At 65.3% G+C, this 113917-nt stretch carries 98 protein-coding genes and 1 pseudogene (1 of these 99 cut by a window edge); 61 read left to right on the forward strand and 38 right to left on the reverse strand.

Going from position 1 to position 113917, the window contains the following annotated elements; translation table 11 throughout:
- The coding region (locus V3B41_RS11580; RefSeq protein ID WP_197616391.1) for an IS3 family transposase at positions 1-99 on the forward strand (99 nt) is incomplete at its 5' end.
- Between the two features lie 273 nt (positions 100-372).
- A complete protein-coding gene (gene fabV / locus V3B41_RS11585) occupies positions 373-1632 on the forward strand; it encodes an enoyl-ACP reductase FabV (RefSeq protein ID WP_197579998.1) in 1260 nt (419 codons plus the stop codon).
- Between the two features lie 114 nt (positions 1633-1746).
- On the opposite strand, the gene V3B41_RS11590 is transcribed toward fabV, so the two are convergent.
- The 3 genes from V3B41_RS11590 to V3B41_RS11600 form a co-directional block, all read right to left on the reverse strand.
- Entirely contained in the window at positions 1747-3816 is a 2070-nt protein-coding gene (locus V3B41_RS11590) for an EAL domain-containing protein (protein WP_197620814.1), read from the reverse strand.
- A 91-nt stretch (positions 3817-3907) separates the two neighbouring features.
- Positions 3908-5092: an NAD(P)/FAD-dependent oxidoreductase gene (locus V3B41_RS11595; RefSeq protein ID WP_329861134.1), complete on the reverse strand. Its 1185-nt coding sequence runs from the start codon at positions 5090-5092 to the stop codon at positions 3908-3910.
- On the reverse strand, positions 5089-5637 hold the full coding sequence (locus tag V3B41_RS11600; RefSeq protein WP_049428197.1) for a YaeQ family protein: 549 nt from the start codon (positions 5635-5637) through the stop codon (positions 5089-5091). The genes V3B41_RS11595 and V3B41_RS11600 overlap by 4 nt, the downstream gene beginning before the upstream one ends.
- Before the next feature lie 123 nt (positions 5638-5760).
- Here V3B41_RS11600 and V3B41_RS11605 point away from each other — a divergent pair, with 123 nt between their 5' ends.
- Positions 5761-6639, forward strand: coding sequence for a pseudouridine synthase (locus V3B41_RS11605; RefSeq protein WP_197620816.1), 879 nt, complete (start codon positions 5761-5763; stop codon positions 6637-6639).
- 6 nt (positions 6640-6645) lie between these two features.
- On the opposite strand, the gene V3B41_RS11610 is transcribed toward V3B41_RS11605, so the two are convergent.
- Positions 6646-7134, reverse strand: a complete 489-nt coding sequence (locus V3B41_RS11610) for a YaiI/YqxD family protein (RefSeq protein WP_059034065.1) — start codon at positions 7132-7134, stop codon at positions 6646-6648.
- A gap of 302 nt (positions 7135-7436) precedes the next feature.
- Here V3B41_RS11610 and V3B41_RS11615 point away from each other — a divergent pair, with 302 nt between their 5' ends.
- From V3B41_RS11615 to V3B41_RS11630, 4 genes are all read left to right on the forward strand, one after another.
- Complete coding sequence (locus V3B41_RS11615) at positions 7437-7646, forward strand: cold-shock protein (RefSeq protein ID WP_004153307.1); 210 nt, start codon at positions 7437-7439, stop codon at positions 7644-7646.
- A gap of 185 nt (positions 7647-7831) precedes the next feature.
- Entirely contained in the window at positions 7832-8521 is a 690-nt protein-coding gene (locus V3B41_RS11620; RefSeq protein WP_049428208.1) for a glutathione S-transferase, read from the forward strand.
- 32 nt (positions 8522-8553) lie between these two features.
- The gene (locus tag V3B41_RS11625; RefSeq protein WP_197633762.1) at positions 8554-10119 is read left to right on the forward strand and encodes a protein adenylyltransferase SelO; all 1566 of its coding nucleotides are present in this window, start codon (positions 8554-8556) and stop codon (positions 10117-10119) included.
- Between the two features lie 495 nt (positions 10120-10614).
- Positions 10615-11151 carry an adenine phosphoribosyltransferase gene (locus tag V3B41_RS11630; RefSeq protein WP_049457836.1) on the forward strand — a complete coding sequence of 179 codons (537 nt, stop codon included), beginning with the start codon at positions 10615-10617 and terminating at the stop codon, positions 11149-11151.
- A 78-nt stretch (positions 11152-11229) separates the two neighbouring features.
- Here the strand turns inward: V3B41_RS11630 and dbpA are convergent, their stop codons facing one another.
- Both dbpA and V3B41_RS11640 read right to left on the reverse strand, forming a co-directional pair.
- A complete protein-coding gene (gene dbpA, locus V3B41_RS11635; protein WP_329861138.1) occupies positions 11230-12606 on the reverse strand; it encodes an ATP-dependent RNA helicase DbpA in 1377 nt (458 codons plus the stop codon).
- 113 nt (positions 12607-12719) lie between these two features.
- Entirely contained in the window at positions 12720-13799 is a 1080-nt protein-coding gene (locus tag V3B41_RS11640) for a YeiH family protein (RefSeq protein ID WP_049431521.1), read from the reverse strand.
- 101 nt (positions 13800-13900) lie between these two features.
- On the opposite strand from V3B41_RS11640, the gene V3B41_RS11645 reads away from it, so the two are divergent.
- Together V3B41_RS11645 and V3B41_RS11650 are read left to right on the forward strand one after the other, a co-directional pair.
- Positions 13901-14776 carry a LysR family transcriptional regulator gene (locus V3B41_RS11645; protein ID WP_049431524.1) on the forward strand — a complete coding sequence of 292 codons (876 nt, stop codon included), beginning with the start codon at positions 13901-13903 and terminating at the stop codon, positions 14774-14776.
- Between the two features lie 430 nt (positions 14777-15206).
- Positions 15207-17090 carry an ATP-binding cassette domain-containing protein gene (locus V3B41_RS11650; protein WP_285310528.1) on the forward strand — a complete coding sequence of 628 codons (1884 nt, stop codon included), beginning with the start codon at positions 15207-15209 and terminating at the stop codon, positions 17088-17090.
- A gap of 227 nt (positions 17091-17317) precedes the next feature.
- On the opposite strand, the gene V3B41_RS11655 is transcribed toward V3B41_RS11650, so the two are convergent.
- Together V3B41_RS11655 and V3B41_RS11660 are read right to left on the reverse strand one after the other, a co-directional pair.
- The gene (locus V3B41_RS11655; RefSeq protein WP_049427707.1) at positions 17318-17779 is read right to left on the reverse strand and encodes a cytochrome c; all 462 of its coding nucleotides are present in this window, start codon (positions 17777-17779) and stop codon (positions 17318-17320) included.
- A 9-nt stretch (positions 17780-17788) separates the two neighbouring features.
- On the reverse strand, positions 17789-18178 hold the full coding sequence (locus V3B41_RS11660) for a c-type cytochrome (RefSeq protein ID WP_005413034.1): 390 nt from the start codon (positions 18176-18178) through the stop codon (positions 17789-17791).
- Positions 18179-18383: 205 nt separating this feature from the next.
- Here V3B41_RS11660 and V3B41_RS11665 point away from each other — a divergent pair, with 205 nt between their 5' ends.
- The 3 genes and pseudogenes from V3B41_RS11665 (at position 18384) to V3B41_RS11675 (ending at position 26130) form a co-directional block, all read left to right on the forward strand.
- On the forward strand, positions 18384-19535 hold the full coding sequence (locus tag V3B41_RS11665) for a MexH family multidrug efflux RND transporter periplasmic adaptor subunit (RefSeq protein ID WP_021204157.1): 1152 nt from the start codon (positions 18384-18386) through the stop codon (positions 19533-19535).
- A gap of 62 nt (positions 19536-19597) precedes the next feature.
- Positions 19598-23053: pseudogene (locus tag V3B41_RS11670) on the forward strand (efflux RND transporter permease subunit); the annotation flags it as partial.
- Positions 23050-26130: an efflux RND transporter permease subunit gene (locus V3B41_RS11675; RefSeq protein ID WP_197632469.1), complete on the forward strand. Its 3081-nt coding sequence runs from the start codon at positions 23050-23052 to the stop codon at positions 26128-26130. The pseudogene V3B41_RS11670 and the gene V3B41_RS11675, both read left to right, overlap by 4 nt.
- An 886-nt stretch (positions 26131-27016) precedes the next feature.
- On the opposite strand, the gene V3B41_RS11680 is transcribed toward V3B41_RS11675, so the two are convergent.
- From V3B41_RS11680 to ykgO, 6 genes are all read right to left on the reverse strand, one after another.
- A complete protein-coding gene (locus V3B41_RS11680; RefSeq protein WP_010484557.1) occupies positions 27017-28249 on the reverse strand; it encodes a TraB/GumN family protein in 1233 nt (410 codons plus the stop codon).
- A complete protein-coding gene (locus V3B41_RS11685; protein ID WP_049429014.1) occupies positions 28242-28772 on the reverse strand; it encodes a GNAT family N-acetyltransferase in 531 nt (176 codons plus the stop codon). The genes V3B41_RS11680 and V3B41_RS11685 overlap by 8 nt, the downstream gene beginning before the upstream one ends.
- Before the next feature lie 13 nt (positions 28773-28785).
- Entirely contained in the window at positions 28786-29673 is an 888-nt protein-coding gene (locus tag V3B41_RS11690) for a carbon-nitrogen hydrolase (RefSeq protein WP_005409280.1), read from the reverse strand.
- Between the two features lie 223 nt (positions 29674-29896).
- Positions 29897-30934 (reverse strand): agmatine deiminase family protein, encoded by a 1038-nt coding sequence (locus V3B41_RS11695; protein WP_329861145.1) that lies wholly within the window; start codon positions 30932-30934, stop codon positions 29897-29899.
- Between the two features lie 39 nt (positions 30935-30973).
- Entirely contained in the window at positions 30974-31273 is a 300-nt protein-coding gene (locus tag V3B41_RS11700; RefSeq protein WP_226053522.1) for a hypothetical protein, read from the reverse strand.
- Between the two features lie 176 nt (positions 31274-31449).
- Positions 31450-31575, reverse strand: a complete 126-nt coding sequence (ykgO, locus tag V3B41_RS11705) for a type B 50S ribosomal protein L36 (RefSeq protein WP_005409283.1) — start codon at positions 31573-31575, stop codon at positions 31450-31452.
- Between the two features lie 197 nt (positions 31576-31772).
- On the opposite strand from ykgO, the gene cmk reads away from it, so the two are divergent.
- From cmk to galU, 8 genes are all read left to right on the forward strand, one after another.
- On the forward strand, positions 31773-32450 hold the full coding sequence (gene cmk / locus V3B41_RS11710) for a (d)CMP kinase (protein ID WP_005409284.1): 678 nt from the start codon (positions 31773-31775) through the stop codon (positions 32448-32450).
- 198 nt (positions 32451-32648) lie between these two features.
- Entirely contained in the window at positions 32649-34334 is a 1686-nt protein-coding gene (rpsA, locus tag V3B41_RS11715) for a 30S ribosomal protein S1 (RefSeq protein WP_005409285.1), read from the forward strand.
- 88 nt (positions 34335-34422) lie between these two features.
- Entirely contained in the window at positions 34423-34728 is a 306-nt protein-coding gene (locus V3B41_RS11720) for an integration host factor subunit beta (RefSeq protein WP_005409286.1), read from the forward strand.
- Between the two features lie 76 nt (positions 34729-34804).
- A complete protein-coding gene (locus V3B41_RS11725) occupies positions 34805-35086 on the forward strand; it encodes a LapA family protein (protein WP_049428022.1) in 282 nt (93 codons plus the stop codon).
- Positions 35087-35092: 6 nt separating this feature from the next.
- A complete protein-coding gene (gene lapB, locus V3B41_RS11730) occupies positions 35093-36271 on the forward strand; it encodes a lipopolysaccharide assembly protein LapB (RefSeq protein WP_049428020.1) in 1179 nt (392 codons plus the stop codon).
- 3 nt (positions 36272-36274) lie between these two features.
- Positions 36275-37252, forward strand: coding sequence for a glycosyltransferase family 4 protein (locus V3B41_RS11735; RefSeq protein ID WP_049428018.1), 978 nt, complete (start codon positions 36275-36277; stop codon positions 37250-37252).
- A gap of 15 nt (positions 37253-37267) precedes the next feature.
- Positions 37268-39181, forward strand: coding sequence for a nucleoside-diphosphate sugar epimerase/dehydratase (locus tag V3B41_RS11740; protein WP_049428017.1), 1914 nt, complete (start codon positions 37268-37270; stop codon positions 39179-39181).
- Positions 39178-40056: a UTP--glucose-1-phosphate uridylyltransferase GalU gene (galU, locus tag V3B41_RS11745; protein ID WP_024956143.1), complete on the forward strand. Its 879-nt coding sequence runs from the start codon at positions 39178-39180 to the stop codon at positions 40054-40056. The genes V3B41_RS11740 and galU overlap by 4 nt, the downstream gene beginning before the upstream one ends.
- Positions 40057-40682: 626 nt before the next feature.
- Here galU and V3B41_RS11750 read toward each other — a convergent pair.
- The 3 genes from V3B41_RS11750 to V3B41_RS11760 form a co-directional block, all read right to left on the reverse strand.
- Complete coding sequence (locus tag V3B41_RS11750; protein ID WP_329861149.1) at positions 40683-41891, reverse strand: acetyl-CoA C-acyltransferase; 1209 nt, start codon at positions 41889-41891, stop codon at positions 40683-40685.
- 109 nt (positions 41892-42000) lie between these two features.
- Positions 42001-44373: a 3-hydroxyacyl-CoA dehydrogenase/enoyl-CoA hydratase family protein gene (locus V3B41_RS11755; protein WP_329861151.1), complete on the reverse strand. Its 2373-nt coding sequence runs from the start codon at positions 44371-44373 to the stop codon at positions 42001-42003.
- 39 nt (positions 44374-44412) lie between these two features.
- Positions 44413-45066: a TetR family transcriptional regulator gene (locus tag V3B41_RS11760; RefSeq protein WP_049427155.1), complete on the reverse strand. Its 654-nt coding sequence runs from the start codon at positions 45064-45066 to the stop codon at positions 44413-44415.
- Between the two features lie 358 nt (positions 45067-45424).
- Between V3B41_RS11760 and ndk the strand changes: the two genes are divergently transcribed.
- From ndk to V3B41_RS11850, 18 genes are all read left to right on the forward strand, one after another.
- Positions 45425-45850 carry a nucleoside-diphosphate kinase gene (gene ndk / locus V3B41_RS11765; RefSeq protein WP_008265389.1) on the forward strand — a complete coding sequence of 142 codons (426 nt, stop codon included), beginning with the start codon at positions 45425-45427 and terminating at the stop codon, positions 45848-45850.
- A gap of 10 nt (positions 45851-45860) precedes the next feature.
- Entirely contained in the window at positions 45861-47066 is a 1206-nt protein-coding gene (rlmN, locus tag V3B41_RS11770; protein WP_005409296.1) for a 23S rRNA (adenine(2503)-C(2))-methyltransferase RlmN, read from the forward strand.
- Positions 47053-47838, forward strand: a complete 786-nt coding sequence (locus V3B41_RS11775) for a tetratricopeptide repeat protein (protein ID WP_049427441.1) — start codon at positions 47053-47055, stop codon at positions 47836-47838. The genes rlmN and V3B41_RS11775 overlap by 14 nt, the downstream gene beginning before the upstream one ends.
- A gap of 18 nt (positions 47839-47856) precedes the next feature.
- Positions 47857-48729, forward strand: coding sequence for a RodZ domain-containing protein (locus V3B41_RS11780; RefSeq protein WP_329861155.1), 873 nt, complete (start codon positions 47857-47859; stop codon positions 48727-48729).
- A gap of 65 nt (positions 48730-48794) precedes the next feature.
- A complete protein-coding gene (locus V3B41_RS11785) occupies positions 48795-49433 on the forward strand; it encodes a tetratricopeptide repeat protein (protein WP_329861157.1) in 639 nt (212 codons plus the stop codon).
- A complete protein-coding gene (gene bamB, locus V3B41_RS11790; protein ID WP_329861159.1) occupies positions 49433-50641 on the forward strand; it encodes an outer membrane protein assembly factor BamB in 1209 nt (402 codons plus the stop codon). The genes V3B41_RS11785 and bamB overlap by 1 nt, the downstream gene beginning before the upstream one ends.
- Before the next feature lie 17 nt (positions 50642-50658).
- Positions 50659-52056 carry a ribosome biogenesis GTPase Der gene (der, locus tag V3B41_RS11795; protein WP_012479950.1) on the forward strand — a complete coding sequence of 466 codons (1398 nt, stop codon included), beginning with the start codon at positions 50659-50661 and terminating at the stop codon, positions 52054-52056.
- A gap of 184 nt (positions 52057-52240) precedes the next feature.
- Positions 52241-53377 carry a molybdopterin-synthase adenylyltransferase MoeB gene (gene moeB / locus V3B41_RS11800; protein WP_049427444.1) on the forward strand — a complete coding sequence of 379 codons (1137 nt, stop codon included), beginning with the start codon at positions 52241-52243 and terminating at the stop codon, positions 53375-53377.
- 351 nt (positions 53378-53728) lie between these two features.
- Positions 53729-55561: a monovalent cation:proton antiporter-2 (CPA2) family protein gene (locus V3B41_RS11805; protein WP_329861162.1), complete on the forward strand. Its 1833-nt coding sequence runs from the start codon at positions 53729-53731 to the stop codon at positions 55559-55561.
- Positions 55562-56380: 819 nt separating this feature from the next.
- A complete protein-coding gene (gene folD, locus V3B41_RS11810; RefSeq protein WP_049402332.1) occupies positions 56381-57259 on the forward strand; it encodes a bifunctional methylenetetrahydrofolate dehydrogenase/methenyltetrahydrofolate cyclohydrolase FolD in 879 nt (292 codons plus the stop codon).
- Between the two features lie 263 nt (positions 57260-57522).
- On the forward strand, positions 57523-58980 hold the full coding sequence (gene guaB / locus V3B41_RS11815; RefSeq protein ID WP_005416248.1) for an IMP dehydrogenase: 1458 nt from the start codon (positions 57523-57525) through the stop codon (positions 58978-58980).
- Between the two features lie 107 nt (positions 58981-59087).
- Entirely contained in the window at positions 59088-59564 is a 477-nt protein-coding gene (locus V3B41_RS11820) for a hypothetical protein (protein WP_329861164.1), read from the forward strand.
- Positions 59561-61126, forward strand: a complete 1566-nt coding sequence (gene guaA / locus V3B41_RS11825; RefSeq protein ID WP_019337532.1) for a glutamine-hydrolyzing GMP synthase — start codon at positions 59561-59563, stop codon at positions 61124-61126. The genes V3B41_RS11820 and guaA overlap by 4 nt, the downstream gene beginning before the upstream one ends.
- Before the next feature lie 268 nt (positions 61127-61394).
- Complete coding sequence (locus V3B41_RS11830; RefSeq protein WP_329861167.1) at positions 61395-64124, forward strand: DNA methyltransferase; 2730 nt, start codon at positions 61395-61397, stop codon at positions 64122-64124.
- Positions 64121-65134: a hypothetical protein gene (locus V3B41_RS11835; protein ID WP_133050668.1), complete on the forward strand. Its 1014-nt coding sequence runs from the start codon at positions 64121-64123 to the stop codon at positions 65132-65134. Before V3B41_RS11830 ends, V3B41_RS11835 begins: the two co-directional genes overlap by 4 nt.
- Positions 65135-65136: 2 nt before the next feature.
- The gene (locus V3B41_RS11840; RefSeq protein WP_329861170.1) at positions 65137-67179 is read left to right on the forward strand and encodes a DEAD/DEAH box helicase; all 2043 of its coding nucleotides are present in this window, start codon (positions 65137-65139) and stop codon (positions 67177-67179) included.
- Positions 67172-68374 (forward strand): GIY-YIG nuclease family protein, encoded by a 1203-nt coding sequence (locus V3B41_RS11845; protein ID WP_133050666.1) that lies wholly within the window; start codon positions 67172-67174, stop codon positions 68372-68374. Before V3B41_RS11840 ends, V3B41_RS11845 begins: the two co-directional genes overlap by 8 nt.
- Positions 68375-68482: 108 nt before the next feature.
- On the forward strand, positions 68483-71077 hold the full coding sequence (locus V3B41_RS11850; protein ID WP_133050665.1) for an AAA family ATPase: 2595 nt from the start codon (positions 68483-68485) through the stop codon (positions 71075-71077).
- A 162-nt stretch (positions 71078-71239) separates the two neighbouring features.
- On the opposite strand, the gene V3B41_RS11855 is transcribed toward V3B41_RS11850, so the two are convergent.
- Positions 71240-71596 carry a hypothetical protein gene (locus V3B41_RS11855; protein WP_329861172.1) on the reverse strand — a complete coding sequence of 119 codons (357 nt, stop codon included), beginning with the start codon at positions 71594-71596 and terminating at the stop codon, positions 71240-71242.
- Positions 71597-72150: 554 nt separating this feature from the next.
- Entirely contained in the window at positions 72151-73068 is a 918-nt protein-coding gene (locus V3B41_RS11860; protein ID WP_329861174.1) for a LysR family transcriptional regulator, read from the reverse strand.
- 96 nt (positions 73069-73164) lie between these two features.
- On the opposite strand from V3B41_RS11860, the gene V3B41_RS11865 reads away from it, so the two are divergent.
- The gene (locus V3B41_RS11865) at positions 73165-74004 is read left to right on the forward strand and encodes a type 1 glutamine amidotransferase domain-containing protein (protein WP_329861176.1); all 840 of its coding nucleotides are present in this window, start codon (positions 73165-73167) and stop codon (positions 74002-74004) included.
- 93 nt (positions 74005-74097) lie between these two features.
- Here the strand turns inward: V3B41_RS11865 and V3B41_RS11870 are convergent, their stop codons facing one another.
- Positions 74098-74673: a hypothetical protein gene (locus V3B41_RS11870; protein ID WP_288418028.1), complete on the reverse strand. Its 576-nt coding sequence runs from the start codon at positions 74671-74673 to the stop codon at positions 74098-74100.
- A 700-nt stretch (positions 74674-75373) separates the two neighbouring features.
- Here V3B41_RS11870 and V3B41_RS11875 point away from each other — a divergent pair.
- The 3 genes from V3B41_RS11875 (at position 75374) to V3B41_RS11885 (ending at position 77532) form a co-directional block, all read left to right on the forward strand.
- The gene (locus V3B41_RS11875; RefSeq protein WP_329861293.1) at positions 75374-76108 is read left to right on the forward strand and encodes a hypothetical protein; all 735 of its coding nucleotides are present in this window, start codon (positions 75374-75376) and stop codon (positions 76106-76108) included.
- Between the two features lie 78 nt (positions 76109-76186).
- Positions 76187-76666 carry a hypothetical protein gene (locus tag V3B41_RS11880; protein WP_227200064.1) on the forward strand — a complete coding sequence of 160 codons (480 nt, stop codon included), beginning with the start codon at positions 76187-76189 and terminating at the stop codon, positions 76664-76666.
- Positions 76667-76749: 83 nt separating this feature from the next.
- Positions 76750-77532, forward strand: coding sequence for a 3-hydroxybutyrate dehydrogenase (locus V3B41_RS11885; protein WP_049483167.1), 783 nt, complete (start codon positions 76750-76752; stop codon positions 77530-77532).
- Here V3B41_RS11885 and V3B41_RS11890 read toward each other — a convergent pair.
- The 8 genes from V3B41_RS11890 to V3B41_RS11925 all read right to left on the reverse strand — a co-directional run bounded on the left by V3B41_RS11890 (position 77529) and on the right by V3B41_RS11925 (position 82030).
- Positions 77529-78293: a membrane protein gene (locus V3B41_RS11890; RefSeq protein ID WP_049483169.1), complete on the reverse strand. Its 765-nt coding sequence runs from the start codon at positions 78291-78293 to the stop codon at positions 77529-77531. The two genes, V3B41_RS11885 and V3B41_RS11890, sit on opposite strands and share 4 nt — an antisense overlap.
- A 187-nt stretch (positions 78294-78480) precedes the next feature.
- The gene (locus tag V3B41_RS11895) at positions 78481-79008 is read right to left on the reverse strand and encodes a hypothetical protein (protein WP_143566629.1); all 528 of its coding nucleotides are present in this window, start codon (positions 79006-79008) and stop codon (positions 78481-78483) included.
- A gap of 3 nt (positions 79009-79011) precedes the next feature.
- Complete coding sequence (locus V3B41_RS11900) at positions 79012-79641, reverse strand: hypothetical protein (RefSeq protein WP_099559773.1); 630 nt, start codon at positions 79639-79641, stop codon at positions 79012-79014.
- Positions 79642-79894: 253 nt separating this feature from the next.
- Positions 79895-80356 carry an SRPBCC family protein gene (locus tag V3B41_RS11905; RefSeq protein WP_049483171.1) on the reverse strand — a complete coding sequence of 154 codons (462 nt, stop codon included), beginning with the start codon at positions 80354-80356 and terminating at the stop codon, positions 79895-79897.
- 2 nt (positions 80357-80358) lie between these two features.
- A complete protein-coding gene (locus V3B41_RS11910) occupies positions 80359-80691 on the reverse strand; it encodes a metalloregulator ArsR/SmtB family transcription factor (RefSeq protein ID WP_329861182.1) in 333 nt (110 codons plus the stop codon).
- A gap of 10 nt (positions 80692-80701) precedes the next feature.
- Positions 80702-81157 (reverse strand): SRPBCC domain-containing protein, encoded by a 456-nt coding sequence (locus tag V3B41_RS11915; RefSeq protein ID WP_191862862.1) that lies wholly within the window; start codon positions 81155-81157, stop codon positions 80702-80704.
- 184 nt (positions 81158-81341) lie between these two features.
- The gene (locus V3B41_RS11920) at positions 81342-81827 is read right to left on the reverse strand and encodes a MarR family transcriptional regulator (RefSeq protein WP_295545811.1); all 486 of its coding nucleotides are present in this window, start codon (positions 81825-81827) and stop codon (positions 81342-81344) included.
- Between the two features lie 29 nt (positions 81828-81856).
- On the reverse strand, positions 81857-82030 hold the full coding sequence (locus V3B41_RS11925; protein ID WP_305730260.1) for a hypothetical protein: 174 nt from the start codon (positions 82028-82030) through the stop codon (positions 81857-81859).
- Between V3B41_RS11925 and V3B41_RS11930 the strand changes: the two genes are divergently transcribed.
- The 4 genes from V3B41_RS11930 to V3B41_RS11945 all read left to right on the forward strand — a co-directional run bounded on the left by V3B41_RS11930 (position 81944) and on the right by V3B41_RS11945 (position 86128).
- Positions 81944-82972, forward strand: coding sequence for an FAD-dependent monooxygenase (locus tag V3B41_RS11930; RefSeq protein ID WP_305730258.1), 1029 nt, complete (start codon positions 81944-81946; stop codon positions 82970-82972). The two genes, V3B41_RS11925 and V3B41_RS11930, sit on opposite strands and share 87 nt — an antisense overlap.
- A gap of 120 nt (positions 82973-83092) precedes the next feature.
- Complete coding sequence (locus tag V3B41_RS11935) at positions 83093-84862, forward strand: oleate hydratase (RefSeq protein WP_329861184.1); 1770 nt, start codon at positions 83093-83095, stop codon at positions 84860-84862.
- Between the two features lie 86 nt (positions 84863-84948).
- A complete protein-coding gene (locus tag V3B41_RS11940; RefSeq protein WP_197650090.1) occupies positions 84949-85536 on the forward strand; it encodes a TetR/AcrR family transcriptional regulator in 588 nt (195 codons plus the stop codon).
- Positions 85537-85627: 91 nt separating this feature from the next.
- Complete coding sequence (locus tag V3B41_RS11945) at positions 85628-86128, forward strand: membrane protein (RefSeq protein ID WP_049430739.1); 501 nt, start codon at positions 85628-85630, stop codon at positions 86126-86128.
- Positions 86129-86139: 11 nt separating this feature from the next.
- Here V3B41_RS11945 and V3B41_RS11950 read toward each other — a convergent pair whose 3' ends face one another.
- From V3B41_RS11950 to ftrA, 3 genes are all read right to left on the reverse strand, one after another.
- Positions 86140-86556 carry a chemotaxis protein CheW gene (locus V3B41_RS11950; RefSeq protein WP_329861187.1) on the reverse strand — a complete coding sequence of 139 codons (417 nt, stop codon included), beginning with the start codon at positions 86554-86556 and terminating at the stop codon, positions 86140-86142.
- 148 nt (positions 86557-86704) lie between these two features.
- The gene (locus V3B41_RS11955) at positions 86705-87148 is read right to left on the reverse strand and encodes a BLUF domain-containing protein (protein ID WP_049430735.1); all 444 of its coding nucleotides are present in this window, start codon (positions 87146-87148) and stop codon (positions 86705-86707) included.
- A gap of 95 nt (positions 87149-87243) precedes the next feature.
- A complete protein-coding gene (ftrA, locus tag V3B41_RS11960) occupies positions 87244-88245 on the reverse strand; it encodes a transcriptional regulator FtrA (RefSeq protein WP_049430733.1) in 1002 nt (333 codons plus the stop codon).
- A gap of 338 nt (positions 88246-88583) precedes the next feature.
- Here ftrA and V3B41_RS11965 point away from each other — a divergent pair, with 338 nt between their 5' ends.
- From V3B41_RS11965 to V3B41_RS12005, 9 genes are all read left to right on the forward strand, one after another.
- Complete coding sequence (locus tag V3B41_RS11965; protein WP_329861190.1) at positions 88584-91160, forward strand: TonB-dependent receptor; 2577 nt, start codon at positions 88584-88586, stop codon at positions 91158-91160.
- 117 nt (positions 91161-91277) lie between these two features.
- A complete protein-coding gene (msuE, locus tag V3B41_RS11970; protein ID WP_049430729.1) occupies positions 91278-91859 on the forward strand; it encodes an FMN reductase in 582 nt (193 codons plus the stop codon).
- Positions 91860-92015: 156 nt separating this feature from the next.
- Positions 92016-92378 carry a DUF3088 family protein gene (locus V3B41_RS11975; RefSeq protein ID WP_014646898.1) on the forward strand — a complete coding sequence of 121 codons (363 nt, stop codon included), beginning with the start codon at positions 92016-92018 and terminating at the stop codon, positions 92376-92378.
- A gap of 14 nt (positions 92379-92392) precedes the next feature.
- Complete coding sequence (locus tag V3B41_RS11980) at positions 92393-93370, forward strand: MsnO8 family LLM class oxidoreductase (RefSeq protein WP_197632280.1); 978 nt, start codon at positions 92393-92395, stop codon at positions 93368-93370.
- Positions 93371-93388: 18 nt separating this feature from the next.
- On the forward strand, positions 93389-94732 hold the full coding sequence (locus V3B41_RS11985; RefSeq protein WP_049430726.1) for an LLM class flavin-dependent oxidoreductase: 1344 nt from the start codon (positions 93389-93391) through the stop codon (positions 94730-94732).
- 4 nt (positions 94733-94736) lie between these two features.
- Complete coding sequence (locus V3B41_RS11990) at positions 94737-95957, forward strand: M20 aminoacylase family protein (protein ID WP_329861195.1); 1221 nt, start codon at positions 94737-94739, stop codon at positions 95955-95957.
- Positions 95954-96505: a GNAT family N-acetyltransferase gene (locus V3B41_RS11995; RefSeq protein ID WP_049483190.1), complete on the forward strand. Its 552-nt coding sequence runs from the start codon at positions 95954-95956 to the stop codon at positions 96503-96505. Before V3B41_RS11990 ends, V3B41_RS11995 begins: the two co-directional genes overlap by 4 nt.
- The gene (locus V3B41_RS12000) at positions 96502-98247 is read left to right on the forward strand and encodes an amino acid ABC transporter permease/ATP-binding protein (protein WP_329861198.1); all 1746 of its coding nucleotides are present in this window, start codon (positions 96502-96504) and stop codon (positions 98245-98247) included. The genes V3B41_RS11995 and V3B41_RS12000 overlap by 4 nt, the downstream gene beginning before the upstream one ends.
- A 15-nt stretch (positions 98248-98262) precedes the next feature.
- A complete protein-coding gene (locus V3B41_RS12005; RefSeq protein WP_197632276.1) occupies positions 98263-99240 on the forward strand; it encodes a transporter substrate-binding domain-containing protein in 978 nt (325 codons plus the stop codon).
- A gap of 150 nt (positions 99241-99390) precedes the next feature.
- On the opposite strand, the gene V3B41_RS12010 is transcribed toward V3B41_RS12005, so the two are convergent.
- The gene (locus V3B41_RS12010) at positions 99391-102510 is read right to left on the reverse strand and encodes a discoidin domain-containing protein (protein WP_329861200.1); all 3120 of its coding nucleotides are present in this window, start codon (positions 102508-102510) and stop codon (positions 99391-99393) included.
- Positions 102511-102735: 225 nt separating this feature from the next.
- On the opposite strand from V3B41_RS12010, the gene V3B41_RS12015 reads away from it, so the two are divergent.
- Positions 102736-103032, forward strand: coding sequence for a hypothetical protein (locus tag V3B41_RS12015; protein WP_197632274.1), 297 nt, complete (start codon positions 102736-102738; stop codon positions 103030-103032).
- A gap of 83 nt (positions 103033-103115) precedes the next feature.
- On the opposite strand, the gene V3B41_RS12020 is transcribed toward V3B41_RS12015, so the two are convergent.
- Entirely contained in the window at positions 103116-104192 is a 1077-nt protein-coding gene (locus V3B41_RS12020; RefSeq protein ID WP_329861203.1) for an MBL fold metallo-hydrolase, read from the reverse strand.
- Between the two features lie 104 nt (positions 104193-104296).
- Between V3B41_RS12020 and V3B41_RS12025 the strand changes: the two genes are divergently transcribed.
- Positions 104297-104908, forward strand: coding sequence for a TetR/AcrR family transcriptional regulator (locus V3B41_RS12025; RefSeq protein ID WP_049430713.1), 612 nt, complete (start codon positions 104297-104299; stop codon positions 104906-104908).
- Here V3B41_RS12025 and V3B41_RS12030 read toward each other — a convergent pair.
- Both V3B41_RS12030 and V3B41_RS12035 read right to left on the reverse strand, forming a co-directional pair.
- The gene (locus tag V3B41_RS12030) at positions 104905-106851 is read right to left on the reverse strand and encodes an EAL domain-containing protein (RefSeq protein ID WP_049430711.1); all 1947 of its coding nucleotides are present in this window, start codon (positions 106849-106851) and stop codon (positions 104905-104907) included. The genes V3B41_RS12025 and V3B41_RS12030 overlap by 4 nt on opposite strands.
- A gap of 95 nt (positions 106852-106946) precedes the next feature.
- Entirely contained in the window at positions 106947-107663 is a 717-nt protein-coding gene (locus V3B41_RS12035; protein WP_197619566.1) for an SDR family oxidoreductase, read from the reverse strand.
- Between the two features lie 220 nt (positions 107664-107883).
- Between V3B41_RS12035 and V3B41_RS12040 the strand changes: the two genes are divergently transcribed.
- Positions 107884-108687, forward strand: coding sequence for an APH(3')-II family aminoglycoside O-phosphotransferase (locus V3B41_RS12040; protein WP_049430707.1), 804 nt, complete (start codon positions 107884-107886; stop codon positions 108685-108687).
- Here V3B41_RS12040 and V3B41_RS12045 read toward each other — a convergent pair.
- Complete coding sequence (locus V3B41_RS12045) at positions 108660-109085, reverse strand: DoxX family protein (protein ID WP_329861207.1); 426 nt, start codon at positions 109083-109085, stop codon at positions 108660-108662. The two genes, V3B41_RS12040 and V3B41_RS12045, sit on opposite strands and share 28 nt — an antisense overlap.
- A 143-nt stretch (positions 109086-109228) precedes the next feature.
- On the opposite strand from V3B41_RS12045, the gene V3B41_RS12050 reads away from it, so the two are divergent.
- The 3 genes from V3B41_RS12050 (at position 109229) to V3B41_RS12060 (ending at position 111957) form a co-directional block, all read left to right on the forward strand.
- On the forward strand, positions 109229-109819 hold the full coding sequence (locus V3B41_RS12050) for a TetR/AcrR family transcriptional regulator (RefSeq protein ID WP_049430703.1): 591 nt from the start codon (positions 109229-109231) through the stop codon (positions 109817-109819).
- Positions 109816-110850, forward strand: coding sequence for a heparan-alpha-glucosaminide N-acetyltransferase domain-containing protein (locus tag V3B41_RS12055; protein WP_049430701.1), 1035 nt, complete (start codon positions 109816-109818; stop codon positions 110848-110850). The genes V3B41_RS12050 and V3B41_RS12055 overlap by 4 nt, the downstream gene beginning before the upstream one ends.
- Before the next feature lie 99 nt (positions 110851-110949).
- A complete protein-coding gene (locus V3B41_RS12060) occupies positions 110950-111957 on the forward strand; it encodes an aminoglycoside phosphotransferase family protein (RefSeq protein WP_100443601.1) in 1008 nt (335 codons plus the stop codon).
- A 181-nt stretch (positions 111958-112138) separates the two neighbouring features.
- Here the strand turns inward: V3B41_RS12060 and V3B41_RS12065 are convergent, their stop codons facing one another.
- Together V3B41_RS12065 and murB are read right to left on the reverse strand one after the other, a co-directional pair.
- Complete coding sequence (locus V3B41_RS12065; protein ID WP_049431043.1) at positions 112139-113026, reverse strand: DMT family transporter; 888 nt, start codon at positions 113024-113026, stop codon at positions 112139-112141.
- Between the two features lie 32 nt (positions 113027-113058).
- Positions 113059-113917, reverse strand: the 3' portion of a protein-coding gene (gene murB / locus V3B41_RS12070; protein ID WP_329861211.1) for a UDP-N-acetylmuramate dehydrogenase. It continues 203 nt past the right edge of the window; only the last 859 of its 1062 coding nucleotides appear in the window; its start codon lies off the right edge, out of view; the stop codon is at positions 113059-113061.

The following is a 113917-nucleotide window of genomic DNA, read 5'->3' on the forward strand; positions in this document are numbered from 1 at the left end:
GTGGAATACATCCAGTACTACAACGAAGAGCGCATCAAACTGAAACTGAAAGGTCTGAGCCCGGTAAAGTACCGGGAGCAGGCCCAATCGGCCGCCTGACCCCGTCCAAGTCTCGGGGGGCACTTCAAGGATGGGTTTACGGCGTCCCCCGCAACCGGATCCACCCCGCCAACTCACAGGAACCGAGCTTCTGCCGTTGACGTTGCCTCTGCGGGTGCAGGGTGCAACCCTGCAAAACAAACCCCACCCTACGCCAGCGTCGGTTGTGCAATCAGCCCCCGCGCACTACGATCCTGCGGTTCGCGCGCGCAGGCGCGCGCCCGCATTCCTGCTGAGCGCCCCGTGCGCCGCATCTGCCAACCCGAGGTATCCATGGTCATCAAACCGCGTGTCCGCGGCTTCATCTGCGTCACCACCCACCCGACCGGCTGCGAGGCCGCGGTCAAGCAGCAGATCGACTACATCCGCGCGCGCCCGCCGATCCAGAACGGCCCCAAGCGCGTGCTGGTCATCGGCGCGTCCACCGGTTACGGCCTGGCGGCGCGCATCACCGCTGCCTTTGGCAGCGGCGCCGCGACCCTGGGCATCTTCTTCGAGCGACCGGGCACCGAATCCAAGCCGGGCACGGCCGGCTGGTACAACTCGGCCGCGTTCCACAAGTACGCCGACGAAGCCGGCCTGTACGCCAAGAGCATCAACGGCGACGCCTTCTCCGATGAAGTGAAGGCCAGGACCATCGAGATGATCAAGGCCGATCTGGGCCAGGTCGACCAGGTCGTCTACAGCCTGGCCGCGCCGCGCCGCAAGCATCCGAAGACCGGCGAGATCATCAGCTCCACGCTGAAGCCGATCGGCGAGCCGATCACCCTGCGTGGCCTGGATACCGACAAGGAAGTGCTGACCGAGACCCACCTGCAGCCGGCCACGCCGGAAGAAATCGCCGGCACCGTTGCGGTGATGGGCGGTGAGGACTGGCAGATGTGGATCGATGCGCTGGCCGACGCCGGCGTGCTGGCCAACGGCTGCACCACCACGGCCTTCACCTACGTGGGCGAAGAGATCACCCAGGCGATCTACTGGAACGGTTCCATCGGTGCCGCCAAGAAGGACCTGGACACCAAGGTGCTGGGCCTGCGCGAAAAACTGGCGAAAATCGGCGGCGACGCGCGCGTGTCGGTGCTGAAGGCCGTGGTCACCCAGGCCAGCTCGGCCATTCCGACCATGCCGCTGTACCTGTCGCTGCTGTTCAAGGTGATGAAGGAAAAGGGCACCCACGAAGGCTGCATCGAGCAGCTCGACGTGCTGTACGACATCCTCTACGGCGGCAAGGCCGACGGCGTGGCGATCGATCGCCTGCGCCACGACCTGGTCGATGGCGAGGGCCACACCGTTGCGCTGGTCGATGAGGAAGGCCGCCTGCGTGCCGACTACAAGGAAATGGCGGCGGACGTGCAGGGCAAGGTGGTCGCGCTGTGGCCGCAGGTGACCAACGAGAACCTGTACGAGATCAGCGACCTGGCCGGCTACAAGGCCGACTTCCTGCGCTTGTTCGGCTTTGGCGTGGAGGGTGTCGACTACGAGGCCGACGTCAACCCGGACGTGAAGATCGACAACCTGGTCGACATGACCTGATCAATGAAAAGGCCGGCGAAAGCCGGCCTTCTCGTTTGTGTAGAGCCGAGCCATGCTCGGCTGCTCTTCGCTTGAGTCCTGCAGCCGAGCATGGCTCGGCTCTACAGAGACGCGTCACCCGAACTCGAACCCCATCTCCGGCAGCGCCGGGCCGACGAAGTCGCCCTGCACGTAGTCCACCCCGGCACTGAACAACAGGGTCATCGAATTGGCATCGCTGACGAACTCGGCGATGGTATGGATACCGGCTTCCTGCGCGCGTGCGGTGATCTGGCTGATGCGGTCGATGTTCTCGCGGGTGGCCGCCAGATCGCTGGTGAAACCGCGGTCCAGCTTGAGGAACTGCGGCTGGAAGTGGGCCAGCAGCTGGAACGAGTCCAATCCCGAACCAAACTGCTCCAGGCCGATGCGGCAGCCCAGCGGCGCCACTTCGGCAAGGAACTGCTGCGCACTGCGCAGGTGGGTGAACACCTTCGCTTCCGGTGCATGCAGCCACAGTCGCTCACCGGGTACGCCCTGCGCCTGCAGTTCGCGGCGCAGGGTGGCGATCATCTGCGGGTCGTCGAACGATTCCGGCGTCACCTTCACCAGTACCTGGGTGGCATGGCCCTGGCGCGCACGCTGGCCCAGTACGGCGATGGCCTGCGAAACCACCCAGCGGTTGATGTCGGCCAGCAGGCCGTGCTCCTCGGCGATGCCCAGGAACGCGGTGGGGCTCAACAGCTCGCCGTTGTGCTCCAGGCGCAGGTAGGCTTCGTACAGCTCCAGCGGCTCGCCCTGCAGGTTCAGCACCGGCTGGTAGTGCAGCTGGAAGCCGTCGCCGGCCAATGCTTCACGGATACGGGTGACCCAGCGCAGCACGCGCTCTTCCTCGACGCGGTCGGCCGCAGCCGGGTCGAAGATGCGGCAGGTATTGCCCAGTTCGGCGGCGGCATGCGTGCACTCGCTGGCGCGTGCGAGCACCTGGCCGATGCTGGCGATCTTCTCGCCCACCTGTACGCCGCCGATGCTGACCGTCACCGTGGCCGAACGCGCGCCGATGCTGAAGACGTGTGCGGCGTAGGCTTCGCGGATGCGCTCGGCCAGCGCCACGGTCTGCGCGTAGGGCCCGGCCTGCAGCACGGCGAAATTGTGTTCGCCGAAGCGGGCCAGCTGCGCGTCCTCGCCGACCACCTCGGCCAGCAGGCCGGCCAGGGCGCCGATCAGGGTGTCGGCCGACGCCAGGCCGATGTCCGGCAGCAGGCGCGCGTAGTGGTCCGGCTCGATCAGCAGCAGGCCGAACTGGCCCTCGCTGCGCCCGGCCTGGGCCACCGCGCTTTCCAGCTGCAGCATGAAGGTCGGGCGGTTGAGCAGGCCGGTGACCTGGTCGCGCTGGCGCAGGTCCTCGACCTCGCGCGCCAGTTCCGGGTCGAACTCCATGCGGCGGCGGAGCACCACCTGCAGGCAGGATTCGCCCTCGTAGGTGGCGGCAGTGAATTCCATCGTTGCCGGGAACGCGCTGCCATCTTCGTGACGGGCATCGAGCTGGTACTGCGGCGGTGGCGCTTCACCACGGCTCAGGCCCTTCAGCAGCTGCTTGAAGCCCTCCACATGCTGGGCGGCGACCATGTCCAGCAGCGAGATGCCTTCGATATCGTCGAAATGCTCGTAACCGAACATTTCCAGGTAGGCGTCGTTGGCACGGATGTGCATGCCTTCATGCACGTAGGCGATGGGGTCGCGTGAGGAGGCGATCAGCGCATCGCAGCGGCGCTCGGTCTCGCGCATCTGCGCCTCGATGCGGCGCAGGCCACGCCGCGCCTGCAGGTCCACCCACTGGTCGCGGACCACGGCGAGCAGGTGCTCTGGGCGCTGGCGCAGGGCGAGGGCACGGATGCCGTGGCTGCTGGCCTGCACCAGCTCGTCCTCGTCGATGCGCTCGGCCAGCAGCACCAGCGGGATGTCCTTGCCACTGGCGGCGATGTGCTGGGCCACCAGTGGCAGCGGGATGCCCTGCGAGGGCGATGCCAGCACCAGGTCGATGGCCTGGCCGGACAGCACCTGGGACAGCTCGGCCGCATCCTGCGGCCGCCAGGGGCGCACCGCGATGCCGCTGTTGCGCAGGGTGCTGACAATGGCTTCGGCGTTTTCGCCGCTGTCATCGACGATCAGCAGGCGGATGGTGATGTCGTTCGCGTTCTGCATGCACTGCTCCCCAATCTGCGAATCTAGATACACGATGCGCGGCGAACCGTCCATGCGTGCACCCCTTGCACGCATCGAACGGCGATCTGCTTCACACCACGCCACCGGCGGCGTGGCCGCTGGCCCAGGCCCACTGGAAGTTGTAGCCGCCCAGCCAGCCGGTCACGTCCAGCACCTCGCCAACGAAATGCAGGCCGGGCACCCGCTTGGATTCCATCGTAGAGGACGACACCTCGGCCGTATCCACGCCGCCCAGGGTGACCTCGGCGGTGCGGTAGCCCTCGGTGCCACTGGCCACCAGCGGGAACGCGCCCAGCAGCTGCGCGGCCTGGCGCAGCACCGGCTCGTCCAGCTGGCGCACGGGCCGGTCGGGCAGCCAGTGCTCGCACAGGCGCTGCGCCAGCCGCTTCGGCAGTACCTCGCCCAGCACGGTGCGCAGCTCGGCGGCCGGGCGCTCGCGTTTCATCTGGCGCAGCCACTCGCCGGCATCCTGGCCGGGCAGCAGGTCCAGCTCCAGTGCATCGCCGGGTTGCCAGAACGAGGAGATCTGCAGGATCGCCGGGCCGCTGACGCCGCGATGGGTCAGCAGCATGAAGTTCTGGAAGCGCTTGCCGTTGCAGCGCGCCTCGATCGGCAGGGCGACACCACTCAGATCGGCCAGCCGCTCCTGGTGCTTGCCGCTGAGCGTCAGCGGTACCAGGCCTGCGCGGGTCGGCAGCACCTGGTGGCCGAACTGGCGGGCAATCTCGTAGCCGAAGCCGGTGGCGCCCATGCTCGGAATCGACAGGCCGCCGGTGGCCACCACCAGCGAAGCGCAGTGGAACAGGCCGTGCGTGGTGTGCACGCGGAAACCGTCGCTGCCGTGCTCGATGCGCTGCACGCTGCACTCGGTGCGGATCTGCGCGCCGGCCGCCTGGCATTCGTCCACCAGCATCTTCACGATCTGCTTGGAGGAGATGTCGCAGAACAGCTGGCCCAGCTCCTTTTCGTGATAGGCGATGCCGTGCTTGCTGAGCAGCTCGATGAAGTGCCAGGGCGTGTAGCGCGCCAGCGCCGACTTGCAGAAGTGCGGGTTGGCTGACAGGAAATTGGCTGGGGTGGTGCCGGTGTTGGTGAAGTTGCAGCGGCCACCGCCGGACATCAGGATCTTCTTGCCGACCTTGTTGGCATGGTCGATCACCTGCACCTGGCGGCCGCGTTGGCCAGCCGTGATCGCGGTCATCAGTCCGGCCGCGCCGGCGCCGATGACCACCACGTCGCAGCGGATCGTGCTCATGCCTTGGCGCGCTTGCGCCAGTTCGGGATCACGTCGAGCTGCATCTGATCGTTGAGCAGCTGCACTTCACCGTCCTGGATCAGCACGCTCCAGCGCATCGCGCGCTGGATCTGCTGGCCCCACAGTTCTACGAAGGCACCATCGAGGTCGACCACCGACAGGTTGTCGAAGCGCGCCAGGCCCTTGCCCTGCTTGCCCCACCAGATGTCCGAGGCGTTGCCGCCGTAATTGATCACCTGCACCTGGCGGCTGCGGTTGCTGGCCTTGCGGATGCGCGATTCGTCCGGATGGCCCAGGTCGATCCACTGCAGGATGTCGCCGGTGTAGTCGTGTTCCCACAGGTCCGGCTCATCGTCGGTGCTCAGGCCACGGCCGAACTCCAGGCGGTCACCGGCATTGAGGGCGAAGGCGAGCAGGCGCACCATCAGGCGTTCGTCGGTCTCGGACGGGTGCTGGGCCAGGGTCAGGTTGTGGGTCGCGTAGTAGCCGCGATCCATGTCGCTGATCTGCAGTTCGGCCTTGCGGATGGTGGCGGTAAGAGCCATGGGGGATCCGTGGACTAAAGACGACAATGATAGAGGTTTGCTTCCGGGGTGTCCGTTGCCAGACTGTCTGCGGGACGTCAACGTGGCACCCTTGCACGCTTTCCCGCCGCAGAAGTGGATACGATGACCCTGCCCAGCCGCCTGCAGCTGCCGCCCGGCCTCTGGCCCAGCCTGCTTGATGGCCTGTGCGCACGTTTCCCGCGCATCGACCGTGCGCAGTGGCAGGATCGCTTCGCCCGTGGCCGCGTGCAGGACATGCAGGGCAGGGCGCTGTCGCCGGACATGCCCTGGCAGGTGGGACTGGAGATCCAGTACTTCCGCGAGGTGGCCGACGAACCGGTGATTCCCTTCGCCGAGACCATCCTGCATCTGGATGAGCACCTGCTGGTGGCCGACAAGCCGCACTTCCTGCCAGTGACGCCGGCCGGCAGCTACGTACGCGAAACCCTGCTGGCACGCCTGATCGCACGCACGGGCAATACCGGGCTGGCGCCGCTGCATCGGCTGGACAGGCTGACCGCTGGCCTGGTGCTGTTCTCGACGCAGGCGGCCACGCGCGATGCCTACCAGCGGTTGTTCCGCGAGCGCCGCATTGAAAAGACCTATGAGGCGCTGGCACCGGCGCTGCCCGGGCTGGCGTTCCCGCTGCGACGGCACAGCCGGCTGGCGCCGGACGAGCCGTTCTTCCGCATGGCCGAAGTGCCAGGTGAGCCCAATGCGCGCAGCCTGATCGAGCCGATCGAGGCGGAGGGACCGATCTGGCGCTACCGGCTGAAGCCGGAAACCGGCCGCAAGCACCAGTTGCGTGTGCACATGGCCGCGCTGGGCGCGCCGATCGAGGGTGATGACCTTTACCCGCAGCTGCAGTCGCGGCCTGAGAGCAGTGCCGAGCCACCGCTCCAGTTGCTGGCACAGGGGCTGGCCTTCGATGATCCACTCACCGGGGAGCCGCGGCGGTTCAGCAGCCAGCGGCGCCTGTGCCTGCCCGGCAACGGCGACTAGCTCTGTTCAGCGAGCCGGGCGCCGCGCCAGCCAGCGGTCCAGCTCGGCGGCGAACAGCTGCCGGTCGCGCGGCCCCAGCGGGGGCGGTCCCCCGGTCTGTACCCCGGCGCCGCGCAGCTCCTCCATGAAATTGCGCATCGACAGCCGTTCGGCCATGTTGTTCGGCGTGTACAGCTGGCCGCGCGGGTTCAGCGCCACGGCCTTCTTTTCCAGCACCAGTGCGGCCAGCGGGATGTCCTGGGTGACCACCAGGTCACCGGCGGCCACCCGTTCGACGATGGCACTGTCGGCAACGTCCAGGCCCTGCGGCACCTGGATCGAGCGCAGCCAGCGCGAGGGCGGGGTGCGGATCCACTGGTTGGCGACCAGGGTCAGCTCGATCCCGACCCGTTCAGCGGCCCGGAACAGGATGTCGCGAATGACGGTGGGGCAGGCGTCCGCGTCCACCCAGATGCGTGGGAGGGCGGGTTCAGCTTGGGTTTCAGCTTCAGTCATTTACCCAGTGTAGGGTAGGAAAAACCTGAATGGGGACTCGGAGTTAGGCTTGATCGGCTGCCAAGCCTTGTCACGCCTAGCGGGCAGGGTTTGCCCATGAACGTCCGGGCTATCGCTTTTTGCAGAAAACACGCGTATCGTTCGACCCACTGTGTTTGCTAGGGTCACCGTGAATCGTGGCCTGGTGCAGTTGATCTCACGATCCGCTCATCGATCCGCTTTACCAACGCCTGCAACTCAGTCTCGGCCCCGATACCCGGTGGCTGCGATTTTTTTCAACATGTGTTTCAGGAGTTAGTCAAATGTCTGATCGTCAGACCGGCACCGTCAAGTGGTTCAACGACGCCAAGGGCTTCGGCTTCATCACCCCGGAAAGCGGCCCGGACCTGTTCGTGCACTTCCGTGCCATCCAGGGCACCGGCTTCAAGACCCTGCAGGAAGGCCAGAAGGTTACCTTCATCGCCGTCCAGGGTCAGAAGGGTATGCAGGCTGACCAGGTGCAGGCGGTCTAATCCGTCTGCTACCGTTTGGTAGCCAGAACGCCGGAAGCGAAAGCTTCCGGCGTTTTTTATTGCCCGTTGTTCTGTAGCGTCGAGCTTTGATCGACTGCTTTCCAAAGACAGTCGAGCATGGCTCGACTCTACATGGGGCATGCAGCCATCACGGTACGATGTGGACCTCCCCAAGGATCGTCCCCATGCGCATCGTCCACCACCTGGAAAACTCCCGTTCCCTGCGCGTGCTGTGGATGCTGGAGGAGCTCGGGCTGGACTACGAGCTGCGCCGCTATCCGCGCGATCCGAAGACGCTGCTGGCACCGCCGGAGCTTCGCAACGTGCATCCGCTCGGCAAGTCGCCGGTGCTGCAGGATGGCGAACTGGTGCTGGCCGAGTCCGGCGCAATCCTGGATTACCTCGCCGACCGTTACGACACCCAGCGCCAGCTGTCGCCGTCACCGACGCCGGCCGATGGCGCCGAGCGCATCGCCTACCGCTATTGGCTGCACTACGCCGAAGGCTCGGCGATGCCGCCGCTACTGCTGACCCTGGTGATGGGCCGCATCCGCAACGCGCCGATGCCGTTCTTTGCGCGCCCGATCGCGCGCAGCATCGCGGACAAGGCCGAGCGTGGCTTCATTGGCCCGCAAAGGCGCCTGCACCTGGACTGGATGGAGCGCCGCCTGGCCGAAAGCCCTTGGTTCGCGGGTGAGCGGTTCAGCGCGGCCGACATCCAGATGAGCTTCCCGATCCAGGCTGCCGCCGCCCGTGGTGGTGGCCTGGATGACAAGCCGGCGCTACGCGATTTCCTCAAGCGCATCAGCGAGCGCCCGGCCTATCAGCGCGCCGAAGCACATGGCGGGCATCTGCAGGCGCTCAGCGGCAATTGAGGCGGGCGGCGGTCGCCCCCATCTTCAACCCCATGGATACCGACAGCCCCCGTTTCGACAATCGCCTGCTGAATGCCCTGCCGGGTGACCCCGAATCCGGCCCGCGTCGCCGCGAAGTACTGGGCGCCGCCTGGTCGCCGGTGATGCCGACGCCCGTGGCAGTCCCCACGCTGCTGGCCTGGTCGCCGGACGTTGCCACGATGCTCGGCTTCGATACCGCTGAGGTCGAGAGCGAAGGCTTCGCGCGCGTATTCGGCGGCAATGCGCTATACCCCGGCATGCAGCCGTGGGCGGCCAACTATGGCGGCCATCAGTTCGGTCACTGGGCGGGGCAGCTGGGTGATGGCCGCGCGATCTCGCTGGGCGAAGTGGTCGCACCGGATGGCGGTCATTGGGAGCTGCAGCTGAAGGGTGCCGGCCCGACCCCGTATTCGCGGGGCGCCGATGGTCGCGCGGTGCTGCGCTCGTCCATCCGCGAGTTCCTGTGCAGCGAAGCGATGCATCACCTGGGCGTGCCGACCACGCGCGCGCTGTCGCTGGTCGGCACCGGCGAAGACGTGGTGCGCGACATGTTCTACGACGGCCACCCGCGTGCCGAGCCCGGCGCCATCGTGTGCCGGGTATCGCCTTCGTTCCTGCGTTTCGGTTCCTTCGAACTGCCGGCCTCGCGTGGTGAAACCGCCTTGCTGCAGCAGCTGGTCGATGCCTGCATCGCCCGCGATTTCCCCGAGCTGGAAGGGCAGGGCGAGGCGCTGTATGGCGATTGGTTCGCGCAGATCGCGGTGCGCACCGCCGAGATGATCGCGCACTGGATGCGCGTGGGCTTCGTCCATGGCGTGATGAACACCGACAACCTGTCCGTGCTCGGCCTCACGCTGGATTACGGTCCCTATGGATGGGTCGAGGACTTCGATCCGGACTGGACGCCGAACACCACCGATGCCCAAGGCCGGCGCTATCGTTTCGGTACCCAGCCGCAGGTGGCGTACTGGAACCTGAGCCGATTGGCGCAGGCGTTGTCGTCATTGTTTGCCGATGTCGAACCGCTGCAGGCAGGATTGGCGGCGTACCAGTCCACGTTCGTTGCCTGCACCCGTCGCGATGCAGCGGCCAAGCTCGGCCTGGCTGCGGCCGATGATGAGGACCTGCAGCTCTACCTGCGCTGGCAGCAGTTGATGCAGGACGGCAGCATGGACATGACGCTGGCCTGGCGCGCGCTGATGCGCGTTGATCCAGCGTCGCCCGATGTGGGCCTGCTGGACGCGGTGTACTACGACGAGGCGCGCCAGCAGTCGGTGCAGGCACCGTTGCAGCAGTGGCTCCAGGACTACGCGGCGCGGCTGCGCATGGATACGCTGTCGGCCAGCGAACGCACGGCGAAGATGGCCGCGGCCAATCCGCTGTACGTGCTGCGCAACTGGCTGGCGCAGGAGGCCATCGATCGCGCCGAACAGGGCGACCTCGGCGGTGTTCATGCGTTGCAGGATGTGCTGCGCGACCCGTACACCGAACGCCCGGGGCTTGAACACTTCGCCGGCAAACGCCCGGCGTGGGCCGACAACCGCGCCGGCTGCTCGATGCTTTCCTGCAGTTCCTGAGGGTGGGGTTCGGCAGGGCTGCGCCCTGCACCCGCAGAGGCCAGGTCAACAGCCAGAGCAAAGGCTGGATTCCGTGGTTTGGCGGGGCAGTGTCGGAGTGCGGGGACGCCGTAAACCCATCCCTGGGGGCTTGGCAGCCGCATCCATGCGGCTGACACCCCGCACTCCGACACCGCCCCGCCTCCGACAGATTCCCGCTGCTGTGGGTAGGTGTCGACCTTGGTCGACACATCTGTCAGATATCGTTATACGAGAATGGGGTCAGATCCGTTTTCCTGCGGAAAACGGATCTGACCCCACGAGCCGTTCCGACAGATCGCAGGAAACTATCGAAGGCGGGCCCACCCCGCCATCCCTCGGAATACGGCTTTTGCTTTCGCTTTTGCTTGTGCGGTGGCCTCTGCAGGTGCCGGGCGCAGCCCGGCCGTACACCCCCAACAGGCAGCCGGCGCCTGGAACAGGTACCCTATGCCGCCATCAGATAGCCAACGTGACATGACCGACGCCCTCGTCGCTCCGCAGTGGGCCTCCCGCCTGCGCGACATCGCCGACTTCCCCAAGCCCGGCATCCTCTTCAAGGACATCATGCCGCTGCTCGCCCACGGCGAGGACTTCCGCGGTGCCATCACCGCGATGGCCGACCGTTGGCGCGACCAGAAGCTGGACGCGGTGGTGGGCATCGAATCGCGTGGTTTCATCCTCGGTGCCGCGATGGCGCTGGAGCTGGGCGTAGGCTTCGTGCCAGTGCGCAAGCCGGGCAAGTTGCCCGGCCAGGTGCTGCGCGAGGAGTACACGCTGGAATACCGCAGCGACTGCATCGAAGTGCATGCCGATGCGCTGCCGGCCGGCGCGCGCGTGGCGATCATCGATGACGTGCTGGCCACCGGCGGCACGCTGGTCGCTGCCTTGTCGCTGGTGCGCCGCCTGGGCGTTGACGTGGTCGGCGCCGGTGTACTGGTCGAACTCGACGGCCTTGGCGGCCGTGCGCGCTGGGAAGCGGACCTGCCGCTGCACACCGAACTGGTGTTCTGAGTCTGTCGCCGGGCGTGGCCCGGCGCTACACACGGCATGCAGGTAGCGCCGGGCCATGCCCGGCGACCACCTTGCCAATCACATCATCCGCACGCGGAAACGACGGCCCTTGATCTTGCCGGCTTCCAGCTTGGCCACGGCCTTGTTGACCTGCTCACGGGCGATCGCGACGTAGGAACGGGTCGGGAAGATCGCGATCTTGCCGATGAACTTGCTCGACAGGCCGGCGTCGCCGGTCAGTGCACCGAGAATGTCGCCCGGGCGCAGCTTGTCGGTCTTGCCACCGTCGATGCGCAGCGTGCGCATCGCGGCCTGCGGCAGCTCGGCCGGGCGCGCGGTCGCCAGCGGCGTCTTCTGCCAATCCAGCGGTTGCCCCATCTGCGCTTCGATGGCTTCGGCGCGGGTCTTTTCGCGGCCGGCCACCAGGCTGATCGCAAGGCCGCTGGCACCGGCACGGCCGGTACGGCCCACGCGGTGCTGGTAGCTCTCCACGTCGGTCGGCAGCTCGTAGTTGATCACCGCGGCCAGCTCTTCCACGTCCAGGCCGCGCGCGGCCACGTCGCTGGCGACCAGCACGTTGCAGCTGCGGTTGGCCAGCAACAGCAGCACCTCCTCGCGATCGCGCTGCTCCATGTCGCCATGCAGGGCGAGCGCGGAGAAGCCGAACTGCTGCAGCGAGTTGGCTACTTCGTCCACGTCCTTGCGGGTGTTGCAGAACACCACCGCCGATTCCGGCGTGTACTTCAGCAGCAGGCCGGCCAATGCCTTCTGCCGGTGTGCCGGTTCCACCTCGCAGAACATGTGGCGGATCGCGGGTGCCTGGTCGGCGCCTTCCACGGTCACTTCCACCGCCTCGCGCAGCAGGTCACGCGCCATGGCGCGGATGCTGTCGGGGAAGGTGGCCGAGAACAGCAGGCTCTGGCGGTCCTTGTGGGTGCGGCCGGCGATCTCGCGGATCGGCTCCTCGAAGCCCATGTCGAGCATGCGGTCGGCCTCGTCCAGCACCAGCGTGCGCACCGCGCCAAGATTCAGCGCGCGCTTGCGTGCCAGCTCCTGCACGCGGCCGGGCGTACCGACCACCACGTGCGGGTCATGGCCTTCCAGCGATGCCAGCTGCGGGCCCAGCGGCACGCCACCGACCAGCAGCAACAGCTTCAGGTTGGGAATGCCGGTGGCCAGCTTGCGGATCTGCTTGCCGACCTGGTCGGCCAGTTCGCGGGTCGGGCACAGCACCAGCGCCTGCACGCGGATGAGGCTGGGGTCGATGGACTGCAGCAGGCCCAGGCCGAAGGCGGCGGTCTTGCCGCTGCCGGTCGGCGCCTGTGCGATCACATCGCGGCCATCCAGGATGGCCGGCAGGCTCTGCGCCTGCACGGGGGTGAGGGTGGTGTAGCCGAGGGCATCCAGGCCGGGCTGCAGGGCCGGGCTCAGCGGCAGGGTCGAGAAGTCAGTCATGGCGCATTGTACCCGTCTGGTCGCGCGCGGCTGCCCTTTGTAGAGCCGAGCCGATGCTCGGCTGCTTCACCTCTGAAGCCGAGCGTCGGCTCGGCTCTACATCGGGGGTAGACTCAGCCCAGCACCGCCAGCACGCCCTGATGAATCACCAGGCCACCGAACAGCAGCCAGGCGAACAGGATCAGCGCCAGCAGCAGCGGCTTCAGGCCCGCCTGGCGCAGCGCCGAGACGTGGGTGGTCAGACCCAGCGCAGCCATCGCCATCGCCAGCAGCACGGTATCCAGCTGCACCAGCCCCGCCTGCAGGCCAGCCGGTAGCAGGTGCAGCGAGTTGAAACCGGCCACCGCCACGAAACCGAACGCGAACCACGGCACCACGATGCGCGCCTTGCTGCCGTCGGCGCTGGCCTTGCCCCCACGTGCCAGCCATAGCGACAGCGCGATCAGGAACGGCGCCAGCAGCATCACCCGCACCATCTTGGTGATCACCGCGGTATCAGCCGCCGCTTCGTTGACCGCACGGCCGGCCGCCACCACCTGTGCTACTTCATGCACCGTCGCACCGGTGAACAGGCCGTACTGCCGTGCGTCCATCGCCAGCCAGCCGTGCGACTGCACCAGTGCATACAGCGCCGGGTACAGGAACATCGCCAGCGTGCCGAACACCACCACCGTCGACACAGCCACCGTGACCTGTGCTGCGCGCCCGCGCACCACCGGTTCTGCAGCCATCACCGCCGCGGCGCCGCAGATCGCGCTGCCGGCGCCGATCAGCATGGCCGCCTCGCGTTCCATCTTGAACACGCGCACGCCCAGCCAGCAGGCCAGGCCGAAGGTGCTGGCAACCACCAGTACGTCCATCAGCACGCCGCTGACACCGACATGGCCGATGTCCTGGAAGGTCAGGCGCAGCCCGTACAGCACGATGCCGGCGCGCAGCAGCCAGTGCTTGGAGAAACCAACACCGGCCGCGCTGCTCGGTGCCAGCCGCGGATAGAAGGTGTTGCCGATCACGATGCCGGCGACGATGGCCACGGTCAGCGCACTCAGGCCGTGTGCCTGCAGCCACGGCAGCTCGGCCAGGTACAGCGACGCCGCTGCGATCAGGCCGACCAGCAGCAGGCCGGGCAGGCGCGGCTGCCAGCGTTGGCGCAGGGCGGGCAGGGTCCAGGGGGAGAGGGCAGGGACGTTCATGGCACGGCAGCGCTGGAGAGATGGGGCAAGCGTGCGCCTGAGACGATGACCTGTAAAACGAATAATATGGGTGAAACCTACCTATCCAGCGGGTAATTTCCATGCGCCTGACCCTGCGCCAGCTGCAGGTCTTCGTCGCCATCGCCGATCACGGCAGCACCACCGCCGCTGGCCAGGCCATCGCGCTCTCTCAGTCGGCCAGCAGCGCCGCCCTGCAGGAGCTGGAGGCACACTTCGGCACCCCGCTGTTCGACCGCATCGGCCGCCGCCTGGCGCTGAACGGGCACGGCCGCGCACTGCTGGAGCCTGCCCGCACGCTGCTGGTCAACGCCGCCGATCTGGAGCGGCAGCTGGCCGCCGGCGGCGACCCGGGGCAGGGCGCACCGCTGCGGCTGGTGCTGGCCGCCAGTACCACCATCGGCAACTACCTGTTGCCGCCGCGCATCGCCGACCTGCTGCGCCAGGCGCCGCAGGCCGAGGTCGACCTGCGCATCGACAACAGTGCCGGCGTGGTCGCTGCCGTGCAGCGCCTGGACGTGGACGCCGGCCTGATCGAAGGCCCGTGCCACGAGCGCGGCCTGCAGGTGACCGCCTGGCAGCAGGACCCGCTGGTGATCGTGGCTGCCGCCGATGCCCCCGCCAGCTGGTCACTGGACGAACTGCGCGCTGCCCGCTGGCTGCTGCGCGAGCCCGGCTCCGGCACCCGCGAAGCCGTCGAACAGGCGCTGCTCCCGCACCTGCGTGGCTTCGCCCAGACCCTGCAGCTGGGCAATACCGAAGCGATCAAGCAGGCCGCCATCGCCGGCCTCGGCCTGGCCTGCCTCTCGCGCCACGCGCTGGAAGAACCCTTGGCCCTCGGCCGCCTGCGCGTACTCGAGACGCCGCTGCCCGCCCTGCAGCGCACCCTGTGGCTGGTGCGCCACCCGGGCAAACAATGGCTGCCAGGGTTGCAGGCGTTGTTGGGGGAGGTGGGGTAAGCCATCAGATTCCAAGTCGATTCCATCCGTCGACAGTCCCTGCAGCGTTCATCCACGCATGGCGTGGATCTACCGTGTCGACCAAGGTCGACACCCACCTGAGCGGAATGCCGTTCCGACAGACAAGGTCGACACCCACCTGAGCGGAATGCCGTTCCGACAGACAAGGTCGACACCCACCGGAGCAGAATGCAGTTCCGACAGATTGCGGAAATCTGTCGAAGGCGGGGCGGTGTGGGTATGCAGGACCGTTGGCGCCATGGATGGCGCCATCGAGCCCCCATGGATGGGTTTACGGCGTGTCCTGCATACCCACACCGCCCCGCCATCCCACAGGAAACCCGCTTCAGCTGTTGCTTCGGCGGTTGACGTTGCCTCTGCGGGTGCTGGGTGCAACCCGGCCGACGCCCCCAACCCGTACAATATCCGGATGCCTCTGATTACTCTGCAGAACGTCGACTTCAGCGTCGGCGGCCCGTTGTTGCTGGAAAAGGCCGAACTGTCGATCGAGCCGGGCGAACGCATCGCCCTGATCGGCCGCAACGGCGCCGGCAAATCCACCCTGCTCAAGCTGCTGTCCGGCGACCACAAGCCCGATGACGGCGAAGTCCGCGTGCAGCAGGGCGTGCGCGTCACACGCCTGGAGCAGGAGGTGCCTCATGGCGCCGCCGGCTCGGTGTTCGACGTCGTCGCCGATGGCCTGGGCGAGCTGGGCCAGTGGCTGGCCGAATTCCACCACCTCAGCCATGCCGAGGTGTTCGATGGCGAAGCCCTCGGCAACGTGCAGGCCAAGATCGATGCCGCCAACGGCTGGGGCCTGGACCAGCGCGTCAGCGAAACCCTGACCAAGCTCGACCTGGACGGCGAGGCCGAGTTCGGCCGCCTGTCCGGCGGCATGAAGCGCCGCGTGCTGCTCGCCCGTGCACTGGTCTCCAGCCCGGATGTGCTGCTGCTGGACGAACCGACCAACCATCTGGACATCGAAGCCATCGATTGGCTCGAAGCGTTCCTGAAGGGCTGGAGCGGCAGCGTGGTGTTCGTCACCCATGACCGTCGCTTCCTGCGCGCACTGGCCACCCGCATCGTCGAGATCGACCGCGGCCAGGTCACCAGCTGGCCGGGCGACTGGGCCAACTACGAGCGCCGCCGTGAGGAACGCCTCAACGCGCAGGCGCAGGAAAACGCGCGCTTTGACAAGCTGCTGGCGCAGGAAGAAGTGTGGATCCGCCAGGGCATCAAGGCGCGTCGTACCCGCGATGAAGGCCGCGTGCGCCGCCTGAAGGCGATGCGTACCGAGCGTTCGCAGCGCCGCGATCTCAGTGGCAACGTCAAGATGGAAGCCGCGCAGGGCGTCAGCTCCGGCAAGAAGGTCATCGACGTCAAGGACATTTCGTTCGCCTTCGGCGAGCGCACCATGGTCCGCGACTTCACCACCACCATCCTGCGTGGCGACCGCATCGGCCTGATCGGCCCCAACGGCAGTGGCAAGACCACGCTGCTGAAGCTGCTGCTGGGTGAACTGCAGCCGGCCAAGGGCGAAGTCAACGCCGGCACCAACCTGCAGATCGCCTACTTCGACCAGTACCGTGCAGTGCTGCGCGAAGACTGGAGCGCGATCGAGAACGTGGCCGAAGGCCGCGATTTCCTCGAGTTCAACGGCAAGCGCAAGCACGTGCATGCCTACCTGCAGGACTTCATGTTCACCCCGGAACGTGCGCGTGCGCCGATCACCCGCCTGTCCGGTGGCGAGCGCAACCGCCTGCTGCTGGCCAAGCTGTTCGCGCAGCCGTCCAACCTGCTGGTGATGGACGAACCGACCAACGACCTGGACGTGGAAACCCTGGAGCTGCTGGAAGAGCTGCTGGGCGAGTACACCGGTACGCTGCTGCTGGTCAGCCACGACCGTGACTTCATCGACAACGTGGTGACCTCCACGCTGGTGATGGAAGGCGACGGCGTGATCGGCGAGTACGTGGGCGGTTACAGCGACTGGCAGCGTTATGCGGCCAGCATCGCGGCGCCTGCCGCAGCCCCCGCCGCCAAGCCGGCGGCCGCCGCACCGGCTACCCCGGCTGCCGCGGCTCCGGCCGCGCCCAAGCGCAAGCTGGCCTACAAGGAAGCACGCGAACTGGAGCAGCTGCCGAAGACCATCGAAAAGCTGGAAGGCGATGTCGAAGGGCTGACCTCGGCGATGAACGACCCGTCGTTCTACACCCGCAGCAGCGCCGAAGTGACCGCGCATACCCAGCAGCTGGCCAGGGTGCAGGCCGAGCTGGATGCCGCGTACGCGCGCTGGGAAGAACTGGAAGGCTGAGCGCCGGTCGGCGCCAGCGGCGAGGCTATTGATGTAGAGCCGAGCCCATGCTCGGCTCATCGCGATCTGGCCCCAGTGCAGCCGAGCGTAGGCTCGGCTCTACCGAGGCATGCCAGCAGGCGCTGTAGAGCCGAGCCCATGCTCGGCTGGTAGGTCCGTGGATGCCTGCATCAGTGCGGACCAAGGTCCGCACCCACCAAAGCGGATTCCGCACCCGCCGGGGGCGGTCATTTGACCCCGTGCAGATCCCGCAGCTGGCTCGGCCGGCTGCCGAAATACGCGGCCAGATCGGCGATGTCCTGATCGCTCAGGTCCTTCGCCTGCGGCGTCATCAGCATGTGCTGGCGGTCACCGGCGCGGTAGGCCTGCAGGGCATGCGCCAGGTAGTCGCCGTACTGCCCACCGAGCTTCGGATAGGTCGGGTCGATCGGCGCGTTACCGTCAGCCCCGTGGCAGTCGATGCAGCTCTGGTTGGTGGCCTTGCCCTTCACCCTGGCGCGGGCTTCACCGGCGGCCTCGCGGCCTGCGGGCAGGCCGGCCGAAGAAGAAGAGCCGTGTTCGCCGCTGGCATGGCCCGGGTCGGCGGCGGATTTCTCGCTGTTTTCCACCTGCGACTGCGAACAGGCGGCCAGCAGCAGGGCAACGGACAGGGCGATGGCATGACGCATCGGATGCGCGGCTTTCGACATGGGCGGGCCTTACTTGACGGTGGACAGGTAAACAGAGAGATCGGCGATCTCCTGTTCGCTGAAGCTCATCGACTGCGCCTGCATCGTTGGATGCCGGCGCTTGCCCTGGCGGTACTCGGTCAGGGCCTGGGCCAGGTACTGCTGGGTCTGGCCGCCGATCTTCGGCACCCGGTAGCTGGGATAGGCGTTCTTGTAGCCGGTGATGCCGTGGCATCCCTGGCAGGTGTAGGCCAGCACGCGGCCATTGTCGAAGTTGCCGGTGGGCGCGGCAGGCGCCGGCGCGGCGGCAGGAGCCGGGGCCGGAGCGGGTGTGGCAGGAGCAGGAGCGGGCTGTGCGGCGGCCCCAAGGGGCAGGAGGACGGCCAGAGCGAGACAAGCGGCGAGCGGCTGCGGGCGCATGGTGTCGTTTCCGGGGATTCGGGTCTGGTCGTTCCGGCGTGGGGTACGGAACGACCCGAGTATAGCCTCAGGTTTCATCTAGCTGAAATGGGGTCGGTCCGACCGGTGGCGTGAAGGCACCATGACCTTTGGGATATGGTGTGGCCGTGAAGTGGTGCATTACTTTGCTACCACACCTGTCCACGCATCCTCCAGGGACCTGACGATGTCGCACCCAACCTTCCTGTCCGGCCGTCGCAGCGGAATCTGTGCCGCCGCACTGCTGATCTCCACCTCCCTGCTGCTGGGCGGTTGCGCCGCAGGGCCCAATTCCGAAGCCAAGGCCGCCGAGACCAAGGAGGAGAAGAAGGTCGACGCGGTGCCGGTCGAGGTGGCAGTGGCCAGCCACCGTGCGGTCGCGGCCAGCTACACCGGAACCGCTGCGCTGGAGCCGCGCGCCGAATCGCAGGTGGTCGCCAAGACCTCCGGCGTGGCGCTGGCGGTGCTGGTCGAGGAAGGCCAGCGGGTGACCGCTGGCCAGCCGCTGGTGCGCCTGGACCCGGACCGCGCACGCCTGGCCGTTGCCCAGAGCGAAGCGCAGATGCGCAAGCTGGAAAACAACTACCAGCGCGCCCAGAAACTGGTTGGCCAGCAGATGGTCAGTGCCGCCGATGTCGACCAGCTGCGCTTTGATCTGGAAAACGTCCGCGCGCAGTACCGCCTGGCGACGCTGGAACTGTCCTACACCACGGTGGTGGCGCCGATCTCCGGCGTGATCGCCTCGCGCTCGATCAAGACCGGCAATTTCGTGCAGATCAACACGCCGATCTTCCGCATCGTCGACAACTCGCGCCTGGAAGCCACCCTCAACGTGCCCGAGCGCGAACTGGCCACGCTGCGTGCCGGCCAGCCGGTGACGCTGGCTGCCGATGCGCTGCCGGGCCAGAGCTTCACCGGCACCGTCGACCGCATCGCGCCGGTGGTGGATTCGGGCAGCGGCACGTTTCGCGTGGTCAGTGCCTTCGATGGCGCCGCCCATGCGCTGCAGCCCGGCATGTTCGGGCGCATCCGCATCGATTACGACCAGCGTGCCGATGCGCTTGTGGTGCCGCGCCTGGCGCTGCTCGACGACGGTGAGCCGGCGGTGTTCCGGGTGCGCGAAGGCAAGGTCGCACGCGTTCCGGTCAAGCTGGGTTACGCCGAGGGCCCGTGGGTGGAGATCCGTGATGGCCTGGCGGCCGGTGATCAGGTGGTCACCGCCGGCAAGGTCGCGCTGCGCGACGGTACCGCGGTGCAGGTGATCGCCGATCCGAAGGCAAAGGCGAAGACGGTCGCAGCGGCCGCCAAGCCGGCAGACAAGGCCGGGAGCAAGCAATGACCGCCCCGGGCCACGACCACGGTGCCTCGCCGGCGAGCGACGGCGCCGCCGCCGGCATGCGCGGCGGCCTGGTGGAATTCGCCACCCGCCGCCGCGTGACCATCGCCATGTGCACGGTCACCCTGCTGCTGTTCGGGCTGATCGCGCTGGGCAACCTCAAGGTCAACCTGCTGCCTGACCTGAGCTACCCGACGCTGACCGTGCGCACCGAGTACACCGGTGCGGCGCCGACCGAAATCGAAACCCTGATCACCCAGCCGGTCGAAGAAGCGGTCGGCGTGGTCAAGAACCTGCGCAAGCTGAAGTCGGTCTCGCGCACCGGCCAGAGCGATGTGGTGCTGGAGTTCGCCTGGGGCACCAACATGGACCAGGCCAGCCTGGAGGTGCGCGACAAGATGGAAGCGCTGAACCTGCCACTGGAGGCCAAGGCTCCGGTGCTGCTGCGCTTCAATCCGTCCACCGAGCCGATCATGCGCCTGGTGCTGTCCAGCAAGACCGCGCCGGCCACCGATGCCGATGCGATCCGCGAGCTGACCGGCCTGCGCCGCTATGCCGATGAAGACCTGAAGAAGAAGCTGGAGCCGGTCACCGGCGTGGCAGCAGTGAAGGTGGGCGGTGGCCTGGAAGACGAGATCCAGGTCGACATCGACCAGCAGAAGCTGGCGCAGCTGAACCTGCCGATCGACACCGTCATCAAGCGCCTGAAGGACGAGAACATCAACATCTCCGGTGGCCGCCTGGAGGAGGGCTCGCAGCGCTTCCTGGTGCGTACCGTCAACCAGTTCGCCGACCTGGAGGAGATCCGCAACCTGCTGGTCACCACCCAGGCGTCGAACGGCAGCGCGGCCGACTCGGCGCTGCAGCAGATGTTCAACATCGCCGCGTCGACCGGTTCGGCGGCCGCCATCGCGGCGGCCTCGGCGGCGCAGAGCGCATCGTCCGGCGGTGGCTCCAGCGTGGTCGCCAATGGTGTGCCGGTGCGGCTGAAGGATGTGGCCACCGTGCGCCAGGGCTACAAGGAACGCGAAGCGGTGATCCGCCTGGGCGGCAAGGAGTCGGTTGAGCTGGCCATCTACAAGGAAGGCGATGCCAACACCGTGTCCACCGCCGAAGCGCTGCGCAAGCGTCTGGAGCAGATCAAGGGCACGTTCCCCTCCGATGTCGAGATGACCACCATCGAGGACCAGTCGCGCTTCATCGAGCATGCCATCGCCGACGTCAAGAAGGATGCAGTGATCGGCGGCCTGCTGGCGATCCTGATCATCTTCCTGTTCCTGCGTGATGGCTGGAGCACGTTCGTGATCAGCCTGTCGCTGCCGGTCTCGATCATCGCCACGTTCTTCTTCATGGGCCAGATGGGCCTGAGCCTGAACGTGATGTCGCTGGGCGGCCTCGCGCTGGCCACCGGCCTGGTGGTGGACGACTCGATCGTGGTGCTGGAGAGCATCGCCAAGGCCCGCGAGCGTGGCCTGGGCATCCTGCAGGCGGCCATCGTCGGTACCCGCGAAGTGAGCATGGCGGTGGTCGCCTCGACCCTGACCACCATCGCGGTATTCCTGCCGCTGGTGTTCGTCGACGGCATCGCCGGCCAGCTGTTCCGCGACCAGGCACTGACCGTGGCGATCGCCATTGCGATCTCGCTGCTGGTGTCGATGACCCTGATTCCGATGCTGAGCTCGCTGAAGGGACGGCCACCGCTGGCGTTCCCGGAAGAAGCACCGAACGAGCCGTGGCAGCCGCAGAACCGCTGGCAGAAGCCGGTCGCACTGGGCCGTCGTGGCGCCGTCGCAACCGCGCGCTGGAGCTTCTACGCGCTGGCCTGGCTGGTGGTGCGTGCATGGCGTGGCGTGGTGGCGGTGGTCGGCCCGGTGATGCGCAAGGCCAGCGACCTGGCGATGAAGCCCTATGCCGGTGCCGAGCGCGGCTACCTGCGGCTGCTGCCAAGCGCGCTGGCCCATCCGGGCAAGGTGCTGGGCGTGGCCACGATCATCTTCGTGGCGACCATGGCGCTGGTGCCGATGCTTGGTGCCGACCTGATCCCGCAGCTGGCTCAGGACCGCTTCGAAATGACGGTGAAGCTGCCGGCCGGCACGCCGCTGAAGCAGACCGATGCGCTGGTGCGCGAACTGCAGCTGGCCCACGGCAACGGCGAGGGCGTGGCCTCGCTGTACGGCGTCAGTGGCAGCGGCACCCGCCTGGATGCCAGCCCGACCGAGAGCGGCGAGAACATCGGCAAGCTGACCGTGGTGATGGAAGGCGGTGGCAACGCGCGAACCGAAGCGGAGATCACCGAGCGCCTGCGTGACACCATGGGCCAGCATCCAGGTGCACAGGTCGACTTCGCGCGGCCGGCGCTGTTCAGCTTCTCCACGCCGCTGGAAATCGAGCTGCGCGGGCAGGACATGGCGACGCTGGAAGTGGCTGGCCAGCGTCTGGCGGCGATGCTGCGTGGCAATGCACACTACGCCGACGTGAAGTCGACGGTGGAAGAGGGCTTCCCGGAAATCCAGATCCGCTTCGACCAGGAGCGTGCCGGTGCACTGGGCCTGACCACCCGACAGATCGCCGATGTGGTGGTGAAGAAGGTGCGCGGCGACGTGGCCACCCGCTACAGCTTCCGCGATCGCAAGATCGACGTGCTGGTGCGTGCGCAGGAGCGCGACCGTGCCAGCGTGGAGAGCATCCGCCGGCTGATCGTCAATCCGGGCAGCACCCGTCCGGTCACATTGGACGCAGTAGCCGACGTGGTCGCCACCACCGGCCCCAGCGAGATCCATCGCGCCGACCAGACCCGCGTCGCCGTGGTCTCGGCCAACCTGCGTGACATCGATCTGGGCGCTGCCATGCGCGAAGTGCAGCAGATGGTGGCCGAACAGCCACTGGGTGCGGGCGTTGGCCTGCACATCGGCGGCCAGGGCGAGGAGCTGGCGCAGGCGGCGAAATCGCTGATCTTCGCCTTCGGCCTGGCGATTTTCCTGGTCTATCTGGTGATGGCCTCGCAGTTCGAGTCGCTGCTGCATCCGTTCGTGATCCTGTTCACCATCCCGCTGGCGCTGGTCGGCGCGATCCTGGCGCTGATGCTGACCGGCAAGCCCATCTCGGTGGTGGTGTTCATCGGCCTGATCCTGCTGGTCGGCCTGGTCACCAAGAACGCGATCATCCTGATCGACAAGGTCAACCAGCTGCGCGAGGCCGGCGTGGCCAAGCATGAAGCGCTGGTGGAAGGTGCGCGCTCGCGCTTGCGGCCGATCATCATGACCACGCTGTGCACGCTGTTCGGCTTCCTGCCGCTGGCGGTGGCGATGGGCGAGGGCGCCGAAGTGCGCGCGCCGATGGCGATCACCGTGATCGGTGGCCTGCTGGTGTCGACCCTGCTGACCCTGCTGGTGATCCCGGTGGTGTACGACCTGATGGATCGCCGCGGTGATGCCTATTACCGCGAGCGTGGCCGCAAGCACGCCGGTGAGATCGAGCCGGGTGCGGCGGGCAGTGAGGCGGGCGCGGAGGAACCGGCATGAGTGTTGCCGAGTTCTCCATCCGCCGCCCGGTCACCACCATCATGTGTTTCGTGTCACTGGTGGTGATCGGCCTGATCGCCTCGTTCCGGCTGCCGCTGGAAGCGCTGCCGGACATCTCCGCGCCGTTCCTGTTCGTACAGATTCCGTATACCGGTTCAACCCCGGAAGAAGTGGAGCGGACCATCATCCGCCCGGTGGAGGAATCGCTGGCGACGATGACCGGCATCAAGCGCATGCGTTCGTCGGCTACCTCCGAAGCGGCGCTGATCTTCATCGAGTTCAGCGACTGGGACCGCGACATCGCCATCGCCGCGTCCGATGCCCGCGAGCGCATCGATGCGATCCGCAGCGACCTGCCCGATGACCTGCAGCGCTACAACGTGTTCAAGTGGTCCAGCAGCGACCAGCCGGTTCTGAAGGTGCGCCTGGCCAGCACCACCGACCTGACCACCGCGTACGACATGCTTGACCGCGAATTCAAGCGGCGCATCGAGCGCATTCCCGGCGTGGCCCGCGTCGACATCACCGGTGCGCCGCCGAACGAAGTCGAGATTGCCATCGACCCGAACCGGCTCAACGCGCATGGCCTGAGCATCAATGAGCTCAGCGAGCGCCTGCGCACGCTGAACTTCTCGATCTCGGCCGGGCAGATCGATGACAACGGGCAGCGCGTGCGCGTGCAGCCGGTGGGCGAGATCACCGACCTGCAGGAAATGCGCGACCTGGTGATCAACGCCAAGGGCCTGCGCCTGGGCGACATCGCCGACGTGCGCCTGAAGCCGGCGCGGATGAACTACGGGCGCCGCCTGGACGGCAACCCAGCGGTTGGCCTGGACATCTTCAAGGAGCGTAGCGCCAACCTGGTGGAGGTGTCGCGCGCGGCGCTGGCGGAGGTTGAAGCGATCCGTGCCGAAGCGTCGATGCGCGACGTCCAGATCAAGGTGATCGACAACCAGGGCAAGGCGGTGACCTCCTCGCTGCTGGAGTTGGCCGAGGCCGGTGCGGTCGGCCTGATCCTGTCGGTGACGGTGCTGTTCTTCTTCCTGCGGCACTGGCCATCGACGCTGATGGTGACCCTGGCCATTCCAATCTGCTTCACCATCACCCTGGGCTTCATGTACTTCGTCGGGGTGACGCTGAACATCCTGACCATGATGGGCCTGCTGCTGGCGGTGGGCATGCTGGTCGACAACGCCGTGGTGGTGGTGGAGAGCATCTACCAGGAGCGCGAGCGCCTGCCGGGGCAGCCGCGGCTGGCCTCGATCATCGGCACCCGCAACGTGGCCATCGCGCTCAGCGCCGGCACGCTGTGCCACTGCATCGTGTTCGTGCCGAACCTGTTCGGCGAGACCAACAACATCAGCATCTTCATGGCGCAGATCGCGATCACCATCTCGGTCTCGCTGCTGGCCTCGTGGCTGGTCGCGGTCAGCCTGATCCCGATGTTGTCCGCACGCATGGCCACGCCCAAGCTGGTGCACTCGCAGACCGGCCTGATCGCGCGCCTGCAACGCCGCTACGCCAGGCTGCTGGACTGGTCGCTGCGCCATCGCGGCTGGAGCCTGCTTGGCATTCTGCTGGTGGTGCTGGTCAGCCTGGTGCCGATGAAGCTGACCAAGATCGACATGTTCGGTGGTGACGGCGGCAAGGACATCTTCATCGGCTACATGTGGAAGGGCGCCTACACCTACCGGCAGATGTCAGAGGAAGTGGCGCGGGTGGAGAACTGGATCGACGCCAACCGCGAGCGCCTGCACGTCAAGCAGGTGTACTCCTGGTACAGCGAGCAGGAAGGCAGCTCGACCGTGGTCACCCTGGACGAGAAGTACGCCAAGGACATCAAGGCGCTGCAGGAAGAACTGCGCAAGGGGCTGCCGAAGTCGGCGCGTACCGACTACTTCGTCGGCAACCAGGGCGGTGATGGCGGCGGTGGCGGCAACCAGGGCGTGCAGGTGCAGCTGGTCGGCGATTCCAGTTCGATGCTGCAGGAGATCGGCCAGGAAGTGGTGCCGCTGCTGGCCCAGCGTGCCGAGCTGCGCGACGTGCGCATCGACAATGGCGAGAAGGGCGGCGAACTGAAGGTGCGTGTCGACCGCGAGCGTGCGGCGGCGTTCGGCTTCAACGCCGAACAGGTCGCCAGCTTCGTCGGCCTGGCGCTGCGCGGTGCACCGATGCGCGAGTTCCGCCGTGGCGACAACGAAGTGCCGGTGTGGGTGCGTTTCGCGGGTGCCGAGCAGAGCAGCCCGGAAGACCTGGCCGGTTTCAGCGTGCGTACCGGCGATGGCCGCAGCGTGCCGCTGCTGAGCCTGGTCACCGTCGACGTCGGTTCGTCAGCCACCCAGATCGGCCGAACCAACCGCCAGACTACGCTGACCATCAAGGCCAACCTGGCCGAGAAAGTCACCGCGCCGGATGGCCGCAAGGCGATGGAGTCGGTGCTCAAGCCGATGAACTTCCCGGCAGGCTATGGCTTCACCTTCGATGGTGGCGACTACGGCAACGATGACGAGGCCATGCAGCAGATGGTGTTCAACCTGCTGATCGCGCTGGTGATGATCTACGTGGTGATGGCGGCAGTGTTCGAGTCGCTGCTGTTCCCGGCGGCGATCATGAGCGGCGTGCTGTTCTCGATCTTCGGCGTGTTCTGGCTGTTCTGGATCACTGGCACCTCGTTCGGAATCATGTCCTTCATCGGCATCCTGGTGCTGATGGGCGTGGTGGTGAACAACGGCATCGTGATGATCGAGCACATCAACAACCTGCGGCGCGGCGGCATGGGCCGGACGCAGGCACTGGTGGAAGGCTCCCGCGAGCGCCTGCGCCCGATCATGATGACCATGGGCACGGCAATCCTGGCGATGGTGCCGATCTCGCTGACCAACACGCAGATGTTCGGCAACGGCCCGGAGTACGCACCGATGGCGCGCGCGATTGCCGGCGGCCTGGCGTTCTCGACCGTGGTCAGCCTGCTGTTCCTGCCGACGATCTATGCGGTGCTCGATGACCTGCGCAATGCCGTGACGCGGCTGATCCGCCGCGCGCGTGGCCTGGAGGTCGTGGCGGGTACCCCGGTGTAGTGGTCGAGCTTGCTCGACCGTAATGCACATCAACGTGTTGTGGTGTGGGGGAGGCCGGTCGTAGTGGGGCGGCCTCCCCCTTTTTTTTGCTCGCCGCGTCTGTTTGCCTCTGTAGAGCCGAAGGCAGCGGCAGGAGCCGCTGCCAACGTCGCTTGCGACGGCCCGGAGGGTGTCGGCCAGGACGGCCGGCATAGCCATGCTCGGCTGCTGTTCGCCGCGTCGCGCCGTCGCCCGAGCATGGGCTCGGGCGCTACAGATTCCGTGCCCATGTAGAGCCGAGCCATGCTCGGCTGCTGGTCACCGCGTTGCGGCGTCGCCCGAGCATGGGCTCGGGCGCTACAGATTCCGTGCCCATGTAGAGCCGAGCCATGCTCGGCTGCACTTCGCCGCGTCGCGGGCGCCGCCCGAGCATGGGCTCGGGCGCTACAGATTCCGTGCCCATGTAGAGCCGAGCCCATGCTCGGCTGCTGTTCGCCGCGTCGCGGGCGCCGCCCGAGCATGGGCTCGGGCGCTACAGATTCCGTGCCCATGTAGAGCCGAGCCGATGCTCGGCTGCTGTTCGCCGCGTCGCGGCGTCGCCCGAGCGTGGGCTAAGGGCGCTACAGATTCCGTGCCCATGTAGAGCCGAGCCGATGCTCGGCTGCTGTTCGCCGCGTCGCGGCGTCGCCCGGGCATGGGCTCGGGCGCTACAGATTCCGCGCCCATGTAGAGCCGAGCCGATGCTCGGCTGCTGTTCGCCGCGTCGCGGCGTCGCCCGGGCATGGGCTCGGGCGCTACGGATTCCGTGCCCATGTAGAGCCGAGCCGATGCTCGGCTGCTGTTCGCCGCGTCGCGGCGTCGCCCGGGCATGGGCTCGGGCGCTACAGATTCTGTGGCCGGTTGAGGCCTACCCCGCGACCTTGCCCCATACCTTGAACGTGGTGAGCCACAGACCGAGCATGCTGCCGATGTTGGTCAGCATGAAAGTCAGCACCACGCGGGTGACGCGGTTGCGGTACCAGCCCTTCAGGCTCTGCGCATCGTCGCGCAGCTTGAGGAAGTCCTCGTACGCCGGCTTGCGCAGTCGCGCTTCCACCAGCGCCGAGAACGCGCCGGTGGGAATGCTCAGGCGGAACGGCTTGAACGGGGCCACCGCGATCGCGGTGAGGATGCTCAGCGGATGCCCGCCGGCCAGCAGGCAGCCCAGGCCCGCCAGGCCGCCGGTATACATCGCCCAGGTCGCCAGCAGTTCGGTACCCACGCCGAGGCCGCCGCGGTAGAAGCCAACGCCGATGCCGGTCGCCACGATCGCCAGGATGCCCAGCGTGAACCACGGGATGTTGCGCTTCTTCGGTACTGCTTCCAGCTCGGCACGCAGCGGTGCCGGTGCTTCGGTGTCGGTTTCCAGGTAGCGCGCCAGGCCTGCAAGATGGCCCGCACCGACAACCGCCAGTACTTCACGCTGTTGCGGGTTGTGTTCCTCGCGCAGGCGCGTGGCCATGTAGCGGTCGCGTTCGCCGATGATGGTCTCGTACAGCGCCGGGCTCTCGCTGGCGAACTCGCCGAAGCTCGATTCCAGCATGTCGCCCTGCTTGAGCTTCTCGATCTCGTTCTCGCCCACTTCCTCGGACGAGAACAGGCCGGCGCCGAGGCCGGCGACCAGCTTCAGCTTGCCGAAGAAGCCCAGCCGCTGCGAGGCGCGGCGGAAGGTCAGGCCGACCTCGCGGTCGATCAGGTGCACCGGCAGGTCGCGTTCGCGGGCCAGTTCCACTGCGCGCTTCAGTTCGGCGCCCGGTTCGATGTCGAGCTGTTCGGCCAGGCGGCGCTGGTAGGCGGACAGGGCCAGGTTGGCGGCGAACAGGGCGACGCGACCCTTGCGGATTACCTCGACCAGGTCGAGCTTGGCCAGCGTGTCCGGGTCGCTCAGCGCCTGCAGGCGCTGCGGGTCCAGCTCGACCGCCACCGCATCGAAGCGGCCACTGTCGATGGCTTTCTCCACGGCTTCAACGCTGGCGCGCGAAACGTGGGCAGTGCCCAGCAGGGTGTAGCGCACGCCGTCGCGTTCGACGACGCGCACCGGCTGGCCGGCGAACAGATCGTCGCCGGTCTCGGGAAGGGTTTCGGTCATGGGTTCATTCATTGGAAGGTGCGGTGTCGGCGCCATCGCCCAGCGCGCGCTGCATCTGCACGGTATCCAGCCAGCGGCCGTGCTTGCGGCCGAGGCCACGGAACACGCCCACCAGTTCGAAGCCGAAGCGTTCGTGCAGCTTGATGGAAGCGGTATTGGTCGGTTCGCCGATCACCGCCACCATCTGCCGGTAGCCACGCGCCACGCAGGCGTCGATCAGGGCCTGCAGCAGGCCGGTGCCGACGCCCTTGCCCTGGAAGCGGGCATCGACGTAGACCGAGTTTTCCACGGTCCACTGGTAGGCGACGCGGGTGCGGTAGGTGTTGGCGTAGGCATAGCCGGCCACCTGGCCGTCGATCTCGGCGACCAGGTAGGGGAAACCACGATCGATGATGTCGCGCATGCGGCGCAGCATCTCGGTCGCGTCCGGGATGTCGTACTCGTAGGTGTTGACGAAGTCGGTCACTTCCACCGCATAGATCGCGGTGATCGCGTCGATGTCGGCCGGGCCGGCATCACGGATGAGGACGGCCATGCGCGGCTCCGGCTCAGTCGATGTAGCGCTTGAGCAGGTCACCGTACGCGTCGATGCGACGGTCGCGCAGGAACGGCCAGATGCGGCGCACGTGCTCGCTGCGCTGCAGGTCGACATCGCACAGCAGAACCGTGGCATCGGTGCCGGCTTCGGCCAGGAACTCGCCCTGCGGGCCGAGCACGTGGCTGTTGCCCCAGAACTGGATGCCCGACGCGCCCAGCGGCGACGCCTCGTGGCCGACGCGGTTGCAGCTCAGCACCGGCAGGCCGTTGGCCACGGCGTGGCCACGGTGGCTCAGCACCCAGGCGTCGCGCTGGCGGGTTTTCTCGTCCTGCACATCGTCCGGGTCCCAGCCGATCGCGGTCGGGTACAGCAGAAGTTCGGCGCCGGCCAGCGCCATCAGGCGCGCCGCTTCCGGGTACCACTGGTCCCAGCACACCAGCACGCCAAGGCGGCCCACCGAGGTATCGATCGGCTTGAAGCCGATGTCGCCCGGGGTGAAGTAGAACTTCTCGTAGAAGCCCGGATCATCCGGGATATGCATCTTGCGGTACTTGCCGAGCAGGGTACCGTCCTTCTCGAACACCACGGCGGTGTTGTGGTACAGGCCGGCAGCGCGGCGCTCGAACAGCGAGCCGACCAGCACCACGCCATGCTTCTTCGCCAGTGCGCCCAGGCGCTCGGTGCTCGGGCCCGGAATCGGCTCGGCCAGGTCGAATTCGTCCACCGATTCGTGCTGGCAGAAATACGGGCCGTTGTGCAGTTCCTGCAGCAGCACCAGCTTGGCACCCTGCGCAGCCGCCTCGGCCACGCGTGCTTCGATCACCGCCAGGTTGGCGGCGGCATCACCGTGGTTGCGCTCCTGGATCAGGGCGACGGTAAGGGGGCTGCGCGAGTTCATGCGGGGCGTTCCTGCGGGGGAAAACCTGCATGTTAGCGCGGATGGGCGGCGACGGCGTGTCGTGCGCTGAATGGGCCGGTGTTGTAGAGCCGAGCCCATGCTCGGCTGCGTTCCGCTTCGATCGCGCGAGCGGCCAGCCGAGCGTGGGCTCGGCTCTACAAGAAGCCAGTCGAGCATGGCTCGACTCTACAAAAGCGGTGCCGGGCGAGGCCCGGCACTACCGTTACGCCTTCAACAGCCCTGCCGGCAGCTGCATGGTGATGCAGTGCAGGCTGCCGTTCTGCCAGATCAGCGAGCGGCAGGGCACCTGCACGATCTCGCGGCCCGGGTGCGCCTGCGCCAGCACGTCGCGGGCCAGGTCATCGGCCGGGTCGCCATAGGCCGGCATCAGCACCGCGCCATTGATGATCAGGTAGTTGGCGTACGAAGCGGCCAGGCGGCGGCCTTCGTCGATCACCGGCTGTGCCCACGGCAGCGGGAACAGGCGGTACGGCTTGCCATCCTTGGTGCGCAGCGCGGCCAGCTCATTGCCCATCGCCTGCAGTTCGGCGTAGTGCGAGTCGCTCTCGTCGTCGCAGGCCTGGTAGACGATGCTGTCCGGCGAGGCGAAGCGGGCGAGGGTGTCGATGTGCGCGTCGGTGTCGTCGCCTTCCAGGTAGCCGTGGTCCAGCCACAGCACGCGGTCCTGCTGCAGCCAGTCGGTCAGGTCGGCGCTCAGGCTTGCCCGGTCGCGGTCCGGGTGGCGCTCGTGCAGGCACTTCCAGGTGGTCAGCAGGGTGCCTTCGCCATCGGTCTCGATGCCGCCGCCTTCCAGCGCGAACGGAATGCTGCGCACCGCCGCGTTGTTGAACACCCCGGCCTTGTCGAGCACGCCCACCAGCTGGTCATCGAGGGTGGCATCGAACTTGCCGCCCCAGCCGGTGAAGCGGAAGTCCAGCAGCTGAAAGCTGCCATCGGCGCGGCGCAGGGTGATCGGGCCCGAATCACGCAGCCAGGTATCGTCGTAGGCGGCCGTGGTGAAGTGGACCTTGTCCATGTCGATGCGGTTGGAGCGCAGCCGCATTTCGGCATAGGTCTCCACATCGTCGTCGGCCACGCAGATCAGCACCGGCTGGAAGCGGGTGATGGCCGCGACCAGGGCGATGTAGGTCTCTTCCACCTGGCCCAGGCGGTCGGCCCAGTCGGTGTCGGCGGTGGGCCAGGCAATCAGGACGCCGCTCTGGGCTTCCCACTCGGCAGGAAAACGAAGGGTCTGGTTCATGGTCTCGCTACACAGGCCCGCCCACGGCGGGTAAAGGGATCAACGGATCGGCGGTTTCGGGCCGATTTCGTTCGGGTCCGCCTGGTTGGCCACCACGTCGATCACCTTCTGCTTCTCGAAGTAGACGGTGAACTGCGGGTACACCCAGCGGTTGATGGTTGGCCATTGCCGCTTCTGCCCGCCACGCGGCTGCAGTTGTTCGCTCGGCGCGCCGAACTGCGCCTGCACCTGCTGCATGCTCTGGCCGCGAACGGGCAGGGCGCCGGCCGGCTTCTCGCGGGCGCGGTCGACAAGCAGCGTATCGGCCATCGCCGGCGTGGCGGCAGCCAGGGTGGCCATCACGGCCAGGGCGGACAGGTAACGCTTCATCTCGATCTACTCCCCAGTGGTCAAGAAAGGCGATTACAGCAAAAACGGCAGGAAAAAGCCGCATAAACAAAAAACCGCCCGAAGGCGGTTTCTTGCATCGGGTCGGCCCCGCGTAGGGCCAGCCGCAGCCGCGAGGGCTGTTGGGCTTAGCGCTGACGCGCCTTGAAACGCGGGTTCGACTTGCAGATGACGAAGATCTTGCCGCGACGACGGACGACCTTGCAGTCGCGGTGACGGGCCTTCGCCGACTTCAGGGAGGACAGGACTTTCATGGCATACCTCGGCGTAAACAGTAGTTGTTCGGGTGGAGCGTGGCCGCGATATGCGAAAGACAATCGGCAGTTGACGCTCGTTCAAGCCCGCCATTCTACCGGGCTTTTTGTCGATGTTTCAAGTGGTTGCACGAAAGTCGCCGCGCGGGGCCCCGGGCAGGGGCTAGAATGACCCCTTCACACGCTCTGGGAACCCCATGAATCCACTCGCTCCCGTCCTGACCATCGACGGCCCTTCCGGGGCCGGCAAGGGTACCATCAGCCGCATCATCGCGCGCCGGATGGGCTGGCACTACCTGGATTCGGGCGCGCTGTACCGCGCGGTGGGCGTGGCCGCGAGCTGGGCCGACATCGACACTTCTGACGCCTCGGCGCTGGTGCGGTGCACCTTCGACACCCATGTTCAGTTTGTTGAACAGGGCGAGTCGATGCGGGTCATGGTCAACGGCACCGATGCCACCGACGAGCTGCGCCTGGAGACCACCGGCGCCCTGGCCTCCGCCATTGCCGCCATTCCCGAGGTCCGGGCTGCCCTGAAGGAGCGCCAGCGCGCATTCAGGGAGCTGCCGGGCCTGGTCGCCGACGGCCGTGACATGGGCACGGTGATCTTCAAGGACGCCCCCTACAAGGTCTTCCTGACCGCCAGTGCCGAGGAGCGCGCCGAGCGCCGGCATAAGCAGTTGAAAGACAAGGGGGTTTCTGTTAACTTTGATGACCTCCTGCGCGAGATCATGGCCCGCGACGCCCGTGATGCTCAGCGTACCGTGGCGCCCCTGAAGCCGGCAGACGATGCTGTCCTCATCGACACCACAGGCATCGGCATCGATGATGTCGTTGCCCGAGTGATGGATCTGCTTCCGGTTCCGGCTGCCTGATCCGTTCGCGCAGGAGCACTGCCAGCAGCATCGGTGGTGGTCGCGCAAAGCAGTGCTGTACCAGCTCCGTCGCGCAATGATGCGTGGCGGTTTTCCTACTACACACGACCTGCGTTTCCGGGGTCGACCAACAGGCGGGCGGTCGCCATTCCCCTGAAGGGGACGCCACCGACCCATGTGTCCAACAGAGTAAATCTAATGACCGAATCATTTGCCGAACTGTTTGAAGCCAGCCAGGCCAACCTGGCCAAGCTGAAGCCGGGCGCCATCGTCAGCGGTACCGTTGTTGAAGTCCGCGGCGACGTCGTGGTGATCAACGCTGGCCTGAAGTCCGAAGGCATCGTGCCGATCGAACAGTTCCGTAACGACGCTGGCGAAATCGACGTCGCCGAAGGCGACATCGTCAAGGTCGCCCTCGACTCGATCGAGAACGGCTTCGGCGAAACCGTCCTGTCGCGCGAGAAGGCCAAGCGCGCGATGGTGTGGGACGAGCTGGAAGAAGCGTTGGAAAAGAACGAAACCATCACCGGCCGCATCAGCGGCAAGGTCAAGGGTGGTTTCACCGTGGACATCAAGGATGTCCGCGCCTTCCTGCCGGGTTCCCTGGTCGATGTGCGCCCGGTGCGCGATCCGGCCTACCTGGAAGGCAAGGAACTCGAGTTCAAGCTCATCAAGCTGGACCGCAAGCGTAACAACGTCGTGGTCTCGCGCCGCGCTGTCGTCGAAAGCGAGCACTCGGAAGAGCGCGAGCAGCTGATGGACAAGCTGCAGGAAGGCGCGATCCTGAAGGGTGTCGTCAAGAACCTGACCGATTACGGCGCGTTCGTGGACCTGGGCGGTATCGACGGCCTGCTGCACATCACCGACATGGCGTGGAAGCGCGTGCGTCACCCGTCGGAAGTCGTGAACGTCGGCGACGAGCTGGACGTCCGCGTGCTGAAGTTCGACCGCGAGCGCAACCGCGTTTCGCTGGGCCTGAAGCAGCTGGGCGAGGATCCGTGGGACAACATCGGCCGTCGTTACCCGGCCAACAGCCGCGTCTTCGGCAAGGTCTCCAACGTCACCGATTACGGTGCATTCGTTGAGATCGAGCCGGGCGTCGAAGGCCTGGTGCACGTCTCCGAGATGGATTGGACCAACAAGAACGTCAACCCGTCCAAGGTTGTCCAGGTTGGTGATGAAGTCGAAGTGATGGTGCTGGACGTCGATGAAGAGCGTCGCCGTATCTCGCTGGGCATGAAGCAGGTTGCCGCCAATCCGTGGGAAACCTTCGCTGCCACCCACAAGAAGGGTGACAAGGTGTCGGGCCAGATCAAGTCGATCACCGACTTCGGCATCTTCATCGGCCTGGACGGCGGCATCGACGGCCTGGTCCACCTGTCCGACATCAGCTGGAACACCACCGGCGAAGACGTCGTTCGCAACTTCAAGAAGGGCGATACCCTGGACGCAGTTGTCCTGGCTGTCGATCCGGAGCGCGAGCGCATCTCCCTGGGCGTGAAGCAGCTGGAGCAGGATCCGTTCGGCCAGTACATGGCTGCCAATCCGAAGGGCTCCAAGGTTGAAGGCGTGGTGAAGGAAGTCGACGCCAAGGGCGCGATCATCGAGCTGGCTGACGGCATCGAGGGTTACGTTTCGGCCCGCGACATCGCCAACGAGCGCGTTGACGACGCCACCCAGCACCTGAAGGTTGGCGACAAGATCGAAGCCAAGTTCGTGGGCATGGACCGCAAGGGCCGTACCCTGCAGCTGTCGATCAAGGCCAAGGATGACGCGGAAATGCGCGAAGTGCTGGAGGAATACCAGTCCTCTTCGGCTTCCAGCGGCACCACCCAGCTGGGCGCGCTGCTGCGTGCACAGCTGAACGGCAACAAGTCCGAGTAATCGGCCTTACGCTGTTTGTTGTTTCCTGGACGGCCCGGGCTTCTGCCCGGGCCGTTTCAGGCTGAGATGCCCCTGATGTGAGCCGGTAATGACCAAATCCGAACTGATCGAAATCCTTGCGCGCCGCCAGGCGCACCTGAAGGCCGATGATGTCGATCTGGCGGTGAAGTCGTTGCTGGAAATGATGGGCGGATCGCTGTCCGCCGGGGATCGCATCGAAATCCGTGGTTTTGGCAGCTTCTCGCTGCACTATCGTCCGCCGCGCCTGGGTCGCAACCCGAAGACCGGCGAATCGGTTGCCCTGCCGGGCAAGCACGTCCCCCATTTCAAGCCGGGCAAGGAACTGCGCGAGCGGGTCAGCAGTGTGCTGCCGCTGGACGCCGATCCGGCCTGAGCCTCCGTCGCGCCACCGCGTGCGAATCCAGCCGCGGGTCGGATAAGCTACGGACTCCTGCCACTGGAGCTGTCGCATGAAGGTCTTTCGTCTGCTGGTCCTGCTGGCGGTCCTGATCCTTGGGCTGATCATTGGTGCGGTCAACATGACCGCGATGTCGATCAACCTGCTGTTTACCCAATTGAATACCTCCGTGGGCGTGGCGCTCATTGCGGCCCTGCTGATCGGTGTCATCGTCGGTGCCGGCCTGGTGCTGGTGAGCGTGGTCATTCCGCTCTACAGCCAGCTGCGCCGCGCCAACAAGTCCGCCGCCATGCCGGCCGCGGGTGTTTCCCCCCAATCTTTTGATGGACGCTGATCGAAGATGGATTTCGTCACCGAGTGGCTGTGGTTTTTCCTGTTCGTTCCGCTGGCCGCACTGGCCGGGTGGGTGATTGGCCGGCGTGGTGGCCAGCGCCACGGTGACAACCAGGTCAGCCGCCTGTCCAGCACCTACTTCCGTGGCCTGAACTACCTGCTCAACGAGCAGCCGGACAAGGCCATCGAACTGTTCCTGCACATCGCCGAGCTGGACAAGGAAACCTTCGAGACCCAGGTCGCGCTGGGCCACCTGTTCCGCCGCCGCGGTGAAGTCGACCGCGCCATCCGCCTGCACCAGGGGCTGGTCAACCGCCACGATCTGAGTGACGCGCAGCGCGTGCAGGCCCTGCTGGCGCTGGGCGAGGACTACATGAAGTCCGGCCTGCTGGACCGTGCAGAGACTGTGTTCACCGAGCTGGCGCAGCTGGACCAGCGCGCCCCGCAGGCGCTCAAGCACCTGATCGGCATCTACCAGGCCGAGCGTGACTGGGAAAAGGCGATCGACAACGCCACCCGCTTCGAAGACGTCACCGGCGAGCCGATGGGCAAGCTGATCGGGCAGTTCGAATGCGAACTGGCCGAACGCTTCCGCGGTGCTGGCAAGCTGGAAGAGGCGAGGGCGGCGATCGCCCGCGCCTACCAGGCCGACGCCATGTCGGTGCGCGCCGGCATCATCGAAGGTCGCCTTGAGACGGATGCGGGCAACGCTGAAGCCGCCGTGCGTGCATTCGAACGTGCCGCGCGCAACGATCCGGAGTACCTGCCCGAGCTGCTGCCGGCGTTGATGGAAAACTACCGCAAGGTCGGCGACCTGGGGGGCGCGCGTGCGTTCCTGTCGGAAATGACCGAACACTACCGTGGCATCGCCCCGGTGCTGGCCCTGACCCGGCTGATGGAAGAGCAGGAGGGTGTGGCTCCGGCCCGTGCCTACCTTGGCCGCCAGCTCAAGGATCGTCCGTCGGTGCGCGGCGAATCCGCGCTGATCGACCTGACGCTGGCCGAGGGCGCCGATTCCACTGCGACCCTGCATGACCTCAAGCACATCACCGACCAGCTGCTGGTGCGCAATCCCGCCTACCGGTGCACCCGTTGCGGATTCGGTGCACGCACCCACCATTGGCAGTGCCCGAGCTGCAAGGAATGGGGCACGGTCAAGCCACTGCTGAACTACGCGGTGCTCTGATCCATGCCGTGGCTCGTGATGGGCGCGCTGCTGGGGCTGGCCCTGCTGAGTGCGGGGTTGACCTGGGCGGCACGGGGTTATGCCCTGCGCCAGCAACTGGTGGACCAGCCCGGCGAGCGTCGCAGCCATAGCGTGGCAACGCCGCGCGGTGGTGGTATCGCCATCGTCGTCAGCCTGCTGATCACCGCCGGTGCAGCGATGTGGGTCTGGCCGGAATCGACACCGAGCCTGCTGGTGGCCAGCCTGGGCCTGGTACTGGTGGCGGGCATCGGCTGGTGGGACGACCACCGGCCGTTGCCGGCCATGCGCCGCCTGCTGGTGCACTTCATTGCCGCCGCGTTGCTGGCCGCCCTGGTCAAGGTGCACGGTGGAAGCTGGTTGCTGGCCGGGCTGGTGCTGGTATTCACAGCCTCGTTGATCAACATCTGGAACTTCATGGATGGCATCAACGGTATTGCTGCCAGCCAGGCCATTGTCGTTGCACTGGGCCTGGCGCCGATACTGCCCTGGCCGTACTCGCTGGCGGCGGTGGCGCTGGGCCTGGCCTGCCTGGGTTTCCTGCCGTTCAATTTCCCGCGGGCGCGGATATTCATGGGTGATGTCGGAAGTGGCGCGCTTGGCTATGCAGTCGCCGTCGTCCTGGCCATCGCCGCGGTGCGTACCGATATCCACTGGATCCTGCTGCTGGTGCCGGCTTCGGCATTCCTTGTGGACGCGGGCTTCACACTGGCGGCGCGCATCATTTCCGGACAACGCTGGATGGAACCCCATACCCAGCACGTCTACCAGCGGGCGGTGCAGGCAGGAGCCAGCCACGCCCAGGTGACAGGGATGTACTTTGCTTTGGGCCTGTTCAGTATTACAGTGCTTAATGTCTGCTCCAATCTGCAGCCGAGGTGGGAGGCTGTCCTGGCGATCGCGTGGTTTCTCGCGCTGAGCGTCCTCTGGCTCCTCCTGCGCAATGGATTGCGTCACCGATAAGGAACGACCTGACTTATGGCTTCACCTTGGCGGGACAGAATTCTTGGCCTGATGCCGCGTTCGGCCATCGTCTGCCACGACCTGTTCATGGTCTGGGCATGCTGGCAGCTGCTCCATGCGGGGCGGTACTCGATCCTGCCCAACGCGCCCGCGCTGCCCCTCTGGAACGTCGATACCACGCTGGTGCTGCTGCTGCAGGGCCTGGTGTTCTGGCGCGTGGGCCTGTATCGCGGGCTGTGGCGTTTCGCCAGCGTCAGCGACCTGCTGAACATCTTCAAGGCCAGCTTCATCGGGCTGGTCGGCATCGTGCTGGTGCTGATGTGGAAGCGTTTCGACGGTGTACCGATGTCGGTGCTGGTGATCTATCCGTTCGCGCTGTCGGCGCTGCTGGGCGCGCCGCGCCTGCTGTACCGTGCCTGGAAGGATTACCAGGCACTGCAGTCCGATTCGAGCGCACGCCGCGTGCTGATCCTGGGCGCCGGGCAGGCAGCCGAGACCCTGGTCCGCGATCTGCGCCGTTCCGGCAACTTCGAGCCGGTTGGCCTGCTGGACGACGCACCGCACCTGCGCGGCGCCAAGCTGCAGGGCCTGCCCATCCTGGGCAGCCTGGATGACGCACCGTCGGTGGTTCGCGAGACCGCGGCCAAGTTGCTGGTGATCGCGATGCCGTCGTTGGATGCCGCTGGCATGCAGCGGGTGGTCGCCATCTGCGAAAGCACCGGCGTGCCGTTCCGCACGGTGCCCAAGCTGAGCGACATCCTGCAGGGCCAGTCGCTGCCCGGCCAGCTGAAGGAAGTGGCGATCGAGGACCTGCTCGGCCGCAAGCCGATCACCCCGGACTGGAACCTGATCCGGGGTTGGTTGGGTGGGCGCACCGTGATGGTTACCGGTGCCGGTGGCTCGATCGGCTCGGAGCTGTGCCGCCAGTGCGCGCGCCACGGTGCCGGTCGCATCATCCTGCTGGAGATCAGCGAACTGCTGCTGCTGACCATTGAAGGTGAGCTGCGCCGCAGTTTCCCCGATATCGAGATCGAAGCGGTGCTGGGCGATTGTGGTGATCCCGCGGTGATCCGCCATGCGCTGTCGCTGCATCCGGTCGACACCGCGTTCCATGCGGCCGCTTACAAGCATGTGCCGGTGCTGGAACGGCAGCTGCGCGAAGCCGTGCGCAACAACATCCTGGCGACCGAGAACGTCGCCCGTGCCTGCCTGGAAGCCCGCGTCGAGCATTTCGTGTTCATCTCCACCGACAAGGCGGTGGACCCGGTCAATGCGCTGGGTGCCAGCAAGCGCTATGCCGAGATGATCTGTCAGAGCCTGGACCAGAAGTCCACGCATACCCGGTTCGTCACGGTGCGTTTCGGCAATGTGCTGGCCTCGGCCGGCAGCGTGGTGCCGCTGTTCCGGGAGCAGATCCTGCGTGGTGGGCCGGTCACGGTCACCGACCCGGAAGTCACCCGTTACTTCATGACCATCCCCGAGGCCTGCCAGTTGATTCTGCAGGCAGCGGCTTCGGCTTCGCACGGTGCGATCTACACGCTCGACATGGGCGAACCGGTGCCGATCCGGCTGCTGGCCGAGCAGATGATCCGTCTGGCGGGCAAGCAGCCGTACAAGGATGTGCAGATCATCTATACCGGCCTGCGTCCGGGCGAGAAGCTGCACGAGACGCTGTTCTATTCGGACGAGGACTACCGTGCCACCGCGCATCCGAAGGTTCTCGAGGCCGGTGTCCGCATGTTCTCGCGTGATCTGGTGCTGGGCAACGTCCCGCGCCTGCGGGAAGCAGTCGGCAGCTACGACACCGGAACCATCAAGGAAGTCCTGTTCGCGACGATGCCCGAGTTCTCGCCAATCGAACAGGATGCTTACATTTCATCCGCTAAAGTCGTGCCCTTTCCGGCACGCGAGGCCAACAGGCACCAATGAGCAAGCGAATTCGCAAAGCAGTTTTCCCCGTGGCGGGTCTGGGGACGCGTTTTTTGCCAGCAACCAAGACCGTACCGAAGGAGATGCTGCCGATCATTGATCGGCCGCTGATCCAGTACGCGGTGGATGAAGCAATCGAGGCGGGCTGTGACACGCTGGTGTTCATCACCAACCGTTACAAGCATGCAGTCGCCGACTATTTCGACAAGGCCTACGAGCTGGAGCAGAAGCTCGAGCGCGCTGGCAAGCAGGAGCAGCTGGAACTGATCCGTCACGTACTGCCCAATGGCGTGCGCGCGATCTTCGTGACCCAGGCCGAGGCGCTGGGCCTGGGCCATGCGGTGCTGTGTGCCAAGGCCGTGATCGGCGATGAACCGTTCGCGGTGCTGCTGCCGGACGACCTGATCTGGAACCGTGGTGATGGCGCGCTGAAGCAGATGGCCGATCTCAACGAAGCCAGTGGCGCCAGCGTCATTGCGGTTGAAGATGTGCCGCACGACAAGACCGCCAGCTATGGCATCGTCGCCACCGAGGCCTTTGATGGCCGCAAGGGGCGCATTTCGCAGATCGTGGAGAAGCCGAAGCCGGAGGACGCCCCAAGCGACCTGGCGGTGGTCGGACGCTACGTGCTGAGCCCGAAGATCTTCGAGCTTCTGGAGCAGACCGGCAGCGGTGCCGGCGGCGAGATCCAGCTGACCGATGCGATCGCGCAGCTGCTGAAGACCGAAGAGGTCGATGCCTATCGTTTCGAGGGCACTCGTTTCGACTGCGGTACACACCTGGGGCTGGTGGAGGCGACGATTCGCTTCGCGCTGGACAACCCGAAGCTGGCAGGGCCGGCGCGGGAGAAGCTGACGGCGATGTTGGCGGAATAAGGTTTATCAAGCGTTCCGTCAGCGCCTTCCTGCCAAAGTGGGGGGAGGCGTGGGCAGTCCGCTGCAGGACACGCCGTAAACCCCGCTCCGCGGTCCGGCCCAGCCGCTGGCGGCTGGGCGTTCGGGCGCTTGCGAAGCAGTGCTTCGCAAGCAAAGCGCCCTCACCCTTGGGGGCTCGATGGCGCCTTGCTCGTGTGCGCTGTCCTGCGCACACGGCAAGACCGGGGTTGGGCGTCCTGCCCAACCCGCCCGTGGCATGCCTCGGGCCCATGGCGCCAACGGTCCTGCAGCGGACCGCCCGCGCCTCTCGACAGTTTCCCGCGGGCGCGGACGGGAAGGGTGGAATCAGGGGCAAGGGCAAAAGCAAAAAAGGCAGCCATAGGCTGCCTTTTTTCGTGGATCGGGGTCAGATCCTTTGCGCAGCAGAGGGCTCTGACCCCAGCTCTTGCCTTTGCTCATCCCTCCGCCGCGGGGAGGCTGGAAGGGACGGGTTGGCAGGGCTGCCCGGGACCGTTGGCGCCATGGATGGCGCCATCGAGCCCCCATGGACGGGTTCACGGCGTGTCCCGGGCCGCCCGGCCCACCCGGCCCACGCCATGAAGCCCAACGAGGCAACGCTTTGAACCTTACAGCGCCTCGAAAATACCCGCTGCGCCCATGCCGGTGCCGATGCACATCGTCACCATGCCGTACTTCTGCTGGCGACGACGCAGGCCGTGCAGCAGGGTCGCGGTGCGGATCGCGCCGGTCGCGCCCAGCGGGTGGCCCAGGGCAATCGCGCCGCCCAGCGGGTTGACCTTGCTCGGGTCCAGGCCGCAATCGCGGATCACCGCCAGCGACTGCGCAGCGAAGGCTTCATTGAGTTCGATCCAGTCCAGCTGGTCCTGGGTCAGGCCGGCCTGCTTCAGGGCCTTCGGAATCGCGGCGATCGGGCCGATGCCCATCACTTCCGGACGCACGCCGGCCACCGAGAAGCTGACGAAACGGGCCAGCGGGGTCAGGCCGTAATCCTTGATCGCCTGCTCCGAGGCCAACAGCACCGCGCCCGCGCCATCGCTCATCTGCGAGGAGTTGCCGGCGGTCACGGTGCCGCCGAACTGGCCGTTGCGGAACACCGGGCGCAGCTTGGCCAGGCCTTCAGCGGACGAGTCCGGGCGCGGGCCTTCGTCGGTGTCGGCGATCTTGTTGCGGGTGATGATGCGCTGGCCATCGGCCAGGTCCGGCAGGTGCGAGACGATTTCGTACGCGCTGATCTCGTCCTTGAACTCGCCGTTCTGGATCGCGGCCATGGCCTTCTGGTGCGAGGCGAGGGCGAAGGCGTCCTGGTCTTCGCGCGAGACCTTCCACTCTTCGGCCACCTTCTCGGCGGTGATGCCCATGCCGTAGGCGATGGCGACGTGGTCATTGTCGAACACGCTCGGCGCCATCGCGATCTTGTTGCCCATCATCGGCACCATCGACATCGACTCGGTACCACCGGCCAGCATCAGGTCCGCGTTGCCCAGGCGGATCGCGTCGGCGGCCTGCGCCACGGCCTGCAGGCCGGAGGAGCAGAAGCGGTTCACGGTCTGCGCGGCGATGGTGTTCGGCAGGCCAGCCAGCAGCACGCCGATGCGCGCCACGTTCATGCCCTGCTCGGCTTCCGGCATGGCGCAGCCGATGATGGCGTCATCGATGCGGTTGACGTCCACGCCCGGGGCCTGGGCGACGACGCTGCGCAGCACGTGCGCAAGCATGTCGTCGGGGCGGGTGTTGCGGAACATGCCCTTGGGCGCCTTGCCGACCGGGGTGCGGGTGGCGGCGACGATGTAGGCGTCCTGGATTTGCTTGGTCATTGCAGTGATCTCTCGAAGTTTTTTGCCGGTGTGCCCACCAAGGTGGGCACCTACCAGAGGCGGAGGAGTGCCCACCAAGGTGGGCACCCACCAAAAGCAGGGATGGCGATCAGTTCCGCAGCGGCTTGCCGGTCTTCAGCATGTGCGCGATGCGGGCCTGGGTCTTTTCCTGCTGGGCCAGTTCGACGAAGTGCTTGCGCTCCAGGGTCAGCAGCCACTCTTCGTCGACCAGGGTGCCGCGGTCGACCTTGCCGCCGCACAGCACGGTGGCGATGCGCTCGGCGATCTCGTAGTCGTACGGGCTGATGAAACGGCCTTCCAGCATGTTGACCAGCATCATCTTGAAGGTGGCGATGCCCACGTCACCGGCCACCTGGATGCGGCGTGCCGGCAGCGGCGGACGGTAGCCCGCTTCGGCCAGTGCACGGGCTTCGGCCTTGGCGATGTGCAGGGCCTCGTAGCTGTTGAACACCACCTTGTCGGTACTGCGCAGCAGGCCCAGTTCCTTGGCGTTGACCGCCGAGTTGGACACCTTGGCCATCGCCACGGTCTCGAAGGTCTTCTTCAGTTCGGCGAACACGTCACCGCCCGGGCCTGCGGCCTGCGAGGCACGCACGGCCAGTTCCTTCAGGCCGCCACCGGCCGGCAGCAGGCCGACACCGGCCTCGACCAGGCCGATGTAGCTTTCCAGGAAGGCCACGGTCTTGGCGCTGTGCATCTGGAACTCGCAGCCGCCGCCCAGGGCCAGGCCACGCACCGCTGCCACCACCGGCACCAGCGAGTACTTGATGCGCTGGCTGGTGCGCTGGAAGTTGGCGACCATTTCCTCGAACTGGTCGACCTTGCCGGCCTGCAGCAGGCCCAGTGCACCGGCCAGGTCGGCACCGGCGGAGAAGGGTTCCTTCTGCTGCCAGATCACCAGGCCCTGGAAGTCCTTCTCGGCGCGGCTGACGCATTCCTGCAGGCCATCAAGCACCTGGTCGGAGACGGTGTTCATCTTGGTCTTGAAGCTGACCACGGCGATGCCATCGCCGTCGTGCCACATGCGCAGGCCGTCGTTCTCGAACACGGTCTCGCCCGGTGCGAACGTTTCGCCCAGCAGCGGATCCGGGAAGCGCTGGCGCTGGTACACCGGCAGCGACGAGCGCGGCAGCTTGGCGTTGCGCGACGGGCTGTAGCTGCCCTCGGCGGCGTGCACGCCGTCGCGGCCATCGAACACCCAGTCCGGCAGCGGGGCGTTGCTCATGCTCTTGCCGGCCACGATGTCATCGGCAATCCACTGCGCGACCTGCTTCCAGCCGGCGGCCTGCCAGGTTTCGAACGGGCCCAGCGACCAGCCGTAGCCCCAGCGGATGGCCAGGTCGACGTCGCGCGCGGTTTCGGCGATGTCGGCCAGGTGGTAGGCGCTGTAGTGGAACAGGTCACGGAAGGTCGCCCACAGGAACTGCGCCTGCGGGTGCTGGCTCTCGTGCAGCTTGGCGAACTTCTCGGCCGGGTTCTTGATCTTCAGGATCTCGACCACTTCCGGTGCGGCGGTGCGGTCGGCCGGACGGTAGTCCTGCTTCTCCAGGTCCAGCACCACGATGTCCTTGCCGACCTTGCGGAAGATGCCGGCGCCGGTCTTCTGGCCCAGCGCGCCCTTGGAAATCAGCGCGTCCAGCCACTTCGGCGACTTGAAGAATTCATGCCACGGGTCGTTCGGCAGGGTGTCGCCCATGGTCTTGATGACGTGGGCCATGGTGTCCAGGCCGACCACGTCGGAGGTGCGGTAGGTGGCCGACTTCGGGCGGCCGACCAGCGGGCCGGTCAGGCCGTCCACTTCGTCGAAGCCCAGGCCGAACTGCTGGGTGTGGTGGATGGTCGACAGGATCGAGAACACGCCGATGCGGTTGCCGATGAAGTTCGGGGTGTCCTTGGCGTACACCACGCCCTTGCCCAGGGTGGTGACCAGGAATGCTTCCAGGCCTTCCAGCACGGCGGCGTCGGTGGTGGTGGCCGGGATCAGCTCGGCCAGGTGCATGTAGCGCGGCGGGTTGAAGAAGTGCACGCCGCAGAAGCGGTGGCGCAGCTGCTCGGGCAGCACGTCGGCCAGCTTGTTGATGCCCAGGCCCGAGGTGTTGGACGCCAGCACCGCGTGGTCGGCCACGAACGGGGCGATCTTCTTGTACAGGTCCTGCTTCCAGTCCATGCGCTCGGCGATGGCCTCGATGATCAGGTCGCAGTCCTTCAGCTGTTCCAGGCCGGACTCGTAGTTGGCCGGAGTGATGGCTTCGGCCAGCGACTTGCTGGCCAGCGGCGCCGGGCTCAGCTTGCCCAGGTTGGCGATCGCCTTCAGCACGATGCCGTCGGCCGGACCTTCCTTCGCAGGCAGGTCGAACAGCACGGTGTCGACGCCCGCGTTGGTGAGGTGGGCGGCGATCTGGGCACCCATGACGCCGGCACCCAGCACGGCGGCGCGGCGGACTAGCAGGGAATTGGACATGGTGTAGGGCCTTTGTTGGTCAGCAGTTACTGGGTGGAATCAAAGGGAAGCGGGCAGGGCGCTGGCGCGTGCGGCGGCGCGGAACCCGGCTTCGGCGAAATGGATCAGTTCGTGGGCGGCATGGGCACGATGCGCCGCTTCGGTGACACCGGCGGGACGCTTGATCAGCCCGAAGTCGGCCATGGCATAGGTGAGCGAGCCGGCCAGGAAGTCGAGGCGCCAGTACAGCTCTTCCTTGCTCAGGCCGGGCACGCACTCGCCGATGGCCTTGCCGAACGCACGCAGCACGTGGCCGTAGTGGTCGGACAGGAACTTGCGCAGGTTGTCGTTCTTCTCGGCGTAGGCGCGGGCGATCACGCGCACGAAGGCGCCGCCGTTCTGGCGGTCCTGGGCCAGCGCCAGGGCGGGCTCGACGAAGGCGGCCAGCACCGGGCGCAGTTCGCCGGGGTGCTCGGCGCGGGCACGTTCCAGCTGCGACAGGCGGGCGCCGGTCATCTCGTCCATGCGGCGACGGAACACCTCGTTGACCAGGTTTTCCTTGGAGCCGAAGTGGTAATTGACCGCAGCGATGTTGACGTCGGCCTGGCTGGTGACCTGGCGCAGCGAGGTGCCGGCGAAGCCGTGCTGGGCGAACAGCTCCTCGGCGGCACCGAGGATCCGGTCCTTGGTCGAGAAGTGGGCGGGCTTGGCCATCGGTGGGCAGACCTTAATCAAACGATTGTTTGATACTAGAACCAGACGGTACCGTATGGCATTTTGCAGTGCAGCAAAAATGCGCAGGGTGGTCAGAATCCGCTCAGGTGGGTGAATGGGGGGACCTGGAAGGCTGTGCGGCTTCTGTAGAGCCGAGCCCATGCTCGGCTGCCTTTCTGGCCAAAAGCAGCCGAGCATGGGCTCGGGTCTAACCGGGGCGCTGGCCGCCCACGACCACGGCCGGACAGTAGATTTTACAATTCGCCTACGTTTATCAGGCTAAGCCCGCGTCCCGACGCGGGTTTTTTTCATGTTACCCTTCGGGCCATCAGCGGCCCGATTCCATTGGAGACATCCCATGGCGCTGGAGCGCACCCTTTCGATCATCAAGCCGGACGCCGTTGCCAAGAACGTCATCGGCGAAATCTACGCCCGCTTCGAGAAGGCCGGCCTGAAGGTCGTGGCCGCCAAGTACAAGCAGCTGTCGCGCCGTGAAGCCGAAGGCTTCTACGCCGTGCACCGCGAGCGTCCGTTCTTCAACGCGCTGGTCGAGTTCATGATCTCCGGCCCGGTGATGATCCAGGCCCTGGAAGGCGAGAACGCCGTCCTGGCCCACCGCGACCTGCTGGGCGCCACCAACCCGAAGGAAGCCGCCGCCGGTACCATCCGCGCCGACTTCGCCGAATCCATCGATGCCAACGCCGCCCACGGCTCGGACTCGGTAGAGAATGCCGCGATTGAAATCGCCTACTTCTTCGCCGCCACCGAAGTCGTTTCGCGCTGAGAGTAATGCCGTGAACGAGGTCGTACAGTCCCCCGCCATCCAGCCGCTGCCGAAGTCGGCACCCACGGCTGGCAAGCAGAACCTGCTCGACCTCGATCGCGCGGGCCTGGAGAAGTTTTTCGTCGAGGTTCTTGGCGAAAAGAAGTTCCGTGCCCATCAGGTGATGAAGTGGATCCACCATCGCTACGTCACCGACTTCGATGAAATGACCGACCTCGGCAAGGTCCTGCGCGCCAAGCTGCAGGCCCATGCCGAGGTGCTGGTTCCGAACATCGTGTTCGACAAGCCCTCCGCCGACGGCACCCACAAGTGGTTGCTGGCGATGGGCGTTGATGGCAAGAACGCCATCGAGACCGTGTACATCCCGGACAAGACCCGCGGCACGCTGTGCGTGTCCTCGCAGGTCGGTTGCGGCCTGAACTGCACGTTCTGCTCCACCGCCACCCAGGGCTTCAACCGCAACCTGACCACCGCCGAGATCATCGGCCAGGTGTGGGTTGCCGCACGCCACCTGGGCAACGTGCCGCACCAGATGCGCCGCCTCACCAACGTGGTGATGATGGGCATGGGCGAGCCGCTGATGAATTTCGACAACGTCGTGCGCGCCATGAGCGTGATGCGCGACGACCTGGGCTACGGCCTGGCCAACAAGCGCGTGACCCTGTCGACCTCCGGCCTGGTGCCGCAGATCGATCGCCTGTCTGCCGAAAGCGACGTGTCGCTGGCGGTGTCGCTGCATGCGCCGAACGACGCGCTGCGCGAGACCCTGGTGCCGCTCAACAAGAAGTACCCGATCGCCGAGCTGATGGCCTCGTGCGCACGCTACCTGCGCGCCAACAAGCGCCGCGAATCGGTCACCTTCGAATACACCCTGATGAAGGGCATCAACGACAAGCCCGAGCATGCCCGTGAGCTGGCCCGCCTGATGCGCCAGTTCGACAACGCGGTGCAGGCCAAGGATTCGGGCAAGGTCAACCTGATCCCGTTCAACCCGTTCCCGGGCACCCGCTACGAGCGTTCGGAAGAGGCGCACATCCGTGCCTTCCAGAAGATCCTGCTCGACAGCAACGTGCTGACCATGGTCCGCCGCACCCGTGGCGACGACATCGACGCCGCCTGTGGCCAGCTCAAGGGGCAAGTCATGGACCGTACCCGCCGCCAGGCGGAGTTCAACAAGACGCTGCAGGCGGGGAAGGGGAGCGATGCCGCGGCCTGACCGCCTCTGGCTGGTTCTGCTCGCAGGCACGCTGGCCCTCGCGGTCGGCGGCTGCAAATCCCATCCCAAGGCCAAGCTCGGCCCGAGCGAGGCGCCGGTCTACTCCGTCCGTGATCCGGATGGGGTGCGGCAGCAGGTGCGCTGGCAGGAGTTGCTGACCCTGGCCGGCCGCGACATCCAGGGCGGTAATCTCGATGCTGCCGAGCGCAAGGCGCGCGAAGCCCAGAAGCTGGTGCCCACGGCCCCCGACGGCCTGGTCCTGCTGGCGGGCATCGACGAGCGTCGCGGTCGCAGCCAGCAGGCCGGCGAGAACTTCCGCAAGGCCGCCGAGCTGGCGCCGCAACGCGGCGACGTGCTCAACAACTATGGTGCCTGGCTCTGCCAGCAGGGCCAGGCGGCCGAATCGCTGATCTGGTTCGATCGTGCCCAGCGGGCGCCGGGCAACCCCGCCGTAGCCGAAGCACAGGCCAATGCCGGCAGCTGTGCGCTGGATGCAGGCCAGTTCGAGCGTGCCGAGCGCGACCTGCGCGCGGCGCTGGCGACGCTGCCCGGCAACCCGGTCGCATTGGAGGCCATGGCCCAGCTCAGCTTCCGCCAGGGCCGCTACATGGAGGCCCGGGCCTTCGCCGAACGTAGGATTGCGGCTGCACCCGCAACGCGTTCCGTGTTACAACTTGCGTCTCAAATCGAAGCGCGGCTGGGGGATAGGGCGGCATCTGACCGCTATCTCCAGCGGATTCGACAGGAATTTCCGCAGGAAGCGGGCTCCTAACTCCAGGGTTGATGCATTGTGATTGATGACCAGACTGTGAGCGCTCTCGAGACTGCGGCCGGCTGCGGCACCCGCCTGCGCCAGGCCCGTGAAGCGGCCGGACTGACCCTTGAGGATGTCGGCTCGCGCCTGCGCATGCCGGTCCAGGTGGTCAAGTCGCTGGAAGAAGAGCAGTGGCAGAAGCTGGGCGCACCCGTCTTCGTGCGCGGCCAGCTGCGCAGCTACGCGCGCCTGCTTGATGTCGATGTGGGCCAGCTGCTCGAGCAGGCCCAGGTGGGTCCGGTGGTGCCGCCCACCCTGGTCAGCCATACCCATACCCCGCGTGCGCGCCGCATTGCCGAGAACCTCGGCCGGCGCGTGCTGTACGTCGGCATCACCGCCGTGCTGGCCGTGCCGGTGTGGTTCGCCACCCGCGGCCATTTCGATGGCAGCGCCACGCCGTCGCCGAACACCGCCTCGCTGGACGCGATCCCGGCCGCTGTGCCGGTGGCCCCGTCCGCTGCGGGTGTCGAGCCCTCGGCCCCGGTTGAAGTCGCAAGCGGCCCAGCCAGCAAGCCGGCCGCAACGCCGTATGTCGCTTCGCTGTCCCCGGTGCCGCGTCCGGCACCCACTGCGCCCGCGGCCGCCAATACGCTGGAGATGCAGTTCAGCGGCGACAGCTGGGTCGATATCGGTGGTCCGGACGGCGCCACCGTCGAGAAGGCGCTGATCAAGTCCGGCGAGAGCCGCAGCTTCACCCCGGGCCAGGTGACCCGGGTGACCCTGGGCAATGCTTCGGCGGTCCAGGTTCAGCAGAACGGCGCTATCGTCGATCTGACCCCCTACCAGCGAGCCAACGTGGCACGCTTTCAGGTATCCTCTGAAGGCTCCGTAGTCCCGGTTTCGCACTGAGGCGCGGTTTCACCACCTTCGATTAAACCCAATGGTCCCTCCCGATGGGCGGGGCGAGAGTACGCATGGCGATCGACGATCTGCTCGACGAGCACGAACAAAGTGAACGCGTCCGCAGCTGGCTGCGGAAGAATGGCGCCAGCATCCTCGGTGGCGTGGTCATCGCCATCGGTGCCATTGCCGGCTGGCAGTGGTACCAGAAGGATCAGGGCGGCAAGCTGGCCTCAGCCAATGTCGAGTACCAGAAGGCGCTCGTTGGCCTGCAGCAGAACAAGCTCGACGACGCCGCCAAGGCGGTCAAGGCGCTCGAAGCCGGCCCGTCCAGCATCTACGGCGACCTCGCGGCGCTGCAGCTGGCCAAGGCCCAGGTCGACGCCGGCAAGAACGAAGAAGCGCTGGCCACCCTGCGCGCCGTGAAGGTCGAAGGCGACCTGCAGCGCGTGGTCGACCAGCGCGTGGCCCGCCTGCTGGTGGCCACCGGCAAGAGCGACGAGGCGATCAAGCTGCTGGGCAGCGCCACCGACAGCAGCAGCCTGGAAATCCATGGCGATGCGCTGCTGGCGCAGGGCAAGCGCGATGACGCCCGTGCACAGTACGAGAAGGCGCTGAAGTCGCTGGACGTGGCAGCGCCGCAGCGGCGCCTGCTGGAAACCAAGGTTATGGATGCCGGCGGCACGGTCGCCGCCCCTGCGGAGTCGGTTTGATGAGTCAGAAGGTCATGATCACCCGCGTCGCCACCGTGCTCCTGATGGGCATGGCCCTGACCGGCTGCAGCACCATGAAGGGCTGGTTCGCCGGCAAGGACGCGGCAGCGAAGAAGGCCCAGGAGCCGGCTGAGCTGGTCAAGTTCGAGCCGAGCGTGAAGGTCAACAAGGCCTGGTCGGTCAACCTCGGCAAGGGCGAGCGCCGCATCGGCGTGCGCCAGGGCCCGGCCGTGGCCAATGGCCATGTGTTCGCCGCGGCGATCACCGGTGGCGTGCATGCCATCGACCTGCAGACCGGCAAGAAGGTCTGGACCTGGGAGCCGACCAAGGAAAAGAAGAAGCCGAAGCTGCGCCTGTCCGGCGGTCCGGGTGTTGGTGAGAACCTGGTCGTGATCGGCACGCTCGATGGCCAGGTCATCGCGCTGGACATCAATGACGGCAGCGAGAAGTGGCGCGCCCGTGTTCCGGGTGAGGTCATTGCCGCGCCGGCCGTGGCCCAGGGCCTGGTGTTCGTGCGCAGCAACGACGGCCGCGTCACCGCCTTCGATGCCGGCAACGGCACCCAGAAGTGGTTCAACCCGAGCGAGCTGCCGGCGCTGACCGTGCGCGGCAACGCCCCGGTGGTCACCGGTCCGGGCGTGCTGTTCATCGGCAAGGACGAAGGCGCGGTTGCCGCGCTGGCCATGCAGGATGGGCGTACCCTGTGGGAACAGAACCTTGGCAACGGCGAAGGCCGTACCGAGCTGGACCGCATGGCCGACGTCGACGGTGCTCCGGTGCTGGAGGGCAACACCCTCTTCGTGAGCAGCTTCAAGAACCAGACCATGGCCATCGAAGGTCCGACCGGTCGCCCGCTGTGGGCGCGTGACCATGGTGGTGCAGGTGGCGTGGCGGTGTCGTCGGGCAATGTGTTCGTCACCGACAACAAGGGTGGCGTGTTCGGCCTGGACAAGGCGACCGGCGCTGCCATGTGGTCGCAGACCGAGCTGGCGCGTCGTTCGCTGACCGGCCCGGCGCTGCACGGTGATTACGTGGTCGTTGGCGACTACAAGGGATACGTGCACTGGTTGAAGACCTCCGATGGTGCGATGGCGGCACGGGCGAAGAGCGGCGGTGACGCCCTGCTGGCCCAGCCGGTCGTCGTCGACGGGGTGCTGCTGGTGCAGAACGTGGATGGCAAGCTGACCGCCTTCCGGTTGGCAAATTAAAAATTGGAGTAATCGCGATGCTGCCTTTGGTCGCCCTGGTTGGACGGCCGAATGTCGGCAAGTCGACTATTTTCAATGCGCTTACGCGCACCCGTGACGCGCTGGTCCATGACCAGCCCGGCGTTACCCGTGACCGCAACTACGGCGTCTGCCGCCTCGACGAGGACAACCATTTCCTCGTCGTGGATACCGGCGGTATCGCCGGCGAAGACGAAGGCCTGGCCGGCGCCACCACGCGCCAGGCGCGGGCTGCCGCGGCCGAAGCCGATCTGATCCTGTTCGTCGTCGATGCCCGTGAGGGCACCTCGGCGCTGGACGACGAGATCCTGGCCTGGCTGCGCAAGCTGTCGCGCCCGACGCTGCTGCTGATCAACAAGATCGACGGCACCGACGAGGACAGCGTGCGGTCCGAGTTCGCCCGTTACGGCTTCGGCGAAATGCTGACCGTCTCGGCCGCGCATCGCCAGGGCCTGGACGACCTGCTGGACGAGGTGATCCAGCGCCTGCCGGAAGAAGGCAGCGGCGAAGAGCTGGACAACGATCCGAACCGCATCCGCATCGCCTTCGTCGGCCGCCCGAACGTGGGCAAGTCGACGCTGGTCAACCGCATCCTCGGCGAGGAGCGCATGATTGCCTCCGACGTGCCGGGCACCACCCGCGATTCGATCGCGGTGGACCTGGAGCGCGATGGCCGCGAATACCGCCTGATCGACACCGCCGGCCTGCGCCGCCGTTCGCGCGTGGACGAGGTCGTCGAGAAGTTCTCGGTGGTCAAGACCATGCAGTCGATCGAGCAGTGCCAGGTGGCCGTGCTGATGCTCGACGCCACTGAAGGCGTCACCGACCAGGACGCCACCGTGCTCGGTGCCGTGCTCGACGCCGGCCGTGCGCTGGTGATCGCCATCAACAAGTGGGATGGCCTGACCGAATACCAGCGCGAGCAGGCCGAAACCATGCTGTCGCTGAAGCTGGGCTTCGTGCCGTGGGCCGAATCGGTGCGCATCTCGGCCAAGCACGGCTCGGGCCTGCGCGAGCTGTTCCGCGCCGTGCACCGCGCGCACGAATCGGCGAACAAGACCTTCACCACCAGCGAAGTGAACAAGGCGCTGGAAGTGGCCTACGAGACCAATCCGCCGCCAACCATCCGCGGCCACGTCTCCAAGTTGCGCTACGTGCACCCGGCCGGTGCGAATCCGCCGACCTTCATCGTGCACGGCACGCGCCTGAAGGAGCTGCAGGAATCCTACAAGCGCTACCTGGAGAACTTCTTCCGCAAGCGCTTCAAGCTGATCGGCACGCCGGTGAGCTTCATCTTCCGCGAGGGTACCAACCCGTACGAGGGCAAGAAGAACGTCCTCACCGAGCGGCAGGTCAAGGCCAAGCGGCGCTTGATGAAGCACGTCAAGGGCAAGTGACGCAGAAAAAGGCGGCCGCAGGGCCGCCTTTTTCGTTGCCGGGGGTAACCCTGTAGAGCCGAGCCCATGCTCGGCTGCTGTTCGCGTAGTGCCACCGCCGCGCTGCTCGCGTCAGCCGAGCGCGGGCTCGGCTCTACAGGCTCTGGCCGAGGCGGGCTGGCATGACGTGGGCGATAATGCGGCCATGAGCATCCAAGAGCTTTCCCCCACGCAGGCGCGTGAACGCCTGGCCCATGGCGCCGTGCTGATCGATGTGCGCGAGGCGCACGAGCGTGCCGGTGGCATGGCCGAAGGCGCACGCGGCGTGGCCAAGGGCGAGCTGCAGGCCGATCCGGCCGCGCATCTGCCGCGTCACGACCAGGAAATCCTGCTGATCTGCCAGAGCGGCAAGCGCTCGGCCGATGCCGCGCAGTTCCTGCTGGAGGCGGGCTACACCAACGTCGCTTCCGTGACCGGCGGCACCGTGGCCTGGCGCGAGCAGTCGCTGCCGCTGGTGCAGCCGCTGGCCAGCGCCGCCGACCGCGATTTCTTTGATCGTTACTCGCGCCATTTGCTGTTGCCGCAGGTCGGGGAGGCCGGCCAGCGCCGGTTGCAGCAGTCGCGCGTGCTGGTGCTGGGCGCGGGTGGGCTGGGCGCGCCGGCTGGCTTCTATCTGGCCGCGGCCGGGGTGGGGCACCTGCGTTTCGCCGACCACGACCGCGTCGAGCGCAGCAACCTGCACCGGCAGATCGTGCATACCGAAGCCAGTGTCGGCCAGCTCAAGGTCGATTCCGCGCGCGAGCGGTTGCTGGCGCTGAACCCGTCCATCGACGTCGAAGCGGTGCCCGAGCGGGTCACCTCCGACAACGTGGATGCGCTGCTGGAGGGCGTGGACGTGGTGCTGGACGGCTCGGACAACTTCCCGCTGCGCTACCTGCTCAACGACGCCTGCATCAAGCACGCAAAACCGCTGGTGTATGCCGCCATCGAGCGCTTCGACGGCCAGGTCAGCGTGTTTGATGCAGGCCGCCAGCGTGGCGTGGCGCCGTGCTACCGCTGCCTGTTCCCCGAGCCGCCGCCGCCGGAGTTCGCGCCGAACTGTTCCGAGGCCGGGGTGCTGGGGGTGCTGCCTGGGTTGGCCGGCGTGCTGCAGGCCACCGAGGTGCTGAAGCTGTTGCTGGGCATCGGCGAGCCGCTGGTGGGGCGGCTGTTGCGTTTCGATGCGCTGGGCATGCGCTTCCGCGAGACCGGCATCCGGCCGGACCCGCACTGCCCGGTGTGCGCGCCGGGCGTGCCGTTCCCGGGGTATATCGATTACGCCGCGTTCTGCCGGGGCGGGTGAGGCTGGCCGGGGAGTCATCCACGCATGGCGTGGATCTACCGGGGCGCGGCGGCTGTGCGTCATCCACGCATGGCGTGGATCTACCGGGGCGCGGCGGCTGTGCGTCATCCACGCATGGCGTAGATCTACTGTAGAGCCGAGCCCATGCTCGGCTGCTTCTGGCCTCGGCACGAAGAGCAGCCGAGCATGGGCTCGGCTCTACAGCGACTTGCAACGATTTCGGGATGATGTCGGGGGGCGATCCCTGCATCGTTCCACCTCCAAGACAATCCGGCGCAACATGCGTGCTATTGCCGTCATCGGCATTGCTCTATTGTTGAACCCGATTCTGGATCTTGGGGAAAACACCGCATGGCGGTAGAAGCAGCGACCAGCGAGCTGGTCAAGGTCGTGGCCCTGTTGGGCGCGGCGGTGGTGATGGTGCCCCTGTTCCGCCGGGCCGGCCTGGGCTCGGTGCTGGGCTACTTTGCCGCTGGCCTGGCGATCGGACCGTTCGGGCTGGGCTGGTTCTCCGACCCGCAGGCGATCCTGCATACCGCCGAGCTCGGCGTGGTGATGTTCCTGTTCGTGATCGGCTTGGAAATGCGGCCGTCGCACCTGTGGAGCCTGCGCAAGGAAATCTTTGGGCTGGGCACGCTGCAGATCGTCACCTGCGCGCTGGTGCTGACCAGCATCGCCAAGCTGTTCGGCCTGCCGTGGCAGGTGGCCTTCATCGGCGCCACCGGCTTCGTGCTCACCTCCACCGCGGTAGTGATGCAGCTGCTGGCCGAGCGCGGTGACATCGCGCTGCCGTCGGGGCAGAAGATCGTCTCCATCCTGCTGTTCGAAGACCTGCTGATCGTGCCGTTGCTGGCACTGGTGGCCTGGATGGCACCGGGCGCGGGCAGCGTGGATGGCGAAGGCTCGCGCTGGCTGTCGGTGGCGATCGGCGTCGGTGCCATCGTCGGCCTGGTGCTGGTCGGCCGCTTCCTGCTCAACCCGTTGTTCCGCGTGCTGGCCGAATCGAAGGCGCGCGAGGTGATGACCGCCGCCGCGCTGCTGGTGGTGCTGGGTGCGGCGCTGCTGATGCAGCTGTCCGGCCTGTCGATGGCGATGGGCGCGTTCCTGGCCGGCGTGCTGCTGAGCGAGTCGACCTTCCGCCACCAGATCGAAGCGGACATCGAGCCGTTCCGCGGCATCCTGCTGGGCCTGTTCTTCCTCAGCGTGGGCATGGCGCTGGACCTGGGCGTGGTGGCGGGCAACTGGCAGCTGATCCTCGGCCTGGTGCTGGCGTTGATGGCGGCCAAGGCGCTGTGCATCTACGTGGTCGCGCGCATCATGGGCAGCGACCACGCACAGGCGCTGGACCGTGGCGTGCTGATGGCACAGGGCGGCGAGTTCGCCTTCGTGCTGTTCTCCGCCGCGGCATCGGCCGGCGTGATCAACATGGAGATCAATGCCAACTTCACCGCCGTGGTGGTGCTGTCGATGGCGCTGACCCCGCTGGTGGTGCTGCTCTACAAGCGCATCGCACCGAAGCCGACGGTGAACATGGACGGCGTGGACGAAGCCGATGGCCTGTCCGGCAGCGTGCTGCTGATCGGCTTTGGCCGCTTCGGCCAGGTCGCCAGCCAGTCGCTGCTGGCGCGCGACGTGGACGTGACCATCATCGACAACGATGTGGAGATGATCCAGAGCGCGGCGCGATTCGGTTTCAAGATCTATTACGGCGATGGCACGCGGTTGGATGTGCTGCATGCTTCGGGTGCGGCCACCGCGCGGGCGATCGCGGTGTGCGTGGACAAGGCCGAGGCGGCTGATCGCATCGTTGAACTGGTGTCGCACGAGTTCCCGCAGGCCAAACTGATGGTGCGCTCGTTCGACCGCGAGCATTCGCTGCGGTTGATCCATGCCGGCGTCGATTTCCAGATCCGCGAGACGTTCGAGTCGGCGGTGCTGTTCGGCCAGGCCGCGCTGGTGGAGCTGGGTGCGGACGAGGACGACGCGGTGGAGATTGCCGAGCAGATCCGTCGCCGCGATGCCGAGCGTTTTGAGCTGGAGATTGCCGGTGGTGGTTTGAATGCAGGTGCGCGGATGATCTACGGCAACAGTCCGCAGGGCGTACCGACGCCGACGCCGTTCACCGCGCCGAAGCGGGCAAGCAAGACGTTGAACCCGCAGGACGTGCCGGAAGAGGAAGAGTAGAGCCGAGCCCGTGCTCGGCTTGCTCTTCGGTCAGGTTGCGAAAAAGCTGCGCTGCGCGTGAGCCGAGCGTAGGCTCGGCTCTACAAGGGCGGGCCGGTCGGCTGTAGAGCCGAGCCCATGCTCGGCTTGCTCTTCGGTCAGGTTGCGATAAAGCCGCGCTGCGCGTGAGCCGAGCGTAGGCTCGGCTCTACAAGAGTGGGGCGGACGGTTGTAGAGCCGAGCCCACGCTCGGCTGCTCTTCGGTCAGGTTGCGAAAAAGCCGCGCTGCGCGCGTGAGCCGAGCGTAGGCTCGGCTCTACAAGGGCGGGCCGGTCGGCTGTAGAGCCGAGCCCATGCTCGGCTGCTCTTCGGTCAGGTTGCGAAAAAGCCGCGCTGCGCGTTTGAGCCGAGCGTAGGCTCGGCTCTACAAGAGTGGGGCGGACGGTTGTAGAGCCGAGCCCATGCTCGGCTGCTCTTCGGTCAGGTTGCGATAAAGCCGCGCTATGCGCGTGAGCCGAGCGTAGGCTCGGCTCTACAAGAGTGGGGCGGACGGTTGTAGAGCCGAGCCCATGCTCGGCTGCTCTTCGGTCAGGTTGCGAAAAAGCCGCGCTGCGCGCGTGAGCCGAGCGTAGGCTCGGCTCTACAAGGGCGGGCCGGTCGGCTGTAGAGCCGAGCCCATGCTCGGCTTGCTCTTCGGTCAGGTTGCGATAGAGCCGCGCTATGCGCGTGAGCCGAGCGTAGGCTCGGCTCTACAGGGGCGGGTCGGCCGGCGTCGTGGCGGTGGGCGAGGGGGCCTGAATCGGGGACAATAGCGTCCCCGCCGCCCCACGCCTGCCCCCGATGACCGATTCCGCCCCCCAGCATCCTGCCCGCATCCTTGATGGCCGCCGCATCGCCGAGGACCTGCTCGACAGCCTGAAGGTGCGCGTTGACGCCCGCGTGGCGGCCGGCGGCAGCCGTCCAGGCCTGGCCGTGGTGCTGGTCGGTGGCGACCCGGCCTCGACCGTGTACGTGCGCAACAAGCGCCGTGCCGCCGAGAAGGTCGGCATCGAGGCGCATGACTACGACCTGCCGGCCGGTACCACCGAAGCCGAGCTGCTCGACCTGATCGACCAGCTCAACGCCGATCCGAAGATCAACGGCATCCTGATCCAGCTGCCGCTGCCGGGCATTCCCGACGCGCGCCGGCTGATCCAGCGCATCGACCCGCGCAAGGACGTGGACGGCTTCCACCCGGAAAACGTCGGCCACCTGGCCCTGCGCGAGTTCGGCCTGCGCCCGTGCACCCCGCGCGGCATCACCACGCTGCTGGGCCACACCGACCAGCCGGTGCGTGGCCGCAACGCCACCATCGTGGGCGTGAGCAACCACGTCGGCCGCCCGATGGGCCTGGAGCTGCTGATTGCGGGCTGCACCGTGACCAGCTGCCACAAGTTCACCCCCAAGGACGTGCTGGAACAGGCCGTGCGCAACGCCGACATCCTGGTGGTGGCGGTCGGCCGCCCGGGCATCGTGCCGGGCGAGTGGGTGAAGCCGGGCGCGGTGGTGATCGACGTGGGCATCAACCGGCTGGACGACGGCCGGTTGGTGGGCGACGTTGGGTTTGAGGCCGCTGCCCAGCGGGCCAGCTGGATCACCCCGGTGCCGGGTGGCGTCGGCCCGATGACCGTGGCCACGCTGATGCAGAACACCCTGGAAGCGGCGGAAGCGCTGAGCTGACCCGTCCCCCCCTGAATGAATCACCGCCCCGCGCGACGCTGCGGCACCGCTTGGTGGTGCCGGGCCTCGGGCCTCCTGTAGAGCCGAGCCTATGCTCGGCTCATCGCGGTCTGGCGGAAAGCAGCCGAGCGTGGGCTCGGCTCTACAGGTGAGCGGGTGCGACACTGTGTCGCGCGAAGTTCCAATTCTGGCTACCAAAAATGCTGTTCTTGGCCCCTGAAAAGGGGTAAAATGTCGCGCTTCCCCACATCTCGGGTATGCCGATGCTGCGCATCCAGGCTGAAGCACTCACTTACGACGACGTCTCGCTCGTCCCCGCCCACTCGACCATCCTGCCCAAGGACGTCAACCTCGAAACGCGGTTGACTCGCGACCTGAAGCTGAAGCTTCCGATCCTGTCTGCAGCCATGGATACCGTCACCGAAGCCCGCCTGGCCATCGCCATGGCCCAGCTCGGCGGCATGGGCATCATCCACAAGAATCTCAGCCTGGAACAGCAGGCCGCGGAAGTGGCCAAGGTCAAGAAGTTCGAGGCCGGTGTCATCCGCGACCCGATCACCGTCGGCCCGGAAACCACCATCCGCGACGTGCTGGCCCTGACCCAGGCGCACAATATCTCCGGCGTGCCGGTGGTGGGCAGCGACGGCCAGCTGGCCGGCATCGTGACCCATCGCGACATGCGCTTCGAGACCGAGCTGGACGATCCGGTCCGCCACATCATGACCAAGAAGGATCGCCTGATCACGGTCAAGGAAGGCGCCGCGTCCGACGAAGTGCTGCAGCTGCTGCACCGCAACCGCATCGAAAAGGTGCTGGTGGTCAATGACTCGTTCGAACTGCGTGGCCTGATCACCGTCAAGGACATCCAGAAGAACACCGACTTCCCGAACGCTGCCAAGGATCTGTCGACCCGCCTGCTGGTCGGCGCTGCCGTCGGCGTGGGTGGCGATACCGATCGCCGCGTGGAAGCGCTGGTCGCCGCCGGCGTGGACGTGATCGTGGTCGATACCGCGCACGGCCACTCGCAGGGCGTGCTGGACCGCGTCAGCTGGGTCAAGAAGAACTTCCCGAACGTGCAGGTCATCGGTGGCAACATCTGCACCGGCGAAGCCGCATTGGCGCTGCTGGACAGCGGCGCGGACGCGGTCAAGGTCGGCATCGGCCCGGGCTCGATCTGCACCACCCGCGTCGTTGCCGGCGTCGGCGTGCCGCAGGTGACCGCCATCGACCTGGTGGCCGAAGCGCTGCAGGACCGCATCCCGCTGATCGCCGACGGTGGCATCCGCTACTCGGGCGACATCGGCAAGGCGCTGGCCGCCGGTGCCTCGACCATCATGGTTGGTGGCCTGCTGGCCGGTACCGAGGAATCGCCGGGCGAGACCGAGCTGTACCAAGGCCGTTCGTACAAGAGCTACCGCGGCATGGGTTCGCTGGCTGCCATGGAGAAGGGGTCGAAGGACCGCTACTTCCAGGACGCCGCCACCGCCGACAAGCTGGTGCCGGAAGGCATCGAAGGCCGCGTGCCGTACCGCGGCCCGGTGGGCGGCATCATCCACCAGCTGATGGGCGGCCTGCGCGCCACCATGGGCTACGTGGGCTGCGCCACCATCGAAGACATGCGCAGCAAGCCGAAGTTCGTGAAGATCAGCGGCGCCGGCCAGCGTGAGAGCCACGTCCACGACGTGACCATCACCAAAGAGCCGCCGAACTACCGCGCCTGATGCGCTTGCGAACTGCTCTTGCGATTACGGGCAGCCTGCTGATGGCAGGCTGTTCGTTGTCCGAACCGCCGCCGCGCTCCGGGTCTCCGGGCGCGGCGGTTTCGCAAGTGAGGGACGTGCAGGCGTGCCAGAACGCGTTCTCGCTGCCGAAGGGCTGGCAGGTGCAGGCCGCAGGCGAGCAGCGCTGGCTGCTGAAAGGCACCGGCGAGCGCCCGCTGCAGGTCACGCTGCAATGCATCACCGAGCTGCTGCACGGGCCGGATGATCCGGTGCTGACGCCGGTGCTGGGCGCGCTGGAACCCGCACGGATGAGCGTGCGCTGGGCGTCCTGGGGCGCTGCGGAGTCGGGCGTCTCGATGGCGGCGCTGCAACGGCGCATCGTGCCTGGCACCGAAGTGCAGGAAATCGCCGAGCTGCCGCGCGCTGACCGCTCCAACCCCAACGCACCGCATGGCCTGCTGATGCTGCGCTGGGACGAGGAAGACCCCTCACATATTCAACAACGCGAGGCGTTCATCGCCACGCTGACACAGAGCCTTGAAGCGCCGGGCGCTGCGAAAAACACCACTGGAACGGCACCATGACCAACATCCATAACGACAAGATCCTCATCCTCGATTTCGGCGCGCAGTACACGCAGCTGATCGCCCGCCGCATCCGCGAGCTGGGCGTCTACTGCGAAATCTGGGCGTGGGACCACAACCCGGCCGAGATCGCGGCGTTTGGCGCCAAGGGCATCATCCTGTCCGGTGGCCCGGAATCGACCACGCTGCCGGGTGCCCCGGCCGCGCCGCAGGAAGTGTTCGACAGCGGCCTGCCGATCTTCGGCATCTGCTATGGCATGCAGACCTTGGCCGCGCAGCTGGGCGGTGCGACCGAAGCCGCTGACCAGCGCGAGTTCGGCCACGCCGAAGTGAACGTGATCAACCCCGATGCGCTGTTCAAGGGCCTGAGCGACCACGGCGGCGAGCCGAAGCTGAATGTCTGGATGAGCCACGGCGACCATGTCTCCGTTGCACCGCCGGGCTTCACCATCACCGCCACCACCGACCGCATTCCGGTGGCCGCCATGGCCAACGAAGAAAAGCGCTGGTACGGCGTGCAGTTCCACCCGGAAGTGACCCACACCTTGCAGGGCCAGGCGCTGCTGCGCCGCTTCGTGGTGGATGTGTGCGGCTGCCAGACCCTGTGGACCGCCGCCAACATCATCGACGACCAGATCGCCCGCGTTCGCGAGCAGGTGGGCGATGATGAAGTGATCCTGGGCCTGTCCGGCGGCGTCGATTCGTCCGTTGTGGCCGCGCTGCTGCACAAGGCCATCGGCGAGAAGCTGACCTGCGTGTTCGTCGATACCGGCCTGTTGCGCTGGCAGGAAGGCGACCAGGTGATGGCAATGTTCGCCGAGCACATGGGCGTAAAGGTGGTGCGCGTGAATGCCGCCGACCGTTACTTCGCCGCGCTGGAAGGCGTGAGCGACCCGGAAGCCAAGCGCAAGATCATCGGCAACCTGTTCGTTGAGATCTTCGACGAAGAGTCGAACAAGCTGAGCAACGCCAAGTGGCTGGCGCAGGGCACCATCTACCCGGACGTGATCGAGTCGGCCGGCAGCAAGACCGGCAAGGCGCATGTGATCAAGAGCCACCACAACGTGGGCGGCCTGCCGGAGCACATGAAGCTGGGCCTGGTGGAGCCGCTGCGCGAGCTGTTCAAGGACGAAGTGCGCCGTCTGGGCGTTGAGCTGGGCCTGCCGCGCACCATGGTCTACCGCCACCCGTTCCCGGGTCCGGGCCTGGGCGTGCGTATCCTGGGCGAGGTGAAGCCGGAGTACGCCGAGCTGCTGGCCAAGGCCGATGCCATCTTCATTGATGAGCTGCGCAAGGCCGACTTGTACGACAAGACCAGCCAAGCGTTTGCCGTGTTCCTGCCGGTGAAGTCGGTGGGCGTGGTGGGCGATGCGCGCGCTTATGAGTGGGTGATTGCGCTGCGGGCTGTGGAGACGATTGACTTCATGACCGCGCACTGGGCGCATCTGCCGTATGAGTTCCTGGGGACGGTGAGCAACCGGATCATCAATGAGTTGCGGGGGGTATCGCGGGTTGTTTATGACATCTCTGGGAAGCCGCCGGCTACTATTGAGTGGGAGTGAGTAGGCGTCTGGCGCTGGCTGTCAACCAGTAGCGCGAAGGTGCACGTAAGCCCGCGCCACTGCGGGCTTTTTTATGATCTCGCTCGGCGTACGGCGGGCGATCATTTGGCATCCCTAAATACCATTTCTTCATGGCATGATGGATGCAATTGAATGCTTCTATGTCATGAGAAGCCGCCGATAGCCTAGAAAACGTAGGACAAGACATGAGCGCCCCACAGAATGACAGCAGCCTAGCGGCTAAGCCGCGAAATGGAGCTGCACGCCCATGAATGCAGTAGAAATCGAACAGGCCATCACAGATCTCGCGGGGCGTCCCTTTGACCCCGCAGAGTTTCCCTATTTGTTCCTTGAAGCTTTCGGTAACAAGGCGACGACCATCAAGCGCCTACGCGCCGGGGCCTCGAACAAGTCTGACTTGGGTGGTGTTCTTCAGACAAGCAACATCCACATCCTGATCTGCGATGCAGGGCAGGTGACGCAGAAGCTAGCCGCCCTCAAGGCAAGTCCGGCGACTGCCAAGGCAAAATCGAGGTTCATTCTCGCCACCGACGGTATAGGCTTCGAAGCCGAGGACTTGACCAGTGGCGAGACTGTCGCCTGCGCTTTCAAGGACTTTCCGGATCACTTCGGTTTCTTCTTGCCATTAGCGGGCATAAGCACCGTCCGCCAGATTAGTGAGAATGCCTTCGATATCCGGGCCACGAGTCGCCTGAATCGTCTGTACGTCGAACTATTGAAGGACAACCCTGATTGGGGTGAGGCAGAACGCCGCCACGACATGAATCACTTCATGGCGCGGCTAATCTTCTGCTTCTTCGCTGAGGATACCGACATCTTCGTCGGTAGGGTTGGCTTCACCGAAGTTGTGGAAATGATGAGCGCCAAGGACTCGGCGAATACTCACGAGGTCATTGCTACCCTGTTCCGCGCCATGAACACCAAGCGCGAGGATCGGATGGCTGCCAGCATCCCGCGGTGGGCGGAGGATTTCCCCTACGTAAATGGCCAGCTGTTTGCCGGCAGCAATTCAGTTCCTCGGTTCAGTAGGATTGCCCGGTCCTACCTGCTCCACGTTGGCGGTTTGGATTGGACCAGGATCAATCCCGATATCTTCGGCTCGATGATTCAGGCTGTTGCCGACGATGAGGAGCGCGGCGAGCTGGGCATGCATTACACCAGCGTTCCCAACATCCTTAAGGTGCTGAATCCACTATTCCTCGATGAACTACGTGCGCGACTGGCAGATGCGGGCGAGAACCCCCGCATTCTGCTTAACCTGCGCAAACGCATGGCGAAGATCAGGGTCTTTGACCCAGCCTGTGGTTCCGGCAATTTTCTAGTAATCGCCTACAAGGAAATGCGTGCCATCGAAGCTGACATTAATCGTCGGCGCGGCGAACCGGACCGTGCGTCAGAGATCCCACTTACGAACTTTCGAGGAATCGAGCTGCGCGACTTCCCGGCTGAGATCGCACGCCTTGCTCTGGTCATCGCGGAGTATCAGTGCGATGTGCTGTATCGAGGCCAAAAACTCGCGCTCTCGGAATTTCTGCCGCTACGCAACGAGAATTGGATCACTTGTGGAAATGCGCTTCGCCTTGATTGGCTGAGCGTCTGTCCACCAACAGGGAACGGAGTAGAGCTTGCTGGCGACGATCTGTTCCAGGCGCCGCTGGATCAGGCGCTAATCGATTTTGAGAATGAGGGGGGGGAGACATATATATGTGGAAACCCTCCGTATAGGGGTAGCAAGTGGCAAGATCAAGAGCAGAAGGCTGATCTCGCGTTTGCGTGGGCTGAGCATCCGCACCTTGCCAAGATCACCGACTTCGTCTCGGGCTGGATTGCAGCTTATCTCAAATATGCTCGCGCGGTGCCAGACGCGGTGGCGGCCTTTGTTACCACTAATAGTATCTGTCAAGGTCAGCAAGCATCCGAGATTTGGCCTGTAGTGACTAAGCAAGGAAGGGAGCTTCGATTTGCGCACGCTCCCTTTACTTGGAAAAATCTCGCAGTTCATAACGCCGGCGTCACTGTAATAATTATTGGTCTGGGTCCAGAATCATCTTCGTCGAAGCGTCTGTTCGAAGATAATGGTCTCGTCCGCGAGTGTGATGTCATTGGGCCATATCTTGTGCCCAATATGCCCGATGCCATCACAAAGGCGAACAGGCCGTTAGGACTTCAGTCCCCTATGTTGTTCGGAAACATGCCTCGTGACGGAGGACACTTGTTCCTCACACCACGAGAGGCGCACGAGCTTCGTCTGAATCCTGATACGCGTTCTTATGTGCGCAGATTCCTCGGCTCAGACGAATTGATCAATGGAAAGCTCCGCTTTTGTCTCTGGATCAAGGACGAAGAGGTTGAGGCCGCAAAGAGAAGTTCATTCATCGCCGATCGCCTCGACCTCGTCGCTGATAACAGGATGCGATCTCCTGCCGAATCTACCCGTGCATTCGCGGACTCACCTCACCGTTTTGTCCAGATTGCGGGAACTGCGAAGAGGTCGGCAATTGTTGTGCCAAGAGTATCTTCTGAGAATCGCGAGTATCTTCCGGTCGATCTTGTGACTGCCGACTGCATCATTGGTGATCGAAACTTCGCTCTTTATGATGCGCCGCTTTGGAATTTAGCACTGATTGCATCTCGTCTGCATTGGGTGTGGATAGGTACGGTTTGCGTTCGCATGCGTACAGACTTCTCCTACTCAAATACCTTGGGGTGGAATACTTTCCCGATTCCCGCCCTTACCGAAAAGAATCAGGATGACCTTAATCGGGCATCTGAAAATATTCTAATTGCACGTGAAAGATGCTTTCCCAAGACCATTGCCGAACTCTACGGCGCGATTGGTATTCCGGAAGAGCTGCGCGAGGCGCATCGCCAAAATGATGAACTGGTGGAGAGGATTTACTTTGGTCGCCGAATGAGAAATGATACAGACAGATTGGAAAGCTTGTTTGCACTATACCGTAAGGTGGTGGCGAGATGAGTGGCTTCGCACATGATCCCCAATTTGGCAAAACGACGATTTCAGAGATGGAGCGAGTAAGGCTTGCTATTGCTGCAAATGAATTTTTCGGATGTTTTGCTTATGTAACTCAGTCGGGCTTTCGAGTGTTCGAGCTGAGCGTCGGGAAGGATTTTTGGCTGAAAACAAGTTCTCGATGGCTGTTCGGAATCGACTATGGCCGGACGGATCCGCGCGCGCTGCGTGCTATTGCAGATTGTGCCAATTCGGAGGTCAGAATATTTGACGGACGCTTTGTCGTAGATCGACCTGGCTTTGATCCTCGTCGCGACTTTCATCCCAAGGTCGCGATGATGAAGAACGCGACCACCAACATGCAAGGGATTGTGCTTGGCTCCGGTAACTTCTCGAATAATGGTCTTCGACGCAGCGTCGAGGCTGGCTCGGCAATTATTTCTACGGATAAAGCTTATTTTGATGAGCACATCAAACCAGTTCGGTCCGTGTTCGAGAAGCTGTGGGCGCAAGCTTGCCCGCTGGCCGATATTTTAAATAGCTATGAAGATCGTTTGGCGACTCTTGTTGATTCGCGCGATGTGAAGCGATCGGTAAACGTTGCTGGTCCGGTTAGTGGATTTTGGATCGAGGCGGGATACGTCACAAAGAATCGCGGACAAGATAAGCCGGGAAATCAGATTTTCGCCCCCAATGGGTTCCGTGACTATTTTGGGCTAAAGAAATTAGGTGCTGAATCAACGCAGATCGGCGCGATTAATTTCAGGACAGAGGTGGGCCCTTCGGTTACGAAGATCTATCGTGAAAATGATAATGGAATGGAGAAGTTGGCATTGCCAATGCCCGAAGATCATGGATTTGGTGTTTATGATGGAAAGGTTTTGGTCTTCAGGCCGGAAGGTGAGTATTTTCTGTTAACTGCAGTCGAACTTGAGGAGTTTGATGTGCTTTATGGGCACAGATTAGTAAACGTCAGGAAGATGGTTGGGGGAAGGCGTTTCGGGGGGTTTATCTAATCATGTCGTCTGTTCCGTCCATTTCCGTTTCGTATGCACAGAATGGCTGTTCCACCAAGGCCAACGCTCTTGGTATGCGCCCAATGCAAGAGCGGGTCTATGAGAGGCGCGGAGAGCAATATCTGCTGATTAAGTCGCCTCCCGCTTCGGGCAAGAGCCGCGCACTGATGTTCGTGGCACTCGACAAGCTCGAGAATCAGGGTTTGAAGCAGGTGATCATCGTCGTGCCGGAGAAGTCCATCGGTGCCAGCTTCAATGACGAGCCGCTGTCGAAGTACGGCTTCTGGTCCGACTGGCAGGTTCAACCCAAGTGGAACCTGTGCAACGCGCCAGGCAACGACAACGGCGGGAAGGTCAAGTCGCTGGGCGCATTCCTTGAAGGCGACGACAGGGTGCTGGTCTGCACCCATGCGACCTTCCGCTTCGCGGTCGATGCCTACGGCGTGGAGGCGTTCGATGACCGACTGATCGCGGTGGATGAGTTCCACCACGTTTCAGCCAACCCGGACAACAAGCTCGGCTTGCATCTGGGACAATTCTTCGCGCGTGGCAAGACGCATATCGTCGCCATGACCGGTTCCTATTTCCGGGGCGACGCCGAGGCCGTGCTGGCCCCGCAGGACGAGTCGAAGTTCGATACTGTCACCTACACATACTACGAGCAGCTCAACGGCTACGAATACCTCAAGCAACTCGATATCGGCTACTTCTTTTACAGCGGCCCTTATGTCGATGACATCCTCAACGTCATCGACCCCGGCGAGAAGACCATCATCCACATTCCCAACGTCAATTCGCGCGAGAGCACGAAGGACAAGATGCGCGAGGTGGAACACATCATCGAGGCGCTGGGTGAGTGGCAGGGCATCGACGCTGCCACCGGCTTCCAGCTCGTCAAGCGCCCTGATGGCCGCGTGCTACGCATCGCCGATCTTGTCGATGATGATGCTGCCAAGCGTGACCGTGTATCCGCTGCGCTCAAGGATCCGGCGCAGAAGAACAACCGGAACCATGTGGACATCATCATCGCGCTGGGCATGGCGAAGGAGGGCTTCGACTGGATTTGGTGCGAACACGCCCTAACCGTGGGCTACCGCGCCAGCCTGACCGAGATCGTTCAGATCATCGGTCGTGCAACCCGCGACGCGCCTGGTAAGACCCGCGCAAGGTTCACCAACCTGATCGCCGAGCCGGACGCTGCTGAGGAAGCTGTCACCGAGGCCGTCAACGATACGTTAAAGGCCATCGCGGCAAGCTTGTTGATGGAGCAGGTTCTCGCTCCGCGCTTCGAGTTCAAGCCCAAGAATCCTGACAGTGGCCCGACGCCGGGTTTTAACTACGGCGAGGGCGGCTACGACTCTGACCGCTGTAATGTCGGTGTCAATGAGCAGACAGGCTCGTACCAAATCGAGATCAAGGGCCTCGCCGAGCCCAAGAGCAAGGAAGCAGCGCGAATCTGCCAGGAAGACCTGAACGAAGTCATCGCGGCCTTCGTGCAGAACAAGCCCACCATCGAGCGCGGCCTGTTCGATGAGGAGCTGGTGCCCGAGGAGCTGACGCAGGTTCGCATGGGCAAGATCATCAAGGACAAGTATCCCGAGCTGGATTCTGAAGATCAGGAGGCCGTGCGCCAGCACGCCATCGCCGCCCTCAACCTCACGCAGCAGGCCAAGCGGCTTGTCACCGAAGGCGAGAGCGATGGGTCGCCAAACACTGCCCTGATCGACGGCGTGCGCCGCTTCGCGATGGACGTACGCGAGTTGGATATCGACCTTGTCGACCGCATCAACCCCTTTGGGGAAGCCTACGCCATCCTTGCAAAGACCATGAGCGAGGACAGCTTGAAGCAGGTCGCGGCGGCCATCTCGGCCAAGCGCACTTGCCTGACGCCGGACGAGGCGAAAGAGATGGCCGTTCGGGCTGTTCAGTTCAAGAAGGAGCGCGGTCGCATTCCGGCGCTCGATTCCCAGGATGCCTGGGAGCGACGCATGGCCGAAGGCGCTGCCGCCTTCATGCGTTTCAAGGCGGAGGGACGTTATGAGTAACTCCGATCTTGACGACCTGGCGGCAGAGCTGGTCGAGTTCGCTCCGCTTGAGAAGAAAAGTGGCCGCCCAGCCAGCGAGGAGCGTGTCATTGCTGGCTTCGAGGAAATCCAACGCTTCACAGAGCAGCACGGGTGTGCGCCGCAGCATGGCGAAGACCGCGACATATTCGAGCGCCTATATGCCGTGCGGCTCGACCGTCTACGCGCGCTCGCGGATTGCCGCGCCTTGCTTGGGCCGCTAGACCATCAGGGCTTGCTTGCTGGTGCAGCGACTGTTGCCGCTTCGGCTGACGAAACTGTCGACGTCGACGACCTGGCTGCCGAACTCGGGGATGTTGCCCGCGCGGACGACATCACGGTCTTGCGCCATGTCCGTACCAGCGCCGAAAAGCGCGCCGCCGACGAGATCGCGGATCGGAAGCCCTGCGAGGACTTCGAGACCTTCCGGCCCTTGTTCGAGCGGGTGCAAGCGGAAGTCAAAACCGGTATGCGTCAGTCCCAGCTCATCGAAGCGGGCCGCCGTGCGATTGAAGCCGGGGACTTTTTCGTTCTCGATGGTCTTACTCTCTACGTTGCCGAGGTCGGCGAGCCGTTGAAAACCACCGCCGGGGAAGTGGACCGCCGTCTGCGCCTCGTCTTCTCCAACGGGACAGAAAGCAATCTGCTGCTGCGCTCGCTCCAGCGAGCGTTCTACAACGACCCTGCGGCGCGGCGGCTGACCTCGCCTGAGAGCGGGCAACTCTCTTTCGGCGGTGAGCTTGAGGCCGATGATGTTGAAAGTGGCACGATCTACGTCCTACGCTCCCTCTCCGATCATCCCTATGTCGCGCAACATCGCGACATTATCCACAAGATGGGTGTGACAGGTGGCAGGGTGGAGACGCGCATCGCCAACGCCGAACACGACTCCACCTACCTGCTGGCCAAGGTCGAAGTGGTGGCGACCTACAAGCTTGCGGGCATCAATCGCACCCGGATGGAAAAACTGTTCCACAGACTGTTCGCGCCCGCGCGGTTGAACATCACGATCAACGACCGCTTCGGTCATCCTGTGCAGCCCGAGGAATGGTTTCTCGTTCCGCTGTTCGTGATCGACGAGGCCGTTGCACGTATCAAGGACGGCAGCATCACCGGCTACGTCTACGACCCTAAGGCCGCGAAGCTAGTGAAGGCGGCGGAGGGGGGGGGGGCATGAGCAGCGGAGCTATCTACTAGCCTCTTGCTGCCGTCGGAGAGGATAGGGATGCAGCAGTGGACGACACGATGGTTCTTGACGAACGAATCTTGACGACGAGGCCCAGCCATGACCGTGCTTGATGACATCCTGAATTGGTCGCGGGATCGCCCTGCATGGCAGCGGGACGCCCTGCGGCGGCTTGTCGAGATGGGAGAGCTTACCGAGGACGACATTGCCGCCTTGGCAGAAATTTGCAAGGCCGCTCATGGGTTAGCCGAGGCGCAAGGCGGCGTACCGCTGGATGCAGCGTACCTCCCAAGCAGGAATGCAGCGCAAGGCGCTGTAGCCCTTGAATCCATCTTTCACCGCGAGGGCGTCAATGCCCTCGCACAAGACCAGACCCTAAAGTTCGGCCCTCGCCTTACCGTCGTCTATGGCGACAACGGGGCGGGCAAGACCGGTTACACCCGTATTCTCAAGACAGCTTGCCGGGCGCGCGGGAGGGAGCAGATTCTTGGCAACGTCGCGGCGGGCGCGGCGCCGCCCCGTCAGGTCGTCGCCATAAAGTACCGTGTTCAAGGCGAACCGGAGGCGAGGGAATGGGCCGGTCAGGCAGACGACAACTTCATTGCGCGCGTGAGCGTCTTCGACACGCAGAGCGCATCGGTCTATCTCAAGGAAAAGACAGATGTTGCCTTCCGGCCCTTCGGCCTGGACCTCTTCGACAAGTTGGTTCAAGCGGCCAAAGCCGTTCGCACACGACTCGAAGCAGAGCAACGGGCGCTTGGCGAGAGCGCCATATCCGACCTGTTGCCATTGGTGCCGGAGGGAACCGCCGTAGCGAGGCTCCTCAACGGCTTGAGCGTTCTCACAGAGACGGAGCACGTCAAGACTCTCGCAACACTGACGGACGACGAGGCCGCCAAACTCGCGTTGCTGGAGAAGTCCATTCTCGATTTGCAGGCGGCTGACCCTGCAAAATTGCTCCAGCAGCTCAAGCTGCGCGGGGCGCGCGTCCAAGCCCTCTGCCAGCACGTCCAGCATGTCGACGCCGCGCTTTCTAACGAGTCCGTGTCCGCCATCTTCGACGCGCGGGCGGAGTGGCGGCGCAGGAAGGAAGAGGCTGATCGCCTGCGTACAGCGACGTTTCCTGCCGGGCTTCTGCCGGGCACCGGCTCCGATGCTTGGAAGGGCTTTTGGCAAGCGGCAAGCATCTTCTCGCAGGAAGCGGCATATCCCGGTCAACCGTTCCCGGTTGTTGGTGAGGCCGCGCAGTGTGTCCTGTGCCAGCAGGGCCTAGACCACGATGCCAGTCATAGGCTGGGGCGATTCGCCGCCTTCATCGCCTCCACGACGGAGCGCGAACTGCGCGACGCGCGCGAACTACATGATCGGCAGCGAAAGGCTATTGCCGCGCTCGTCGTGCGCCCCGAAGCTGTCCAAGACACCATCAATGACCTCAGCATAGAGAATGAAGCCCTCGCTGGCCGAATCGACGCGGCGCTTGCCGCCGCTGACGCGCGTCGCCAAGCGGTGATGGCGGCATTGGAGACAGATTCCGAGTTTCCGCAGGACAATCCGGCAGTCGCATCCGTCCTCCCTGACATCACGACACTCTCGGCGCAGCTTGACGAGCGCGTGAAGGCGTTGAGCGGAGACGCTACCGCCGAGAAGCGAAGGCAACTCAATGCCGAGGCGGCAGAGCTGCGCGCGCGCGTCCTACTCGCCAAGCATGAGAATACCGTGTTGCAGGAGATCGACCGTAAGAAGCGGCTCGCTGCCTATGAACAGTCCAAGAGCGACACCGCCACGCAGGCCATCACAAGGAAGAGTAGTGAAGTGACGCGTGCTGTCGTCACGCAGAAGCTCAAGGACACCTTCCAAGAGGAGTTGCAGGGCCTCGCGTTCCGGCACATCGAAGTCGAGTTGCAGGAAGCCGGCGGTGCGGAGGGTGTTCTTTATCACAAGCTGGCGCTAACGCGCGCGCCGGGCGTTCAACTTCCGAAGGTCGTTAGCGAAGGCGAGCAGCGTTGCCTATCCATTGCTGCGTTTTTCGCCGAACTGAGCACTGCTGACGATCCATCGGGAATCGTCTTCGACGATCCCGTGTCCTCGCTCGACTACCGCTGGCGCGAAGGCGTTGCCCTCCGTCTCGTCGAAGCCGCCAAGACAAGGCAAGTCATCGTCTTCACGCATGATGTCGTCTTTCTTCTCTGGCTAAAGCAGTTTGCGGAGGAACAGCAGGTCGAGCAACTTGACCAACATATTAGACAGCTTTCGGCGGGCGCGGGGGTCTGCACCGAGGAACTGCCGTGGGTTGCGATGCCAATCAGGAAGAAGATTGGATACCTCAATAGCGAGCATCAAGCCGCTGCCAAGCTGTCCCGTGACGGGCATCAGGATGCTTACGAGAAAGAGGCCAAAAACATCTATGGCCTCTTGCGCGAAGCGTGGGAGCGCGCTCTTGAAGAAGTGCTCTTGTGCAAGATCGTTGAACGGTATCGGCCCGGCGTCCAAACACAGCAGATCGCAAAGCTTGCGGATGTCACCGAAGAAGACTGCCGGCAGGTTGATGCCGCCATGAGCAAATGCTCCCGATGGCTGCGCGGTCACGATCAGGCTGCTGCTGCTCGTGCCCCGGTCCCAGGACCGGACGAATTGAAGGCCGACATCGACGCGCTCGACAGCTGGGTGAAAGCTATCAACAAGCGCCGTGGTTGAGGTCAGCGGTCTCGTTCGAGCCATGGCGTATTGATGGAGGAGAACGAAGCGCGGTTTAAACGAGTGATGTTCCCAGGCCGCCGGCATGGATGAACGCCAGGAGCGCAGGGCCTAACGAAGCTGTACAAAGCCGTCTTGGTCCCGCGGCTATTGTCAAGAGTATCACTCCGGCCTCACCTCGTGGCACGCCCACTCAGCCAGCCCTCTGCATGCCAAGAACAGTCCATCAACAATTCCCTCATCCAAATGCCGTTCTGGCTCCGCTGCCACCCGGCAGCGGTCTGCCGCGTGCAGTAGCTCCAGCACCGTCAGCGCGCCGACCATCGCACGCTCGCTCCTGGCCAGGCTCACACGCCGGCCGGGTGACACATCGGTTTCCGGCCAAGGATGCCCATCAGCGCCCTCACAGCCGCGCATGCGCTTGAGGATGCCGAGCAGGGAGTTCAGGTCGGGCTGGGGAGTGTCGTCGTTGATGGGTTCAACAAAGGTGTACGAAGAGAAGGTATCGGATTCGTTCATGGCGTCGGCTTCCGTGGCTGTGCTTAACAGCGCCACCGCGTTGCGGGGTGGCGGGCGATGCGTGGCTGCAAACCGGGACGAAGTAGTGCCATGACCGGTGGGCCCGAAGGCCCCCACGCACCGCCCGCCAGATAGGCCGACGGATTGCCCGCCGGCACCGGTTAAGGACGGTGCCGACGGGCAAGCGTAAACAACAGGCACAGCAATCGTCGCGGGTTTGCAGACCCGGAGCCACCCGTTGTCGGTGGCACGTCATGGTGTTTACGCCGCCGCTCCGAATGCCAATAGAAATTCGCGAAGGAATCGCTGAATCCGAGAGCGAAGAACTATTGTTGCACGCACCATTCGTGCAGCACGCGACGCGAGCAGACGCATTCGCGCAGCTACTCTGCTGATGGCGAATCAAAGTGGCGCAATCGCCCACGCCACAAGCGATTAGCGCGACAGCCTTCTTTGCAACAGTTCTTAGTCTGCCTGGGCAGGCAGCGGCGTCAGATCAGCCTCAGCGGTCGAAGATCGGTTCAAAACCGACACCGATAGCAAGCCTCGCGGCTTCAACCAACGCCAGCCTCACCCGCATTCCCCACCAACAACTCAATCATCGCCCGCGCCGCCGCAGACTGCCGCCGATGCGGCGCATAGATCATCGAGAACGGCCGCGATCTTCCCCGCAGCTGCGGCAGCACTTCCACCAGCTGCCCACGCATCAACCGCTCGCGCACGATGAACTCATAGCTCTGGCAGATGCCGATGCCCTGTTCGGCCAGCGACACCACGCCAAGCACGTCGTCGGAGGTTTCGATGGACGAGCGCGGCAGCCAGTCCACGTCGCGCCCGCCATCGCGGAACACCCACGGCGCCAGCCGTCCCGTACGCGGCATCACAAACGGCAGGCACAGGTGCTGCTGCAGGTCGTCCAGGGTCTGCGGCGTGCCGTGGCGCTGCAGATAGTCCGGCGCGGCCACCAGCAGCAGTGGGGCGTCCTCCAACTTGCGCGCCACCAGCCCGCTGTCCGGCAGCTGGCCCAGGCGGATGGCCAGGTCGAAGCCTTCGGCCACCAGGTCCACGTTGCGGTTGGTGATGTTCAGTTCCACCTGCACCTGCGGGTACTGCTGCGCAAAGCGCGCCAGCACGGGCGGCAGCCGGTAGTGGCCATAGGTGGTGGGCACGCTCAGGCGCACGCGGCCGGCCAGCGCACCATCCTGGGCCAGTACGTCGCGCTCGGCGTCGTCCAGCAGGCCGAAGGCGGTGCGCACCTGTTCCAGATAGAGCCGCCCGGCGTCGGTCAGACCCACGCGCCGGGTGGTCCGCTGCAGCAGTTGCCGGCCCAGCCGCGCTTCCAGGCGGGTGACCGCGCGGCTCAGCACCGAGGGCGTGGTGGACAGCGCCACCGCGCCGGCCGTGAACGAGCCGTGCTCGACCACCGCAAGGAACACCTCCACATCGCCCAGGTAGTCGAACTTGCGGCTCATTTGGCTCTCCGGGGAACAGATGTTTTGCGATGGGGCCAATTTATCGCCGGTGGGGCGATGAATAAAGTGGCCGCCATTCCCCGATAGGAGCTCCCCATGAACCTGATGACCCGGCTGGCCGCAGCGCTGGCCCTGACCCTGGCCGCGACCGGCGCGCATGCCGCCAACGTGCTGGTGGTGCTGTCCGACGAGAACCACCTGGACCTGAAGGACGGCAAGGTGCTGTCCACCGGCTTCTATCTCAACGAACTGATGCAGCCGGTCAAGCTGCTGCTGGACGCGGGCCACGAGGTGACCTTCGCCACGCCGCAGGGGCGGGCGCCCACGGTGGATGCGTCCTCGGTGACGGCGGCGTACTTCGGCAACGATGCCGCGCAGCTGACGCTGCACAAGGACCTGATGGAGAAGCTGGCGCTGACCTCCCCGACGGCCTCGCCGGTGGTCAGCCTGGCGCGCATTGAGCAGCAGGGCTACGCGCGTTTCGATGCGGTCTACATTCCCGGTGGCCACGCGCCGATGCAGGACCTGCTGAAGAGCCCAGCGCTGGGCCGCTTGCTGGCCGACTTCCACCAGCGCAACAAGACCACCGCGCTGGTTTGTCACGGGCCGATCGCGCTGCTGTCCACGCTGCCGGATGCTGCGGGTTTCGTAGCAAAGCTGGAGGCGGGTGCGATGCCGGCCACGCCGAAGTGGATCTACAGCGGCTACCAGATGACGGTGATCAGCAACCAGGAAGAAGCGCAGGCCAAACCGTTGCTGGGCGGCGGTGAGATGAAGTTCTACCCGCAGACCGCGCTGCAGCGGGCGGGGGCGAAGTTCAGCAGCAACACCACGCCGTGGACCGGGCATGTGGTGGTGGACCGCGAGCTGATTACCGGGCAGAACCCGGCTTCGGCGATGGAGGTGGGGCAGCGGTTGGTGGAGCGGTTGAAGTAGGGGGGCTACGAAGCAGGGTGCCGGCCTTGTGGGCCGAGGGGCCAGCGCCTCGGCCTGTCTGTGGAAGTGCCAGCGTGGTCGGCAGAGCGGGCATCAGCCCTTCGCGAGCGCTGCCCCTGACAGATCTTCAATCTGGGAAAGCGCGTGACGCGTCGCAGCCCAATCGCCGGCGTGCCTGATTGCCACGCCGCCCGCTGCTGTCCAGGCATCACAGTTCGCTTCGAAATCGTCGATCAGAACATCGCCTGGCTGGTGCATGAAAAGAGGCTTGTGCCTGCCGCCGAGCACAGGCAAGACCAGGCAGGTTGCTGACAGGTGTTCGCGGACCCACTGCCGCTTCTGCATGGCAGCGAGTGGATAGTTCGATTTCGGGCAGGCCGTGAGAATCACCGGGTTCAAGTGGTGGATGCTGTGGAAGAACTCTACTGCACCGTGCATCGGCGGAAGGTCGCGGAAAAATGACGGGTGGTTGTTGATGTGCCCCCACATTTCATCGTCGGCAAGCACGCGGTGGTCCAGGCCAAACAGGGCGGGAAATGCCGCGTCGAAGTCGGCCATCACGCCATCAAGATCTACGTAGATGGTGCGTCGGGATGCACTCGATCCACCTGTGCGTTGGTTGGCGAGCGGGTCCATCACCGGCATGGTCTTCACATCGTCAGCGTTCATTTGCGCGTTCTCCTTTCAAGAGTGGGCTTTCTTCTTCATCGGTTCCCCAGTAGCGGGGCAAAGTGCTTGGTGATTGCGACAGATATGGCAGCAATCGCGATGCCGCTGGCGTCGGTCCAGGGCGAAAGAGTGATGGCCTGCAACCCCGCCAATGCGGAACGCCAGAGTGCCTTTTGAGTCCATCAGGCGCTGCTGCAGCGGGACGGTGCACCGTGCCGTAACAACACAATACGGGCACCACCAACCAGAATTGAAACTGAGATGGGCATCGCCTCACGGCGATGCCGCCCGGCAGATGCCGTAATCGGCACGCTTGAAATGCGGTATATATCGCGGCGATTCTTCAAAGGCGTGCCGAGTGGCTGCTCTGGCCGTTGCCCAAGACGCATGGCCCCAGCCACTGGCTCATTTCGCCAACCAAGGAGCAATCTGGCGCGCTGGTGATTGGATAATCCCAACGCGCTACGGAAAGGCCGAACGGGGATATGCCTGTGGCGCTCGTTCCAGACTGATCCAGGAACGTCACTGAACATGCATGTCCAGGCGCACTCAATGTATCACGCCGACCAGCGCTAGCGGCTTGAACCCGCTCGATCTCCAGCAGTTTGATTGGGCAGGGCAAGGCTGGCATGGCACCATGATGGGCTGGCCTCGTCCTTCCGACCGGGGCCGTTTTCCCAGGGAAGCCCACCAACACGACATGCGAACGTCCATCCTCTTCATCTTCTCCGCCCTGTGCCTTGGTCTGCTGTCCGGCTGTGCCAGTGGCCCGGAGGAGCACGCCTCAAGCCGCGAGATCACCAGTGCGTTCGTGGCCGACGACGGCCAGCTGTACCTGTTGCCGCGCTATGACGAGCCGATGCGCTTCAATGCCGCGCCGTTCCGCGAGTATCGGGCGCTGATGGACAGCCCGCTGCGCGAGGCGGTGGCCTGCGCGCAGATGTACTTCCATGAAGACTGGCGCGACCCGGCCAACAAGGCCAGGGTGCACGGCAGCTATGCGCTGCTGCTGCGGCCGGAGCAGGTAACGGCAGAGCAGGCCGCACAGTTCAGGCTGGAGCGGATTGAGGTCCCCCCGCGTGAGGCCAAGGCCGTGGAGGAGCGTGCGCGCTACTACCTGCCGATGGACCGGACCCGTTACGCGCTGGCGTTTGACCGCGCCTGCAATCTTTCAAGGAAGGGCGGCACCTATTACAGCGCTCTGTTCGAGGGCGACGGCGAGCGGGTGACGTTGCCCGATGCTGCGGCGCTGGCGGAGAAGGGGAAGCTGGCACAGCCGATCAATGCGCGGGCGCAGCGGATCCTGCCGGAGAGGGAGGACAAGCCGGGTGTGGGTTCGGCGGCGGGCAAGGTGCTGGGCGCGGCGTTGATCCCTGTGGCGGTTCCGGTGTTTGTGTTGAGCCTGCCGTTCCTGGGGCCGGATCATTGGAAGTGATGGGGCGCTGAGGGAGAGCATCCACGCATGGCGTGGATCTACTTGGGCATCGCCTGAACGTTCATCCTGGAGATCTGTGTGCCCAGCACGCTGGAAACTGTTTTGAAGACCGTAGGTTTCATTGTCCTTGCGGCGCTTCCGTTGGCGATCCTCTGGTTCACGCTTCGGCGAATGGCAGCGACTGCCCGCTCGTCCGTAGAGACGGGGCTGCGTTTGCATGCTCCGCGCCGGATTTCCGGCAGGTCCATGACCTTGGTGATGGTGGATGGGAAAGAAGATCGGGAGCACTACTTCTTTGATGCGGCGTCCTTTTACCTGCGGCGTGGGCCAGTGCCCACGGCGGTTCCGCTCTCGCAGATCACCTCAGTCACACGAACGTCCGACAAGATCTACGGGCGCTATGTCTGGCGGGTGTGCTTCAGCAAAGCGTCGGGCAGAAAGTGCGTGACGTTCACCAACAACCTGACGCTGTTCAACCGCGATTTCCTGCTGTTCCTGGAGGCGGTGCGGAAGGCCAATCCGCTGGCGCCCGTTGATCGGGCGGGCATCCGCTTCTAATGGTGGGCCGACATCGGGCGCTAGTTAAAGGCGGTTGGCCCGTGTAGGTACACTGGCGGCCTACGCCCAATGGAAGCTCGCCCATGTTCTCTGGAAAGGTTGCGGTGGTCACCGGCTCCACCAGTGGTATCGGTCTCGGCATTGCCACGGCGCTGGCGCGGACGGGCGCCGACATCGTGCTGAATGGCTTCGGCGACGCGGCGGAGATCGAACGCATCCGTTCCAGGTTGGAAGCTGAGTTCGGCGTGCGCGTGGCGCATGACAGTGCTGACCTGTCGCGGGGCGAGGCAGTGCGAGGCATGATCGACCACGCCGTTGCGAAGATGGGGCGCATCGACATCCTGGTGAACAACGCGGGCATCCAGCACACCGCATCGATCGAGGAATTCCCGGTCGAGAAGTGGGATGCGATCCTGGCGCTGAACCTGTCGGCGGTGTTCCATGCCACGGCGGCGGCCTTGCCGCACATGAAGCAGCAGGGAGCCGGCCGCATCATCAACATCGCGTCGGTGCACGGGTTGGTGGGCTCGGTGAACAAGTCGGCCTATGTGGCGGCCAAGCATGGCGTGGTCGGCTTTACCAAGGTGACCGCGCTGGAGAACGCGGGCACCGGCATCACCGCCAATGCCATCTGCCCGGGTTGGGTGCGAACGGCGCTGGTCGAGCAGCAGATCACCGCGTTGGCCGAGCGCGAGGGCACGGATCAGGAGTCCGCCGCGCGCGCGCTGCTGGCCGAGAAGCAGCCTTCGCTGCAGTTCGTGACGCCCGAGCAACTGGGCGGGATGGTGGTGTTCCTGGCTTCGGACGCGGCGGCACAGATCACCGGCACGGCGCTGCCGGTGGATGGGGGCTGGACGGCGCGCTAGCTGGCTGGCTGTGCTTTACGCTGCAGCATGGGCAATGCCACCAGCGTGGCGAGAATGGTGAACAGCACCAGCGACGAGCCTACCGTGCCGAAGCCCAGGCCGCCCTTTTCCAGCGGCTTGGTGAGCAGGTCGCCGAAGGTGGCGCCAAACGGGCGGGTGAGTACGAAGGCGATCCAGAACAGGATGACCCGGTCGATGCCCTTGATGCGGCTGGCCAGTGCGGTGAGCGCGATGAGGCTGCCGATCAGCAGTGCGCCGCCGGTGAAGCCCAGCCCGGAATCGTCGGCGAGGAAGTCGCCCAGTGCGGTGCCGAGCGTGTTGGAGAACAGCACGGCGGTCCAGTAGAAGCCTTCAGCGCGGCGCGATGCGATGTTGCTGACCGAGATCGATTTTTCCGATATCCGCCAGGCCAGCAGCACCAGCGCCAGGCAGCCGGCCAGCAGGCTGGCGCCGGTGGCGTAGCCCAGGCCGAGCGTGCGGTCGATCAGGTCCGACAGGGTGGTGCCGGCGGTGCTGGTCGCCAGCACCACCGACCAGAACAGCACCGGGTGGAAGCGCCGTGCCGACAACTGCATGCCCAGCAGGCCAGCGAAGATCGCCAGCAGGATGGCCGAGCTGGCCACGTAGCCCAGGTTGAGCGTCATCGACAGTAGGTCGCCCGCGGTCTCGCCGAGGGTGGTGGCGGCGATCTTCATCACCCAGAAGCCGAGGGTGACCGCCGCCACTTTGCTGTGCAGGGAGTCGGTGTCTGAAGCACGCATCGAACGTCGACCGGGGAGCCTGCCGTTGATGCTGTGTTGGGCGGCGTCGGGGTGCAGTCGGAACCGGGTTCGGTGAGGGTGAGCGTGGGGGCGGCGTTCAGCCGGCGCTGGTACATCGGCCAAGTCATGGTTGTTCGCCGCGGGAAGGGACAAGCATCAGGATCGCAAGCGATCCTGAGGCCCGCTCTTAGTCCACGTTGAGTCGTGACAATGTGGCAGCAGCAGGGGTGATTTCAACTCTGCGCATGCAGCCAAACTTCGTGCCCTTGAACCAGAAAGCAATAACTGAATCTCCAACTTGGGTTCCGAGCGTATTCCATTCGAGATCACTCGCAGCGTGATTTATCACCAGAATACTGGGGTACCGCTTGCGGACCGAGGAGAAGGGTATGCAGCTGCCTGAGAGATCGAATGAAACAGAATCGGCACGATTGTCCTTGCCCATAACAACTGCGAGGTCATCGGCAAACAGTGACGGGCCAATTACGGCGCGCTGTTCTTGTCCGGTCTTTGATCCGGAGACATCCATGCGTGCAACGGAAGGGGGAATAAGCTTCTGCAGATCTCGCCCATCACCCGGAAGTGCAACGGCAATTCTTTCTGTTAATGCCCAGAACTTCTGCTGCGCGTCTGGGCTTGCCTTGGGTTCGGAGGCCGAGACGCCTGAGGAGAGCGTTACGAATGAAAGTACTAGAGCACTCGTGAGAAATTTCATCGATTACTGCTCCTCTTCATCTTCGGGTCCGTACAGCTCATCATACACATTTCCCCAGTGGACTTTGTAGTTGACACCGGTTGTAGAGGTGACATTTGTGTCGCAAAACAAATCACCAACGCGCTTGTCTAGGTTCTGTCCGCCTGCGTTGATAAGTGTAAGTAGTGCGCCTGAATTCGCTGCTGCCAAGCCGATGTCTGAATATCCTTCGCTTGTGTTTAGTATCTCGCTTCGTGCGGTGGCGTTATTGAGGACGGCTCGGCCTTCGTTGGTGCATGCCTTTTCAATATAGTCTTCTCGCGTTCCTAGGGGGAAGCTGGCGTCGAAGTTTACATGCCCCATCTCATGGCTAACTTGAGAAACGCGCGAATAGATACCAGGGAGATCCGGGCTTTGCGGGTTGCAAGTGAAGTTCTGTACGTACACCACTCCGTTTTCCTTGTCGAGGTAGGAGCTCGGGGAATATGCAAAGGAATAGGTTGTTGAGTTGACCTGTCCCGTCAATGTGGGAGATGCGTAGATGATGAAATCTATGCAGTCGCCTAGGCCCGTATTGACTGGTGGCACCTGGGATCTAGCTTCTTGGGAACACATTCCTAGAATGACAACTACAAGAAAAGCTGCCGACTTCATGTCGCCTCCGCGCTCGATAACTGATTCGGATGTGCACTGCATGTGCGCAATCAGTATCGATAATTCGAGGGTGAGCGGCTGCGCATTGGTTCTCACTTACGCGTAGGGGTTTTCCTATGTGGCTGCAGCATGCGTCGAAGCGGTGGGTGATCGCAAAGGTCAATCTGATTGCTTGGCATACTGGCTCGTCTGCAGCATGCCACCTTGTATAGAGCTTTCCCAAGGTGGTGCTAGTGCACAGCTGGCACCACCACTACCCTTGCGGCTTCGCAAACACATCCAATCCCTTGCCGGTTTCCAGCAGCGACTTCAGGCTGGACAGCACGATCGGCCAGCCCTGGCGGATGCCGGTATCCATGCCGCTGCCCGGTTCCAGCTCCTCATGGGTCACCGTCAGCCGCACCATGTCCTGGTAGGGCACGATGTCGAAGGTGACCCGGCTGTAGGCGTCCGGGTCGTCGGCCTGCGAGGCGGCGGCCCAGGTGATGACCAGCCGCGAGGGCGGGGTGCTTTCCACCACTTCGCCGACCAGCTCGACCGAGCGCGTTTCGTTGGCGCGCACGTGCTGCCAGCGCGAGCCGGGCTTCCAGTCCGAGACGTTCTCATGCCCCCAGTAGCGACTGGCGATCTCGGGGCGGGTGATGGCCTCGAACACCTTCTGTGGCGTGGAGGCGATATAGATCACGTGGATGAAGCGGGTAGTCTCTGCGGACATCGTCATTCTCCTTCCAGTTCGCGTTTCAGGTCATGCAGCAGGCTCAGGCGCTGCTGCTCGAACTTGCGTACCCAGCGCTCGTAGACTTCATGCAGCGGCACCGGGTTGATGAAGTGCAGCTTCTCGCGGCCACGGCGCACAGTGCTGATGAGGTTGGCGTCTTTCAGCAGGCCCAGGTGCTGGGTGACCGATTGCCGGGCCATGTCCAGGTGCTCGCACAGCTGGCCCAGGGTCTGGCCGTTGTCTTCGCAGAGCAGATCCAGCAGCGTGCGGCGCGTGGGATCGGCCAGTGCCTTGAAAACTTTGTCTGCGTCGCGCACGTGGTCTACCGCCATGGGGATGTCTTCAATTCCAGTTGTCGATCCTGACGTCGTGTGGGTTGGGCTGGGCCTTGCCGGTCTCCAGCAGCGCCTTCAGGCTCATCAGGAACACCGCCCACTTGGTGCTGCAGTGGAAGGTGAACTCGACGCGCTCTTTCCAGCCTTCATGGGTGAACAGCACGATGCAGTAATCGCCTTCCTGTTTCAGCGCGAAGCGCACGTGGGTACCGATCCATTCGGCGGGGCCGGCGAGGAACTTCCAGAGCACCAGCTCGCCGGGAATGAGCTGTTCCAGCTTCATTTCCATGGCGCCGATCTCCTGGCCGTTGTTCGTGAAACGCGCCTTGACCGTGCCGCCGACCTCGCGCTCGCCATGGGTGTCTTCAGCCCACCAGGCGGCCACGCCTTCGGGGGTGGCCAGGGCCTGGTACACCTGGCTTGCGGGGGCCTTGATGCCGACCCTGTGTGCGATATCCACCATTGCAGGTTCCTCGCGTGGGCAGGCAGGCGCCGCCCTTGGGATGGACTATATGCAGGCAAATGCCTGCATGTCAAATCCCGCCACGAATGCCCGCGTTTGGTAGTGCCGGCCGCTGGCCGGCATCCCGGTGGAGTTGGGTGCGTGCACTTGCCGGCCAGCGGCCGGCACTACCGGGGGCGATGCTTCAGTTCTCCTCGTCCTGCAGTGCTGCATGCAGTTTGTCGGTGATCTGCTGCAAGGCGGCCAGATCATCGGCGGAGAGATGGTCGAGAAAATACTGGCGGACGCCGGCGACGTGCACCGGGCGTGCGGCGCGCAACTGTGCGCGACCTTCCGCGGTCATGCGGATCACTACGACCTTGTCGGCGTCGGTATCGCGCTCGATCAGACCACGGCCGGCCATGCGGGTCAGCTGGTGCGAGAGGCGCGTCTTGTCCCATTCCAGGTAGTCCAGCAGTTCGCGCTGGCGGCGGCAGTGATCCTTGGACTGGCTCAGCTCCATCAGCACGATGAAGTCCGCTCTGGATAGGCCTGTGCTGCGGGTGATGTCCTGCACGATGCGGCCTGAGGTGATCTCGGCCATGCGCCGGAAGCCGCGCCAGGCGGCCCATTCGTCGGGTGTGATGCTGGGGGAGGTCATGGCACCACGTTGCCGGCTGAAGGTTGACATGTCAACCTTTCCAACATACGGTTGACGTATCAACTCATGTGAATTGCGCCATGGAGCACCCTCCCCGCATCGCCGTCATTGGCGCAGGCCCCGCTGGTCTGACCGCTGCGCTCATCCTGCATCGCGGCGGTCACCGCGTGAGCGTGTACGAGGGCGAAGCATCCGGGCAGCAGCGCGAGCAAGGTGGCACGCTGGATCTGCACGACGATTCCGGGCAGGTGGCGCTGCAGCGCGCGGGCCTGCTGGAGGCCTTCCGTGCGGTCGCACGGCATGAGGGGCAGGAGGCGCGGATGGGCGACCCGTGGTCCGGGGAGATCACCACCGGCGGGTTCGGGCCGGAAGGGAGCAAGGACAAGCCAGAGATCGACCGCGGCGACCTTCGCCAGCTGCTGCTGGACGCGCTGCCGGCGGACACGGTGCAGTGGGGCCACAGCCTGACCGCGCTGGTATCTGCACAGGCGAACGGCCACGGCCTGCGATTCGCCAACGGCGTGCAGCGCGAGGCGGACATCGTGATCGGTGCCGATGGTGCGTGGTCGAAAGTGCGCGCGGCCTTGAGTACGTGCCAGCCGGTGCCCACCGGCATTACCTTCTTCGAAGGTTGGATCGCACAGCCTGCTGCGGACATCGCAGCGATGGTCGGGCAGGGCAGCCTGTTCTGCTTTGGCGGCGAGGAGGCCCTGTTCGTGCAACGCAACAGCCGCGATCGGCTCTGCGTGTATGCGGCGCTGAAGCGATCTTCCGAATGGCTTGATGCGCAGATCGCGCAGCACGGCATACGGACGCTGGTGACAGGCTGCTATACCGGGTGGGCCACGAACCTTCGGCGCCTGCTGGAGGCCTGCACGGACTTCGTGCGGCGGCCGATCTACAGCCTGCCAGCGGATTTTTTCTGGACCCCGCGCGATGGCGTGACCTTGATCGGCGATGCGGCGCATCTGATGCCGCCGGTGGGCGTGGGCGTGAACCTGGCGATGCTGGACGCGTCGGATGTGGCGATGGCGTTGTGCGCGCGGCCGGATGCGATCAGCGCGATGCGCGACGCCGAAGTGCTGGTGCGTGAACGCGCCCGCGCGCTGATGCCGGATGCGATCGAGGGGTTCCAGCGCTGGTTCATTACCGGAGGGGATGCTCCACGCGGTTGATGACCGCTCGAAGCATCGAGTCTGCATGCACCTGCGTCACTGGGTCGCAGGCGGGTTGAAGCATGCGGTACATCGGTTCGGCGCTAGAGTGGGGTGGACCAGCCCAGGAAGGAGCAGCGCATGTACTACAGCAGTGGCAACTACGAAGCTTTCGCGCGCCCGCGCAAGCCGGCCGGTGTGGATGGCAAACGCGCCTGGTTTGTGGGCTCGGGCCTGGCCTCGCTGGCCGGCGCCGCGTTCCTGGTGCGCGATGGGCGCATGGCCGGTGAACGCATCACCATTCTTGAACAGCAGCAGATTCCTGGCGGTGCGCTGGATGGCCTGAAGGTGCCGGAAAAGGGTTTCGTGATCCGTGGTGGCCGCGAGATGGAAGATCATTTCGAGTGCCTGTGGGACCTGTTCCGCTCGATCCCCTCGCTGGAGATCGACGACGCCAGCGTGCTGGACGAGTTCTACTGGTTGAACAAGGACGACCCGAACTATTCGTTGCAGCGCGCCACCATCAACCGCGGCGAGGATGCGCACACCGACGGCCTGTTCACGCTGACCGAGCAGGCGCAGAAGGACATCATCGCGCTGTTCCTGGCTACCCGGCAGGAGATGGAGAACAAGCGCATCAACGAAGTGCTGGGCCGTGATTTCCTGGACAGCAACTTCTGGCTGTACTGGCGCACCATGTTCGCATTCGAGGAGTGGCATTCGGCGCTGGAGATGAAGCTGTACCTGCATCGCTTCATCCATCACATTGGCGGCCTGCCGGACTTTTCGGCACTGAAGTTCACCAAGTACAACCAGTACGAATCGCTGGTGCTGCCGCTGGTGAAGTGGCTGCAGGACCATGGCGTGGTGTTCCAGTACGGCACCGAGGTGACCGACGTCGACTTCGATCTGCAGCCGGGCCGCAAGCAGGCCACGCGCATCCACTGGGTCCGTGACGGGGTGGCTGGTGGCGTAGACCTGGGCACGGACGATCTGCTGTTCATGACCATCGGTTCGCTGACCGAGAACTCGGACAATGGCGACCACCACACGGCGGCACGCTTGAACGAAGGCCCGGCGCCGGCCTGGGACCTGTGGCGACGCATTGCCGCGAAGGATACGGCGTTCGGGCGCCCGGACGTGTTCGGCGCGCATATCCCGGAAACCAAGTGGGAATCGGCGACGGTAACCACGCTGGATGCGCGCATTCCGGCTTACATCCAGAAGATTGCCAAGCGCGACCCCTTCAGCGGCAAGGTGGTGACCGGCGGCATCGTCAGCGTGCGCGACTCGCGCTGGCTGATGAGCTGGACGGTGAACCGTCAGCCGCATTTCAAGAACCAGCCCAAGGACCAGATCGTGGTCTGGGTGTATTCGCTGTTCGTGGATACGCCCGGTGACTACGTGAAGAAGCCGATGCAGGACTGTACCGGCGAGGAGATCACCCGCGAGTGGCTGTACCACCTGGGCGTGCCGGTGGAAGAGATTGATGCGCTGGCCGCGACTGGCGCGAAGACCGTGCCGGTGATGATGCCGTACATCACGGCGTTCTTCATGCCGCGCCAGGCCGGTGACCGCCCGGACGTGGTGCCGGAGGGTGCGGTGAACTTCGCCTTCATCGGCCAGTTCGCCGAATCGAAGCAGCGCGACTGCATCTTCACCACCGAGTACTCGGTGCGCACGCCGATGGAGGCGGTGTACACGTTGCTGGACATCGAACGCGGTGTGCCGGAGGTGTTCAATTCCACCTACGATGTGCGTTCGCTGCTGGCCGCGACCGGACGGCTGCGCGATGGCAAGGAACTGGATATTCCGGGACCGGCGTTCCTGCGCAACCTGCTGATGAACAAGCTGGACAAGACCCAGATCGGCGGGCTGCTTCGCGAGTTCAAGCTGGTGCAGGAGGACTGAGCGGGGTGTGGGTAGCGCCGGGTCGTGCCCGGCGAGTCCAGCAGCAGGGAGTTGACATCATGTCAACCTACTAGTAGGTTGGTGACATGAAAGAGTCGCTCTCGCCCAAGGCCCAAGAGATCCTGGCCCACGCCCGTTCGCTGCTGGAGGCCGGCGGCTACAACGGCTTCAGCTACGCCGACGTCTCGGCGCGGGTGAACATCAGCAAGGCCAGCATCCATCACCACTTTCCCAGCAAGGCGGATCTGGTGCGCACGGTGGTTGAGCTGTACCGGGCCGAGGCGCGTGAGGGCCTGGCGTTGCTGGACCGGCAGCTGGGCGATCCGCTGCAGGAGCTCAACGCTTATGTGGACTACTGGTCGAGCTGTATCGCCGGTGGCACGTCCTCGTTCTGCATCTGCGCGATGCTGGCGGCAGAGGCACCGATGATCCCTGCGGAGATTGCCGAAGAAGTACGCGGGCATTTCGAGGACTTGAGCGGGTGGTTGGCGCTTACGCTGGAAAAGGGCGTTGCCGTGGGCCAACTGCAATTGCAGGGCTCGGCGGCCGATGAGGCCAGGGCGTTCATGTCATCGGTGCATGGCGCAATGTTGGCGGCGCGCGGCTTCGGTGACGCGGCGACGTTTGCTGCGCTGGCACGGCTGGCCATTGCGCGGGTGAGCGCGGCTGCCTGAGAGTGTGTGGTGGGCCTGCGGCAACGTAGGCCCTTTTTTTGAATCAAAGGCCTACCTACTAGTAGGTTCAAATACTCCCTGGAGATGTTCCATGTCGCACTCTCTGTCCACGCTGGGCTTGATCCACACGGCCGTCAGTCTGGTACCGGCTATCGCCGGCCTTTATGCCCTCATTCGCCATCGCGCCATCGACCCCGCCACACGCTCGGGCAAGCTGTACCTTTTGGGATTGGTGCTGTCGGTCGCTACGTCATTGACCGTCTCCAGCACGGGGGGGCTCAATCCAGGCCATGCGTTCGGCGTGATCGTGCTGCTGGTGGCGTTCGGCGGCGTGCAGGCCGCCCGGCTGCGCTGGCTGGGTCGCGCAGCGCGCTACGTGTCGACATTTGCGCTGTCTTTCAGCTTCCTGCTGTCGCTGGTGCCAGGCGTGAATGAAACGCTGACACGTTTGCCGGTGAACCATCCCATTGCGGCTGCGCCGATGGCGCCGGTGGTGCTGCACACGTTGCTGGGATTGGCGGTGGTGTTTGTGATCGGCTTTGCCGCGCAGTGCTGGCGCATGCGGTTTCAAACGGTTCGCAGGCGCCCTTGAGCAGAGGCGCCTCAGTCCCGCACCGCGAGCGCAGCCAGCAGCGACTGCGGTTCGATCAGCGAAGCCGAACGTGTGGCATCCACCCGAACGTGCCGGCTGCAGAAGTTGAACGGTCGACTCTGGGCCGGCGAGGCTGCGTCTGGAGATGCGTCCGGTGTTTCGATCTCGAGCACTTCATCTACCGCCAGCGCCAGGGTTGCAGTGCCGGCGGTGATCAGCAGCATGGCTGGGCTGCCGCCATCGAATGCCGGTTGCCCGCAGAGCCTGCGCAGGTCGGCCACCGGCAACGGCTGCCCTCGTACCTCCAGGTTCCGCCTGCCATGTGGGTCTGCAGGGCCGAAGGTCTCGGGGCCGCGTATTTCCACGGCCACCTGTACGTCGATCGCGAACAGGGCCGTGCCTGCACGCAGGACGACGACCTCGAACAACTCGGCGGGCGAGGCACGTGTTTCCGTTGAAGGTTGAGCGGGTACAGGCATGCTGTGGATCTGGCAGGAACGATGGGTAACGCGGCTTGAATGATGACGTGTGCTGGGAGCACGCGGCCGCGTGGGAGTACGCGCGCAAGGCGGCGGTTCATCTGGATCCGACGGACGCATGGTGCGCACTGAGCGGGCCGATGCGCGGAAAGTGCGGACGCAGCAGGCCGACGAGCTGATCCATGCCCGGAACGGCATGGCCAAATTCGTCCCATCGCGCATTGACCAGGCCGGACACCATGATCTGCCCGGTGTCGATGCGGGTCATGGCCCAATAGGGAACAGCACGCGCGCTGATGGCCATGTCCAGTACCGGTACGACGGCAGCATGCGAGCGACTGTCATGGATGCGGCGCTTGACCGCCTCCAGGCCGTCGGGCGGGCCTTCGACGTACTGGAAAAACCGCTGCCCGTCGACGAGCAGTGCTCCGGTGACGTCCACCCGGCGATTGAACGCGGCAGAGCCCGAGACGATCTGGCGGAGGGTTTCATCGGAAAGCCCAGCCGATATGTGGCTGGAGTAAGCAAATGCGTGGAGCATGGAAGGGGCTTCGTGTGACGCCCATCACTATACGTGGGTCTCTACCGTCCGCCGTGAGCCTTTTCTCACGTAGCGCTGGGGAGCGCTGAGTTGGATCAGCAGCCCACCAACCGATCCGCGCCAATACCGCTGCGATGCTGGCTGCGGTACTCGGTGGGGCTCGCGTCGACCTGGCCACGGAAGTGGCGACGGAACGATTCCTGTGAACCAAAGCCGGCCTGCTCGGCGATCCACTGCAGCGGCCGGTCGGTGGTCTCCAGCAGCTCGCGGGCAAAGGCCACGCGTTCGCGGATCAGCCAGTCGATGGGTGACAGGCCGGTGGCTTCCAGGAACTGCCGCTGCAGTGTGCGCTGGCTGAGCGCGGCCTGCTCGGCAAGACTGCCCAGCGAGTGCGGCTCGCGCAGGTTGCGGCGCATCCATTCCATCAGTTTTGCCAGACGCGAGGGCTCGCCATTGGGAATGGCCCGGCTGACGCGCTGGCTGCGGCCGGCATCACGCCACGGTGCCAGCACCAGCCGCTCGGCCACCAGGTTGGCTACCCGTGCGCCGTAATCCTTGCGCACCATGTGCAGCATCATGTCCATGCCGGTGGCCGAACCTGCGGAGGTGATGATGCTGCCGGTGTCCACGTACAACACATCCTCGCGTACGTCGATGCGCGGGAAGTCACGCGCCAGCGCTTCGGTGAGGCGCCAGTGGGTGGTGGCCTGGCGGCCGTCGAGCAGCCCGGCCCAGGCCAGCACGAAGGCACCGGAGCAGATCGAGGCGATGCGCGCGCCACGTGCGTGGGCACGGATGAGGGCTTCGAGCAACGCCTGTGGTGGACGCTCGCTGGGCTCACGCCAGCCGGGAATGACGATGATGTCAGCGTCATCAACTGTGCTCAGATCGTAGGGAAGCTGCACCTGCGTGCCGCCGAGCATGCGCAATGCGCCGGGCTCGCCTGCGCAGAGCTGGGTGCGGTACCAGGCCACGCCGAGTTCCGGCCGCACGGGTGCGAACAGGCCGACCGCGCAGCCGAACTCGAACAGCCCCTGGCCGTGGCAGGCAACGATGGCGACGAGCGGTGCGGCGGGATCGGCAGGTGGGCTGGGCATGGCCTGATGCTACGGGCGGTGATGCGCGGTGCGGAGTGGTGTACGGGCATGAGGTGATGCCGGGCAGGCATATGGCGCGGTCGTTCCCCTCTTGTAGAGCCGAGCCCACGCTCGGCTCAATACCGGCAGGGGGGATGCATCTGACGCCGTCACGAAGAGCAGCCGAGCGTGGGCTCGGCTCTACAGACAGCAGTGCACCGGCAATGCCGCCTAACGTCATTACCAGCGGTCATGTGGGTGGCCGGATGTTACGGCTGGGTGACGCGTTCGTGCCTGTCGCAGTGGGTGAACAGGCCCTTGAATGGAAGCGTGTTTCCGGCCTACCCCCACGAGCCCCCATGCCTGCCGCCCACGCCCCTGTCCTGAGCTCTCTTGCCGTCCTGATCGCGGCCACCCTCGCCACGTCGCCCAGCCATGCCGCTGAAGCCGATGCGGATCCTGCCACCACGGCCGCATCCGCCAATGTCGCGGCATCCACGCTGGATGCCGTGGTCGTTACCGGTTCGCGCACCAGTACGCGCACGGTGAAGAACAGCTCCACGCCGATCGATGTGATCTCCGCCGAAGACCTCACCGCCACCGGCCAGGCCAACCTGCTGGAAGCACTGCAACGCGCGCTGCCGTCGCTCAGCCAGATCGGTGGTTACCAGAGCGACCAGGAAAGCCTGATCCGTGGCTACCAGCTGCGCAACCTGTCGCCGGGCTACACGCTGGTGCTGGTGAACGGCAAGCGTCGCAATGCCAGCGCCTATGTGAGCGGTGCCAACGGCGGCGGCTTCCCCGGCCATGCCTGGGCCGACCTGGCGCTGATTCCGGTTTCGGCCATCGACCATGTGGAAGTGCTGCGCGACGGTGCATCGGCCATCTATGGTTCGGACGCGATCACCGGTGTGGTCAACGTGATCCTCAAGTCGCAGGCACAGGGTGGCGAACTGGCTGTGGAAAGCGGGCAGAGCACCGACGGGGATGGATCGCGCACCAGCGTGCGTGCCAACGTGGGCCTGCCGTGGGGCGCCGATGGCTTCGTCAACCTGTCCGGCGAGACCACGCGGCAGCACCACGCGATCCGTACCCGCCGCTACATCGATGGCTATCTGAGCTATCCGGCGGTAGATGCCAACGGCAATCTGGTCGCGCTGCGACCGAACAACCGGTTGCCGACCGGCGCATCGCCGAACCCGGCAGAAGCCGGCCGCAATGCCGAGGCCAACACGATCCTCAGTTCCCCGTCGTACGCGCTGAAGGCGTTTGCGGTGAACGTGGGCCATGGGCTGGGCGAGAGCGCACAGTTCTATGCCAATGCCACCGCCAGCGATCGCACCGCGCAGGCGATCCAGAACTTCCGCCTGCCGGCGACCATCTTCACCACCTACAAGGCCCCCGGCGTACTGAGCGTGTTTCCCGATGGCTTCCTGCCGGTGCTGGAAACCAAGGAGAAGCAGTACACGGGTACCGCGGGCGTGAAGGGACAGATTGCGGGATGGGACTACGACGCCAGCCTGACCGGCAACCGCAGCACGGTGCGTACCTACACCCGCAATTCGGTGAACTACTCGCTGCCGTACCCCGGTTCGCCCACCGACTTCTACGACGGCAAGCTGGACTACCAGCAGGGCATCGCCAACCTGGACCTGCGGCGCGGGTTCGAGGTGGCGGCGTTCGCCTCGCCCCTGGAAGTGAGCGCGGGCGCGGAGTACCAGCACGAAAAATACGAACGCGGGGCAGGGCAGTGGGAGTCGTACACTGGCTTCGGTGCGGCTGCCTTCGTCGGCTACTCCACCGCCGATGCGGTGAAGGCCACCCGCAACAGCAAGGCGGTGTACGTGGGTGCAGCCACCAACATCACCTCGCGCTGGTACCTGGATGCCGCCGCGCGCTGGGAAGACCATTCCGACTTCGGCAGCGTTTCCACGGGCCGCCTGACCACGCGCTTCGACTTCACCGATGCGCTGGGTGTGCGGGCCACGGTCAGCAACGGTTTCCATGCGCCCAGCCTGGGCGCGCAGTACTACCAGGCAACCGGCAGCTGCCCGTGCGGCACCACGCTGGTGGCACAGGTGTCTTCGCCGGCGGCGGTCGCACTGGGTGCCACGCCGCTGAAGCCTGAGAAGGCTACCAATTACAGCCTCGGCGTGACCTGGGACCCGAGCCCGGCCTTCCACCTGGCCGTGGATGCGTACCAGATCGATATCCGTGGCCAGCTCGGGCAGTCCAGCCAGATCGGCTACAACGCACAGGATCCGGCGCGCATCAGCGACAACAGCGGCACGGTGCTGAGCGCGGTGCAGAAGAACACCATCGATGCACTGCTGGGTTCGGCCGGCATCAGCATCCTGCCGGGTGATGCGTTCTACGCGAGCTACTTCACCAACGTGGGCAACACCCGCACACGCGGCGTCGAATTGACCCTGGAAGCGAACCAGGAGACTGCGTGGGGCAAGCTGCGCTGGAGCTACGCGGCCAACGTGGGCCGCACCACCATCGAGAAGGTCAGCGACATTCCGGTGGCGCTGCAGGGGCTGCCGAACATCAACCTGCTGACAAAGAGCAGCGAGTACGCGCTGCGCTTCCGTACGCCGAGCTACACGCAGGTGGCCGGGCTGGGGTGGCAGAACGGGCGCTGGCGCTCGAATGTGGACTTCACGTATTACGGCCCGATCAAGCGCCTGAACAACGGCGTGGAGTACAAGCAGCCGCCGGTGCTGGTGACCAATCTTTCTGGTGCCGTGGAGCTGGGTGCGGGCTGGAGTGCAGCCCTGGGCATCAACAACGTGTTCGACAAGCGCACGCGCAAGGTGCCGGAGTACGCGCGCAGTGCCACCGACGTGGCCAGCATCGAGACGACCTGGGACAACGGTGATGTGCTGGGCAACGTTGGGGCGTACTGGTATGGGCGGGTCAGTTACCGGTTCTAACCTGGAGCAGTCGAGCATGGCTCGACTCTACAAGGGCGGGAAGCAGCCGAGCATGGCTCGGCTCTACAAAAGGCGAAAGGCGGCCGGACGTAGTCCGGCATCATCGAGGAGCAGTTCATGTCTTCTGCATTGAAGGTGGTTGCATTAGTGGGGTCGCCGACCAGTTCGGCGACGTCGCGCACGTTGCTGCTGGTGCGGTATCTGCTGGAGTCGTTGCAGCAGCGGGTGCACGCCAGTGTGGATCTGGTGGAGCTGGCGCCGATCGCGCGCTCGCTGGGGCAGTCGTTGTCGCGCGACGAAGTGGAGCCCGCCGTGGAGCAGGCGCTGCAGACGATCGAGGCGGCCGGGCTGCTGGTAGTGGCTGCGCCGGTCTATCGGGGATCGTTTCCGGGGCTGTTCAAGCATCTGGTCGACTTCATCGGGCTGGAAGCGTTGGTGGACACGCCGGTACTGCTGGCGGCAACCGGTGGCAGCGAGCGCCATGCGCTGGTGATCGACCACCAGCTGCGGCCGTTGTTCAGTTTCCTGCAGGCGCACACACTGCCAGTCGGGGTGTACGCCACGCCGGCCGACTTCGATGGCGAGCACATCAACAGTGCGGCCCTGCAGGCGCGGATTGCGCTGGCGACCGAGCGTGCGGCCGGGCATCTGACCGCACAGACGCTGGCGGTACCGGCTCCGCTGCGACGCATCGCCTGACGGCATAACCGGCGGCGCTCTGCTTATGGCCAAGGCGCATCTGCATGGCCGGATCTGACCGTCGATTGTCGCTTCGCATCGCTGCTGCGGTCGCAGCCATCTCTAGCATCGATATCGAAGCGGCATCGCATTGCCGCCCCCGCTGAGGACAACCCCGTGAGTCTGGACGCAACCGACAAGCCCATCCTGTTCCTGCTCGATCGTGAGTTCGAGGACGGACAGATTCCCGGCCAGCGCTTCTTCTGCCGGCACAGCCTGCTGTTGGAAGGGGCGCTGTCGAGCATCGACGGCCTGGACGCGCAGCTGGACGTACGTCGCATCGGTTTCGCGCGGCCACGCCGCGAGGTGATTGCCGAGATCGGCGAGCAGGACCAATCGTTGCCGAAGCTGGTGCTGCCGCAGGGCGTGCGCAGCGACCTGGCCAGCGGCGCACACCAGGACCGCCAGTACATCTCCGGTGCCGAGCCGATCCTGGCTGCGCTGAACGGGTTGCTCGGCATTCCCGTGGCCCACCCCTGAGCGAGGACGCGACCATGAGCTATCAGATCAGCGTACTGGACAAGAGCCCGGTGGCCGAAGGTGCCTCGCCAGAGCAGGCGCTGCGCAACAGCCTGCAGTTGGCCCAGCGCGCCGAACAGCTGGGCTATCACCGGTACTGGTTTGCCGAGCACCATGCCACGCCGACGTTGGCGAGTCCCGCACCGGAGGTGATTGCGGCGTGGGTGCTGGCGCAGACCCGGCGCATCCGTATCGGCAGCGGCGGGGTGATGCTGCGCCACTACGCGCCGTACAAGGTGGCGGAGAACTTCAACCTGCTGGCAGCGTTGGCGCCAGGGCGCGTGGATCTGGGCGTGGGCAAGGCGCCGGGCGGCCTGCCAGCGTCGACTGCCGCGCTGGCGGCCGGGCGCCCGGCGTTCGCCGACTTCGACCAGCAGCTGCGCGACCTTGAGGGCTATCTGTCCGGCGCTGAAGCCGATGTGCTGGCGCGTCCGGTTCCGCAGCAGGCGCCGGAGCGCTTCCTGCTCGGTGCGAGCCCGCAGAGTGCGCAGCAGGCGGCCGAGCTGGGCTGGCGCTTCGTCTACGCCGCGCACTTCGATGGCGACCCGAAGCACATCGAGGCCGCGTTCGATGCCTACCGCAGCGTCTCCTCGCAGCCCCCTCTGTTGGCGACGGTGGCCTTCGCCGCACCTACGGCCGAAGCGGCTGCGCGGCACATCGGTGCGCTACGCGTCTACAAGCTGCACCTTGGTCCCGGGCAGGCGGTGAACCTGCCCAGCCCCGAGGCGGCTGCCGAGTACGCACGCCAGGTGGGCGTGGCGGACTTCCGCATCGAGGAAACGCGCCCCAGCGTGCTGTCCGGCGATGCGCAGCATGTGCGTGACGAACTGGACGCGCTGCACCGGCGCTTCGGCGTGGGTGAGTTCATTCTCGATGCGCCGGTGGCCGACCTCGACGCACGCCTGACATCCCTTGAACTGCTGTCGCCCGCGCCACGCGCGGCGGTGGCCTGACCTGCAGGAGCGATCCCCATGAGCACCACCCCGCGCCACATTCCGTTCGGCATCATGCTGCAGGGCCCTGGCAGCCACATGCATGCCTGGAAGCATCCATCCAATCCGGCCGATGCCAGCGTCAACCTGCAGTTCTACATCGACATCGCGCGCACCGCCGAGAACAACGGAATCGCCTTTGGCTTCGTGGCCGATGGGCTGTACATCAACGAGAAGTCGATCCCGCATTTCCTCAACCGCTTTGAGCCGATCTCGCTGCTGTCGGCACTGGCCACGGCAACGAAGAAGATTGGCCTGGCCGGCACGCTGTCGACCTCCTACAGCGACCCGTTCACCGTGGCCCGGCAGTTTGCCTCGCTGGATCTTCTCAGCGGCGGCCGCGCCGGTTGGAACGTGGTGACCTCACCGCTGGAAGGCTCCGGCCGCAACTACGGCCGCCCGCATCCGGAGCACGCTCTGCGCTACCAGATCGCCGATGAGTATCTGGACGTCGTGCAGGGGCTGTGGGATTCGTGGGATGACGATGCCTTCGTGCGCGAGCGTGACAGTGGCACGTTCTTCGCACCGGAGAAGTTCCGCCGCCTCGATCACAAGGGCCGCTTCTTCCAGGTGGAAGGGCCGCTCAACATCCAGCGTTCGCCACAGGGCCAGCCGGTGATCTTCCAGGCCGGTTCGTCTGATGATGGTATCGCGCTGGCCGGCAAGTACGCCGATGCGGTGTTCACCCATTCGCCGTCGCTGGAAGAAACCCGCGCGTTCACCCAGAAGGTGAAGAACTCGGCGATCGCGCACGGCCGCAGCGGCAACGACGTGAAGATCTTCCCGGGCATCGGTCCCATCGTCGGCCGTACTGCCGAGGAGGCCGAAGCCAAATACCAGGCGATTGCCGCGTTGGCGACGCTGGAAGATGCGCTGGCCTACCTCGGGCGCTTCTTCGATCACCATGATTTCAGCCAGTACGACCCGGATGCACCGTTCCCGGCGCTTGGCGACATCGGCAGCAATTCGTTCCGCTCCACCACCGACCGCATCAAGCAGGACGCGCGCGAGAAGGGACTGAGCCTGCGCCAGGTGGCGCTGGAAGCGGTCAGCCCACGGCCAAACTTCATCGGCACACCGGAGCATGTGGCCGATGAGCTGATCCGCTGGTTCGATGCGGGTGCCAGCGATGGCTTCATTCTCGGCTTCGCCGCACAGCGCGAAGGCCTGGACGATTTCGTGACCCAGGTGCTGCCGATCCTGCAGGCGCGCGGTTACCACCAGCGCGAGCTGGAAGGACAGACCCTGCGCGAGCATCTGGGGCTGCCGTACAAGGCCAGCCGCTATTCGACCGATGCCGAACCGGCGCGGAAGGTAGGGTAGGGCGATGAGCGGAGAAAGCGCGGTAGCGCCGGGCCACGCCCGGCGGACTTCCCCAACAACCGGCGTGCTGCCTGAGATCGCAGCACGCGCCGAGGCCGCCATCGCGATCCGCCATGACCTGCATCGGCACCCTGAGCTGGCCTTCGAGGAGCATCGCACCAGCGCCCGCGTGGCCGAACTGCTGCAGCAGTGGGGTTATGAGGTGACCACCGGGCTCGGTGGCACCGGCGTGGTCGGCACGCTGCAGCGCGGGCAGGGCAGCCGTCGCCTCGGCCTGCGCGCCGACATCGACGCACTGCCGATCCATGAGGACTCCGGCCTGGCCTATGCCAGCCAGACCGAGGGCCTGATGCATGCCTGCGGTCATGATGGCCACACCGCCATCCTGCTGTCTGCCGCGCATTACCTGGCCCACCACGGACGGATCGATGGGACCCTGCAGCTGGTATTCCAGCCGGCCGAGGAAACCGGCTCGGGTGCATCGAAGATGATTGCCGACGGCCTGTTCGAGCGCTTCCCGGTGGATGCGATCTATGGCCTGCACAACTGGCCGGGCGTGCCGGTGGGCCACTTCGGTTTCGTCGATGGCCCGGCGATGGCGTCGGTGGATTGGGCACGGCTGAAGGTGATCGGCAAGGGTGGCCATGGCGCCGAGCCACAGGGCAGCGTCGATCCGATCCTGGTGGCGGCGCACATCATCACCGCGCTGCAGAGCGTGGTGTCGCGCAATGTCGATCCGCGGCAGATGGGCGTGGTCACCGTCGGTTCGATCCACGGCGGGCAGGCCGCCAATGTGATTCCAGACGTGGTCGAGCTGAAGCTGACCGTGCGCGCCTATCTACCGGAGGTGCGCGATACCCTGCGGCGCCGGGTCACCGAGATTGCCGAGCAGACCGCCGCCGCGTTTGGTGCGCGCGCCGAGATCGAATTCCCGCGCGGCTTCCCCAGCGTGATCAATCACCCGCAGCAGACCGCCTACATCCGCGAGGTGGCGGTGCAGGGCTTCGGTGCCGAACAGGTGGTGCCCGAATTCGCGCCACGCACCGCCAGCGAGGATTTCGCCTTCCTGCTGCAGGCGCGTCCCGGCAGCTTCGTGTTCGTCGGCAACGGCGACAGCGCGCCGCTGCACAGCCCGCACTATGTGTTCAACGACGCGGCCATTGCCCCCGCCGCCAGCCTGTGGGCGCGGCTGGCCGAAGATTACCTGGTGAAGGACGCGACATGAGCCACGACGAACGCTTCCTCTATACCTCGGTCGATGACCCGCTGGCGCGGCCGTTGTTCGATGGCCTGGAGCAGGAGTACGACAGCCGCTACGCTGACGTGCGTCGACGCATCGGCGGCAGCGCTCGCGAGGAGCTGCAGCGCTACCCGGCGCAGGCCTTTGCGGCCCCGGTGGGCGCCTTCGTGCTGCTGCTGCGCGACGGGGTGGCGATTTCCGGCGGTGCGTTCATGCCGCACCGCGATCCGGATACCGCCGAATTCAAACGCATCTGGACGCTGCCCGGACTGCGCCGCCAGGGCATCGCGCGACGCGTGCTGCAGGAGCTGGAAGACCAGGCGGCACGGCAAGGGTACCGACGAGTGTTCCTGACCACCGGCTTCCGTCAGCCTGAAGCCGTTGGCCTGTACCTCAGTCATGGCTACACCGCGTTGTTCGATCTGGAGGCCGACCCGGAAACGGTTGCGCATCTGCCGTTCGAGAAGCACCTGCGGGCGACGACGCCTGTCGTTACCGCTGCACAGGCACTGCTGCACGGAGCCCACGCATGAGCACACCGTCGACCGCGCTGGAGGGCATCGCCGCTCGTCCGGCGCCCGGACCGGCACTGAAGATCGTGCCGGCCCGGCATCCGCTGCAGGTCTTCGGCACGGTGCTGGCACTGGCGCTGATCCTGATCGGGCTGCAGTCCGTGCTGGGCAATCCGCGCTGGGGCTGGGGCACCTTTGCCGAATGGTTCTTCGCACGCCCAGTGCTCGAGGGCCTGGGCCGCACGCTGCTGCTGACCGCGCTTGGCACCGGACTTGGTTTCGCATTGGGTACCTTGCTGGCGTTGGCCCGTGTGTCCGGCTCGCCGCTGCTGTCGGCGGTGTCGTGGGGCTACGTGTGGCTGTTCCGCTCGATCCCGCTGCTGGTGCTGTTGTTGCTGCTGAACAACCTGGGCTACCTGTACAGCACCATCGAGCTGGGCGTGCCGTTCACCGGCATCAGCCTGTTCTCGTACCCGACCACGCAACTGATCGGCGTGTTCACGGCAGCAGTACTGGGCCTGACCCTGAACCAGGCAGCGTTCTCGGCCGAGGTGATCCGCGGTGGCATCCTCTCGGTCGACCACGGCCAGTACGAGGCCGCGGCCGCGCTCGGCCTGCCGCGTGGTCGCCAGGTGCGGCGCATCATCCTGCCGCAGGCGATGCGCTCGATCCTGCCGGCCGCGTTCAACGATGTGATCGGCCTGGCCAAGAGTACCTCGGTGGTCTATGTGCTGGCGCTGCCGGAGCTGTTCTACACCGTGCAGGTGATCTACCGGCGCAACCTTGAGGTGGTGCCGCTGCTGATGGTCGCCACGGTCTGGTACCTGGTGATCCTGACCGTGTTGTCGCTGCTGCAGCGGCGCGTGGAGCAGCGCTTCGCGCGCGGCCAGCTGCAGCGCGAGCGCTCGGTGTCGCGGGTGTCGTCACCGGTGCGGACATCCAGTGATGCTGCGCCGCGCGTGGCCAACCGCCCGCGCATCGCCACCCAGGTGGAAGCGGGCGAGGGTGCGGCGGTATCGCTGCATGGCGTGGGCAAGGTGTTCGGCGAGCAGCCGGTGCTGGAAGACGTGAACCTGGACCTGCGCGCTGGCAGCGTGACGGTACTGATCGGCCCGTCCGGTGCCGGGAAATCCACGCTGCTGCGGTTGATCAACCACCTGGAACGCGCGGACAGTGGTTACGTGACTGTCGGCGGCCAGCTGATCGGTTACCGCCGCGACGGTGACACCCTGTACGAACTGCCCGAGCGTGAGATCCGCCGTCGGCGTGCCGAGGTGGGCATGGTGTTCCAGGGCTTCAACCTGTTCCCGCACCTGACCGCGCTGGAGAACATCATCGAGGCGCCGATCGCCGTGCGCGGCGTACCGCGCGCGCAGGCCGAAGAGCAGGCGCGCACGCTGCTGGAGCGGGTCGGCCTGGCCGACAAGGCCGATGCGTTCCCACGCCAGCTGTCGGGCGGCCAGCAACAGCGCATCGCGATCGCCCGTGCCCTGGCGCTGCAGCCGAAGGTGCTGTTGTTCGACGAACCCACCTCGGCGCTGGACCCGGAACTGGTGGCGGAAGTGCTCAGTGTGATCGAAGAGTTGGCCCGCTCCGGCACCACGCTGGTGATCGTCACCCATGAGCTGAGCTTCGCCCGCCGAGTGGCCGACCACGTGGTGATGATGGACCAGGGCCGGGTGATCGAGCAGGGCACGCCCGAGGCGTTATTCGAGCGCCCGCGCCACCAACGCACGGCCGACTTCCTGGCCAAGACCCTGTAACCCTCAAGGAATGCCATGAGCCCTGCAGCACCCCGTCGTCCCTCACGCAGTACCTTGTTGATCACCGGCGTGCTGGTCATCGGCATCGCCGGCATCGTCTACTCGCGCGTGCGCCAGGCCCCGGAGGCTGCGGCGGTGGCCGCGAGCAGCCTGGCCGGAGCGAACAGCACGGTGCTGAAGGGCACGCCCGATCCCAAGGCGCAGGCCTTGATTCCCGCGGGCTACCGCTTCGTCACGCCGGGGGCGTTTACGGTGGCGACCCATCCGGGACAGTTGCCATTGGCCGATTACGGCGCCGACAGCAAGGACGTGGTCGGCATCGAGCCCGACATCGCGCGCCTGATCGCCGATGCGCTGGGCCTGAAGCTGGTGATCGTGCCGGTGGCATGGGCCGATTGGCCGCTGGGGCTGGAGTCGGGCAAGTACGATGCAGTGCTGTCGAACGTGACGGTCACTGAAGAGCGCAAGAAGAAGTTCGATTTCTCCAGCTATCGCTACGACCTGCTGGGCATCTACACGCGCACGGATGGGCCGATCCAGAAGATCGAGAAGCCGGCGGACGTGGCGGGGCTGAAGGTGGTGGTGGGTGCCAGCACGAACCAGGACCAGATCCTGCGCCAGTGGGACCAGCAGAACATCGCCGCGGGCCTGAAAGCGGTGGAGTACCAGTACTTCGACGACGCGGTGGTCGGCCGTTTGGCGGTGATCACCGGCCGCGCCGATGTCTCGTTCGAGCCCAATGCCACCGGCGCGTACTCGGCACGCGATGGCAAGGTTCGGCGCGTGGGCCTGTTCCCCGGTGGCTGGCCGAACGCCGCGGCGATCTCGGTGACCACGCGCAAGGGCAGTGGCCTGGCCGAGGCGGTGACGCAGGCGCTGAACACCCAGATCGGCAGCGGCACCTATGCGCAGGCGCTGAAGCGCTGGAATGTGGCCGAGGAAGCGGTGCCGCAGTCGCAGACCAATCCACCGGGGTTGCCGACGCTGCAGTGACGCCGGGCGTGGCCCGGCGCTACCTCCGTCTTTGTAGAGCCGAGCCATGCTCGGATGCGGTTCGCGCGGTTCGCGGCAGAAGCATCCACGCATGGCGTGGATCTACTGGCGGAATCTGCCTTCTGTAGAGCCGAGCCATGCTCGGCTGCTCTACCAACGCGCCTCCAGCGTCTTGAAGGGCTTCGCCAACCGCACACCCTCGGCATCGAAGTCGGAAACGCTACGTCCATCCACACGCACCGTTTTCGGCATCGTGCGCGCCGGCCACCAGACCTTCACCGCCGTCCCGTTGCGCAGCCCCTCGCCAAGCGCCACCGTCAGCACGCCGTCGCGCTGCCGCGCCTGCATCTGCAACGTGCCATACGCGGTCGGCAGGCGTTCCACCGCCAAGCCATCGCCCGCCACCCACGACGGCGGCGTGCCTGGCAGCAGCGACAGCGCATCATCGTCTTCGCGCATCAGCATGCCGAACAGCGTGCGGCCGTACTCGGCGCCGATCCAGGTATGGGGCATATCGCCGAGATAGCGCGGGAACCGCAGCCGCGAATGCACCACTTCGGCCAGCACCTGCCACTCAAGCGGGCGCCGATCGTGCAGAAGCCCCTGCAGCAGCTCGTCGGCCACCTGTGGCTGGCCAAGGTGCACGTAGCTCAGCACGTTGCGGATCTCGTATGGCGTGTAGGCGTACAGCGCGCCGGGCTGGCTGCGCTTGCGCACGTCATCGAGATAGCGGGCGAAGGTGGTGCGCAGCGCTTCGGCGGGCAGCACGCTCTGTGCGCCGGTCGGATCCAGCGCGATCGATACCCCGGTGGGATCGCCATCGCCCAGGTCGGCCGAGGAGGGAATGAAGTCGATGCCCTTCCACGCCATCGTCGCCCGGATCGAGGCGTGCAGCGCGTCGTAAAGCAGTTTGTACTGTTCCCGTGCCCACATCGCAGTCTCGTGGTCGCCCAGCGATTCAGCCAGCCACGCGCCGTCGTGCCAGCCCTTCAGTCCCCAGTAGTCATCCCAGTAGCTGTGGGTGGGCGAGGGATAGCCCTCGTGGCTGATCGATGGCGCAAGAATGCCGGCGAAGCGCTCCGGCGCTGGCTGGTCGGCCATGTAGCCGGGCACCAGCGTGCGCTCGCGCAGTTCCTGCAGAAAACGCAGCGCCGCCTTCACTTTCGGCAGATAGGCACGCACCGACCCGGGCCCGCCGTCGAGGCGCGCGACATCGGCCACCAGCGCGACGTACTGGCCCTGGCTGTCGTACTCGATGTCCGAGCCGAAGCCGGTATTGACGCTGCCATCGTCGTTGAGGATGGGCGAGACCAGGCCGTTGGCATGCACTCCGTGTTTGCTGTACCAGGCCAGGTAGTCACGCGCTACGCGGGCTTCGCCCATGCGCAGCAGCACCGCCGAGGTGGCCATGCCGTCGCGGATGAAGGAACGGTTGTAGTTGCGCGGGCCAGGCTGCATGGCTGGGCCGGTCTGGTTGATCAGCATGTAGGCGGCCTGCGCGCGCAGCATGTCCACCAGTGAGGGATCGGGCAGGCGCAGGCCGACCTGGCCCAGCCGTGCCTGCCAGTCCGCAGAGGCCTGTGTGGCCAGGGTGTCGAATGCCGTGTTGGCGTCGCGCGGCAGCGAGGCCAGATCGAGCGGTGGTGCCTCGGGCAGCACACCCTTGGTATCGGCGGCGGCAGTACCCAGCGGGAAGGCAACCACGACGGCATCACTGGCACCCGGATCCAGCGAGATACGGTAGTCCATAGCGGCGGCGGCAAGACCCTGCTCATCGCGTGCCTGCTGGGTGGAAGGCAGCTTCCCAACGGCGAGGGCCGAGGTGATTTCCGTGGCCCCCTCCTTGCCGAAGGGCGCCGCACCAGACGCCCATACCGGCGTGAGCGAATACAACAACGTGCGGCCATTGATGCGCACGGCCTGACGGTCTACAGCAACGTCGCGGATCGGCGACAGGCCACCGTTCTGCCACGGCGGATTCATCTGCATCGGGCGCACGACCAGGCTGAGCGTGCCTTCGATCCTGGCGCTGCCCGTGTTGTGCAGGCGATGCCGCAAGAACGTTACCGGCTGGCCATCACGTTCGATGGCGAACACTTCGCTGCGCAGTTCCAGCCCAGGCTGCGGCGACCAGGTGGCGGAGGGCATCGGCTTCCAGCCATCACGCAAAGCATGCTGCACGTTCTGCCCGGCGGCACCTGCAGTGCTCCCACTGGCGCTGCGCCAGATCGGCTGCACCAGCGGCGCGCCCTTGAACGCTTCCAGGTTGCCGTACTCGTCGAAGATCGATTTCTGTCGCCCGGCATGCACCCCAACAGCGGTCCAGTAGGTCTGCTGCATCTGCAGCGAGGCCGGGAACAACGCGCGTTGCGCACCGCTGGCGGCAATCTGGTACTGCTTCATCGGCGTCATCACCGCCTTCGGCCCGAGCAGGCGCAGGCGTGCCACCGTTGGTGCAGGACCCTCCACGCTCAGGCGGAATGCACGCACGGATTGCGCGGTATCGGCGGCGAGCCAGCTCTGCTTGTGATCTGCCGCCTGCGCATCGTGGGCCAGTTCCTGCCAGCGGCCTTGGGCGTCCTGTGCCTGCAGGCGGGCCGCACCGCGCGCGCCGTCGGCCCATTCCACTGCCAGGCCAGCCGTGGATTGCGTGCGCGGCAGCGTGATGTCGAGCGTGTGGCTGCCACCTTTCCCGGTCGGCAAGGCGACCGGACTGCCGCCTTGCCAGAGTGCGGCTGCCTGCGTCGCATCGACACCGCCGATGCGCGCGCTGAGTGTGCTGTCCAGTGGCTCCATCTCGAAGATCGACACGCCCCAGTCGGAGGTGCGCCGTGGACTGGCCAGCCGCAGGTAGCGTGCCTGGCGTGGTGCGAAGTACAGCGTTTCAACGTCGCCCAGCGAATCGGCCATGGTGTACGCGGTCTGCCACTGCGTGCCATCCAGCGAGGTCTGCAGTGAATAGCCTTCCGGATTGGAGACATCCCAGGTGAGGCGCGCGCCGGCCAGCAGGGTGGGCGCGCCCAGGTCGATCTGGAACCAGTGGCCGGGGCTGAAGGCGCCGCCGGTGACGGTCTTCGGGTCGCCGTCGATCAGGTGGCTGATCGCCATCGCCGGCACCTGCTGCGAGGAACTGCTGGCCTGCCATTGACTGCGGGGGGGAAGGGTCTGTGCCTGTGCGGCAGCGGCGAGGGCGGCCAACAGCAGGGTGGCGGCAGATTGCCACGGGAAGGCTGAGCGGGAGACCTTGGAGCGTTCGGCGCGCAACGTCATTACGGACAGCCTCGCAGGTTCGACCGGTATCGGGCGAGCGCTACGCTAGCAAGGTATGTAATCGGTTACATGACGCGCTGCAATAGGTTGCGGATGATCCCCGGTCGCCTCCTTCGTGGGCTTGAGTCACGATTCATCGATGGGACTGACGCATGTGGCTCTGGACGCCTGCCGGCTAGGTCATACGCTGATTGATAGCGACCTCAGGTCTGAAATGGATTGATGATGGAATTCAGCTTCACGCTGATGTATCGGGTGCCCGATACCGGAGAAGATCTCAGTGCATTTGAGCGATGTCTTGCAGAGTCGGGATGTGACGATGCATTGCTGGGCAGCGGTTTGCCGGGCATCTTGGCGTTGCGATTCTGGCGAGAGGGAACGGCCGCAAACGATGTCGCGCGTGACACATGCGCGCAGGTCCAGAAGGCGCTCCCGGAAGCCGAGTTGATAGCGGTGCATTCTGATGTCAGCAATGCTGCCAGCGTCTCTACCTGCAGTTTCGCCAGAGCTGAGCCTGCTTGACTTCCACTGAACACGTTTCAGAAGCAGCCGAGCATGGCTCGGCTCTACAGGGCCTTGGGATACATGACGCCCCGTCACGCCGGTTACAACTCCACCGTCTCCCACCAGCGCGTACCCGCCTGCGGCGCCTGCATGTCCAGCGCTTCGCCCATCATCGGCGTAGCCACCGGCACGTTCTTCGCGGCCGCCAATGCGGTGATGCGCTCGAACGGCTGCTGCCACTCGTGCAGGGCCAGGTCGAAGGTGCCGTTGTGGATCGGCAGCAGCCACTTGCCGCGCAGGTCCAGGTGCGCCTGCAGGGTCTGTTCCGGCTGCATGTGCACGAACGCCCAGCGCGGATCATAGGCGCCGGTCTCGATCATGGTCAGGTCGAACGGGCCGTACTTCTCGCCGATGGCCTTGAAGCCGTCGAAGTAGCCGGTGTCGCCGCTGAAGAAGATGCGGAAGTCGTCGTCCTGGATCACCCACGACGCCCACAGGCTGCGGTCGCTGTCGCCCAAGCCGCGGCCGGAGAAGTGCTGGCCCGGGGTGGCGGTCAGGCGCAGGCCGTTGGCTTCGGTGGATTGCCACCAGTCCAGCTGTTCGACCTTGGCGGCGTCCACGCCCCAGGCGATCAGCTGGTCACCCACGCCGAGCGGTGCGATGAAGCGCGCGGTCTTGCCGGCCAACTGCATCACGGCGGCGTGGTCGAGGTGGTCGTAGTGGTTGTGCGAGAGGATCACGCCGGCAATCGGCGGCAGCTCGTCGATGCTGATCGGCGGCGCATGGAAGCGGGCCGGTCCCATCCACTGGACCGGCGAGGCGCGCTCGGAAAACACCGGGTCGGTCAGCCAGTACTGGCCGCGAAGCTTCAACAGGATCGTGGAATGGCCGATGCGGAACAGGCTGCGGTCCGGCGCAGCGTCCAGCGTGGCACGGTCCAGCGGCTGCACCGGGATCGGATGATTGGGCACGGTGCCCTTGGGCTTGTTGAACAGGAAGGTCCACCAGATCTCCAGGCCGTCGCGCAGGCCCATTGCCGGCTTCGGCAGGGCGTTGCGGAACTTGCCGTCGCGGTACTGCGGCGAGTCGGGGAAGTCGGGGAGGGACCAGGACTTGCAGAAGGTGTAGGCGGTCACGGCGAGGATTCCAAGCAGGAGGACAAGGAGCAGGCGCTTCATGGGTGACGTCCGCTGAGTACACTGCACAGTGTAGTTTCCGTTTATTGAAAAGTACACTGACGGGTGTAAAATGTCGGTGTCCGTTCAGCTATCCGGTTTCCGCCATGCCCCGTGCCCCGCAACGCCTGACCGACCGCAAACGCGAAGCCATCGTGCGCGCGGCGGTGGAGGAGTTCCGTGCCTCGGGCTACGAGGCGACCAGCATGGACCGCATCGCCGAGGTGGCCGGGGTCTCCAAGCGCACCGTCTACAACCACTTCCCGAGCAAGGAAGCGCTGTTCTCGATGATCCTGGAGGAGCTGTGGGAACGCAGCGTAGCCAGTGATACGTTGCCGTACCGGCCTGACCAGACGCTGCAGGCGCAGCTGCTGCAGTTGGTAGGGCAGAAGCTGGAACTGCTCAGCGATGCCAACTTCATCGATCTGGCGCGGGTGGCGATGGCCGAGATCATCCATTCGCCGGAGCGCGCGCAGGCCATCGTCTGTCGCATGGGCGAGAAGGAAAGCGGCGAGAGTGCCTGGATCCGCGCGGCCATCGCCGATGGCCGGCTGCGCGAGGTTGATCCGGAATTTGCTGGCCACCAGCTGCACGGCCTGGTGAAGAGCTTCGCGTTCTGGCCGCAGGTGACGATGGGGCAGGCGCCGTTGAATGCGCATGAGCGTGCACGCGTGGCCGAGTCGGCGGTGGCGATGTTCCTGGGCTTCTACGCAGTCTAGTTGGCGGCGAAACGGCGGAACTCGTCGGCCGGCAGCGCTGCCGAGTACAGATAGCCCTGGCCGACATCCACGCCAAGTGCACGTAGTTGTTGTTCCTGCGCCAGGGTCTCGGTGCCCTCGGCCACGACAACCGCACCGCAGCGGTGCGCGACTTCGACGATGAAGCGCACGATCGACTGCGACTTGGCGTCGGACAGCGTGGCGATCAGCGCCTGTTCGATCTTGACCTCGGCAATGGCCAGCTGCGAAAGCAGGATCAGGGTTGAATAGCCGGCGCCGAAATCATCCAGCGACAAGGTGACCTCGGCCGCCAGCAACTGCGCGATGTTGGCATCGACCACGTCGCGCTCGACGATCTCGGTCCATTCGACAATCTCCAGGCGCAGCATCTCACCAGGCACATCGTGCAGCTGCAGCAGTTCCTGCAGGCGCTGGCCAAAGCCGGGCTGGCGCAGGGACTCGGCGGAAACGTTGACGGCAACGGTCAATGCTGTGGCATCACGCCGGCACTGCTGCAGGAAATGGATGGCCGACTGCAGCGTGGCCCATTCCAGTTCGGCCAACCGCCCATGCCGACGCAGCAGGGAGATCACGCGCATCGGTGCGATCATCCTGCCCTCGGTATCGCGCATGCGCAGCAGTGCTTCGGCGCCGACCAGCCGGCGATCCTGCAGGCGATGCTTGGGCTGGTAGCACAGCGGCGCATCCCCCTGCTGCAACCAGCGTTCGAGTGAGCTCTCGATCAGGGCGTCGATCTCGCTGTCGCGCTGGATCGGGTCATCAAAGAACACCACGCCCGATTCGATCGCGCTGAGTGCCAGGGTGATCGCGCGGAACGGCAGGTGGCCGTCGTCTTCAGGGGTTGGGGGCTTGAGCTCCACCACCGCGCAGCGGAACAACGGGCGGAAGCCCGGCCAGTCACGGCCGACCCGGTCAGCCAGGTTGCTGGCCAGCTCGGTGATCTGTGGTTGCGTGCGCAGTTCGGGCAGGGTCAGGTCGCGTACCAGGATCGCCAGCGCGGCGTCGCCGAACTGATGGATCTCCAGCTGTCCGGTCGGCAGCGCGGGCAGCAACCGATGCACCTCGTCGGTGGTGTCGCGCTGCCACAGGCCGTTGTCCTGCAGAGGACCATAGCGCAGGCGCAGATCGCGCAGGTTGCCCATCTCGGCCACGATCAGGCAGGCCTTGCCGATGCCGTCGTTGTCGCGCCAGAAGTGCTGCAGGCGTTCGCCGAGCGCGCGCATGTTGGGCAGGCCACTGATCGGATCGATACGCAGCCAGGCCTGTTCGCGTTGGCGCTGCACGTCGATCTGCGCATCGTTGTAGACCAGTGCGAACACCGCGCCCAGCATCAGCAGTGACAGCGGCAGCGCCAGCAGGCGCTGGATCGCCAGCTCTTCCACCGGCAGCAGGTCGGCGCCGATGATCGCCACGCCCAGGGCCAGGCCGAACGCGGTGACGGCGATGCGTACGCCCCAGGCCTGCAGGATCATGCGCAGCGAGAGTTCATTGAGCATGCGCGGGTGCAGGCGCCTGCGCAGCCAGACGCCTGCCAACATCTGCAGTGCGGCCTCCAGGCCAGCAGGCAGGAAGTACAGCGTGCCTGCGAACTGGTAGCGGGCCAGCAGGCTGGCGCCGAGGCAGGCCAGGCCGCCGCGCCAGCCGCCAAGCAGGCCACTGACCAGCAGGATGTCGAAGCCCAGATGGAGCTTGACCACCCCTTGCGTATAGCGGGCCACGAACCACGAGTTGAACAGGTAGATCAGGCCCAGCGCTACGCCTACGTACAGGCGGCGGCCTTCAATGGCGTGGCCGGCGCGACGGGTGGCGATCAGCAGCACGCCGATCATGCCGATCACCGCCGTGGCCTGCAGCAGGTACAGCGGCAGGCTGGGCAGGGCGCTGTCCAGGACCTGGGCCGCAACCCGTGAAAGCGCATCCATAGCAGGTTCCCGCCTGTGACCGACGGCCAGTGAGGAGCAGGGTAAACCACGTCCGCCTGTGCGGCCACCGCGAGTGCGCTGCGCTGCCCCTGGGGTCAGTAGCGCGGGTCGGCGATGGCGGGCAGTACCAGTTCACGTACGAAGCCGGACGGCGACAGCTGCAGCAGCGCACGCACCATGGTCACCACGTCGTGCACCGGCACCAGTTCGCCATCGCCGCGCGCTGCCGCCGCTGCCACGGGAACCGACAGTGCATCGTCGGTATTGAGATAACCCAGCTGCAGGCTGGTCACCGCCAGGCGTCGATCACGGAAGCCTTCGCGCAATGCGTCGGCGATGCCGTTGAGTGCGAATTTCGAAGCGCCGAACGCCACTTCCGGGCGGCCGCTGCGTGGCAGGGCCGAGGTTGAGCCGGTCAGCACCAGTTGCGGGCGCGATGCCTGCAGCACGCGAGGCAGCAGGCGGCGCAGCAGCATCAGGGTGGCGGTGACGTTGACGTCGATCAGCTGTGCGAGGGCACTGTCGGATTCATCGAGGAAGGCGTAATCGTCGCTGAAGGCGTTCGCTTCCCAGATGCCCAGATTGTGGATCAGCACGTCGATATCGGCTGGTGCCTGCGTCGCGATATGGTCGGCGGCCAGGGTTGGTTGGGCCAGGTCGGCTTCGATCCACTGTAGGGTGACGCCCGCAGGGCATTGGATGTCGCGCGGGCGACTGCGGGAGACGCCGACAACGGTATCGCCGGGTTGGCACAGGCCTTCAACGAATGCCCGCCCCAAGCCCCTGCTGGCGCCGATGACCATCAACTTCATGCTGCTTCCTTGTCGTTGGGAGTTGCAGCGGCCGCTGCTGCCTGTACGGGGCCGGCTACTGTGGACGGCGCGCGGCAATTCGTCCATTGCGTGCGCGTCGGCGTACTCATTCCGTTCAGCACGGTGCCACGCCAGGCGCACCTTTGCAGGGATGGGCGCGAACCGGCAGGGTGCGCGACAATCGGCAGTGCCATCCACCTGCCTGGGTCGTTGAATGCACATGGACGAAAACGAAGCGGTCCCCTGCGGGATGCAGCTGCCGCAGGCATGGCAGGAAATGCTGACCGATGCATACATCGAACGGCAGTCGATCGGTGTGTCGCGTGCCGACGTCGCCCGCGTCCATCGATCGGGCCAGGCGGATGCCTTCCTGAAATCGGAAGTGATCGATGCCTTCAGTGAACTGGGTGATGAGATCGCCCGGCTGCGTTGGCTGCAGGCGCAGGGGCAGTCGGCGCCGACGGTGATTGCCACGACCGAGGAGGGCGGTCGGCGCTGGTTGTTGATGAGCGCGCTGCCCGGCCGCGACCTGGCCTCCTCGCCGGAGCTCGCGCCGAGGCAGGTGGCAGAACTGCTGGCTGACGCACTGCGTGGCCTGCATGCCGTGCCTGTAGCCAACTGCCCGTTCGACCAGCGGTTGGCATCGCGCCTGCAGGCCGCACAGGCACGCGTCGAGGCGGGGCTGGTCGATGCCGATGACTTCGACGACGAGCGGCTGGGCCAGAGCCCGCAGCAGGTTTTCGCCGAGCTGCGCGCTACCCGGCCCGCTCATGAAGACCTGGTGGTCAGTCATGGCGATGCCTGCCTGCCCAACCTGATGGTGGCCGATGGGCGGTTCACCGGCTTCATCGATTGTGGCCGGTTGGGCGTGGCCGACCGCTATCAGGACCTGGCCCTGGCCGCGCGCAGCCTGGTCCACAATTCCGGTGAGACCCGCTGTGTCGCCACGCTGTTCCGGCGCTACGGTGCGGTCCCTGATGAGCGGCGGCTTGCATTCTATCGGTTGCTTGACGAGTTCTTCTGAGACCGCGCACGGCTGGCGATGGCTGCGCAGATCAGGCCACCCACCACGCTCAGGTGTTCCAGCGCGAAGAACAGGGCCAGTTGCTGTTCTGCACCTTGCTTGGCCCAGAAGGTGTGCACGATGACGATGGTCAACAGCATGAACACCGCAAGTGCGCCGCTGCCCAGCCACAGCAGGCGATCGAGCAGCAGGCACAGTGAGCCGCCCAGCAGCACCATGGCGCTGGCGATGTTGAACGGCGCAGGTGGGTGCAGCCCGGCCGCCTGCATCTCGGCGACGCTGTTGTCCCACGCCATCAGTTTGGCCAGGCCCGAGGACAGGAACACCACGGCCAACAGCAGGCGGGCGAGGAACCACAGCGCGCGGCTGTCGAGCAGGGTGGAGATCATCCGTGGCATGCAGCAGCTCCGGGTTGAGCGTTGGGCAGGGCGGGCAGCATCGGGCCTCAACAGCGGTTGAGGTCAAGGCTGCCTGAACGAAGCCCGGTGGTGGCCGGGCTACCCTCTTCAAAAGGGACGAACGTTCGTTCACTATTTGTGACATGAGCAGAATCGACCGCAATGAGCAGCGCATGATCCTGATCCTGCAGGCGGCACTGCAGTGCTTCCTCGCAAAGGGATTTCACCAGACCAGCATGCGTGACATCGCGCAGGCGGCCGGCGTCAGCCTGGGCAATCTCTACAACCACTTTCCGGGCAAGGAAGCGATCATCCTCGCAGTGGCGGTGGCCGAGAGCGAAGAACTGGCACCGTTGCTGCAGCGACTGGTCGCGTCCAATGGCGAGCGTGCACAGGTACTGGTTTTCCTTCAGGACTTCCACGCACTGTGCCGCCAGCCGGAATGGGCGGCGCTTGCCGTCGAAGTGCTGGCCGAGAGCGCACGCAATCCAGCCGTGGCCGAGGCATTTGCGGCCAATCGCAGGCAATTGCAGGCGACGCTGGCCGAAGCCCTGCAGCAGGTGGCTCAGCGCGAGCGGCGGCGTCCCGTGCTGGCAGCGGCACTGCAGGCTCAGGTGCTGCTGGATGCCATCGAAAGCGATGCACTGCGTCGGGGGCTGGGCGAAGCCGATGGCACCGATGGGGCATCGCTGGATCTTGGCCTGCTCGCGCGGCTGCTCGGGGCACGCGCATGAGCGCCGATGACCGGCGATTGCACGGCCTTGATCTGGCTCGCTACCTGGCTTTGGCCGGCATGGTGCTGGTCAACTTCCGCCTGGCGATGGCCGGTCCCGCTGAAGAAGCGGGCTGGCTGGCGGGATTCTTCCATCTGCTGGAAGGCAAGGCGTCGGCGACCTTCGTCACCCTGGCCGGTCTTGGCCTGGTGCTGGCTACGCAGCGGCAGCAATGGTGGCCAGCCAGCGTGCAGACCTTGCGGCGCGCGCTGTTCCTGCTGGTGCTGGGCCTGCTCAATCTGACCGTGTTCCCCGCCGACATCCTGCATTACTACGCGGTGTACTTCGCGCTGGCCGTGGTGTGGCTGCGCGCCTCCCCGCAGGTATTGCTGGCCAGCATTGTTGGCCTTGCCGCCTGTTCGTTCTGGGCGCTGCTGCACTGGGACTACAGCCAGGGATGGAACTGGCAGACGCTGGAGTACGCCGGCCTCTGGCAATGGCCAGGTGCCGCGCGCAACCTGCTGTTCAATGGCTTCCATCCGCTGCTGCCCTGGCTGTGCTTCTTCCTGCTGGGCATGTTGCTGGCGCGGCTGCAGTTGTCGCAACCGCGGGTGCAGCGTGCACTGCTGGTGCTGGGCGTGCTGTTGATCGGTGCCGGCCAGGGCGTGCAGCATCTTGCGCAGGGAACGCCATGGCAGGCGTGGCTGGGTACGCAACCGATGCCGCCGGGCCCCGCCTACGTGCTTACCGGTGCGGGCGCGGCCTGCAGTGTCATCGCCGCCTGCCTGTGGCTGGCACGGGTACATCCGGGCGACTGGCTGGAGCCGTTCACGGCGGCAGGGCGCATGACCCTCACGCTCTATGTCGGCCACATCCTGCTGGGCATGGGAACACTGGAAAGCCTTGGCCTGCTTGATGGGCGTGCTTCGCTTGCGTCGGTGCTGCTGTGGGCGCTGTTGTTCCTGATGCTGGCGACAGGCGCGGCGTGGCTGTGGTCGTGGCGGTTCGCACGCGGTCCGCTGGAAGCGATGATGCGGCGCATCGCGGGCTAGTCCTTTGGTCGCGCCGAGGTGATGTTGTGACGGACATGTCTGTGTCGCGGCGATCGCATCTGCGATAGTGGCGGCAGGTATTACTTTCCGCTTGCATCCATGTCATTCGCTTCGGCGCAGCATCTCGGCGAAGTCCTGCAACAATCCTATGGCATTACCGCCACCGCCGTGGTGCCGCGCCCGGTGGGCGCCGACGCCAATGCCAGCGTGTATCGTGTGGACGCGCGCCACGGGCAATGGTGGCTGAAATGCCGCACGTACCAGGTTGATCCGGCGGTATGGGACAGCCTGCACTGGCTGCGCGGTACGCTGGGCATCGATGAAATCGTTGCCCCGTGGCCGGCGTTGACCGGTGGCGCGTCGGTGCAGCGTTGGGGATTGCAGTTCACCCTGTTCCCTTACATCGAAGGCCAGTCCGGGTTCGAGGCGGCGTTGAGCCATGGGCAGTGGCGGCGCCTGGGCGAGGTGCTGCGGCGCCTGCACGCGTCTCAGCTGCCGACCGAACTGCAGGGTGCGCTTCCGACCACGCGGCTGGAAACTGCGGCACTTGAGACCGTTGGGCAGTGGCTGGCCGGCGAGGGCCTTGCGGCTGCAAAGGATGGACTGGGCCGTGCATTCGTTTCCGTATGGGACCGGCAGCATGCGCGCATCACCGCGCTGCACGCGCAGGCACTGCAGCTGCACGCGGCATTGCAGGAGGTTCCGGTTGACCTGCACCTGTGTCATACCGATCTGCATGCCGGCAATCTGCTGATGGGCAATGACGGTGGCCTGCACCTGATCGATTGGGACGGCCTGTCGCTGGCCCCGCGTGAGCGTGACCTGATGTTCATCGGTGCCGCGGTTGGCGGGCGCTGGGGGCGTGAGAATCCGCTGGGCTTCGAGGAGGGCTATGGCAGCGACCGCGGCGACCCGCGCTGGATCGCGTGGTACCGGCACTGGCGCATCCTGCAGGACCTGATCGAGTTCCAGCAGGTGTTGCTGGGCAGCGATGGAGAGGAGCGTTCGCCTCCATTGCGGCGGCAGTCGCTGCACTATCTGGGCGAACAGTTCGCGCCGGGCAATGTGTTCGATGCTGCGGAGCGTGCGTATCGCGCGCTGGCGTAGGTTCCGGGCCGTTGCCAGGATCGCCCCGGGTTGCCAGGATCGCCCGGGTAGAGTCGACTGTTAGTCGACTGCTCTTCGAATGAACCAGCAATGCCCGCGCTGCGCGCGATAGTCGACTAACAGTCGACTCTACCCGCAGCCTGTCCGTGCACGACCCATGGGTTGTCCATGCAGGTGGTTTTCATTCTGCGGGCTTGGCCGCTGCCGAGGCCGCCGCACTTGCGGCACGCCGCGACAACACCGCTTCGCGGTGGGCGATGTAGGCGTTCGCGGCGAGGATGATGCTGGCGCCGATGAGCGTCCAGCGATCCACGCTTTCGTTGAACAACAGCCAGCCGAAGAGTGTTACCAGCGGCAGCTGCAGGAAGCTGATCGGGGTCAGTGCCGAGACTTCACCGAGCCGCAGTGCCCGCGTCCACAGCAGCTGGCCGATAGTGCCGAGTACGCCGGTGGCCAGCAGCCACAGCCAGGCGATGCCGGTCGGCCAGACCCAGACGAACAGGGCCGGCACCAGCGACAGGGGTACCCAGAACACGTAGGTGTAGAGCACCACGGTGTCGGCGCTGTCGACGCGGGTCAGCTGCTTGATCTGGATCGCCACCAATGAGCTGAGCACGGCGGCAGCCACCGCCACCAAGCTGCCCGCGGTGAAGCCCGCGGTACCGGGCCGCACGATCACCAGCACGCCGATGAAGCCGACCACGACCGCAGCCCAGCGCCGCACGCGCACGGTCTCCCCCAACCACAGCACGGCGGCAATCGTGACGAACAGCGGCGTGGAATACGACAGCGAAACCGCCTGCGCCAAAGGCAGGTGGCCCAGCGCCCAGAACGCGCACAGCATCGAACCGAGGCCGATCGCACTGCGCACGAAATAGCGCGGCAGCTGCTGGGTCTTCAGCGGCGCATGGCCCGGGCGCAACAGCATCGGCAACAGGGCCAGCAGGCCGAAGGCGTTGCGGAAGAACGCTACTTCCTGGGTCGGCACGTAGCGCGTGGCATAGCGGATCGCCACCGCCATCAGGCCGAACGCCATCGTACTGCCGAGCATCAGCAGCGCCGCCCGCATCGGAGTGGCGCCTGTGGAAAGGGCGGGGGTGTTCACCACTGGGCGCCGAGCAGGCGGGGCTCCGGTTCGATCGGCACGCCGAACTTCTCCAGCACCGAGGCCGAGATGCGGCGTGCAAGTACCAGCAGTTCAGCGCCGCTGGCGTTGCCATGGTTGACCAGCACCAGCGCGTGGCTGGCGGCCACGCCGGCATCGCCTTCGCGGAAACCCTTCCAGCCGCAGGACTCGATCATCCAGGCCGCCGAAACCTTGCGCTTGCCGTCCTGGTCGGACGGGAACACCGGCAGGTCGGGGAAGTGCTGCAGCAGCACGTCAACCTGTTCCAGCGGCAGCACCGGGTTCTTGAAGAAGCTGCCGGCATTGCCCAGCACGTCCGGGTCGGGCAGCTTGCGGCGGCGGATCGCGATCACCGCATTGGCTACGTCCACCGCACCCGGCAGTTCCACGCCCTGTGCCTGCAGTTCCTCGCGGATGCCGGCGTAGTCCATGCGCAGGTCATGCAGCAATGGCAGCTTCAGCTCGATGGCAGTGATCAGGTAACGGTCCATCTGCTGCTTGAACACGCTGTCGCGGTAGGCGAAGCCACACTGTTCGTTGTCCAGCCGCACCCAGGCCTGTTCCTGGCAGTCCCAGGCCTCGACGGCCTGGATGAATTCGCCAACCTGCGCGCCATAGGCACCGATGTTCTGGATCGGCGCGGCACCGGCGGTGCCGGGAATCAGGGCCAGGTTTTCCAGGCCGGACAGGCCTTCCTGCAGCGACCACATCACCAGGCCATGCCAGGGCACACCGGCGCCGGCGCGGATCACCGCATGGTCGGCGCGGTGTTCAAGGAAACTGATGTCGCGGTTGCCGAACACCAGCACGGTGCCGGGCAGGTCTTCGGCGATC

Origin of the sequence: Stenotrophomonas sp. SMYL89, from assembly GCF_036319985.1 — a bacterium.
GTDB lineage: Bacteria > Pseudomonadota > Gammaproteobacteria > Xanthomonadales > Xanthomonadaceae > Stenotrophomonas > Stenotrophomonas maltophilia_Q.

Coding starts and splice junctions, on each gene's coding strand:
- V3B41_RS11955 (WP_049430735.1), bottom strand. CDS start 87,148: ATGCTCCACGCATTTGCTTACTCCAGCCACATATCGGCTGGGCTTTCC.
- V3B41_RS11655 (WP_049427707.1), bottom strand. CDS start 17,779: ATGTCGAAAGCCGCGCATCCGATGCGTCATGCCATCGCCCTGTCCGTT.
- V3B41_RS11665 (WP_021204157.1), top strand. CDS start 18,384: ATGTCGCACCCAACCTTCCTGTCCGGCCGTCGCAGCGGAATCTGTGCC.
- V3B41_RS11620 (WP_049428208.1), top strand. CDS start 7,832: ATGCGCATCGTCCACCACCTGGAAAACTCCCGTTCCCTGCGCGTGCTG.
- cmk (WP_005409284.1), top strand. CDS start 31,773: ATGAATCCACTCGCTCCCGTCCTGACCATCGACGGCCCTTCCGGGGCC.
- ykgO (WP_005409283.1), bottom strand. CDS start 31,575: ATGAAAGTCCTGTCCTCCCTGAAGTCGGCGAAGGCCCGTCACCGCGAC.
- galU (WP_024956143.1), top strand. CDS start 39,178: ATGAGCAAGCGAATTCGCAAAGCAGTTTTCCCCGTGGCGGGTCTGGGG.
- V3B41_RS12015 (WP_197632274.1), top strand. CDS start 102,736: ATGGAATTCAGCTTCACGCTGATGTATCGGGTGCCCGATACCGGAGAA.
- V3B41_RS11915 (WP_191862862.1), bottom strand. CDS start 81,157: ATGGTGGATATCGCACACAGGGTCGGCATCAAGGCCCCCGCAAGCCAG.
- V3B41_RS11830 (WP_329861167.1), top strand. CDS start 61,395: ATGAATGCAGTAGAAATCGAACAGGCCATCACAGATCTCGCGGGGCGT.
- V3B41_RS11850 (WP_133050665.1), top strand. CDS start 68,483: ATGACCGTGCTTGATGACATCCTGAATTGGTCGCGGGATCGCCCTGCA.
- V3B41_RS11625 (WP_197633762.1), top strand. CDS start 8,554: ATGGATACCGACAGCCCCCGTTTCGACAATCGCCTGCTGAATGCCCTG.
- V3B41_RS11805 (WP_329861162.1), top strand. CDS start 53,729: ATGGCGGTAGAAGCAGCGACCAGCGAGCTGGTCAAGGTCGTGGCCCTG.
- V3B41_RS12010 (WP_329861200.1), bottom strand. CDS start 102,510: ATGACGTTGCGCGCCGAACGCTCCAAGGTCTCCCGCTCAGCCTTCCCG.
- V3B41_RS11645 (WP_049431524.1), top strand. CDS start 13,901: ATGCGCCTGACCCTGCGCCAGCTGCAGGTCTTCGTCGCCATCGCCGAT.
- V3B41_RS11890 (WP_049483169.1), bottom strand. CDS start 78,293: ATGCGTGCTTCAGACACCGACTCCCTGCACAGCAAAGTGGCGGCGGTC.
- V3B41_RS12025 (WP_049430713.1), top strand. CDS start 104,297: ATGCCCCGTGCCCCGCAACGCCTGACCGACCGCAAACGCGAAGCCATC.
- V3B41_RS11685 (WP_049429014.1), bottom strand. CDS start 28,772: ATGGCCGTCCTCATCCGTGATGCCGGCCCGGCCGACATCGACGCGATC.
- dbpA (WP_329861138.1), bottom strand. CDS start 12,606: ATGACTGACTTCTCGACCCTGCCGCTGAGCCCGGCCCTGCAGCCCGGC.
- guaA (WP_019337532.1), top strand. CDS start 59,561: ATGACCAACATCCATAACGACAAGATCCTCATCCTCGATTTCGGCGCG.
- V3B41_RS11605 (WP_197620816.1), top strand. CDS start 5,761: ATGACCCTGCCCAGCCGCCTGCAGCTGCCGCCCGGCCTCTGGCCCAGC.
- V3B41_RS12035 (WP_197619566.1), bottom strand. CDS start 107,663: ATGAAGTTGATGGTCATCGGCGCCAGCAGGGGCTTGGGGCGGGCATTC.
- V3B41_RS11720 (WP_005409286.1), top strand. CDS start 34,423: ATGACCAAATCCGAACTGATCGAAATCCTTGCGCGCCGCCAGGCGCAC.
- rpsA (WP_005409285.1), top strand. CDS start 32,649: ATGACCGAATCATTTGCCGAACTGTTTGAAGCCAGCCAGGCCAACCTG.
- V3B41_RS11840 (WP_329861170.1), top strand. CDS start 65,137: ATGTCGTCTGTTCCGTCCATTTCCGTTTCGTATGCACAGAATGGCTGT.
- V3B41_RS11870 (WP_288418028.1), bottom strand. CDS start 74,673: ATGAACGCTGACGATGTGAAGACCATGCCGGTGATGGACCCGCTCGCC.
- V3B41_RS11905 (WP_049483171.1), bottom strand. CDS start 80,356: ATGTCCGCAGAGACTACCCGCTTCATCCACGTGATCTATATCGCCTCC.
- folD (WP_049402332.1), top strand. CDS start 56,381: ATGACCGATTCCGCCCCCCAGCATCCTGCCCGCATCCTTGATGGCCGC.
- V3B41_RS11980 (WP_197632280.1), top strand. CDS start 92,393: ATGAGCTATCAGATCAGCGTACTGGACAAGAGCCCGGTGGCCGAAGGT.
- V3B41_RS12045 (WP_329861207.1), bottom strand. CDS start 109,085: ATGCCACGGATGATCTCCACCCTGCTCGACAGCCGCGCGCTGTGGTTC.
- V3B41_RS11910 (WP_329861182.1), bottom strand. CDS start 80,691: ATGGCGGTAGACCACGTGCGCGACGCAGACAAAGTTTTCAAGGCACTG.
- V3B41_RS11920 (WP_295545811.1), bottom strand. CDS start 81,827: ATGTCAACCTTCAGCCGGCAACGTGGTGCCATGACCTCCCCCAGCATC.
- V3B41_RS11965 (WP_329861190.1), top strand. CDS start 88,584: ATGCCTGCCGCCCACGCCCCTGTCCTGAGCTCTCTTGCCGTCCTGATC.
- V3B41_RS11750 (WP_329861149.1), bottom strand. CDS start 41,891: ATGACCAAGCAAATCCAGGACGCCTACATCGTCGCCGCCACCCGCACC.
- V3B41_RS11775 (WP_049427441.1), top strand. CDS start 47,053: ATGCCGCGGCCTGACCGCCTCTGGCTGGTTCTGCTCGCAGGCACGCTG.
- lapB (WP_049428020.1), top strand. CDS start 35,093: ATGGATTTCGTCACCGAGTGGCTGTGGTTTTTCCTGTTCGTTCCGCTG.
- V3B41_RS12050 (WP_049430703.1), top strand. CDS start 109,229: ATGAGCAGAATCGACCGCAATGAGCAGCGCATGATCCTGATCCTGCAG.
- V3B41_RS11640 (WP_049431521.1), bottom strand. CDS start 13,799: ATGAACGTCCCTGCCCTCTCCCCCTGGACCCTGCCCGCCCTGCGCCAA.
- ftrA (WP_049430733.1), bottom strand. CDS start 88,245: ATGCCCAGCCCACCTGCCGATCCCGCCGCACCGCTCGTCGCCATCGTT.
- V3B41_RS11695 (WP_329861145.1), bottom strand. CDS start 30,934: ATGAACCAGACCCTTCGTTTTCCTGCCGAGTGGGAAGCCCAGAGCGGC.
- V3B41_RS11675 (WP_197632469.1), top strand. CDS start 23,050: ATGAGTGTTGCCGAGTTCTCCATCCGCCGCCCGGTCACCACCATCATG.
- V3B41_RS12055 (WP_049430701.1), top strand. CDS start 109,816: ATGAGCGCCGATGACCGGCGATTGCACGGCCTTGATCTGGCTCGCTAC.
- V3B41_RS11855 (WP_329861172.1), bottom strand. CDS start 71,596: ATGAACGAATCCGATACCTTCTCTTCGTACACCTTTGTTGAACCCATC.
- V3B41_RS11995 (WP_049483190.1), top strand. CDS start 95,954: ATGAGCCACGACGAACGCTTCCTCTATACCTCGGTCGATGACCCGCTG.
- V3B41_RS11885 (WP_049483167.1), top strand. CDS start 76,750: ATGTTCTCTGGAAAGGTTGCGGTGGTCACCGGCTCCACCAGTGGTATC.
- V3B41_RS11900 (WP_099559773.1), bottom strand. CDS start 79,641: ATGAAGTCGGCAGCTTTTCTTGTAGTTGTCATTCTAGGAATGTGTTCC.
- V3B41_RS12060 (WP_100443601.1), top strand. CDS start 110,950: ATGTCATTCGCTTCGGCGCAGCATCTCGGCGAAGTCCTGCAACAATCC.
- V3B41_RS11940 (WP_197650090.1), top strand. CDS start 84,949: ATGAAAGAGTCGCTCTCGCCCAAGGCCCAAGAGATCCTGGCCCACGCC.
- guaB (WP_005416248.1), top strand. CDS start 57,523: ATGCTGCGCATCCAGGCTGAAGCACTCACTTACGACGACGTCTCGCTC.
- V3B41_RS11725 (WP_049428022.1), top strand. CDS start 34,805: ATGAAGGTCTTTCGTCTGCTGGTCCTGCTGGCGGTCCTGATCCTTGGG.
- V3B41_RS11835 (WP_133050668.1), top strand. CDS start 64,121: ATGAGTGGCTTCGCACATGATCCCCAATTTGGCAAAACGACGATTTCA.
- V3B41_RS11590 (WP_197620814.1), bottom strand. CDS start 3,816: ATGCAGAACGCGAACGACATCACCATCCGCCTGCTGATCGTCGATGAC.
- V3B41_RS11690 (WP_005409280.1), bottom strand. CDS start 29,673: ATGAACTCGCGCAGCCCCCTTACCGTCGCCCTGATCCAGGAGCGCAAC.
- V3B41_RS11740 (WP_049428017.1), top strand. CDS start 37,268: ATGGCTTCACCTTGGCGGGACAGAATTCTTGGCCTGATGCCGCGTTCG.
- bamB (WP_329861159.1), top strand. CDS start 49,433: ATGAGTCAGAAGGTCATGATCACCCGCGTCGCCACCGTGCTCCTGATG.
- V3B41_RS11935 (WP_329861184.1), top strand. CDS start 83,093: ATGTACTACAGCAGTGGCAACTACGAAGCTTTCGCGCGCCCGCGCAAG.
- V3B41_RS12065 (WP_049431043.1), bottom strand. CDS start 113,026: ATGCGGGCGGCGCTGCTGATGCTCGGCAGTACGATGGCGTTCGGCCTG.
- moeB (WP_049427444.1), top strand. CDS start 52,241: ATGAGCATCCAAGAGCTTTCCCCCACGCAGGCGCGTGAACGCCTGGCC.
- V3B41_RS11600 (WP_049428197.1), bottom strand. CDS start 5,637: ATGGCTCTTACCGCCACCATCCGCAAGGCCGAACTGCAGATCAGCGAC.
- V3B41_RS11985 (WP_049430726.1), top strand. CDS start 93,389: ATGAGCACCACCCCGCGCCACATTCCGTTCGGCATCATGCTGCAGGGC.
- V3B41_RS11860 (WP_329861174.1), bottom strand. CDS start 73,068: ATGAGCCGCAAGTTCGACTACCTGGGCGATGTGGAGGTGTTCCTTGCG.
- V3B41_RS12040 (WP_049430707.1), top strand. CDS start 107,884: ATGGACGAAAACGAAGCGGTCCCCTGCGGGATGCAGCTGCCGCAGGCA.
- V3B41_RS12020 (WP_329861203.1), bottom strand. CDS start 104,192: ATGAAGCGCCTGCTCCTTGTCCTCCTGCTTGGAATCCTCGCCGTGACC.
- V3B41_RS11945 (WP_049430739.1), top strand. CDS start 85,628: ATGTCGCACTCTCTGTCCACGCTGGGCTTGATCCACACGGCCGTCAGT.
- V3B41_RS11875 (WP_329861293.1), top strand. CDS start 75,374: ATGCGAACGTCCATCCTCTTCATCTTCTCCGCCCTGTGCCTTGGTCTG.
- ndk (WP_008265389.1), top strand. CDS start 45,425: ATGGCGCTGGAGCGCACCCTTTCGATCATCAAGCCGGACGCCGTTGCC.
- V3B41_RS11755 (WP_329861151.1), bottom strand. CDS start 44,373: ATGTCCAATTCCCTGCTAGTCCGCCGCGCCGCCGTGCTGGGTGCCGGC.
- fabV (WP_197579998.1), top strand. CDS start 373: ATGGTCATCAAACCGCGTGTCCGCGGCTTCATCTGCGTCACCACCCAC.
- V3B41_RS11785 (WP_329861157.1), top strand. CDS start 48,795: ATGGCGATCGACGATCTGCTCGACGAGCACGAACAAAGTGAACGCGTC.
- V3B41_RS12000 (WP_329861198.1), top strand. CDS start 96,502: ATGAGCACACCGTCGACCGCGCTGGAGGGCATCGCCGCTCGTCCGGCG.
- V3B41_RS11680 (WP_010484557.1), bottom strand. CDS start 28,249: ATGAATGAACCCATGACCGAAACCCTTCCCGAGACCGGCGACGATCTG.
- V3B41_RS12005 (WP_197632276.1), top strand. CDS start 98,263: ATGAGCCCTGCAGCACCCCGTCGTCCCTCACGCAGTACCTTGTTGATC.
- V3B41_RS11895 (WP_143566629.1), bottom strand. CDS start 79,008: ATGAAATTTCTCACGAGTGCTCTAGTACTTTCATTCGTAACGCTCTCC.
- V3B41_RS12030 (WP_049430711.1), bottom strand. CDS start 106,851: ATGGATGCGCTTTCACGGGTTGCGGCCCAGGTCCTGGACAGCGCCCTG.
- V3B41_RS11610 (WP_059034065.1), bottom strand. CDS start 7,134: ATGACTGAAGCTGAAACCCAAGCTGAACCCGCCCTCCCACGCATCTGG.
- V3B41_RS11990 (WP_329861195.1), top strand. CDS start 94,737: ATGAGCGGAGAAAGCGCGGTAGCGCCGGGCCACGCCCGGCGGACTTCC.
- V3B41_RS11615 (WP_004153307.1), top strand. CDS start 7,437: ATGTCTGATCGTCAGACCGGCACCGTCAAGTGGTTCAACGACGCCAAG.
- der (WP_012479950.1), top strand. CDS start 50,659: ATGCTGCCTTTGGTCGCCCTGGTTGGACGGCCGAATGTCGGCAAGTCG.
- V3B41_RS11735 (WP_049428018.1), top strand. CDS start 36,275: ATGCCGTGGCTCGTGATGGGCGCGCTGCTGGGGCTGGCCCTGCTGAGT.
- V3B41_RS11650 (WP_285310528.1), top strand. CDS start 15,207: ATGCCTCTGATTACTCTGCAGAACGTCGACTTCAGCGTCGGCGGCCCG.
- V3B41_RS11845 (WP_133050666.1), top strand. CDS start 67,172: ATGAGTAACTCCGATCTTGACGACCTGGCGGCAGAGCTGGTCGAGTTC.
- msuE (WP_049430729.1), top strand. CDS start 91,278: ATGTCTTCTGCATTGAAGGTGGTTGCATTAGTGGGGTCGCCGACCAGT.
- V3B41_RS11660 (WP_005413034.1), bottom strand. CDS start 18,178: ATGCGCCCGCAGCCGCTCGCCGCTTGTCTCGCTCTGGCCGTCCTCCTG.
- V3B41_RS11760 (WP_049427155.1), bottom strand. CDS start 45,066: ATGGCCAAGCCCGCCCACTTCTCGACCAAGGACCGGATCCTCGGTGCC.
- V3B41_RS11865 (WP_329861176.1), top strand. CDS start 73,165: ATGAACCTGATGACCCGGCTGGCCGCAGCGCTGGCCCTGACCCTGGCC.
- V3B41_RS11700 (WP_226053522.1), bottom strand. CDS start 31,273: ATGGCCACCCTGGCTGCCGCCACGCCGGCGATGGCCGATACGCTGCTT.
- V3B41_RS11595 (WP_329861134.1), bottom strand. CDS start 5,092: ATGAGCACGATCCGCTGCGACGTGGTGGTCATCGGCGCCGGCGCGGCC.
- V3B41_RS11630 (WP_049457836.1), top strand. CDS start 10,615: ATGACCGACGCCCTCGTCGCTCCGCAGTGGGCCTCCCGCCTGCGCGAC.